Origin of the sequence: Actinomadura sp. SCN-SB, from assembly GCF_043906805.1 — a bacterium.
Taxonomy (GTDB): domain Bacteria; phylum Actinomycetota; class Actinomycetes; order Streptosporangiales; family Streptosporangiaceae; genus Spirillospora.
This window is the reverse complement of record NZ_JBIMPP010000015.1, coordinates 1-113,125: the sequence shown is the minus strand read 5'-3', so window position 1 is coordinate 113,125 and position 113,125 is coordinate 1. Positions and strand designations below refer to the sequence as shown.

Genomic DNA, 113,125 nt, shown 5'->3' with positions numbered 1-113,125 from the left:
GTACGGCGCGCATGAAGTCGGAGGCCGCGATGATCGGGCCTGGCGCGTTCTCCAGGGCCTTGGTGACGTAGGGGACGCGCTGTTCCGACTCGGGGTGCAGCAGGTTCCATTCGTCGCAGGCGCGGGCTTCGCGGGCGAGTTCGTTCCAGGAGGTGGCGGACCAGACGTCGGCGGCGACGCCCCAGTCTTCGGCGAGGAGGCGCTGGGCTTCGAGGGCCCATCGGCCGCCGACTCCGGACGCCAGGATCTGGGCCTTGGGCGCCTGGCCGTTGTCGGTCTCGGGGGCCGGGCGGAGCCGGTAGAGGCCCTTGAGGAGCCCGTCGACGTCGAGGTTCTCGGGTTCGGCGGGCTGCTGGTACGGCTCGTTGTAGACGGTCAGGTAGTAGAAGATGTTCTCGCCTTGCGGGTGTTCCTCGGAGGTCCCGTACATGCGGCGCAGCGCGTCCTGCACGATGTGGGCCAGCTCGAACGCCCAGGCCGGGTCGTAGTGGACGCAGGCCGGGTTGGTGGCGGCGAGCAGGGGGGAGTGGCCGTCGGCGTGCTGGAGGCCCTCGCCGGTGAGGGTGGTGCGGCCGGCGGTGGCGCCGAGCAGGAAGCCGCGTCCCATCTGGTCGCCGAGGGCCCACATCTGGTCGCCGGTCCGCTGGAACCCGAACATCGAGTAGAAGATGTACACGGGGATCATGTGTTCGCCGTGTGTGGCGTACGAGGTGCCGGCGGCGATGGCGGAGGCCATCGAGCCGGCCTCGCTGATCCCTTCGTGGAGCATCTGCCCGTTTTCGGATTCCTTGTAGGCGAGGAGCAGTTTGCGGTCGACGCCTTCGTAGGTCTGCCCGTGCGGGGAGTAGATCTTGGAGGTGGGGAACAGCGAGTCCATGCCGAACGTCCGGTACTCGTCCGGGGCGATCGGGACGAACCGCGCGCCGATGGCGGCGTCCTTGATCAGGTCCTTGAGCAGCCGGACGAACGCCATGGTGGTGGCGACGTTCTGCTTGCCCGAGCCCTTTTTCAGTTCGGCGTACACGGGGTCGCCGGGGAGTTTGAGCGGCTTGGCCCGTACGACGCGTTTCGGCAGGAACCCGCCCAGGGCGGCGCGCCGTTCGCGCATGTACTCGATCTCGTCGGAGTCCTCGCCCGGGTGGTAGTACGGGGGCAGTTCCTGCTCCAGGGCGGAGTCGGGGATGTCCAGGTAGAGCCGGTCCCTGAACTCCTTCAGCTCGGCCTTGGTGAGCTTCTTCATCTGGTGGGTGGCGTTGCGGGCCTCGAAGTCGGGGCCGAGCGTCCAGCCCTTGATCGTGTGGGCGAGGATGACGGTGGGCTGGCCGACGTGCTCGCGGGCGGCCTTGAACGCCGCGTACACCTTGCGGTAGTCGTGCCCGCCGCGCGACAGCTTGCGCAGGTCGTCGTCGCTGAGGTGCTCGACCATCTTGCGAAGCCGCGGGTCGTCGCCGAAGAAGTGGTCGCGGATGTAGGCGCCGGATTCCACGGTGTAGGTCTGGAACTGCCCGTCGGGCGTGGTGTTCATCTTGTTGACCAGGACGCCGTCGGCGTCCTGGGCGAGCAGCGGGTCCCAGTCGCGGCCCCACACCACCTTGATCACGTTCCAGCCGGCGCCGCGGAAGAACGACTCCAGCTCCTGGATGATCTTGCCGTTGCCGCGGACGGGGCCGTCGAGCTGCTGGAGGTTGCAGTTCACCACGAAGGTGAGGTTGTCGAGTTCCTCGCGGGCGGCCAGGCCGATGGCGCCGAGCGACTCGGGTTCGGCCATCTCGCCGTCGCCCAGGAACGCCCAGACGTGCGAGCGCGAGGTGTCCTTGATCTTGCGGTTGTAGAGGTAGCGGTTGAACCGGGCCTGGTAGACCGAGTTGATCGCGGTGAGCCCCATCGAGACGGTGGGGAACTCCCAGAAGTCCGGCATCAGCCGCGGGTGCGGGTAGGACGAGAGGCCGCCGCCCGGGTGCGATATCTCCTGCCGGAAGCCGTCGAGCTTCTCCTGCGGGAGCCTGCCCTCCAGGTACGCGCGGGCGTAGATGCCCGGTGCCGCGTGGCCCTGGATGAAGACCTGGTCGCCGGACTCGCCGTGGTCCTTGCCGCGGAAGAAGTGGTTGAAGCCGACCTCGTACAGGGAGGCGGCGGAGGCGTAGGTGGCGATGTGGCCGCCGACCCCCAGCTCGGGGCGGTTGGCCCGGGACACCATGATCGCCGCGTTCCAGCGGATGTAGGCGCGGATCCGGCGTTCGATGTGCTCGTCGCCGGGGAACCAGGGCTCCTTCTCCGGCGGGATGGTGTTGATGTAGTCCGTGCTGCGCAGGCCGGGCACGCCGACCTGCTGCTCGCGGGCCCGTTCGAGGAGCCGGAGCATCACGTAGCGGGCCCGGCTGCGGCCCTCGGTCTTGATCACCGTGTCCAGCGACTCCAGCCATTCCCGGGTCTCGTCCGGATTGATGTCCGGAAGCTGGCTGGGCAGGCCGTCACTGATGATCGAATAGCGTTGACGTCCGGAAGCCACGGGGTCCCCTCTGCGCTTACCGTTCTCTCCTGGTGAGACCGTCGCCCGCCCGGTGAGCCGGCGGCGGTCCCGCACGACCGTTGGCCGTCGTGGTGGTACGTGATCCCCATCGTCGCCGTTTATGACGGCTAACGCATCTCTACCAACCAGTAACCATTCTCCCCGGTCACAGGGGGTGCAAGCGTGCCCGGAGCGTTCCGTGCGGGGACGCGGGCCGGGCATTCCATCCGGGTTTGGAACCCCCCTTGGCCGAGCAGTCAACTCGTACGAAGGTAGAAGGCGAACAGAATCACCCGGACGGCCGCGGACGGTCAGCCGCGGCCACGCGCGCGCCTGGGGGAATGATGAACGCATCGGTCGGAGATCGTCTGCACGTCCACGGCAACACGGTGGGCGCGCCCGACAGGTCCGGAGAGATCGTCGAGGTGCGCGGCCGTGACGGCGGACCGCCGTACGTGGTCCGCTTCGACGACGGGCACACCGGCATGGTGTTCCCCGGCCCGGACGCCGTCGTGGAGGCCCCGGCCTCCGCGCAGGGCTCCCGCGCCGACTCCTGACCCGCCGGGCCCCGCGTGGGGGCCGCCGGAGCCGCCGGGCCGCCGGCCCATGGAGTGCCGCGCGTCCATGGAGCGTTCCGCGGGGAACGCCCGGCACGGCAGGGCCGGCCGCGCCCGGCGGAAGGGCGTGAATCCGCGATCCCCGATGGGGTAGACCTCGGAAGTATGAAGAGCACCGTTGTCCGAGTGACCACCGGGAGCCGGGAGGTCGTCCACGACATCACCTCCGAGTGCGAGAGCTTCGCCTCCTCGGCCGGCGGGGACGGGCTGCTGCACGTGTTCGTCCCGCACGCCACCGCCGGCATCGCGCTGATCGAACTGGGCTCGGGCAGCGACGACGACCTGCTGGCCACGCTGCGTGACCTGCTGCCCCCCGACGACCGGTGGCGCCACGCCCACGGCTCGCGCGGCCACGGCCGCGCCCACGTGCTGCCGGCGCTGGTGCCGCCGTACGCGACGCTGCCCGTGGTGGGCGGGCGGCTGGCGCTGGGAACCTGGCAATCGGTGGCTTTGGTCGATCTGAATATCGACAATCCCGATCGTCAGGTACGGTTGACGTTTCTTGCGGGATGAGCGCGCATTGTTACGCTCGACGTGTGCGCAGTGACCGCCAGGACCGTTTCAGGGCCCATGAGGCCACCAAAAGCCGTGAAGACACTTGCGCTGGGGCCACTTACTTGTGTGGACTGTCCCGCAAAACACGAACCTGCGTGTCCGGGACGTCCCGCCGGCGGCCCGGAACCGCATCCGACGGGCTACCGACCATGGGAGGACTTTCGTGAGCGCGACCGCTGGTCAGGCGCAGTCTGAGCGCAGCCTGGCCGAACGGCTCGGCCTCAAGCCGGGCCAGGTGGTGCAGGAGATCGGCTTCGATGACGACGTCGACGAGGAACTGCGCGAATCCGTCGAGTCCGTCACGGGGAACGAGCTCGTCGATGAGGATTACGAGGATGTGGTCGACGTCGTGCTGCTGTGGTGGCGCGAGGACGACGGCGACCTCTTCGACGAACTCACCAACGCGATGGTGCCCCTGACCGGTGGCGGCCACATCTGGTTGCTGACGCCCAAGGCCGGGCGGGAGGGCCATGTGGAGCCCAGCGATATCGGGGAGGCGGCCCGTACCGCCGGGCTGGCCCAGACCAGCAGCGTCAGCGCCGCCCGGGAATGGTCGGGCACCCGCCTGGTCGCCCCGAAGGTCCGCAAGTAGTCCCGTCCGGGCGCGTCCGGTAGGCCACCGGCGCGCCCTCGTGCCGGGAGCGGGGCTCGCGCCGGGCACCGGGCGGGCCGCGGCCGGAGGCACGCCCTCGGCCGTCCCGTAACCGGCACGCGCCCGCCGCGGCGACGGGACGAGGTGGCAGACTGGCCGCTGTGGCGCCGGTCGGCGCCCGCCCCCCACGGCCGTGGGGGGTGAACGTTCGCCCCGCTCGCGGCGGGGACCGAACAGCGTCGCCCGCGGGGGCGCTGCCCAGACCCCCGGGGCTACGCCCGGTTTCAAGGAGAGGCATTGGCGGTTGAGGTAGGCGACGTCGCGCCGGACTTCGAACTGAAGGACCAGCACGGGACGCCGGTGAAGCTCGCGGACTTCCGCGGCGCCAAGAACGTCGTCCTGGTGTTCTACCCGCTGGCGTTCAGCGGCGTGTGCACGGGTGAGCTCTGCGCGATCCGCGACGAACTGCCCACCCTAGGGGCGGCGACCAAGGCCGGGGGCGCGGACGACGTCCAGGTGCTGGCCGTCTCCGTCGACTCGGTGTTCACGCTCCGGGCCTGGGCGGACCAGGAGAAGTACCAGTTCCCCTTGCTGTCGGACTTCTGGCCGCACGGCGGCACGGCGCAGCGGTACGGGGTCTTCGACGAGGAGCGGGGGGTCGCGCTGCGCGGCACCTTCATCATCGACACCGAGGGCACCGTCCGGTGGAAGGTGGTCAACGCCGTCCCGGACGCGCGCGACCTCGACGAGTACCGCAAGGCGCTCGCCGAGTTGTGAGCCCGCGGGCCGGGGCCGCTCGTCGCGCGGTCCCGGCCCGGCCAGCGTGGCCCATGCACCGTGGGAGGTGTGATGCCCTGCTTCCGATGCGGGGCGCGGCAGACCGACCCCGTCCGCGGCGCGAGCCCGTGGAAGCGCGGGGTCCGCGCCGACCGGCAGGTTCTGATCTGCCCCGACTGCCGGCAGGTCCCCGAGACGGCGGCGCTCCTCGACCGCTGCGTCGCGTGCGGCTCGCTGGCGCTGGGCTGCCGGCTGGGCGAGATCGAGTGCCGCGACTGCGGCCACACCCGGGAGGCGGTGCGGGACGAGGGTGACGAGGGCCGCCCGGCCGACCTGGTGCGTTCAGGGGCCCCTCCGTCCGACACCGGCCTGTCCGAGGAGGTCGCGGCGGCGCTGAGCCGCTTCTTCGGCAAGCCGCCCGGCTCCTGACGGCCGGCCTCCCCGGATCCCGGTGACCGCGCGGGCTCAGGCAGCCTGGCGGCGGTCGGCGTCCAAGAGGTGGTACAGCAGGAGAAGCTGGGTGATGGCCAGGGGATCGCTGGTGCCGTGCTCACCGAGCCGCCCCAGCGCCTCGGGGTTGAGGGCGCCGTCGCCGGCGTGGGAGCCCAGACGCTCCCAGATGGCCTTCTTCACGACCTGCGATTCCTCGGGGGACACGTAGCCGTGGACGTGGAGGGCGTCCACGGGACGGCCGTCGGTGTCGCGGTGCAGGCGCAGGTGCATCGCGGTCTCCCCGCCCGGTTCGCCGACGACCGCGCCCAGGTCGGGGTGGTCGATGGTGGGGCGTAGCAGCAGTTCGGCCGACAGCGGGGTCCCGGGCGGGTCGTGCCGTCCCTCGACGGGCGCGAACCTGACGACGATGTCGGCCCAGCGCCGCTGCGGGCGGATGTAGGCGGCGCTGTCCGGTTCCCGCTGGTCCAGCTCGGCCTTGACCTGTTCCGGCGTGTAGCCGCGCTTCTCGCAGTCGCGGCGGATCTTCCAGCCGTGCCGCAGCGGCTCGGGCGGGTCCAGGTAGACGGTGATGTCGAAGCAGGCCCGGGAGAGGCGGGTGTGCAGGGGCAGCAGGCCCTCGACGATGACGAAGTCGCGGGGTTCCACCAGCTCGGGCCGGACCAGCTCGCCGGTGGCGTGGTCGTACACCGGCTTGAGGATCGGCTCGCCCATCGACAGCAGTTGCAGGTGCTGCTCCATGATGTCGATGTGGTTGCAGTCGGGGTGGAGTGCGGTGAACGGCTTGCCCTTGCGTTCCGCGCGGTCGTAGCGGTGGTAGTCGTCCACGCACACGGCCGTCATCCGGTCCGCGCCGAGGCACCGTACGAGGCCCCGGGTCAGGGTGGTCTTGCCCGCCGCGCTGTCGCCGGCGATGGCGAGCATGACGGGGCGCCGCGCCGATCCCCGCGCCCGGAGCATGTGCACGATCCGATGGGGCATCCGAGTCCTCCGTCCCGGCGGTCTTCGGTTGTCCGGGACGACGGTAGGACGGCCGTTCCGGGGATGCGTCCCCCGATCAGGGGAGATCGGGGGTGATCCGGGGGAGACGGGCGGCGACCCGACCTACTCACCGGTAGTTTGCGATTGTTATCGTGCCTGGGTGGGAGCCCCTGTGCGCGTGGTCGTCGTCGACGACCACGAGATGATCCTTGCCGGGTTGCAGGCGATGCTGGCCGGCTTCGCGGGGCGCGTGCGCGTCGTGGGGCAGGCGGGCACGGGCGCCGAGGCGACGCGGCTGGTGACGGCGCTGCGCCCGGACGTGGTGCTGCTGGACGTGCGGCTCGGTCCCGAGAGCGGCCTCGACCTGTGCCGCGTGATCACGGCTCGGGTGCCGGAGTCGCGGGTGGTGTTCCTGACGGTGTACGACGACGAGCAGTACGTCTTCGAGGCCCTGCGCGCCGGTGCGGGCGGCTACCTGCTCAAACGGGTGGACGGGGCCGAGCTGGTGCGGCGGCTGGAGGAGGTCACGCGGGGGGAGACCGTGGTCGATCCGACCCTGGCCGGGCGGATGGCGGCGACCGCGGCCCGGCTGACCCGCGGCGAGTTCTGGCCGGGCGCGGGACGGGGCATCACCCAGCGTGAGAGCGAGGTGCTGTCGCTGCTGGTCGGCGGGCTGTCCAACAAGGCGATCGCGGCCCGGCTCGTGCTCAGCGAGGAGACGGTGAAGAGCCACCTGCGGGCGCTGTACCGGAAGCTGGAGGTCACCGACCGGTCCGCGGCCGTGGCCGTCGCCCTCCGCGAGGGGCTGTTCCGGTGACCACGCGCCCTTCTCCCGGCGAGGTGCGCCTGCCGGTGCGGCTCATGGACCGGGAGCTGCTGGTACGGATCGTGGCGGTGGCCTGCTCGGACCGGGAGCTTCCGGGCATGGCCGACGAGATCGCCGGGCTGGTCGTCGGCTCGGCACGGGACCTGGTGTCCTGCGAGGTGTACGTCCTGGACGGCGACGAGCGGGCGCTGACCCGCTCGGCCGGGCCGCCCGTCCCGCTGGGGGAGGGGGACGCGGGCTGGGTCGCCGCGCACGGGCGCCCGCGCGAGCACGCCGACGGCCGCGGCGTGGCGGTGCCGGTCCGCGACGGGCGGCAGACGATCGCGGTGCTGGACGTGCGGTCGGCGGGCCCCTGCGACCCGCGGGACGTCGCCCTGGTCACCGCGCTGGCGGACCTGTTCGCGCCGGTGCTGTGCTCGTGCCGCCGGCTGCGCGCCGCGCGGGAACGCGAGCGCGCCGCCGAGCGGTTCGCCGAGCGGGCCGTCGAGGTGCAGGAGGCGGAGCGGTCCCGGCTCAGCAGGGAGATCCACGACGGCATCGCGCAGCGGCTGGCCGGGCTCGGCTTCCACCTGTCGGCGGCGGACGGCGCGCTGCCCGACCACCACCCGGAGGCGCGGGAGCAGATCCGGCAGGCGCGGCGGCTGTGCGAGCTGGCCGCGGCCGAGACCCGCGCGGCGATCGGCGGTCTGCGCCCGCCCGTCCTGGACGACCTGGGCCTGTCGGCGGCGCTGGCCACGCTCGCCCGCGAGGTCGGCGGACGCGGCGGGGACCTGGACGTCACGGTCGCCGTGACCGGGGAGCTGGAGGAGGCGCTGCCCGACCACGTCCAGACGGCGCTGTACCGGATCGCGCAGGAGGCGGTCGGGAACTGCGTGCGGCACGCGTCCGCCTCGTTCGTCGACGTCCTCCTCGAACACGCCCACGACCGGGTGCGGCTGGTGGTGCGGGACGACGGCGTGGGCTTCACCCGGACCCAGGGGCGCCGCCCCGACTCCTACGGGCTGCGGGGCATGGCCGAGCGCGCCGAGCTGCTGGGCGGCCGGGTCACCGTGAGCAGCCGTCCGGGCGTCGGGACGACCGTCGAGGCGGTGGTGCCCGTTCCTTCGGCTAGGCGCCCGGCTCCGGCGGAACGATCTCCCGGAAGGTGATCCCGGCGCGCTGGAGCCGTCCGATGAGGGCGTCGCCCATGGCGGTGGCGGTGGTGAGCTGGCCCGCGGTCTCGGGCAGGTCGTCGTGGGCCATGCACAGCGCCGACTCGGCCAGCATCTTCGCGGTCTCGCCGTATCCGGGGTCGCCGCCCGCGACCTCGGTCACGACGCTCTCGCCGCCGCCCTCGCCGACGAACGTCGCGCGGAACCAGCTGCGTTCGCGCTGTTCCGCCGAAGGACCCTCGCCGGGCGCGGTGGCCAGGCGTTCCAGCAGCGCGCGGGTGGGCGGAAGCTGCGCCAGGGTGGCGGCGACGCCGACGCCGGCGGCCAGGCCCGCGGCGGACGCCAGCCGCCGCGTCGCCAGGTACTGCCCGTAGGTGAAGTCGGGGCCGTAGCGGTCCAGCGCCGCGGCGGAGCGGGCCACCACCTGCGGGTCCAGCGTGCTCATCGGCAGCGTCCAGCCCTTCACCCGCGTGCGGGGCCTGGGACGCCGCGCGAGGTGTATGCGGCGGTTCTCCGGCCGGGGTTCGACCTCCCGCCGCTCCCGCTCGGCCCGCGCCATCTCGCGCAGGTCGGAGACGATGGCGAGCGCCGAATGCGCCGTCCCTCCGGAGAAACTGGCGCTCAGCCGCATGAAGCATTCCACGCGCAGCGGCACGCCTTCCGGCAGCTTCTGGACGGTGAACAGGGTGCCCAGGTCGGAGGGGATGGAGTCGAACCCGCACGCGTGCACGAGCCTGGCCCCGCTCCGCACCGCCTCCGCGTGGTACTTGACGTACATCCGGTCGACGAACGTGGGCTCGCCGGTCAGGTCCAGGTAGTCGGTGCCCGCCTGCGCGCACGCGGCCACCAGCGGCTCGCCGTACCTGACGTACGGCCCGACGGTGCTCACGACCACCCTGGACGCGCGTGCGACGTCCTCCAGGGACGCGACGTCGGTGCTGTCGGCGTGCAGCAGCGGCAGGTCCTTCAGCGCGGGCTCGGCGGCGGCGAGCCGCCGGCGGGTCGCCTCCAGCTTCGCCGGATTGCGTCCCGCCAGCGCCCAGCGGGTGCCCGGGGGCGCGTGCAGGGCGAGGTAGTCGGCGGTCAGGCCGCCCGTGAACCCGGTGGCCCCGAACAGCACGATGTCGTACGGACGGTCGGCACTCACTCTCGGCCCTCTCGATGGACTCGAACCGGATTCTAGGGGAAGCCGGAGCCGTGCCTTTCAGCGGCGCGTCAGGGGCGCGTCAGCGGCGCGCCTGGCGCAGGGCCTCGGCGAGCCAGGCGAAGTCGGCGGAACGCGAGGGTGGCACGGGCTTCCCGGCGACGATGGCCAGGAGCCGCCAGTACCGCTCCATCGCCGGTGCCGACGACGCCTCCAGCCGCTCCAGGACCGCCTCGCGGTCGGCGGAAGGGCCCAGCAGCCGGTCGACGACCTCCGCGGCCTGCGGTGATCCGGGGGCGACCCCGGCCTCCCTCGCCGGACCCACCATGCCCGTGACCTTCTTGGCGAACCACAGGAAGGCGCCCGAGGCCCAGTTCGCGCAGCGTGCTGATCAGCTCGGCCCGTGCCACGGACTCCGCGTCGTACAGGCGGTGACCGCCCTCGCTGCGCCCCGCGGGCGGCAGCACTCCGACGTCCGACCAGTGGCGGATCGTGCGTACCGGCAGCCCGGTCCGCCGCGAGAACTGGCCGATGGTGAGGGCGACGTCGGGGTCGGTCATGCCGATGAGTGTGAGCCTTCCGGCGGCCGGAGACTCAAGCCGGAGCCCGCGTAGACTTCCGGTCATCGGGGGTGGAGCATGGGCGTGGTGGCGGTGTCGCTGGACGTCGCGGCGTTGCTGGTGGTCGGGTGGGCGCGGGTCGCGCCGCCCAAGGTGTGGAGCCGGACCGGGCTGTTCATGGTCGCGGCCAGCCTGGCGCTGCTCTCGGTGGCCGTCTGGCTCGCGTCCGGTTAGGCGCGTGGAGCGGTCCAGCCGGGGGCGCCCAGCAGGTGCTCGACGAACAGCAGCGTGGTGGGCGTGGGGGTCGCGCCGGACACCGCGTGCCAGGGCCGGTCGAGGGGCGTTCCGGGCGCGTCCACGATGACCAGGCGGCCGGTGGCGAGTTCGGTGCCGATCGCGTCCCGGGAGACCAGCGTCACGCCCAGCCCGGCGGCGGCGCCCGCGATGACGGCGCCGTTCGAGCCCAGGACCAGGCTCGGCGGGGTCGCGTCCCGTTCAGCGAGGTAGGTCTCGGCCGTCGCGCGGACGCCCGATCCCGGCTCGCGCATCACCCACGGGGTCGTGGCCAGGGAGAAGCCTTCCGCCAGGGCGGGTGAGCCCACGACCACGAGCTCGTTGGGTCGGCGGGCCAGGACCGTGGTCGCCGAGCCCGCAGGCGGGCGTCCCGCCAGGACGAGGTCGGCCTTGTGGGCGGCGAGGCTGCCCCAGACCTGGCGGCTCGGGCCCACCTCCAAGGCCAGCTCCACGTGGGGGAAGCGGGCCCGGAACGCGGCCAGCAGTTCGGGGAGCACCTGATCGGCGGCGGTGGTGACGGCGGCCAGGCGGAGCGTCCCACGGGCGGGGTCGGCCGCGCCGCGCGCCGCGGCGCGCCCCTGTTCGAGCAGGCCCAGGACCTGCCGGGCGTACGCGGCGTAGACGGTTCCTGCGGGTGTCAGGCGCAGGCCGCGGCCTTCCTTCTGGACGAGGGTGACGCCCAGCTCGCGGGCGAGCGCGGTCACCGACGCCGAGACCGCGGACTCGGTGACGTAGAGACGGCGGGCCGCCTCCCGTACCGAACCGGTGTCGGCGAGGGCGGTGAAGGTGCGGAGTCGTGCCTCGGTCATGGTGCCCGATTCTTGAGCGGTTACTTGATTATAGGCGCCGAACACTTGATGGACATGGAAAGTATCCGCCCGGCACGCTGGAAGCGTCGAGAGGACGGAGGGGACCATGAGCGCGGGCAGATGGGCGGCGGGAGTGATCCCGTACGCGGAGATGGGCTACTGGCGCCCGGACTACCAGCCGAAGGACAGCGACATCCTGGCCGCCTTCCGGATCACCCCGCAGCCGGGCGTCCCGCCGGAGGAGGCGGGCGCGGCCGTGGCGGGCGAGTCCTCCACCGCCACCTGGACGGTGGTGTGGACCGACCGGCTCACCTCGTACGAGAACTACCAGGCCAAGTGCTACCGCGTGGACCCCGTCCCGGGGCAGGACGACCAGTTCATCGCCTCCATCGCCTACGACCTCGACCTGTTCGAGGAGGGGTCGATCGCGAACCTGACCTCGTCGATCATCGGCAACGTGTTCGGGTTCAAGGCCCTCAAGGCGCTGCGGCTGGAGGACATGCGCATCCCGCCGCACTACGTGAAGACGTTCCAGGGCCCCGCGCACGGGATCGTGATGGAACGCGAGTACCTGGGGAAGTTCGGGCGCCCCCTGCTCGGCGCCACGGTCAAGCCGAAACTGGGGCTGTCGGCCCGCAACTACGGGCGCGTCGTGTACGAGGCGCTGCGCGGCGGCCTGGACTTCACCAAGGACGACGAGAACATCAACTCCCAGCCGTTCATGCGCTGGCGCGACCGCTTCCTGTACTGCATGGAGGCCGTCAACAAGGCACAGGCCGCCACCGGCGAGATCAAGGGCCACTACCTCAACGTGACCGCCGGCACGATGGAGGCGATGTACGAGCGGGCCGAACTGGCCAAAGAGCTCGGCAGCGTCATCGTGATGATCGACCTGACGGTCGGATACACGGCGATCCAGTCCATGGCGCGCTGGGCACGGGCCAACGGCGTGCTGCTGCACCTGCACCGCGCGGGGCACTCCACGTACACGCGGCAGAAGAACCACGGGGTCAGCTTCCGGGTGATCGCCAAGTGGATGCGGCTGGCCGGGGTGGACCACATCCACGCCGGGACGGTCGTCGGCAAGCTGGAGGGCGACCCCAACAGCGTCGCCGGCTTCTACGACACGCTCCGGCTCGACAAGATCGCCGCCGATCCGGTGAAGGGGCTGTACTTCGACCAGGAATGGGCGTCCCTGCCCGGCTGCATGCCGGTCGCGTCCGGCGGCATCCACGCCGGCCAGATGCACCAGCTCCTGCACTACCTGGACGAGGACGTGGTCCTCCAGTTCGGCGGCGGCACCATCGGCCATCCCATGGGGATCGCGGCGGGCGCCACCGCCAACCGGGTCGCGCTGGAGGCCATGATCAAGGCGCGGAACGAGGGCCGCGACTTCCTCGCCGAGGGCCCCGACATCCTGCGGGCCGCCGCCAAGCACAGCCGCGAGCTGGACGTGGCCCTCTCCACCTGGGGCGACATCACCTTCACCTACGAGTCCACCGACACGCCGGACGTCGTCGAGACCCCTGTGAGCAGCTGATGCGGATCACCCAAGGGACCTTCTCCTACCTGCCCGACCTCACCGACGAGGAGATCGCCGCGCAGGTCGCCTACGCCCTCGGCAAGGGCTGGCCGTGCTCGATCGAGTTCACCGACGACCCGCATCCGCGCAACTCGTACTGGGAGATGTGGGGACTGCCGATGTTCGACCTCACCGACCCCGCGGGCGTCCTGTACGAGCTGAACGAGTGCCGGAGGGCCTACCCGGACCACTACATCCGGTTGAACGCCTACGACGCGAGCTACGGCAGGCAGACCACGGCGCTGTCGTTCATCGTCCAGCGCCCGGCCGAGGAGCCCGGCTTCCGGCTGGATCGCGAGGAGACCTCCGACCGTCGTCTCCGCTTCCGCCTCCACCCGTACGCCCTCGACCGTCCGCAAGGTGACCGCGACCGATGAGCGAACGCCCCGGATTCGGCATGCGGCCGTCCGGCAACGGGTCCGTCCCCGCTGTGGCGGAGCCGTTGCCGGGCCCCGCGGCCGAGGCGGTGGAGACCCCGGCGCCGCTTCCCCCCGGCGCCCGGATCGACCTGGGAAGGGAACGCGCCGACTCGCGCATCGACGAGGTCCTGGACGCCCTGGACACCGAGCTGGTCGGCCTGCACCCGGTCAAGACCAGGATCCGCGAGATCGCGGCCCTCCTCCTGGTCGACCGTGCCCGCGCCCGCTTCGGCATCGATTCGAGACGGCCGAACCTGCACATGTGCTTCACCGGCGGCCCCGGGACGGGCAAGACCACGGTCGCCACCAGGCTCGCCGAACTCCTCCACCGCCTCGGCCACATCCGCCAGGGCCACCTGGTCGCCGTCACCCGCGACGACCTGGTCGGCCAGTACGTCGGCCACACCGCTCCCAAGACCAAGGAGGTCCTCAAACGGGCCATGGGCGGCGTCCTGTTCATCGACGAGGCGTACTACCTGTACCGGGCCGAGAACGAGCGCGACTACGGGCAGGAGGCCATCGAGATCCTGCTCCAGGTCATGGAGAACCGCCGGGACGACCTGGTGGTCGTCCTGGCCGGATACAAGGACCGGATGGACGCCTTCTTCTCGTCCAACCCCGGCATGAGCTCCCGCATCGCCCACCACATCGACTTCCCCGACTACGAGCCCGGCGAGCTGGAGGAGATCGGCCGCCTGATGATGTCCCGTGACGGCTACCGCCTCGCGCCCGAGACGGAACCCGTCTTCCGTGACTACCTCGAACGGCGCCGGGCACGGCCCCGCTTCGCCAACGCCCGGTCCGTCCGCAACGCCATCGAACGCGCCCGCCTCCGCCACGCCGAGCGCCTGATGGCCCGGGGCGGCGAGGTGACCAGGGAAGACCTGATCACCCTGCACCCCGAGGATTTCCAGCACAGCCGGGTCTTCGCCCACTGAACCCCCGTTCGCCGCCCACATGGGAATCGGAAGGCAGAACAGAGGCTTTAGTCTGGAGACTGCCTACTTGACGATGTGGGGGAGACGGTGCTGAACCCTGAGGATCTGTACGAGCTGGACCCGGACCTGCCCCCGCTGGCGGGGCCGGTACTGCTGCACAGCCTCGACGGCTTCGTGGACGCGGGCGCCACCGCCCGGCTCGTCCGCGAGCACCTGCTGGACTCCCTGGAACATCGCGTCGTGGCCCGCTTCGACGTGGACTCACTGATCGACTACCGGGCCCGCCGCCCGCTGATGACCTACGACCGCGACCACTGGGCCTCCTACGACGCCCCCGAACTGGTCGTCCACCTGCTGCGGGACGAGGCCGGCAGCCCGTTCCTGATGCTCACCGGCCCCGAGCCCGACCGGCTCTGGGAGGGCTTCGCCGCGGCCGTCCGCACCCTGGTCAAGCGGCTGGACGTCAGCCTGGTCGTCGGCTTCCACGGGATCCCGATGGGCGTGCCGCACACCCGCCCGGTCGGCATGACCTCGCACGCCACCCGGCCCGAGCTGGTCACCAAGAACTCCTGGTTCGACAAGGTGCAGGTCCCCGGCAGCGCCGCGGCCCTGCTCGAACTGAGGCTCGGCGAGTCCGGCCACGACGCGATCGGCTTCGCCGTCCACGTCCCCCACTACCTGTCGCAGTCCGCCTACCCGGCCGCCGCCCTCGCCGCCCTGGACGCCGTCGTCAACGCCACCGGCCTCGTCCTGCCCACCGCCGCCCTGCGCGACGCCTCCGCCAAGACCGACGCGGAGATCGCCGAACAGGTCTCCGGCAACGAGGAGGTCGAGAAGGTCGTCCGCGCCCTGGAACAGCAGTACGACGCCTTCGCCGGCGCCGCCGAACGCGAGAGCCTCCTGGCCGAGTCCCAGGACATGCCGACCGCCGAGGAACTCGCCGCCCAGTTCGAACGCTTCCTGGCCGAACAGGACGGCCCCGACTCGACCCAGTCCTGATCCCCGCACCCGTAACCGCTTCGCGCACCCACCCACGAACCGGGTACGCTTTCCCGGTCAAGACGGGCGCGTAGCTCAGGGGTAGAGCACTCGCCTTACAAGCGAGGAGTCGGCGGTTCGAAACCGTCCGCGCCCACTGGTCGACGACCCGGTTTCCGATCATGGAAACCGGGTCGTCGTGTTATGGGACTGCTTGTTCTTCAGTGGGCCGGTTCGAGGACGGCGGGGGTGGGCTCCAGGGGGTCGGGGAGGGGGTGTGGCTCGTCGGTGGTCTCTGGGCGGGAGGGGAGGAGGGCGGCTATGGCGATCATGGTGAGGGAGAGGGTGGTGCCGACGAGGAAGGCCAGGCGCGTTCCGTCCAGTTGCGTGCCGCCCCGAGAACTCGTCGCCGTACGGTGTGACCGGGGTCTCGCCGGTATTTCGGCTGGTCAGGGGTTATGTAACGTGCCGTTCACACAAGGGCAACAGGTCCGAAATGCCTGATTGGAACGCTCATAGCGGCCGATCTTCGAGGAAAGGGACCTGACGTTGAGCTATAAGGCCGAGTACATCTGGATCGACGGCACCGAGCCCACCGCCAGGCTCCGTTCCAAGACCAAGATCCTTGCCGACGGCGCCGAGCCGGGGGACTGGGGCTTCGACGGCTCCAGCACCAACCAGGCGCCGGGCGACAATTCGGACTGTGTGCTCAAGCCGGTCTTCATCTGCCCGGACCCGATCCGCGGCGGCGACGCCAAGCTGGTGCTCTGCGAGGTCTTCCTGGTGGACGGCACCCCGCACCCGACCAACACGCGGGCGAAGCTGCGTCCGGTCGCCGAGCGGTACGCGGCGCAGGACTCCTGGTACGGCATCGAGCAGGAGTACACCTTCTTCAAGGCGGGCCGCCCGCTCGGCTTCCCCGAGCGCGGCTTCCCCGCCCCGCAGGGCTTCTACTACTGCGGTGTGGGCGCCGACGAGGTGTTCGGCCGCGAGATCGTGGAGCGGCACCTGGACGCCTGCCTGGAGGCGGGCCTGAAGGTCTCCGGCATCAACGCCGAGGTCATGCCCGGCCAATGGGAGTTCCAGATCGGCCCGGCGGGGCCGCTGGAGGTCGCCGACCACCTGTGGACGGCGCGCTGGCTGCTGTACCGGATCGCCGAGGAGTACGACGTCGCCGCGACCCTCGACCCCAAGCCGGTGGAGGGCGACTGGAACGGCGCCGGCGCGCACACCAACTTCTCCACCAAGGCGATGCGCGAGAGCTACGACGCGATCATCACCGCCTGCGAGGCGCTGGCCGCGAAGGCGCAGGACCACGTGGCCGCCTATGGCGCCGACATCGAGCGCCGCCTGACCGGGATGCACGAGACCGCCCCGTGGAGCGAGTTCAGCTACGGCGTCTCCAACCGCGGCGCGTCGGTGCGGATCCCGTGGCAGGTGGAGCTGGAGAAGAAGGGCTACATCGAGGACCGCCGTCCCAACGCCAACGTGGACCCGTACGTGGTGACCCGCATGATCACGGGCACCTGCTGCGAGGCGCTGGAGAAGGCCGGGCAGGTCTAGCACGAGCCGCCGCGCCGGTCATCGCCGGCGCGGGACGGACCCAGGGGATCCCGGGGCGGGGCGCTTCCGGGATCCCCTGACCATGTCAGGGGAGTGGACGGCGTCCGGCGAAGCCCAGGTCGGTGCGGTGGTACCAGGCCAGTTCCGTGTCGCCCTCCAGCCAGCACAGGCGGACCGAGCGGCCGTCCAGGACCGACGGGAAGTCGATGAGGAACGGGGTCAGCCCCTTGACCTCGATGCCCCGCTCGGTGAACCAGGCGATCTCCTCGTCCAGCCGCGCCTCGGTGGCCTTGACCTCCGGGATCCCGCCGCGTTCCGAGGTGCCGCGCACCCGCAGGTCGAGGGTGAGCTCCGCGAGGTCGGCGCGCAGCCGGACGATCTCGGCCGCGTGCTCGCGCACCTCGGGGATCATGGCGCGCGCCTCCTCCACGGTGAACTCACGCTCGGCGCCGTTCATGCTCGCTCCCGGGATCGGTGGTGACGACCGTCCGCAACGTTACTCAGGTGTGGCAGGACGGCCGCCAGACGGTATCCCTCTTGTCAGGGTTTTCCCCGATATCTAGGGATCGTTCCTGGGGACAATGTGAACGCAGGGCGGGGGAACCGGCGTCCGCAACGGGGGTGCCCCGCCCGGAGGGGAAGGCGCGCGACGATGAGCGATCCGACCGTGCCCGAACGGGCGAGCGCCCTGTTCGCCTCCCGGCTCCAGGCGTCCCGGTGTCCCAGCGCCGGGGAGGTCAGGGCCGTGGTGGAGGCGGAACTCGCCGCGGGGACCGGAAACCGCATGGCCTGCGTGGCCCAGGAGGCGGGCGACCATCCGGAGATCTACCTGCCGCGGATGCGATGGGCTCTGCGTGCGGTCGCCCAAGCCTACGGGGCGCAGGCGCAGCCGAACGGGGCGCAGGCGGACAGGGAGCCGGAACCGCCCTACGCGGCGGGCGTCCCGTAAAAGTCCACAAAACATCTGATCTGACCTGGAGTCCCGCCATTGGGACCGGGTAGCTACTCCGGCATGGGGGAGACGCCGTTCGAGCCCTTTTTCCACGGTCCGCCGGAACGCCGCCGCGGGCGCCGGGGATCGCGCCGGATGCCGCTGGAACGGACGTTCCGCTGCCGGTCTTCGGTGCGCGGCCCCGCCGTGGCGTCGATGTCGCGATACCAGGAGTTCGTGCGCCTGCACGAGGCCATGTCGGAGCGGCCTCAGGTGCGGGTGACGCGCCTATGGGCTTGCGGGTTCGGCGCCGCCCTGACGGTCGCCGCGCTCATGCTGGGTGGCGTGGGCCTGCTGAGGGGGTTGTTCGGCATCGAGGCCCCGGCCTTCATCCCGGACGACATCCCGACCATGACGGCCGCGTTCACCACGGCCCTGTGCGGGGCGGCCGCCGTCTTGCAGGCCACGGCCTTGCTGCACGTCCTACTGGTCGTCGCCGAGACTCCGGTGAAGACCTTCGCATGGGTCGGAGCCGCGGCCGTGTCGCTGGCGACGCTGTTGCCGCTGAGCCTGCGGATTCCACCGGACGTCGCGCTGGCGACGGCCGGGCTCGACCTCGCGGGGGGCACGGCGGCCATCGTGCTGCTGGGCGCGGTCGCCAACGCCTGCCTCCAATGGCCGGAGCCACCGCCGCAGCGCCGCCGCCGATACCGCAACCGCTGACCTTCAGGGGACGACGGTGACCGGCCAGCGCCCGGCGCGGACCAGCCGGATCGCGACCGAGCCGACGAACCGGTGCCCCGCCTTGGCGGACGCGCCGACCACCACGGCGTCGGCCTTGACCTCGTCGGCGATCCGTGCCAGCACGGCGGCCGCGTCCCCGTGCTCAAGGACCACCTCGTACCGGACGCCGGGGATCTGCTCGGAGGTCCGGCGCAGCTCGGCCCGCAGCTCTTCGGCGAGCTCCTCGGCGGTCTCGCGCATGATCGCCGCGCCTCCGGCGGTGAGCGTGGAGATCGCGGTCATCGGCGTGACCTGCACCAGGATCAACCGCGCGCCGTTCCGCCTGGCCTGCCCCCAGGCGTAGGCGCCGGCGCGCAGCGAGGTCTCCGAGCCGTCGACGCCGACCACGATCACCCGCGGGCCGTCGCTGACCGGCTCGAACGACCGCTCCTCACTCATCGCGCCTCCGACGCCGCGCCGACGTGGCGCGTCCCCACCGCCTCGTGCCGGTCGCCTTTCCCGTCTCCGCCCTTGCCCGCCAGCTTAACGAGGCGGCACTCGTCACGCGTTCTCTGGGTTTGCGGTGCGCCTGGTGGAAAGGAGATCGTCGGTCACCCTTGGCCCGCCTTGGTAAAGGGAGTCCCCAGAGAACCTTTGCGGTGTCCTTGGACAACCATGCCCCGGGTGTGTCGCCGGAGTGTCCGGCATATCACCGACCGTAGTGTGCTCGCCGATGAGGCACCAGCGTCCAGGGGGCAGTGAATGACGGCTGAGGTTGGCATGGACGGCACCGAGGTCGGGACGGGACACGCTGGGGGTGGTACGGACGCCGCGCGCGATCTTCCACCGGCCGACATCATCGGGATCGGCCCGTTCGGGCGGCCCGCGCCCCGGCTGGTCGCGGCGGTGTGCCGGGCCGGTGGCCTCGGCGTCCTGGACCTCGGGACGGACCGGGCCGCCGCGCTGGCGGCCCTCGGCGACGTCATGCGCTGGTGGCGGGGCCCGTTCGGCGTCCGCGTCCCCGCGGGCAGCGAGGTCCGCCCCGAGGACCTTCCGGACGCGGTCCGCACGGTCCTAATCGACGCCGCCGCGCTCCGTCCCGAACCGCCCCGTCCGGAACGTCTGGAGCCCGTGCGGGAGGCGCGTCCCGTCGACGAGGCGGGTGCCTGGTCGGCGCCGGGCGGCGACCCGGACGACGACGACTGGACGGTGCGCATCGCTCCCCCCGGCGCCGTCCCCGGTGTACAGAGGATCGAGGGCGTCCCGGGCACCGCGAGCGCGCCCCAGCGGTACGAGCCCGACGACGGACTCATCGACGCGTTCGCGTTCGCGGTGCGAGGCCGCCGCATCCTGGTCGAGGTCGTGGACCCCGAGGAGGCGATCGCGGCGCTCGCCAGGTTCGGCGGGACCGGCGTGCTGGGCGGCCTGATCGCGCGGGGCTTCGAGGGCGGCGGCCGGGTCGGGCACCTGACCACGTTCGTGCTGCTCCAGCGGCTGCTCGGGGACGCCCAGGTGAACGTCCCCGTGTGGGCGTGCGGCGGGATCGGCCCGCACACGGCCGCCGCCGCGGTCGCGGGCGGCGCCGCGGGGGTCGTTCTGGACTCCCAGCTCGCGCTGGTCCGCGAGGTGGAGGCGCCCGCCGACATCGCCGCCGCCATGGCCTCCATGGACGGCGCCGAGACCCGGATCGTCCAGGGCCGCCGCGTCTACGCGGGCTCGGGGGGCAGGCCGCTGCCGGTCGGGCAGGACGGAGCGCTGGCCCGCCCGCTGGCCGCCCGGTACAAGACGGCCGGCGGCGTGGTGCAGGCCATCCGGGCGGAGATCGCCGCCCATATCAGGGCCGCCGTCCGCGCGGAACCGCTCGCCCCGAAGGACGTCCCGGACGCGCCGGAGGCGGGCCGCCGCTACCCGATCGTCCAGGGCCCGATGACCCGCGTCAGCGACCGGCCGGTGTTCGCCGCCGCGGTCGCGCAGGACGGCGGGCTCCCGTTCCTGGCGCTCGCGCTCATGGACGGCGAGGAGGCACGGTCCCTCCTGCGCGACACCGCCGAACGGCTCGGCGACCTGCCGTGGGGCGTGGGGATCCTCGGTTTCGTCCCGCCCGAGGTGCGCGAGGCGCAACTGGAGGCGATCCGCGCGGTCCGGCCCCCGTACGCGCTGATCGCGGGGGGACGTCCCGCGCACGCGGCGTCCCTTGAGGCGGCCGGGATCAGCACCTACCTGCACGTGCCCTCGCCCGCCCGGCTGGAGCGGCTCCTGGCCGAGGGCGCCCGCAAGTTCGTCTTCGAGGGCGCCGAGTGCGGCGGGCACATCGGTCCGCGCGGCTCCTTCGCCCTCTGGGAGGCGCAGGTCGAACGGCTGCTGGCGTTCTGCGACGCGAACCGGGACGCCGACGGCGGCCGGGGCGTCGCCTCCGAGCTGTCGGTGATGTTCGCGGGCGGGATCCATGACGAGCGCTCGGCGGCGATGGTGGCGGCGCTGGCCGGCCCGCTGGCCGAGCGGGGCGCCGACATCCGCGTCCTGATGGGGACCGCGTACCTGTTCACCTACGAGGCGGTCGCGTCCGGGGCGATCACGCCCGGGTACCAGCAGGCCGCCGTCGAGTGCGACGGGACCGCCCTCCTGGAGACCTCGCCCGGCCAGGTGACCCGGTGCGCGTGGTCCCCGTACGTGGAGACGTTCACCGACGAGCGCCGCCGCCTGGAGGAACTCGGAACGCCGCCCAGCGAGATGGGGCGGAACTTGGAGGACCTGAACCTGGGCCGGTTGCGCATCGCCACCAAGGGGCTGCGCCGCGTCCCCGGCGGCGAGCCCCCGCCCGGCGGCGTCGCATGGGACGAGACGCACGGGCTGATCTCGGTGGACTCGGCGGAGCAGCGCCGCGAAGGGCTGTTCATGCTGGGCCAGGTGGCGGCGCTGCGCTGGGCCACCACCAGCATCACGGGGCTGCACGAGCAGGTCAGCACGGGCGCGACGTTCTTCCTCGCCACCCGTGCCGCCACCCTGGGCCTGGCCGGTCCCGAGCCCCGCCGCGAGCCCCCCGCGCCCCGCCCCATGGACATCGCGATCGTCGGTGCCGCCTGCGTGTTCCCCGGGGCCCCGGACACCGCGTCGTACTGGGCGAACATCGTGCGCGGCGTGGACGCGGTCACCGAGGTCCCCGCCGAGCGCTGGGACCCGGAGCTCTACTACGACCCGGATGCCGGGCGTGAGGGCAGGACACCGTGCAAATGGGGTGGTTTCATCCCCGGCGTCCCGTTCGACGCGCTGGCGCACGGCGTGCCGCCCACGTCGCTGGACAGCATCGACCCGGCGCAACTGCTCGGCCTGGAGGTCGCCTTCCGGGCCCTGCGGGACGCGGGATACGGCGACCGCCCGTTCGACCGTTCACGCGCCTCGGTGTTCTTCGGCGCCGCGACGGGCGCCGGGCTCGGCGCCGCGTACGCGATGCGGGCGCTGCTCCCGATGTACTACGGCGACGTCCCGCCCGGCCTGGACGCCCAGCTCCCGCGCCCGACCGAGGACTCCCTGCCCGGCGCGCTCCCCGGCATGATCGCCGGGCGGATCGCGGAACGGCTCGGCCTCGGCGGCACGGCCTGCGCGATCGCCGGTGACAGCGGCATGGCCGCGCTGGACGCCGCGTGCAAGGAACTGCTGTCGGGCGGCAGCGACCTGGTGCTGTGCGGAGGCGCCGACCTGCGCAACGGCATCCACGACTACCTGCTCGCCGCCGCGGCCGGCGAGCTGTCCCCGAGCGGGCGGTGCGCGCCGTTCGACGCCTCGTCCGACGGCTTCGTGCCCGGTGAGGGCGTGGCCTGCGTGGCGCTCAAGCGGCTGGCCGACGCCGAACGCGACGGCGACCGGATCTACGCCGTGATCAAATCGGTGGTCGGGGGCGCCGCGGCGGACGGCGAGACCCCGTACCTGCGGGCCGGTGTCTCCCCGGCCAGGGTGGGCCTGGTCGAGGCGGAGGGCACCGGAACCCCGGACGGGGACCGGGCCGAGCTGGCCGCGCTCACCCGGACGTTCACCGCCGCGGGCGCGCGGCCGGGCGGCACGACACTGGGCTCGGTGCGGTCGCAGATCGGCCACACCCGGGGCGCCGCCGGGCTGGCCGGGCTGATCAAGACGGCCTACGCCCTGCACACCGGCACCCTCCCCGGCACCCTTCACCTGACGGCCCCCACACCGGACTGGGACGCGGCGACCAGCCCCTTCGCCTTCGGGCGCACGACGCGTCCCTGGGCGGCGCCGCCGGCCGGCCGCTACGCGGGGCTGCGCGGCCCCGGTTCCGGCGGCGCCGCCTTCCACGCCGTCCTGGCCGGGTACGACGGCGCTCCCGAGCCGGTGTCGGGGATCAGCGCGTGGCCCGCCGAGCTGTTCCTGATCCGGGGCGCCGGGCGCGCCGCGGCCCGCGCGGAGCTGGACCGGCTCGGCGTGCTGCTGGCCCCCGAACCGCCCGCGTCCCGTCCGCGGCTGCGCGATCTGGCGCGGACGTTCGCGGAGGGTGAGGGCCCGGTCCAGGTCGCGCTGGTGGCCACCGGCCTGGACGACCTGGAACGCAAGCTCGCCGCCGCCCGCGAGTTCCGTCCCGTCCCGGGCGTGTACGTCGCGGACGAGGACAGGCCCGAGAACCCCGGGCAGGTCGCGTTCCTCTACCCCGGGCAGGGCAGCCAGCGGCCCGGCATGCTCGCCGACCTGTTCGTGGCGTTCCCCCGGCTCCAGCGGCTGCTGCGGCTGGACGGCGGCCGGTACGCGGACGCGATGTTCCCGCCCGCCGCGTTCACCCCCGAGGAGGCGGAACGGCAGCGGATCGCGCTCACCGACACCCGGGTGGCGCAGCCCGCGCTGGGCATCGCCGGGCTCGCCGTGCACCGGCTGCTCACCGCGCTCGGGGTCCGCCCGGACCTGGCCGCCGGGCACAGCCATGGCGAGCTTGTCGCGCTGTGCGCCGCCGGCGTCTTCGGCGAGGAGGACCTGATCGCCCTCAGCGCCGTCCGCGCCGAGGCCGTGCTCGCGGCGGCCGGCACGGCGGACGGCACGGTGTCCGGGGACGCGGGTGCGATGGCCGTCGTCGCGGCGCGGCTGGAGGAGGTCCGCACCGTCCTGACCGGTGTCGGCGAGGTCGTGGTCGCCAACCACAACGCGCCCCGCCAGGTGGTGATCTCCGGTTCGTCGGCGGGCATCGACACGGCCCTGGGGGTCCTGCGCGAGCACGGCATCCGCGCCAAGCGGCTGCCCGTCGCGTGCGCGTTCCACAGCCCGCTGGTCGCGCGGGCGTCGGCGGTGCTGCGGGCCGAGCTGGAACGCCGTGACCTCCGCTCGCCCGCCTACCCCGTGTGGTCGAACTCGGGCGCCGTCCCGTACGACACCGACCCGGCCGAGCTGCGCGGCACGCTGGCGGGGCAGGTCGCCGTGCCGGTCCGGTTCGTGGAGCAGATCGAGGCGATGTACGAGTCGGGCGCCCGCGTCTTCGTCGAGGCCGGTCCCGGGCGGGCGCTCACGCAGCTCGTCGGGATGATCCTGGGCGACCGCCCGCACACCGCCGTCGCCGTCGACGCGCCTCCCGAAGAGGGGGAGGGGAGCGGCCTGGAACGGCTGCTTCCCGCCCTGGCCAAGCTCGCCGTGGCGGGCGTCCCGGTGGATCCGCTCCCGCTGTTCTCGGGACGGGACGCGCGGCCCATCGCGGCGGGCGACGAGCAACCGGTGCCCGGCTGGATCGTCGACGGCCATCTCGTCCGCACGGCCGACGGCGCCCCGCTCAGGAACGGCCTGCGGCCCCCCGAGCGCATCTCGCCGTTCCCCGAGCACTCGCCCGAGCACGGGGACGGCCGGCCGGTCCACCTGCCCGCGGGGATGACGGCGCACCAGACCTTGCAGGACAGCGCCGCGGAGGAGGCGGTCCTGGAGTACCTGCGCGCCGGGCGCGAGCTGGTCGCGGCGCAACGCGAAGTGCTTCTCAACTACCTGTCCGGATCCGTTCCGGACGACGGGCGGCATGCGGGCGAGGACACCGGAGCGGGGGACGAGCCCCCGCCCGCCGAGAGCGTCCCGCCCCTCCCGGTTCCTGGGCCGCGGCGCGCCCTGCCCGGCGAGGTCGTCCACGCCGCGATCGAACCGCCCCGCGGGCCGGAGGCCGGAGGCGACTCCGTGCCGTCGTCCCCCGAGCCGCCGAAGGTCCCGGACACGGCCGAGGCGCAAGCCACCAGGCCGCTGCGCCAGGTCGTGCGCATGACCCGGCTCCCGGACGCGCCCGCCGGCCTGGACCTCGAAGCCGAGTCCCGGCGCTACGCGGGCCTGCGGTTCGTGATCGTGGACGACGGCTGCGGCGTCGCCCTCGAACTCGGGGCCCTGCTGGAGCGCATGGGCGCGCAGGTGCGGACCCCGATGGAACCCGAGGGGCCCTGCGACGGCCTGGTGCACCTGGCGGCGCTCCGGCAGGGCTGCGGGCCGGTGCTGCCCGGCGCCTACGGCGGTATCCGGGACGCCCTGAACGGGGGCGCGCGCTGGGTGGTGCTGGCGACCGGTTCGGGCGGGACGTTCGGACGCCGTTACGACGGCAGCGGCATCGGCGACCCGACCCCCGGAGCGGGGCTGCGCGGGCTGGCCCGCACGCTGGCGCGGGAGTACCCGGAGGCGCTGGTGCGGGCGCTGGACGTCGACACCAAGGACAGCCCGCGCGCCATCGCGCTGCGGATCCTGGCGGAGATGGCCGACCCGGACGCGCCGGTCGAGGTGGGGCACGACGGCGGCACCCGGTGCGCGCTCACCGTCGTCCCCACCGGAACGATCAGCCCCGCCGGGACGTTCGCCCTGGACGCGAACGGCGTCGTGCTGCTCACCGGGGGACCGGGCGGCGTCACCGGCCGGGTCGCGCTCGAACTGGCCCGCAGGACCGGCTGCCACATCGAGCTGGTGGGCGCGACGCCGGACTCCCTTCCGGACCGTAGGGACGAGCTGAGCCGCCACGCCGCCTCCGTCCGCTTCCACTCCCTGGACGTGCGGGACTTGCAGGCGGTCAGCGCCCTGGTGGAGGACGTCTATGCGCGGCACGGCCGCCTGGACGGCGTCGTCCACGGAGCGGGGAACCCCGACGACCTTCCCGTCGACGGCGACGATCCCGGCTCCTTCGCCCGGATCTACCGGACGAAGGTCGACGGCGCCCGCGCGCTGGCCGCCTCGGTACGGCCCGATCTAGGCTTCTTCGTGGTGCTAGGGAGCACCACGGGCCCGCGCGGCGGCCCGTACCGGATCGGCCACGCCGCCGCCGGAGACGCTTGCGCCACGCTCGCGCACGTCTGGCGCACGACGCTGCGCGGCCGCATCCTGGTGGCGGGCTGGGACCCGTGGGCGGACGACCCGCAGGCCGTGCCGCCGCTGGACCCGGACACGGCGGTGGCGGCCCTGCTCGACGAGATCGCCCAAGGGGACGAGCCGCAGGTCGTGTTCACGGCGGTTCCCACATGAGGGCCCCGGCCGGCGCCGGTGAGCCGATCGCGATCGTCGGGATGGGCGCGGTCTTCCCCGGGGCCGGCTCGGCGGGCGCGTTCTGGCACAACATCCGCGACGGCGTGGACGCGGTCGGCGAGGTCCCGCCCGGCCGCTGGGATCCGGAGGTCTACTTCGACCCCGGGTGCTACGAGCGGGCGCCCGACAGCGACCGGTTCTACTGCCGCCGTGGCGGGTTCGTCGACGAGCTGGCGACGTTCGACCCGGCCAGGTTCGGGCTCGCGCCGTCCACGGTGGCGGGCATGGAGCCCGACCAGCTCCTCGCGCTGCGGGTCGCCGCCGAGGCGATCGAGGACGCGGGCGGCATGGACCGGCTGCCCGCCGCGGACCGGGTCGGCGTGGTCCTCGGCCGCGCCGGCTACCTCTCCCCGGGCATGGCCAGGTTCGACCAGCGGGTGAGCGCGGCCCACCAGCTCACCGGCGTCCTCGCCGAACTGCTGCCCGAACTGGGCGAGGACCGGCTGGCCGAGATCGGCGCGGCGTTCCGCGCGCGGCTCGGGCGGTGCGAGGACTCCGGCGGCCTGGTGCCGAGCTTCGCGGCGTCCCGCATCGCCGACCGGCTGGACCTGCGCGGCCCCGCGTACACGCTGGACGCGGCGTGCGCGTCCGCGCTGCTGGCGGTGGAGCACGCGGTCCGGGCCCTGCGCGGCGGCCAGTGCGACGCCATGCTGGCCGGGGCCGTTCATCACGCGCACCACGCCACCGTGTGGAGCATGTTCAGCAGGTTGCGGGCGCTGAGCCGCAGCGGGTGCATCCGCCCGTTCGACCGCGCCGCCGACGGCACGCTGCTCGCCGAGGGCACGGGCATCGTCCTGCTCAAGCGGCTGTCGGACGCCGAGCGCGACGGCGACCGGGTGCACGCGGTGATCCGCGGCGTCGGGTCGTCCAGCGACGGCCGCGCCGGCGGCCTGCTGAGCCCGGCCGTGGACGGCCAGGTGCTCGCCCTGGAACGGGCCTGGCGGGACGCCGGTCTCGACCCGTCCGCGCCGGGCGCGGCCGGGCTGGTCGAGGCGCACGGGAACGCGACGCCCGCGGGGGACGAGGCCGAGCTCGCCACGCTCCGCCGCGTCTTCGCCGGCGCCGCGGCGCCCGGCGGCCCGCCGCTGCGGCTGGGCACGGTCAAGTCGATGATCGGGCACGCGATGCCCGCCGCCGGGATCGCCGGTCTGATCAAGGCGGCCTGCGCGCTGCGCGACGGCGTCCTGCCGCCGACCCTGCACATCGAGGACCCGCATCCCGCGCTGTCGGGGACGGGGCTGCGCCTCGTGCGCAAGGCCGCGGAGTGGGAGGCGCCGCCGGGCGGCATGCCGCGCCGCGCGGTCGTGAACGCCTTCGGCTTCGGAGGGACGAACGCGCACGTCGTCCTGGAAGAGCACCGGTCGTCGTCGCGGGTCCGGGCCCGCGCGCTCGTCCAGCCCGCGTTCGACACGGACGCCGTGCTGCGGTTGTCCGCCGACACCCCGGACGCGCTCGGCGAGCTGCTCGCCGAGGTCGCCGAGCGCGGCGCGCCGCCGTCCACGGCCGTGTCGGAGGGGCCGTGCCGGGTGGCGATCGTCGAGCCCACGGCCCGCAAGGTGGACCTGGCGCGCGCCGTCGTGGCGCGCGGCACCCCGTGGCGGGGCCGCAGCGACATCTGGTTCACCCCGCGTCCCCTGCTCGGCGGCGGGCGCGGCGCGCGGACCGCCTTCCTGTTCCCCGGGTTCGAGCCGGCCTTCGAGCCGAGGATCGACGACGTCGCGCGGCGGTTCGGGCTGGACCCGCCCCGCCTCACCGGGCGCCTCGACCCGTACGGCCACGCCACCGACGTGATCGCGACCGGCCGGCTGCTGGCCGAGGCGCTGGCCAGGCTCGGCATCGAGCCGGACGTGACCGCCGGGCACGGCGTCGGCGAGTGGACCGCGATGATCGTGGCGGGCCTGTGCTCGCCCGAGGGCATGGCCGCGGTGGCCGCCGCCGCGCTCGACCACGGCCCGGACGGCGGCCCCGACGCGGTGTACGCGGCGCTCGGCTGCGGCGCCGACCGCGCGCAGGAGATCATCGGGGACGGCTCGGGCGTCGCGGTGAGCCACGACAACTGCCCGCACCAGTCGGTGATCTGCGGACCGCCGGGCGCGGTGCGCGAGGTGCTGGGGCGGCTCGCGGCCGAGGGGGTGATCGGCCAGGAACTGCCGTTCCGCTCCGGTTTCCACACCGCGCTGGCCGTCCCGTACCTGGGGGCCGCGCGGCGCTCGCTCGGCGCGCTGGCCGTCCGCGAGCCGCGCGTCCCCGTGTGGTCGGCGACGACGGCGGCCCCGTTCCCCTCCGACCCGGACGCGGTGCGCGACCTGATCGTCCGGCATCTGGTGGAGCCGGTGCGGTTCAGCGAGCTGGTGGAGGAGCTGTACGGGACGGGCGTCCGCGCGTTCGTGCAGGTCGGACCCGGCAGCCTGCCCGGGTTCACCGGCGACAGGCTGGGCGACCGCGACCATCTGGCGCTCGCCGTGAACGTCCCCAAACGGGACGGGATGGGGCAGCTCCGCCGGGTGGTGGCGGCGCTGTGGGCGGAGGGGTACGGCGCCCCGCCGTCCGCGACGGCCGGCCGCGGCGACGGCCACCGGGGGCCGACCGGGGTCCGGCTCGACCTGGGCACGCCGCTGGTCCGCCTGGACGGCGCCGTGCCGCCGTTGAGCCTGGAGGGCGCGTCCGGCGGCGAGGAATGCTGGCCCGAACTCCCCTCGCACGATCCCGTCATGGCCGAGCTGGACGCGCTGCTCCGCGAGGCCACGGCCGGGGCGCAGAGCGTGGTGGACGCCTACGGCGCGGGCCGTGGCACGGGCACCGACCCGCGGGTCGCGAACCCGGCGCCGGTGGCCGAGGAGGAGCTGACGACGACCCGCACGTTCTCCCTCGACGCCATGCCCTACCTCGCCGACCACTGCGTCATCGAGCAGCCCGCCGGATGGCCCGAGATGTCGGACAGGTTCCCGGTGGTGCCGCTGGCCACGCTCCTGGAGGTGATGGCGGAGACGGCGCGGGAACTGCTGCCCGAACTGGTGGTCGTGGGGTACGAGGACGTGCGGGCGCTGAAGTGGGTGGTGGCCTGCCCTCCGTCGACGGCCTCCATCCACGCCCACCTCGTCCGGGACGAGAACGGACGCGGCGCGGCCGGCGGGCCCAGGCGGGTGCGGGTGTCGATCCGCGGGCACGCCGACGGGACCGTCCTGCTCGCCGAGCGCTACCCCGCCGTCCCGCTCCGCCGCCTGGACGACCGCTCACCGCTGGACGGGGAGGGTCCGCCACCGGTCACCGCCCGGCAGCTCTACGGGGAGCGCTGGATGTTCCAGGGGCCGCGCTTCCAGAGCGTCTCGGAGATCACCGCGATGGCCTGCGACGGGCTGCGCGGCGTCGTGACCCCGTCCGGCGCGCCCGGGGCCGTGCTGGACGGCGCCGGGCAGCTGTGCGGGCACTGGATCCAGGTCTACGGCGAGAAGGACCAGACGGTGTTCCCCACGGGCATCGGGCGCGTCACCCTCTACGGGCCGCCGCCTCCGGAGGGCGACCGTCTGGAGGCCACCGTCTGGAACCGGACCATGTCCGCGACGGGCGTCACCTACGACATCGAGCTGGTCCGGGCGCCCGGCGGCGCCCTGTGGGGACGCGTCGAAGGCTGGACCGCGCGCCGCTTCACCACCGACGAGGCGACCTGGCGCATGCAGCTGACCCCCGAGCTGTCCGGCGTCGGCGAGCCGCAGCCGGGCGGCTGGTGCCTGGCGCGCCGGCACTGGGACGGATCGTCCTCCCGCGACCTGCTGATGCGCCGCTACCTCGGCGCCGCCGAGCGCGCCACGTACCAGCGGCTGCGCCCGCGCGAGCGGGGGCCGTGGCTGCTGGGCCGGATCGCCGTGAAGGACGCCGTCCGCCACTGGCTGTGGGAACGGGGCCACGGCCCGCTGTTCCCGGCGGAGCTGACCGTCCACGACGACGGGATCGGCGGGCACCCCGTGGTCACCGGCCCCTTCGACACGGAGATCTCCGTCGCGATGGCCTGCGCGGACGGGTTCGGCGTCGCGCTCGCCCGTCCCGCGCCCCTGCCCGCCGGGATCGCGATCGAACCGCTGCCCGTGGACGAGGCCGGGCGGCAGGACGGGCGGCAGGACGAGGCGGTGCGGCGGGCCGTGCTGGCGGCCTCCGCGGGCGCGCCCGTCCCCGTGGAGACGCGCACCTTGGAAGGGCACGTCGTGGCGTGGACGACGGCCGACCCCCGATGACGGCAGACGAGCAGAGAGAACAGGAACCAGGAACCTTGGGAGCACGAAGCGAAGTGGCACGAGCGGACGAAGTCCTGTCCGAGGTCGTCCGGGCGCTGGTCGACGTGGTCGGCGACGACTTCCTGATGGAGGTCGAGGTGGGCCCCGAGACCGCGCTCAACGGCGCCCTGGCGCTGGAGAGCGTCGAGTTCGTCGCGCTGGCCGAACGGCTGCGGCACCGTTACGGGGCCGCGGTGGACCCGGTCGCGCTGGTCGCCGGGATGGACCTGGACCAGATCGCCGGCATGACGGTCGGTGACCTGGTGGAGCACATCGAGTCCCGGCTCGGATCCCTCCCGAGCGCGGGGCCCGCGCCCGAGGGACCGGCGCTCGCGGGGTCCCGCACGAGCCCCGCCGAAGTCTGAGCGCATGCCTGAGGTCATCGCGCGGGGCAACGCGTTCCACGTCCAGGTGATGGACCCGCCAGGGGTCCCCGCGGCCGGCCCGGCGCCCGTGGTGGTGTTCGTTCACGGGCCGGTCACCGACGACCCGCCGGGGTTCCGGGACGGCCTCGCCCCTCACGTCCGCGACGCCGGAGCCCGGGGCGTCCTGTACGACCTGCGCGGCCACGGGCGCTCCGCCGGCACCGCCACCGGGTACCGCGTCGCGGAGTCGGTGGCCGACCTGTTCGCGCTGCTGGACGCGCTCGGGCACAGGCGGCCGGTGTTCCTGGTGGCCCGCGGCTTCGGCGGCGCCATCGCGCTGAACGCCGCCCTGGCGCGTCCCAGGCGGGTCGCGGGCCTCGTGCTGATCGACGCCTGCGGGCCGTCCGAGCGTCCGGGCGAGTGGAACGAGGACCTGCTCAACACCCTCGGCAGGCTGGCGCTCGTCCTGGAGTACGAGCGGCCTGCCGGCCCGCGGGCCGTCTTCGGCCGCTGGGAGGCGTCCGCCGGCGTCGTCAACCGCACCAGCCTGCTCGATGATCTCGCGTCCGCCGAACCGGTGCCGCCCGCCGCGCTCGCGCGGCTGGCGTGCCCCGTCCTCGCCGTGTACGGAGAGCGCTCCGGCATGGGGGCCGACGGCCTGAGAGAGGCGCCGCGCCTGCTGCGGCGCTGCGTCCCCGACTGCACGCTGCACATCCTGGCGGGCCACGACCACGGCCTCCCCGCCGAGGGCACCGCCGAAATCCTGGAGGTCATGTTGCCCTGGTTGTCCGAACGGCTGCCCCACCCGCCGGCCCCCCGGCTCGGCCACCAGGCGGGCACGAACGTCCGGAGCGTCCCGGAGGTCCGCGACGGAGCGCGGGCGGGAGGTGTCGCGCCGTGAGCCGCAGAGTGCGGGTGCCGTCCCTGCTCGGCGAGGACGGCACGCTCAAGCGTCCCACCCCGCCGCGCCGCGAAGGGGACGACCGGCGGCGCTTCCTGTTCACCGTCCCCCCGCTCCCCGGGCATGTGGCGCCGACCGTCGCGGTGGGCGCGGAACTGGCGCGGCGCGGCCACAAGGTGGCGTGGGCCGGTCACCGCGCGACCCTCGAACGGCTGCTGCGGCGCGGCTCGATGATCTTCACGGCGGAGGACGACGCGCTCGGCCCCCGCCTTGAGCGGGCCCGCCGGGAATGGCTCGGCCTGCGCGGACCGGCCGCGCTGCGGTTCCTGTGGGAGGAACTGATCGTCCCGCTCGGGGAGGCGACGCTGCCCGGCGCCCGGTCGGCCATCAAGCGGTTCCACCCGGACGTGGTGGTCTCCGACCAGCACGCGCTGGCCGGTGCGGTGGCGGCGCGGTCGGCGGGCCTCCCCTGGGCCACCTCGGCGGTCACCTCGGCCGAGTTCGCCCGGCCGCTGGCGGCGCTGCCCCGGGTCGAGGAGTGGGTCCGGGACGTGATCGGCGACTTCCAGGCCGGGCACGGCATCGGCGACCCGCTCGACCCCCGCTTCTCCGACCACCTCGTGCTGGCGTTCACCACCGGCGGGCTGATCGGCGACACCTCCGTCTTCCCCGACCACTTCGCGTTCGTCGGGCCGGTGCGGGCCAAGCCGTCCGGCGGCGACTTCCCGTGGCCGTGGCTGGACGAGGGCGGCGACCGCCCGGTGGTGCTGGTCGACCTCGGCGAGACGGACGGACCCGCGGGGGAGCGGTTCTGCCGGACCGCCGCCGAGGCCGTCCGTGGCCTGGACGCGCGGGCCGTGGTCGTCGCGCCGCCCCGCGCCGTCCCGGAGCCGCCGGGGAACGTGCTGGTGCGCGAGCGTGTCCCGCGGTCCGCGCTGCTCAAACGGGCGTCGGCGGTGGTCACCCTCGGCGACCACGGCCTCGTCTGCGAGGCGCTCGCCGACGGCGTGCCGTTGGTGGTCGCGCCCGTCCGCGCCGACCAGCCGGTCGTGGCCGGGCAGGTGGCCGGAGCGGGGGCGGGCGTCACCGTCCGGTACGGGCGCGTCCGGACCGGCGAGCTGCGGTCCGCGCTGGGCGCCGTGCTGGACGATCCGGGCTTCGCGGACGCCGCCGCGCGCGTCGGCGCGTCGTTCACCGCCGCCGGTGGCGCGGCCGAGGCCGCCGACCGCCTGGAGAAGCTGGCATGACCTCGGCCGTGTGCGCCACGGCCGGCGCGCGAGTGACCGATCCGGACCTGCGGCTGACCGCGTACGTGTTCGAGCGGATGTTCGGGGAGGCGCCCGACGGCCTGCGGCACGTCCCGGGAGCCCTGACCTTGCTGGGCGGCGGCGAAGGGCACGCCCTGACGGTCGGCCTGCGCTGGGGCGTGACCGTCGCCCTCGCGCCGGGCCCCACCGACCTTCGTTCGATGAACCACCACTCCGACCGCTACACCGACGCTCAGGGCGAGCCACCGGATTGGGCGGCGCCCGCTCTCCGCGCCCTGACGGCGCACAAGGTGGCCGGGGCGCGGATGGTGGTGAATCGTGAGCTGCCCCTTGAGACGGGCCTGCTCAACGGCGGTGAGACATACTGCGTCGTGTCACAGGCTTTGCATGACCTTCACGGCACGGAGGCGGCTGCCGACTGTGACCCCACGTCCCGCCTCGGGCACCTCACGGCTCTGCACGCTCGTCCTGGGCAGGCCCTCCTGCTGCGGGGCGACGCCGTGGAGCGACTGCCGTGCGACCTGGCGAAGGCGGGACTGCGGCTGCTGGTGATGGATCTCGGCATCGACCGTACGCTCCCCGTCGTCCACAGCCGCCTCCTAGCGCTCACCGCCGCTGCCGCGCTGCGGGCAGGGGACCTGGGGGCCTTCGGAGCCCTGCTCAGTGCGGGACATGTCCGGGGCGAGTTCGCGTTCGACCTGGCCCTGGACACCGCGTGCGGGGCCGGGGCGCTGGGCGGCCTGGCGATCGGGCGGTGCGTGGTGGCTCTGGCACCGGTACGGGCCGTACCGCAGATACGCAAGAGCGTGCAGACGATGCTGCACGGCCTGGGTGAACGGCCGCCACGCTTCCTCACCGCCGTCCCCTCCGGACCACGGGCCTAGGCCGGTTTGGGCCTGGGCCGGTTGGCGGTCAGAGCTTCGGTGTGAAGGGACGGCGGTAGTCGGGGTCGTCGGGCTGCTCAAGGCCGCGCAGGGCCGTCTCCACCAGCTCGATGCCCTGGAGCAGCCTGACCAGGCGCGCGCCCTCGCGGCGGTAGGTGTCGAGCACCGCCTCGATGCCATGGGGCGGGACCACGTCCCCGAGATCCACCCTGGCCGTGCGGAACCCCTCGCGGGCCGCCTCGACGGAGGCGTTCACGTGGTGCCTGGCCATCCTGGCCAGGGCGACGGGATAGCGGCGCAGCACGCCGTAACGGCGGTACTCGGGCGGCACGAGTTCGAGCAGCCACGCCAGCGCCGTGTCCTCGAAGCGCTCAGAGCCCGGAGGGTGGACCTGGGACGGCCAGCCGGGCGGAACATACGTGCTCACGACGCCACGATATCCGACTCTCGAACATGTGTTCGATACTGCTCGGACAGATGTCACTTACTGGGACGCGGCGGGCGGATCATCGGCCACGGGGGGCGCGGTGCCGCCCGCCCGGCGGATGCGGATCTTGCCGGACTCCAGGTCGTCGCGGACGGCGAGCCCGTCCCCGGCCTCCCGGTGGTCGTCCTGGCGGCGCGTCTTCTGCGCCTCCTGCTCCTCCTGCTTGACCTTCTTGGAGCCCTCGAACGCGGAAGCGAGATCCTCGAACATGCCGCCGCCGAACCCGGCGCCGGTCTCGCCGTCCCCGCGGATCGCGCCCATCAGGGACGTCCTGCCGGTGCCCTCCTGGGGCCAGTCCACGACCTCCGGCTCCTCGGCCGGCCTGGGCCGCCCGAGCGCGCGGCCCTTGATCTTGACGCGCTTACGGCGACGGAAGGGTGACTTCACACGAAACTCCAACGCGATGGGCCACTGAAATGATCCCGGATCGGACCCGTCGGCTGGATGGCGGCGGGCGGCAGGGCGGGCGGACCTCCCCTTCCACGGCCCCGGGGATCGCCCGGGACGTCCGTGGAGACCACACGATATCCGGTACCCGGCCGGCGGAACGCCGACGCGTCGTGCCGAGGGGCGCGGGCGACTCGGCTGGAGCGGTCCGAGCCGGTAGCCTGCGGGACGTGCGTCTATCCCATGTCATCGCGGCCCTGGAGGAGCTCTACCCGCCGTCGTGGGCCGAGCCATGGGACGCCGTCGGCCTGGTCTGCGGCGACCCGGACCAGGAGGTCGGCCGCGTGCTGTTCGCGGTGGACCCCGTCGCCGCCGTCGTGGACGAGGCCCTGGAGTGGGGCGCCGACCTGCTGATCGTCCACCATCCGCTGCTGCTGCGCGGGGTGCACGGCGTCGCCGCCACCACGCCCAAGGGGCGGCTCGTCCACCGGATGATCAGGAACGGGCTCGCGCTCTACACCGCCCACACCAACGCCGACGTGGCCGATCCGGGCGTCTCCGACGCGCTGGCCAGGGCGGTGGGGCTGACCGGGGGGCTACGGCCGCTGGCACCCGCCGCCGACGACCCGCGCCGGGGCCTCGGCCGCATCGGGGAGCTGCCCGAGCCCATGACGCTGCGCGCGTTCACCGCCCTGGCGGCGTCCGGGCTGCCGTCCACGGCCTGGGGGCTGCGGGCCGCGGGCGACCCGGACCGCGCCGTCCGTACCGTCGCGGTCTGCGGCGGCGCCGGGGACTCGCTCCTCGACACCGCGCGCGCCGCGGGCGTGGACGTCTACCTCACCGCCGACCTGCGGCACCATCCCGCGTCGGAGTTCATGGCGTTCGCCGAGCACGGCGGCCCCGCCCTGATCGACGCCGCGCACTGGGCCACCGAATGGCCCTGGCTGGCCGACGCCGAACGCGCCCTCACCGGATCCGGGGACGCGGCGGCCAAGCTGGAGACCAGGGTGTCCACGCTCGTCACCGACGCGTGGCGCCTGCACGACGCCTCCCCGGGTACGGCCACGCCGACTCCCGGGACCGCGTCCGACGTCATAGAAGGAGCAAAGTGAAAGCCGCACCGCAAGCCCAGCTTCGCCTGCTCGACCTCCAGGAGCTCGACAGCACGCTGGACCGGCTGGCGCACCGCCGCCGGACGCTGCCCGAGCTGGCCGAGGTCGAGCGTCTTGAGGGCAGGCTGACCGAGCTGCGCGACGCGATCGTCGCCGCCGAGACCGAGGTCGGCGACCTGGACCGGGAGCAGAAGAAGGCCGAGCAGGACGTCGACCAGGTCAGGGCCAGGGCGGAACGCGACCAGCAGCGGCTGGACTCCGGCCAGGTGACCTCCGCCAAGGACCTCAGCGGGCTGCAGGCCGAGATCGCCTCGCTGCAGCGCCGCCAGTCCGACCTGGAGGAGGTGGTGCTGGAGATCATGGAGCGGCGGGAGGAGGCCGACGCCCGGGTCACCGCCCTGCGCGCCGAACGCGACAAGGCCGAGGCCGAGCTGGCCGCCGTCGTCCAGCGCAGGGACGCGGCGCAGAAGGAGATCGACGACGAGGTGGGCACCACCACCGCCGCCCGCGCCGCGGTCGCCAAGGACATCCCCGGCGAGCTGCTCGGCCTGTACGAGAAGCTGCGCGGCCAGTTCGGCGGCGTCGGCGCCGCGCCCCTCCACCGCGGCGCCTGCCAGGGCTGCCACCTGGCGATCAACACCGTCGACCTCAACCGGATGCGCGAGGCCCCCGAGGACGAGGTGATCCGCTGCGAGGAGTGCCGCCGCATCCTCGTCCGCACCCCCGAGTCCGGGCTGTGATCGCGGACGGGGGAGCGTGAGCATGGCGCGCAAGGTGATCGTCGAGGCGGACGGCGGCTCGCGGGGCAACCCGGGCCCCGCCGGGTACGGGGCGCTGGTACGGGACGCGCTCACCGGCGAGGTGCTCGCCGAGGTGGCCGAGGCCATCGGGCACGCCACCAACAACGTGGCCGAGTACCGCGGGCTGATCGCCGGGCTCCGCGCCGCCGCGGAGCTCGACCCGTCCGCCGACATCGAGGTGCGGATGGACTCCAAGCTGGTGGTCGAGCAGATGTCCGGCCGCTGGAAGATCAAGCACCCCGACATGGTGCCGCTGGCGGACGAGGCGCGGACCCTCGCCTCGTCCCTGGGCGCGGTCGCCTACACGTGGGTGCCGCGCGACCGCAACGCCCACGCCGACCGGCTCGCCAACCAGGCCATGGACGCCGCCGCCCGCGGCGAGAAGTGGCGCCGCGAGGAGATCCCCGAGCACAAGCCCGAACCGCCCTTCCGGACGGGCGAAGAGCCCCAGGACCCTCAGGGCTCGGCTCATTCACAGGCGTGGTCGACGGCCAAGGGCGCGCCGACGACGACCCTCCTCCTGAGGCACGGTGAGACCCCGCTGTCGGCCGAGCGGCGCTTCGCCGGCATCGGCGACTTCCCCCTGACCGACAACGGCCGTGCCCAGGCCCGCGCCGCCGCCCGCGCCCTCAAGAGCCGCGCCCTCGACGCGGTGATCACCTCGCCGCTGTCCCGCTGCCGCGACACCGCCGCCGAGGTCGCCGCCGCCACCGGGGCCGAGGTCCACGTCGAGGACGGCTTCCGCGAGACCGACTTCGGCGAGTGGGAGGGCCTGACCTTCGCCGAGGCGAGACGGCGCTGGCCCGCCGAGGTCACGGCCTGGCTCGCCGACCCGTCCGTCCCCCCGCCCGGCGGGGAGAGCTTCACCTCGGTCGAACGCCGCGTCCGCATGGCCCTCGACACGCTCAAGCAGCGGCACCGGCGGCAGACCGTCCTGGTCGTCTCCCATGTGACGCCGATCAAGCTCCTGGTGCGCGAGGCCCTGGGCGCGCCCCTGTCGTCCCTTTACCGGATGAACCTGGACGTGGCCTCCCTCTCCCTGATCGACTGGTATGACGACGGGCCCGCATCCCTGCGCTCGTTCAACGACACGCATCATCTTCTCTAGGCGAATCCGGGGAGGGGCCGGGACTTCCGCCGTGGGCGCTCCCGCCCTACGGTGCGTGGAGGACACCGGCCCCCGGGGGAGGTCCACATGGAGGCAACCCGCTGGTACAACATCGTCGCCGACCTGCCCGAACCACCGCCCCCGCCGCTGCACCCGGGCACGAGGCAGCCCATCGGCCCCGACGACCTGGCGCCCCTCTTCCCGATGGAGCTGATCGAGCAGGAGGTCAGCACTGACCGGTTCGTGACCATCCCCGACGAGGTCCGCGAGATCTACCGCCTGTGGCGCCCCACGCCCCTCATCCGCGCGGAACGCCTGGAAAGGGCCCTGCGCACCCCCGCCCGCATCTACCTCAAGTACGAGGGCGTCTCTCCGGTCGGCTCGCACAAGACCAACACCGCCGTGCCCCAAGCCTTCTACAACGCGCGCCAGGGCGTCCGCCGCCTCACCACCGAGACGGGCGCGGGCCAATGGGGGAGCGCCCTCGCCTTCGCCTGCGCGCAGTTCGACCTCGACTGCGAGATCTGGATGGTGCGGGCCTCCTACGACCAGAAGCCGTACCGCCGCCGCATGATGGAGCTGTACGGCGCCCGCGTCCACGCCAGCCCGTCCGACGAGACGGCCTCCGGCGCCAAGGTCCTGGCCGAGTCCCCGTCCTCGCCCGGCTCCCTCGGCATCGCCATCAGCGAAGCGGTCGAGCGCGCGGGCGCCGCCGCCGACACCCGCTACGCGCTGGGCAGCGTCCTCAACCACGTCCTGATGCACCAGACGGTCATCGGAGAGGAGGCCCTGGAGCAACTACCGGAGGAGCCCGATCTGATCATCGGCTGCACGGGCGGCGGCTCCAACTTCGCGGGCCTGGCGCTCCCCTTCCTGCGCGAGAAGCTGGCGGGCGGCATCAGCCCCCGCGTCCTCGCCGTGGAACCGACCGCCTGCCCGTCCCTCACCAAGGGCCGGTACGCCTACGACTTCGGCGACACCGCGGGCTTCACCCCGCTCATGAAGATGTACACCCTGGGCCACGACTTCATCCCCGACCCGATCCACGCCGGCGGCCTGCGCTACCACGGAATGGCCCCGCTCCTGTCCCACATGTACAAGCTGGGCCTCTTCGAGGCCGTCGCGAAACCCCAGCGGGAATGTTTCGAGGCGGGCGTGCTGTTTGCACGTACCCAGGGCATCATTCCGGCCCCCGAGCCGACCCATGCCCTGGCGGCCACCATCGAGGAGGCCCGCCGCTGCGCCGAGACCGGCGAGTCCAAGGTCATCCTCGCCGCCGTCTGCGGCCACGGCCATCTCGACATGAGCGCCTACGACCGCTACATGTCCGGCGAACTGGAGGACTCCGACGTGCCGGCGGAACGCATCGAGGCGGCGCTGGCACGCCTCCCCAGGTAACCTGGGACCTACGGCGGACGAGCCGGCCGGGCGGCCGCGTCGGGGCGAAGGCCCCGCCGAGGAAGGTCCGGGCTCCACAGGGCAGGGTGGTCGGTAACGCCGACCCGGGGTGACCCGCGGGACAGTGCCACAGAAAACAAACCGCCACCGCCACGGTGGTAAGGGTGAAACGGTGAGGTAAGAGCTCACCAGCGCCCACGGTGACGTGGGCGGCTCGGTAAACCCCACCCGGAGCAAGGTCAAGAAGGAGCGCCCGAGGGCGCTCCGCGCAGGCGTCCGAGGGCGGCCCGCCCGAGCCTGCGGGTAGACCGCTGGAGGATGCCGGCAACGGCATCCCGAGATGGATGGCCGCCCCTCGCTCACGCGAGGACAGAACCCGGCCTACAGGCCGACTCGTCCGCCGCCCAACTCCCTGACCAGCACCGCGGCAGCGTCAGGGCGCAAGCGCAGACCTGCACGCCTTGTCCAGCGCATCCCTGGGCCGTCGAGGCTGCCGTACTGGACCGTCAGCAACGGCGGCTCCTACACCAGCACTGGCGCCCTGACCATCCGGCACCAACCAGGGACCTCGCAAACCCTTATTACGTGCGACACCGTCGTGTCGGGTGCTATAGCCGATACAACCGGCCCGCCCCGCGGCAATCTTGGCTCCGTGCGCTTGTCCTTCCCCCGCAATTGCACGGGTCCGGACAACACCACGTGGCAGGTGGAGCAGCGCGGAATCGCAGGCTTTGGGGCATTCAAATACAACCCGGCCACGCGCGAGGTGGAGGGCAAGGTCACTAATGTGTCTCTGCAGCTGACCGGGAACATCCCCGGTGTCGGTTCCTGCACGGCGGTCGCCATAGTTCACGCGCCCGCGACCTATTCCAACCCGCCCGATCCGCGGCTGAGAATCATGCGGGCACGGCCAACGCAAATGGCGGTTGGGTTGAAAGCTCCACCTGCCCCACCGACGTCATCAACCTCTCAAGAAACCTTCTCATCAGCGCCGACTACGACCTCGGGCCCTCGGAGATCACTATCACCAGCCCCCCGCGTCCGAGGTTGTGGGGCCCTGAGGACACCGCGCGAGGTGACCGCCGGGTTGGGGGTGCCTCCTGTGGATGGTGGTGTTCGCCTGGAGCGTGAGGGGTGTTCGAGACGGGCTCGGGGCGGCAGAGTGGCCGTATGCGGGTACTGATCTTGGGTGGGACGGAGTTCGTCGGGCGGGCGTTCGTCGAGGAGGCGTTGGCCAAGGGCTGGGACGTCAGTGTGTTCAATCGGGGCACGCACGCGGCGCCGGACGGGGTGACGGCGTTGCGCGGCGATCGGACGAAGCCGGGCGGGCTGGAAGCCCTCGCGCAGGGGGAGTGGGACGTCGTCGTCGACACCTGGTCGTGGGCGCCGGTGGCCGTGCGGGACGCGGCAGAGGCGCTTAAGGACAGGGCCGGACGGTACGTGTACGTCTCCAGCCGTTCGGTGTACGAGTTCCCGACCGCGGCGGGGGCGGACGAGGGCGCGGCCTTGGTGGATGGGTCGGCCGACGAGGACGGGGACGACGTGCCCTACGCCCAGGCCAAGCGCGGCGGGGAACTGGGCGCGCTGCGGGGGTTCGGGGATCGGGCGCTGCTGGTCAGGGCGGGCCTGATCCTGGGGCCCTACGAGAACATCGGGCGTCTCCCATGGTGGCTGCGGCGCGTCGCGCGGGGCGGGCCGGTGCTCGCGCCCGGGCCGCGGGACCTGGGGTTGCAGTACATCGACGCGCGGGACATGGCCATCTGGTGCCTGGACGCCGCGGCGGCGGGGCTCCACGGCCCCTACAACATGATCAGTCCGAGCGGCTTCACCACGATGCGGGAATTGCTCGAAACGTGCGTTCGGGTGACCGGGTCGGACGCCGAATTGCGGTGGGTCGAGCCGGAGGCGATCCTGGGGGCCGGGGTCGAGCCGTGGACCGACCTGCCGATCTGGATTCCGCCGGGGGAGGCGCACGCGACCATTCACGAGGCCGATGTCGCGAAGGCGGTCGCGGCCGGGCTGAAATGCCGTCCGGTCACCGAGACCGTGGCGGACACGTGGGAATGGCTTCAGCGCATCGGCGGCGAGCCGCCGCAGCGCCCCGACCGGCCGAAGGTGGGACTGGATCCGCAGGTCGAGGCGTCGCTGATCTGATCCCAGAACGCCTTGACCTCGTCCCACGGAAAGCGCGGGCCGGGGTCGATCCGGCGGCGCGCCCGGCGGGACGGGTCATCGGCGGACGGCGCCGTCTCCAGGTCGAGGTCGTCGTGACCTGAGCGGCCGTCCGCGCCGGAAGCGGCCGGTACCAGGGGATCGGCCGGTCGTGCACCGTGGGTGTTCGCGGATGTCCCGCTGACCGCCCTCGGGGGTAGTTCGGAGAAATTCTCAACTCCTCTCCGTGTTCGGTGTCATACGACACAAACACCTCCCGGCATCCGGCCTACCTTCACAGTAGTAGTGCTGATCACCTTGGGGGATCGGCGGTGACGGCGGGACCAGCGGGGCCGGTCCCGCAGAGAGGAGTACCGATGTTCTTCGCGGTAACCCTGGTCGTCGGTCTCGTCGGACTGCTGGCGTCTCTCGTCTACCTGCTCGACTTCGCGCGGGCCAGCCGGCGCGACAACCTCTACATGCCCGCGACCACGGGACGCGCGCGGCGGGCGCGCCGGGTGACCGGAATGTACGCCCGCAGCGCCGATGGCCACCCGACCTTCGGCGGCGAGACCGCCTTCGTCGTGCCCGCGCACGACCGGCTCGCCGCCCACTGAGATCGCGGGCCGTCCGGCGGGACGGTCCGCGGTCCCGGCCTACCCGGGCCGCCCGGTCGTCCGGGCGCCGCCCGGGGCCTCGCCCGGGACGGGGACGAAAACCCCCGCGGCCGGGTCCAGGACACGTACGTTCGCGGTCTCCAAGTCCAGATACAGACCCACGAGCTCCAACTCGCCGGCCTCCACCCGGGCGCGCAGCCAGGGATAGCTGCGCAGGTTGTCGAGCTGCTGCATCACGTTGATCTGGCACAGCCGGGCCAGGGGCGACTCGTCGCCCTCGCCGGGTTCGCTGGCCAGGAACCTCGCCAGGCTCTGGGTGCCGTGCCTCAGCCATCGGGTCAGCCCGCGCAGGTGGGCGACCTCCGCGCCACCGGCCAGCAGCGCCGCCATCGCGCCGCAGTTGGAATGGCCGCACACCGTGATGGTGCGGATGCCCAGCACCTCGATCGCGTACTCGACGGTCGCGGCGACCGAGTCGTCCGGCGTCCGCGACCCGAACCCGGGAACCAGGTTGCCGACGTTCCGGTTGATGAACAGGTCGCCCGGCCCGCTGGCGGTGATGATGTTGGGCACCACCCGGGAGTCCACGCAGGTGATGAACAGGTGCTCGGGCTTCTGCTCGAACGCCAGCTCCGCCAGGATCGGCCGCACCAGCCGTGCCGTCCGCCCCTGATATTCCCGCACACCGGCGAACAGCACCTCGCTCGCCGCGACGTCCGCCCCGTCAGGCTCGGATCCGTCCTTAACGCGCCGTCGATTAGCCCAAGGAGCCCACCAGCGGACATTGGCGGACGATGTGCGCGACGGTGATAGGTCGCTAGCCACGCCCCATTAGTACCAAGCGCGGTCGTTCCCGCCGGAACCCGGCCCCCGCCCATCGCCCGGCTCAGGGCACGTGGCCTCTAGCGGCGGTAGTCGCGGTGGTTCTCCCAGTCGTCCTGTGGGCGGTTCTGGTCGGGGTAGGAGGAGCCGTACGAGCCGCCGCCGGTGTCGGACGGGCCGGAGGAGCCCGGGTAGCCGCCGCCCTGCGAGCCGTAGTAGGAGCCTCCGTAGGCTTGGGTGGAGTTCGGGTCGCCGCTGTACGCCTGAGTCGCGTTGGGGTCGCCGTAGCCGCCCACGGAGCCGCCCATGCCCGGGTCGGAGCCGCCGCCGTTGTAGCTGCTTCCGCTGAAGTCGCCGTACCGGCCGGCCTCGGGGGAGGCGGAGCCCAGGGCACCGCCGGTCTGGCCCGTGCCGAACGATCCCTGCGTATCACGGCCGCCGCCGAGGGGGTCGTCGTAGCGCGGTCCCGCGGTGTCGCCATAGGCGGGGGACGTCGGGTAGCCCTCGCTCTGCCCGCCGTAGCCGGAGGTGGAGCCGCCCACGCCGGAGTAGCCCGAACCGGAGTCACCGGACGGCGTGGGAGCCGACCACGGCCCGGTGGAGCCGCCGGGAGCGTTGGAGCCGTACCCGGAGGACGGGGCGGGCGTCGACGGGCTCAGCGGGTCGTTCAGCGGGTCGCTGAGCGAGCTTCCGTAGGAGCCGCCCGTGTCGAGTGGGTTGGACCCCAGGCCGGAGTCCGTCCCGCCGCCCGTTCCGGCCGAGCGGGCGCGGTCGTTCTGGATGCGCTGGAGCAGCTCGTCCACGCTCGGCAGCCGGTGGCCGTCGGTGTCGGACGGCGAAGCCCCGGCGGACGAGGCGGGCGGGGCGGACGACGCGCCCGTGTACCCGCCGCTCGGCATGGCGGGCGCCGGCGGCTGGGACGGCTGCGGGGGCTGCGGGGGCTCCGAGTGCGAGCCGAGCGACAGGCCGAGAGGGTCGGAGGGGTTGGGGCCGCCCATGCCCGACCCGGTCGCCATGGGTCCCGTGCCCGTACGTCCCGTGCCCAGCGGGTCGGCGTCGGAAGGCGAGGAGGGACGGTAGGAGGACGCGTCGCTCCCATAGGGCGACTGCGTGCCCCCGTAGGCGGGCTGGTCGAGACCCGTGCCGGAGCCGCCGTGCCCGTAGGACGAGGGCGGGTAGTCCGAGCCGCCGTAGGAACCCTGCGGGCCGGTGCCCAGGGTCGACGTCCCGAGCGGGTCCGCGTTCAGCGGGTCGGCGGCCGTCGAGCCGGGGTCGCCGTACGGCGAGCCCATGCCCTGGTCGCCCCCGTACGAGGCGGCGGGGGAGTAGGACGGGGCCTGCTGCGGGCCGGTCGAGCCGTAGTCGCCGCCACCCAGGCCCGGCCCCGCGCCGGGAGCGCCGAGCCCGCCGGGCATACCGCCGCCGCGCGTGCCGCCGGGGCCACCCGGGGCCGCGGGCATGTCGGCGCCCATCGACACCGGCTGGGTCATCATCGGCTCGGGACGCTGCTGGGCGTAGACGGGGTCGTCCTGCGCGTGCGCCGGGTGCTCGTGGACGGGCTCGCCGGGCATCGGGTCACCGGGGATGGCGTCGTCGGAGCGCGCGTTGAGCGGGTCGGCGGCCGGGTCGACCTCTTCGGTGTTCTTGTCGTGCTGCCAGGGGAACTTGGGCTTGTCGAAGGTGATGGTCGCCCAGTAGTCGTCGTCTTCCATCTCGTCGCTGGCCGGCCCGGGGGGTGGCGCCTGGGCGGGCGTGGGGGCGGCGAGAGGTCCACCGGCGACACGGCGGTCGTACTCGGGGTCGGGCTGGGACGGGCCGTAGCCGTCGCCCTCGTACCCCCCGGAGTCATAGCCGTTGTCGTACCCGTTGTCGTACCCGGTGCCGTAGGAGTCGCCGTCCATGTCGTCCTGGGAGCGGTAGCCGCGCTGTGGCTGGTCGTCCCATTCATCGTCGTCGCGTCCCGCCCGGCTGGCCCGCAGGCCCAGGACGACCAGGACGACGACCAGGACCACGACCACGATCAGGCCGAAGACCACGATGTAAGTTGTCATGCCACCACCCAATGCCTTGGCCCAGCGAGAGTCGCCCGCGCGGCCCCCGGGTTCGTCCCGATTATCGCCAGCGGCCGGTGCCCGGAGGACCTAGTCCGGGACTGTTCGGCCGCGATGACCGTTGTCACACCCTTCGCGCGCATCTAGCCTCACACGGCGCGCACCGATTGGCCAACCCGGATCAACCGCCCGGAGCGGCCCATCGGCACGTCCCCTTTCCGCTCGGCCCCCCGCGGGGTCCGCCCTGACCTCACGTTACGGGCACCTTCTCGTCCCGTCAGCCGTATGGTCAAGACGACTGCCTGCTGCCGAAGTACCCGGTGATCCTGCCCCGGCCCAGCGTGTGCTTGGCGATGGAGCCCAGGGAGTCCTGTAGCGACGCTCCGCCGCGGAACGGGACCTCGGTGTTCAGCGCGTAGATGGTGAAGCGGTACCGGTGCCGCTCGCCCTTGGGCGGGCAGGGCGGCGAGTACCCCACCTTCTCGCTCGTGTTCAGTCCTTCGACCTTCTCGTCCAGCTGGGCGTCCTCGCCCAGCAGTTGCGTGGTCCCGTCGATGCCGCCGATCACCCAGTGGACGAAGGCGCCGGTCTCGGCGTCCGGGTCGTCCATGACGATCGCGTACGAACGGGTCCCCGCCGGGGTCCCCGACCACCGCAGCGGCGGGGTCTTGCCCGTCCCGCCAGGGTACGTCGCGCAGGCGTAGCGCGTGGGCAAGTCGCGCCCATCGCGGAAGACCGGGCTGGTGACGGTGAACCATTCCGACAGCTCCGCGCTGCTGGTGCGGTCCAGCCCGAGCAGCCCGCAGCCGCTGAGCCCGACCGTGCCGGCGAGCGCGAGGGCGCCCGCCGCGGCCATGATCGGACGCCGATCCTTGCTCATCATCGTTGGCTCCCCGGGGCGAGATCGTACGCAGGCGTTCCGCCGGATTTCCCTTATCTTGGCGGCCTCCGCGCAGGCCCGTACGTTCCCGCTCGGCGCCCCCTTTCTCGTCCGCCCCACCTTAGAGGTTCGGCGCCGCCGGGACGCCTCATTCCCGGCCCACCCGGCGCCCCGGCCTCCCTGGATTCACCTGGTCGGCACCTGGTCGGCACCTGGTCGGCTCGTGGTCGGTATCGGGCCGGTTCTGTGTCCTGCGTCACCGCCGCCTCCGCCCGCCCCTCGGCGGGACGTGGGGTACGTCACGGAATGTGACATCGGTCATGCGACTATGACACCGATTGTCCATTTCTTGGCGAAGGAGTGGCGCATTTCACCCGCCCGCAACGGTCCAAACTTGCCGAATCGGAAAGTTCTGCCAACTTTCTGTAATGATCGCTTGATGTCCGGCCGCTCGATGGGGTAGTTTGTGAATGTATTCACAAGCCAGCCTGACTGAGGAGGCCGCAATGGCCAGGACCGCCGAGGGCACCCCTGGTGCTCCCCACGTACTGATCGTGGGTGGCGGCTATGTGGGCATGTACACGGCGCTGCGCCTGCAGAAGAAGCTCCGCCGCGAGCTCAAGCGAGGCGACGTCCGCATCACGGTCGTCGACCCCAACTCGTACATGACGTACCAGCCGTTCCTCCCGGAGGCGGCCGCGGGCAACGTCTCGCCCCGCCACGTCGTCACGCCGCTGCGCCGCGCGCTCAAGCGGTGCGCCGTGCGCAACGCCCGGGTGACCGAGCTGAACCACGCCGAGCGATGGGCCATCGTGCAGCCGCTGGCCGGACCGCCCGAGCGGATCTCCTACGACTACCTGGTCATGGCCGCCGGCTCGGTGTCCCGTACGCTGCCCATCCCCGGGCTGGCCGAGTACGGCATCGGCTTCAAGACCATCGGTGAGGCCATCCACCTGCGCAACCACGTCCTGGCCCAGCTGGAGATCGCCGAGTCCACCGACGAGGAGGAGGTCCGCCGCAAGGCGCTCACCTTCGTCTTCGTCGGCGGCGGCTTCGCCGGTGTCGAGGCGCTGGCCGAGCTGGAGGACATGGCCCGCGGCGCGGTCAAGTACATGCGCAAGGTCACCAGGGAGGACCTGCGGTTCGTCCTCATCGAGGCCGCCGACCGCATCCTTCCCGAGGTCGGCCCCGAGATGGGCCGCTGGACCGCCGAGCAGCTGCGGGGACGCGGTATCGACGTGAAGCTCAAGACCTTCCTGCAGTCCGCGGTGGGCGGGAACATCGAGTGCTCGGACGGCAGCAGCTTCGCCGCCGGCACCCTGGTCTGGACGGCCGGCGTCAAGGCGTCCCCCGTCGTCCGCAACTCCGACCTCCCGCTGAACGAGCGGGGACAGGTGAAGGCCACCGAGTACCTGACCGTCGAGGGCGTCGTGCGGGCGTTCACGGCCGGTGACAACGCGGCCGTGCCGGACCTCACGCAGGAGGGCATGTACTGCGCTCCCAACGCGCAGCACGCCGTCCGTCAGGCCAAGGTGCTCGCCGACAACCTGGTGCGGTCGCTGCGGGGCAAGACCCTCAAGCCCTACGTGCACAACAGCGTCGGGTCCGTCGCCGGGCTCGGCCTCTACAAGGGCGTCGCCAACACCTACGGCTTCAAGGTCAAGGGCTTCCCGGCCTGGGTGATGCACCGGACGTACCACGTCTCGCGGGTGCCGACCCTCAACCGCAAGGTCCGCGTCCTGGCCGACTGGACGCTCGCGATGTTCTTCAAGCGGGAGACGGTGTCGCTCGGCAGCATCGAGCAGCCGAGGGCCGAGTTCGAACTGGCCGCCATGGGGGACGTACAGCCCAGGCAGCAGTCCCAGGATGACAAGGCCAGGGAGAACGCCGCGTAGGCACACCTCCACCACCCCTCAACGAGACAAGCGGGTCCTGGGCTCCACGACCGGAGCCCAGGACCCGCTCACGTTCGCCAAGCAACCGCACAGTGGCGCTGCGGTGAGGTGCCCGCCGCCAGGTGTGTGTTGGCTCAGGCGTTGACTCAGGCGCGCTGCTTGAAGGCGCGCAGGGAGAGCGGTGCGAAGACCAGGGAGATGCCCACACCCCAGGCGAGGGCGATCAGGGCGTGGTCCATGACCGGGCCGCCCACCAGCAGGCCGCGCATGGCCTCGACCAGGTGGGTGACCGGGCTGTTGTCCATGACCCAGGCGACCGGGCCCGGGATGCCCCGGGTCGAGGGGATGAACGCGGTGCTCAGGAAGCTCAGCGGGAAGATCACGACGAAGCCGAAGATCTGCACCTTCTCCGGCTCGTTGACCTTCATCGCGATGTAGACCGACGTCCAGGAGAACAGGACGGCGAAGGCGAGCAGCAGGACGAACGCGCCCAGGAGCGCCAAGGGGGAGGTGCCCAGGCGGAAGCCGATGGCGAAGCCCACCGACAGCAGGACCAGCATCGACCAGGCCTGCTTGGTCGTGTCGGCGATGATGCGCCCGGCCAGCGGGGCGCTACGGCTGATCGGCAGGCTGCGGAACCGGTCGAAGACCCCCTTGGTGATGTCGGTGTTGAGCCCGAACCCGGTGGTCATTCCCGCGAACAGCGCGTTCTGCGCGATGATCCCCGGGATCACGACCGGCAGGTACGCCTCGACGCTGCCGGCCATCGCGGGCCCGAACACGTAGGCGAACAGCAGCACGAACATGATCGGCTGGATGCTGAGGTCCAGCAGTTCCATGGGGTTGTGCTTGATCTGTACCAGGTTGCGCCAGGCCAGCGTCGCGATGTTGCGCGCGGCGGTCGCCGGCGGAACCCGCCGTGTCAAACCCGGCGCCGACGGCGCCGCGATCCTCGTAGCGCTCACGCCGGGGCCCCTTCCTTGTCGGCCGGCTCGGCCAGGTCACCGGTGCCGGCTTCGGCGTCGCTGTCGGTGTCGGTGCTGGTGCTGGTGTCGGTGTCGTGGTGGTCGGTGTGGTGGCCGGTGAGGGCGAAGAAGACCTCGTCCAGGCTGGATTTGCGCATGGACAGCTCGGTGAGGACGACACCGGTCTCGTCGAGGCGGCGGACCATGGCGGGCATGATCGCGGGGTCGGTGATGGCGACGGCGACCAGGCCGTCGCGGATCTCGGGGGTGGCGCCGGCCAGGTCGGCGGCGATGCCGGCCACGGTGGGGGTGTCGGCCTGGTGGCGGGCGCGGATTTCCAGGACCTGCCCGCCGACCTGGGCTTTGAGCTGGTCGGGGGTGCCGTGGGCGATGATCTGGCCGCGGTCCATGACGATGATGTCGTCGGCGAGCTGGTCGGCCTCTTCCAGGTATTGGGTGGTGAGCAGGACGGTGACGCCGTCGGTGGTCAGGCCGCGCACGATGTCCCACAGGCCGGTGCGGCTGCGGGGGTCCAGTCCGGTGGTGGGTTCGTCCAGGAACAGGATCTGCGGGCGTCCGACGAGGCTGGCGGCCAGGTCGAGGCGGCGGCGCATGCCGCCGGAGTAGGTCTTGGCGGGGCGTTCGGCGGCGTCGGTGAGGCCGAAGTCGGCCAGGAGTTCGGCGGCGCGTGCCTTGGCGGCGCGGCGGGTCAGTCCGAGCAGGCGGCCGATCATGATGAGGTTCTCGGTGCCGGTGAGCATTTCGTCGACGCCGGCGTACTGGCCGGTCAGTCCGATGAGCCGGCGGACCTGGTGGGCGTGGCGGACCACGTCGTGGCCGCCGACCAGGGCGGTGCCCTGGGTGGGTTCGATCAGGGTGGCCAGGACGCGGGTCGCGGTGGTCTTCCCGGCGCCGTTGGGGCCGAGCATGCCCAGCACCGTTCCCGTCTGGGCGGTGAAGGACACCCCTGCCAGCGCCTGGGTGTCCCCGAAGCGCTTCACCAGGCCATCGGCCTGGATGGCGTAGGTCATGTGATCTCCTAGATACCTGTGGACCGGACGTCTTTCGGCACTGACGCGGCGGCCCGCAAAAATGAGGCGAAGACCGGAACGCCGCGCATCCTGTTTTCCCGCCGGCGCGGGCAGAGCGCTAACAGCGGGCCGATGTTCAAGCGGCCACTCTCGCACCCGGGTCCGACAAAACCGTGAGACCGGCGTCACCATCTCGAACGCGCAGGGAGCGGGACGCCGTTCCCTGGGATCTAGACTCGTGGACGTGACGACGGCGCGGTCGACTCATCCAACCGGCGGGGGAGAAGGACCGCACCCGCCGCGTCTGAGGCCGCCCGCGCACCGCGTGTCGCCCCGCGCGATGGCGCACTGGGCCATCGAGTCGCTCCTCCTCTGGGGGCTGGCGTCCGGCCTGGCGTGGGGCGTGGCCGCCTGGGTCGGCGGCTCGGACTGGGACGACGTCCCCGAATGGCTGAAGTCCAACATCTGGGTGTTGCCCGTGCTGACCGGGGTGGTGGGCGTCCTGATGGTGTTCGTCGCTCCCGTATGGCGGTACCGCGTACACCGGTGGGAGGTCAGCGCCGATGTGGTCTACACCCGCACCGGCTGGTTCAGCCGCGAATGGCTGCTGGTGCCGGTGAGCCGCATCCAGACGGTCGACACCAAGCAGGGGTGGATCGAACGCACCCTCGGCCTAGCGACGATCCACGTCAACACCGCCTCGCACACAGGGTCCTCCGAGGTCTCCGGGCTGTCTGCGGACCTGGCGACGCGTATGGCCGAAGACCTCGCGCACCGCGCACACGCCCTTCGCGACGACGCGACATGAACGGCAGCGACCCGAACGCCCCCGGTCCGCCTCCAGAGCAGGGCACACGTCCAGAGCAAGGCACGAGCGTCACCGGCACCGGTGCCCGGACATCCGGCCACGGCGTGGACGAGCATCCGGCGCCCGTACGGGCCCGGCTGCACCCGCTGACCTTCGTCGTGGGAGCGGCACGCGAAATGGTGGCGCTTCTGGCGGCGGGCGTCGCGGGCTTGGCCGTCGGCGGCCTGTCCACCGCGTTCTTCTTCACCCTTATCGGGCTCGGCCTGGGCTTCGTGTTCCACGTCATCGCCTGGGCCACGTTCACCTACACGGTGTACGAGGACCGCATCGAGTTGCGGCGTTCCCTCATCGGGCGCTCGGTGACGACCATCCCACGCGAACGGATCCGCGGTGTCGACATCAGTGCCGCCCTCCCGCACCGGCTGCTGGGCCTGGCGATCGTCCATATCGACGCGGGCGCGGACGGCGGCGAGGGCACGCTCAACGCCGTCGGGCGGCACGAGGCGGACCGGTTGCGCGGCGTGCTGCTGGGACGTGGACCCGGTGCCCCGGGGGAGGCCGAGCCGCGCCGCGTGCTGGCCAGGATGCCGCCGCGCTGGTTCGTCTTCGCCCCGCTCAGCGGCGCCTACCTGCTGACCCCGTTCGCGCTGGCCGGAAGCCTGATCGGCACCCTGTACAACCTGAGCGACGACCTGGGGCTGATCACCCGCGAACGGCTGTCGGATCTGGGGCATGAGCTGGTCGGGCTGCCCACCGGCACCGTCCTGGTCCTGGCGGTGCTGTTCCTGCTGGCGATGCCGGTGACCTCGGCGCTGGCCTTCGCCGCGTTCAACTGGGACTTCCGCGTGTACGCGCGGGACGGCTCGGTCGTCGCCGAACGCGGGCTGGTCACCCGCCGCAGCGTCTCGCTCGAACGGCGGCGGATCCGCGGCGTGGAACTGACCGACAACCCCTTCGAGCGCCTCGCCAGGGTGCAACGGCTCGGCGCCCTGGTCACCGGCCTGGGCGACGCCGTCCAGAGAGGCCGCCTGTTCCCCGCCGCTCCGCGCCACGCCGCGGTGGACCTGGCCGGACGTGTCCTGGGGCCGGTCCCGGGGCCGCTCGTACGGCACCCGCCCGCGGCCCGAGGAAGGCGTATCGTCCGCGCCGTCGCGCCACCGCTCGGTTTGGCCGTGCTGGCGCTGTTCACGGGCCAGTCCTTGCTGGCCTACGTGTTCCTAGGGCTGAGCGTCCTCGCCGTACCCCTGGGCGTGGACCGCTACCGGCAACTCGGCCACGCCACCGATGAGTCACGCCTCGCCGTACGGTCGGGCTCCCTGCGGCGACGGCTCGTCGTGGTGGACCACGGCGCGGTGGTGGGCTGGCGCTTGCGCCGCACCCTCTTCCAGCGGCGTCTCGGCCTCGCCACCCTGGACGTCGCGGTCGGTGCCGGGGAGGGCGGTTACCCGGCCGTCGACATGGCCGAACACGACGCCGTCGCCTTCGCCGCCCACATCACGCCGACCTGGGTCGAACCCTTCCTCGCCGACGAGCGACGTCCCTAGCCGGTCCCCGGCCAGGGGTCACTCCGGGCGGCGGGCACCGAACATGATCTCGTCCCAGGACGGGACGGAGGCGCGCTTGCCCTTCGACTTGCGCCGGTTGCGGGCCGGACGCTGCGGCGAGGCGGGGCTCTCGGTGGACGGCGCTGCCGCCGCCGCGGGTGGGCCCACGGGCTTGTCGGCGGGCGCGGGCGGCATCGACGGGCGTCCCGTGGCCTTCTTCTTCGCCGGCGGGCGGCCGCTCTCCCGATGCGCGGGGCGCTGAGGCTGGGTCTTGGCGGCCGGCTGCGCCCGCTGAGGCTGGGTCGGCTTCTGCGGGGGCTTCTGACTCGCGGCGGGCTTCTCCGGCTCCGGGGAAGGCGCCTCCCGCGCGTCCTCCTCATCCCCGCCCGCGTCCTGGTCTGGCCGCTCGGCCTCGGCCTCCGGCGCCTCGGCGGTCTCCGTGGCCGTCTTCGTGGCGTCCGCGGCCCTGATCTCCGGCTCGGGCTCCGGGATCTCCGGGACGACCTCGGCCTTCTCGGGCTCGGGCTCCTCGACCGCCTCGACCCGCGGTTCCTCCTCCACGGCGGGGGCGGGCTTGGGCAGCGGCGCGGGCACGGACGGCGCCTCCGGCTCGGGCGGCGCGTCCTGGACGGGCGGGCGCCTGAGCGGCCGCGAGGCGACCGGCGGCTCGCCCGCGAGACCGGGCCGGGGCCGCGACTCGCCGCCGCGGCCCAGGTCGCCGTACTCGGCCACGGGCTCGGCGGCGCGCAGCGGCTCCTGCCGGGACGGCTCGATGCGCCGTTCGGGACGGTCCGCGGGACGCGGCTCGGGCCCGGCGCCGATCCCACGCGGGGGCGGCGGCGCGGGCGCGGCAGGGGAGCCCAGGTCACGCGTGTCCGAGACGATCTTCATGGCGGGGCGGCGGGGCAGCAGCGGCGTGACGGTGTCGCCGAGATCGTCGTCGTCCCAGTCGACGGCGGTCAGCCGGGCCGCGACCTCGTCCAGCGGCGAGACGTGCCGGCGGCGCGGGTCGAACACCCACTCCGCGGCGTGCGGACGGCCGTTGTCGAAGAAGGACAGCCGGATCCGCCAGGTGTTGTCCTCGCACTTCCAGGAGTCCCACTCGACCTCGTCCAGGTCGACGCCGCCGCGGCCGAGGCGTTCCTCGACGGTCTCGCCCAGCGGCGGCCCCGGGGTGGACTCGCCGGGACGGCGCACGGCCACCCGCTGCGCCTGCTGGGCCATGTACTCGCGCTCTTGCAGGACCGGCCCCTCGAACCAGCGGACGCGTTCGACCGGGATGCCGGCCGACTCGGCGATCTCCTCCGCGGTCTCGCCGGACCGGATGCGAGCCTGGATCTCCTTGGGGCGCAAGGGACTCTCCACTTCGATCTCGAACTGGCCGAGGCGGGAGAAGTGCCCACGGACCGCTGCACGCAGCCGATCGTCGACGGGCAGGGTGAACCGGGTGCCCCGGCCCGCGGTCGCCAGGACGAGGTACGTACCGTCCTCGCTGACCGCGACGAGGCGCAGCTCCTGCATGCGTGTCCTTCCTGCCCTTCTTGATGGCACGGAGGGTTCCTGGACGGCCCTCGCGGCGCGGGGCCCGCTGTCTGCGGGCTCGTGCCGGCGGGACGTCCGGTGCCCACCGAGGGCGCATGCGTGCCCTTCCCCCGGGTTCCCGAGTTTCTCCTTCGGACACACCTGCTGCCAGCACCGTACCCGGCATGTCCGAACATCGTCGCTCTCGAAGCCCTCTCCACTAGGCAGAAGAGGGCTTCGTCAAGCCTGCCGGTGCCGAAGGCCGGAGCGTGGCGCGCCTGTCGAAACCTTGTGGATTCTTTTCCACACTTTGCCTTACCGAAGGTTGTCGCTCCAGTCCCAGGATGACTTGAAAGCGCCCTCAGGGACGGCCTTGCGACGGGCTCAGGAGCCGAAGACCTGGCGGGTGTAGGCGTTGGCGAACCGCCGCTCGGGGTCGAGATCGTCGCGGAGCGCCTGGAAGTCGCCGAAGCGCGGGTAGACCTTCTCCAGGTACGTCGCGTCGCGGGTGTGCAGCTTGCCCCAGTGGGGACGTCCTCCGGCCGCGACCATGAGCTCTTCGACGCCCTTGAAGTACTCCACGTGCGGGTTCCGGTAGTACACGTGCACCGCGATGAACGCCGTGCGCCGCCCGTACGCCATGGACAGCCACGCGTCCTCTTCGGGAAGAAGCCTGACCTCGATGGGGAAGCTGATGCGCCAGTCGCGCTTGTCGAACAGTGCCCGCAGGTCCCGGAGCACGGGGACGAGGTCTTCGCGCGGGACGGCGTACTCCTGCTCCTTGAACCGCACCGTACGCGGGCTGGTGAACACCTTGTAGGAGGTGTCGGTGTAGGTACGCGCGCCCAGCGCCCTGGTCGAGATGCCGTTCACGAAGGGTGTGGTGGAGGGGACGCGGCGCGTGACCCTGTTCACCAAGCCGAAGACCGTGTTGGACAGGAACTGGTCGTCCACCCAGTACTTGACCTTGGGGAGAGGCTTGGCGGGCCCTTCGGAACGGTTGTTGCGCTTGGTCAGGCAGCCGTCGGTATGCGGGAACCAGTAGAACTCGAAGTGCTCGTTGTCCTGCTCGAACTCGTCCACGCGCTGCAAGACCTCGTCCCAGCGCATCGGCTCCTCGCGGGCGTGCAGGAGGAACGCGGGGACGGTCTGCCAGGTGATGGCGGTGATGATGCCGAGAGTGCCCAGCCCGGCGCGTGCGGCGTCGAACAGGTCGGGTCGCTCGTCCCGTGAGCAGGTCACCACGGTCCCGTCCGCGAGCACCATTTCGAGCCCGGCGACCTGGGAGGCCAGCCCCGCGGCGTCTCGTCCGGTGCCGTGCGTGCCCGTTTGCAGCGCTCCCGCGACGGTCTGCTCCTGGATGTCCCCCATGTTGGCCAGGGCCAGCCCGTGCTCGTCCAGAACCTCGTTGAACGCGTGCAGGGGAAGGCCCGCCTCGACCGTCACCAGGCCGCTGTCGGTGTCCACGGAGCGGACGGCGGTGAGACCTCCCGGACGCAGCAGGACGCCCTCGGCCACGGCGGCGCCGGTGAAGGAATGGCCGGTCCCGGTCATCCGCACGGTGTGACCGTCGGCGGCGGCGGTCCTGACGGCCGCGGCCACCTCCGCCGTGGTACGGGGGGTGCTGACGCGAAGCGGCGTGGCCCGTTGGTTCCCGGCCCAGTTATGCCAGGAATGCGTGCTGCGGGGGGACATGGCAGGACTCTACTGCTCGTCCTAACGTGCCCGGCACGCGAACCTCCGATGACGTACCATCCGGTAGCTCCGGCACCTACTCGGCCGTAGCACTGCGCCGTGACACTCGGCCGTAACTCGGTTGCGACGACACTCGTTGGGAATGGATGTGGCTTCTCCGAAGGCGAGGCAGCGCCAGACCGCCGACCCGCCCGGTTCGAGTTCCCGGCCTCAAGGGCACGATCCGGGGCTGCGCCGGACCGCACTCGGGATCGCTCTGCTGACCGCCGTGACCCTCGGAGGGGGCGTGTACGCCGCCGTGGCGACGGCCGGCGAGGATCAGCGCGGCCAGGGCAGGGCGCAGGGCGCGCCGCCCGCCGGGGAGCCGGGCGGGCCGGCGACCGCCGCCCCCGGCCCCACCGGCCAGGTGACCAACGTCGCGGTGGGCAGCAAGGTCGCCCCGCTGCGCCGGGTGGTGCCACCGGACGTCCTCGCGGTCGGACGCGCGCCCATCGACCAGCGCCGGATCCAGCGGATCGCCAAGCTCGGCCGGGTCAAGGACGTGATCGCCGTGGCGGGCGGCGCCATCCAGTTGCAGGGCCGGGCGGTGAACACCTTCGCGGTCGACCCGTCCACGTTCCGTTCCTGGACGCCGCCGGCCACGGCCAAGGCGAACCAACTGTGGGAGGCCCTGGCCGCCGACCAGTTCGTGGTGTCCACGGCCGCGGCGGAACAGCTCAAGCTCAGCAGGGGCCTCCCCTATCCGGTCGTGGGACGGACCATGCCGAACCTCGTGATGGGCGGCTCCGGCTCCCTGGGCCTCCCGGGCATCGACATGCTCGTCCACCAGAAGACGGGCGCGTCGATGGGACTCGTGCCCAACATCGCCGTGCTCGTGAACGCCCCAGGGGTGGAGCCCGCCACCACGGCACGCGCGGTCAAGCGCATCCTCGGCAATGAAGCCGACGTGGTGAACCTGCACGAGCGGCGCTACCAGTCCACAGGAGGCACTTACCTCGATCTCTACAAGAGTGCCGCCAAGACCTGTCCCGGGCTGTCCTGGACGGTGCTGGCCGCGATCGGGCAGGTGGAGAGCGACCACGGCCGGAATGCGGGCCGCTCCAGCGCGGGCGCCCTCGGTCCCATGCAGTTCATGCCCGCCACGTGGCGGGCCTACGGCGTTGACGGGGACCGCGACGGCAAGGCCGACATCATGAACCCCTACGACGCCATCCCCGGCGCCGCCCGCTACCTGTGCGCGAACGGCGCCGGACGTGGGGGACAGGCCCTCTACCAGGCCATCTTCCGCTACAACCACGCCCACTGGTACGTCCAGAAGGTCCTGGCCCTGGCCAGGGCCTACGCCGCTCACTACAGGTAACGCCACCGGTAAGGGGCCGGTAGGGAGCAGCGCGCCGCGGCTGGTTGGATGGAGGCATGAGTCGAGCGAGCACGTATGACGCGCTGCTCTTGGTGTCCTTCGGCGGGCCCGAAGGCCCCGACGACGTGATCCCGTTCCTGGAGAACGTCACCCGAGGCCGCAACGTCCCGCGCGAACGCCTGGAGCAGGTGGGGCAGCACTACCACCTGTTCGGCGGTGTCAGCCCGATCAACCGGCAGTGCCGGGAGCTCAAGGCCGCCATCGAGGCCGACTTCGCCGCGCACGGCCTGGACCTGCCGGTGTACTGGGGAAACCGGAACTGGGACCCCTACCTGGCCGACACCGTCAGGCGCATGAAGGACGACGGGATCCGGCACGCCGCCGCGTTCGTCACCTCCGCCTACAGCGGATACTCGACCAACGATCAGTACCTTGAGGACATCGCGCGGGCGCGGGCGCGGGTCCCGGACGCCCCCTTGATCGACAAGCTGCCGGTGTACTGCCTGCGCCCCGGGTTCGTGGACCCGTACGTGGACGCGGTGCGCGACGCCCTGGCGGAACTGCCCGCCGACGCGACCCGGCGGCTGGTGTTCACCGCGCACAGCGTCCCCCTGTCCCAGCCTGGACGCGAGAACTATGTCGCCGAACTGGACGAGGTCGCCCGGCGGGTGGCCGGGCGCGCCGCCCCCGGCGTCCCCTGGACGCTGGCGTACCAGAGCCGCAGCGGACCCCCGTCCCAGCCCTGGCTTGAGCCGGACATCGTCGACCACCTGGAAAGCCTGGACGCCGAGGGGGTGACGGCGGTCGCCGTGGCGCCGATCGGGTTCGTGTCCGACCACATGGAGGTCAAGTACGACCTGGACGTCGAGGCCGCCGACCGCGCCGCCAAGCTCGGGATGGCGTTCGCCCGCGCCCGCACCCCGTACACCGACCCGCGCTTCGTGGCGCTGCCCCGCGAGCTGCTGCTGGAGGACGGAGCGACATGAGCGGCCTGCCGCAGGACCTGCTGGACCTCGCCGTGGCCACGGCCAGGGAAGCGGGCCGGATGCTGATCGACAAGCGCCCGGCGAGCGGTCCCGACGTCGTCCAGACCAAGTCCAGTCCCACCGACGTGGTCACCCACATGGACCAGGCCGCCGAACGGCTGATCAGCGAGCGGATCCGGGAGGCCCGTCCCGACGACGGGTTCCTGGGCGAGGAGAGCGGGACCCGGGTCGGCGCCAGCCGCGTCCGCTGGGTGGTCGACCCCATCGACGGCACCGTCAACTACCTCTACGACCTGCCGGACTGGGCCGTCTCCATCGCCGCCGAGCTGGACGGGGAGACCATGGTGGGGGTCGTGGAGATCCCCCGGCGCGGTGAGACCTACACCGCCGTCCGGGGCGGCGGCGCCTTCCTGCGCACGGCCTCCGGCGAGACCCGGGAGCTGCGGTGCAACTCCGGCGTCCCGCTGAACCGGGCGCTGGTCGCCACCGGGTTCGGGTACGCGCCCGAACGCCGCGCGCACCAGGCCACGGTGCTGACGGGCGTGCTGCCGAACGTCCGGGACATCCGGCGCGGCGGCTCCTGCTGCGTGGACATGTGCTCGCTGGCGGCCGGGCGGGTGGACGCGTACTACGAGCGCGGCGTTCAGGCGTGGGACATGGCGGCGGGCACGCTGATCGTCGAGGAGGCGGGCGGCCTGGTGGGCGGGCTGCACGCCACCGACCCCGGGCCCGAGCTGATCATCGCGGCCGGTCCCGGCACCTTCGAGGCCCTGCACGATCTCCTGGCCCCGCTGGACCCCGCGCACGACTAGAGCACGACCAGGGCCGGCGCGGCACCGGCCTGCGGAAAGAGCGAACGGGGGCGGGTGTGCCGGGCGCTGCTCCCGGTACGCCCGCCCCCGGAATCTCGCGTTCCTAGTCGCAGCGGGGCGGTTCGACGCCGATGTCGTGGTTCGCTGCGATCCGGCGCAGTTCCTTGATCTCCTCCTGGCGGATGTCCGCCAGGTAGATGTCGCCATCTGCGTGGGCGTGGCGCAACGACTCGTACGCGTCGTCGAGCCGCTGCTGGATCATGCGTGACAGTTCGCCCATGGGCCTCCCTCCGGATCAGGCCCCTTCTACCCAGCATTACAGTGAAAATAAACCTGTTTGGGCACGGTGACATCGGGACGATTTTCCGATGTCGGCCGGGCGTCCCGTGACGGCTTGCTGAGCTGGGCCGATTCCAGGTCCGCCCGCGTCCGGGACGGCTTACGGGCGTCTTACGGGCGCCATGGGATACCTGGATCGTGGCGGCCCCCGCACCCCCGCGGCGGTCCGCCCTGAGTGAGGGGGACGCAGTGCGTGTTCTAGTCGTCGAGGACGAGCGTGTGCTCGCCGACGCGATCGCCACCGGCCTGCGCCGCGAGTCGCTGGCGGTGGACGTGGCCTACGACGGCGGGGGCGCGCTGGAACGGGCGGGCGTCAACGAGTACGACGTGATCGTCCTGGACCGGGACCTGCCCAGGGTGCACGGCGACGACGTCTGCAAGCAGCTGGTGGCGCAGCGCTACCCGGCGCGGATCATCATGCTGACCGCCGCGGGCGAGCTGGACGACAAGGTGCATGGCCTGTCGATCGGCGCCGACGACTACCTGGCCAAGCCGTTCGCCCTCGCCGAGCTGATCGCCCGTGTGCGCGCCCTGGGCCGCCGGGCCGTCGCGCCGCTGCCGCCCGTGCTGGAACGCGCGGGGATCACCCTGGACCCGGCACGCCGCGAGGTGTCCCGCGACGGCCGTCCGATCGACCTGACCCGCAAGGAGTTCGCGGTCCTGGAGGTGCTGCTGAGCGCGGACGGCGCGGTGGTGAGCTCCGAGCAGTTGCTGGAGAAGGCATGGGACGAGCACATCGACCCGTTCACCAACGTGGTCCGGGTGACGATGATGACGCTGCGCAAGAAGCTGGGGGAGCCGCCCGTGATCGAGACGGTGCCGGGCGTGGGGTACCGCCTGTGACCTCCGACCCCGCCGCCGAGCGGCACGCCAAGCCTGCGGACGAGCAGCACGCCGCCGAGCCGCGCCCAGCCGCCGAGCCGCGCCCAGCCACCGAGCCGCGCCCAGCCACCGAGCCGCCTCCCGCCACCGGGCCCGCGCCGGGCGGGTACCAGACCCGTCCCACGACCGGCCCCATGACCGCGGGCTACCAGGCCGGCCCCACGGCCACCTACCCCGGAGGCATGGGCAACGGCCGGCCCAGGGGCGGGGGAGCGTTCCACGGCGACATGCGCGGCCTGCCCAGCAGGGTCAGCGTGCGGCTGCGGCTCACCGTGCTGTACGGCCTGCTGTTCTTCGCGGCGGGGGCGCTGCTGCTGTGCGTGACCTACTTTCTGGTCGGGCAGATCCTCGACCAGGTCTTCCCGAGCGGCTACCTCATCCACACCCCCACGCGGTCGCTCGACCCGGAGGTGCTGAAGGAACTCACCATGCGGCAGCTCGTCGGGCGGTTGCTGCTGGCGCTGGCCGGGGTGGGGATCATCGCCCTGGTGGTCGGCTACTTCGTGGCCGACCGGGCGCTGAGCCCCCTGCAGCGGGTCACCTCGACGGCGCGCCGGCTCTCGGAGAGCACGCTGCACGAGCGGATCGCGCTGGAGGGCCCCAACGACGAGATCAAGGAACTGGCCGACACCTTCGACGCGATGCTGGAGCGGCTCGGGCAGGCGTTCGAGTCGCAGAGCCGGTTCGTCGCCAACGCCTCGCACGAGCTGCGCACCCCGCTGGCGATCAACCGGACGCTGCTGGAGGTGGCGCTCGGCGACCCGGAGGCGTCCGACGACCTGCGCGCCGTCGGCCGGACCCTGCTGGCCACCAACGCCCGGCACGAGCGGCTGATCGAGGGCCTGCTGCTGCTGGCCCGCAGCGAGCGCGAGCTGACCTCCCGCACCCCGGTGGACCTCCAGGACGTCGCCGTGACCGTGCTGGAGAACATCGCGCGCCGGGGGGACGAGCGCGAGCACGAGGTGAACGTCCGCAAGGAGCTGACCTCGGGCGTCACGCAGGGCGACCCGGTGCTGCTGGAGCATCTGGTGTCCAACCTGGTGGACAACGCGATCAAGCACAACGACGACGGCGGCGAGGTGTGGGTCCGCACCGGGATGCTGGGCGGCTACCCCACCGTCCAGGTCGAGAACACCGGGCCGGTGGTGCCCGGCTACGAGGTGGAGCGGCTGTTCGAGCCGTTCCGCAGGCTGAACGCCGATCGCGTCGACTCCGCCAAGGGCTCGGGGCTGGGCCTGTCCATCGTCCGGTCCGTGGCGCGTGCCCACCGGGGGTCGGTCCACGCGGCGCCGCGCCAGGGCGGCGGCCTCATCGTGACGGTACGGCTGCCGCTCGGCCCGGTCCCGGCCGCCCAGCCGACCCGGGCCTGATCACTTGAAGGCGGCCGTGGCAAGGGTGGGATGGCCGTCCAGATCCAGCCGCAGCCCGACGAGCCTGTCGCTGCGCAGGCCCGCGGCCCCGCTGAAGACGACCGGGACGATCGCCATGTCGTCCAGCGCGCGCTTCTCGGCCTCTTGCAGGTGCCTGCGCCTGGTCGCGTCCGACCGCTCCCGGACGGCCGCGCTCAGGAGCTCGTCGAACCGCGCGTCGCGCCACAGCGAGTAGTTGTTCAGGCCGTTGTCCGCGGTGGCGACCTGGTCACCGCCCAGCAGCGGGTGCAGGATGGCCCGCGCGGACGGGTAGTCCGGCAGCCAGGCGAAGGTGGCCAGGCCCTCGGCGTCACCGGAGGCGATCTCCTTGGCGAAGGTACGGAAGTCCGCCGTGCCGACGACCCTGATCGTCACCGACCAGCCGAGGTTGCGCTGGAGCTGGTCGCGCACCGCCTGGCCCAAGCGCTGGTGGTTGGGCAGGTTGCGCACGTACAGCGGAACCTCGGCGCCGGTGCCCAGCCCCGCCTGCTGCGCGAGCTGCCGCGCCCTCGCGGGGTCGGTCCGGTCGCAGGACGGGCAGCGCCCCTTCTGCCCGAAGCCGGGGATGGACGACGGGACGAGGCCCGTGGCCGGGGCGTAGACACCCCCGTACAGCAGCCTGCTCAGGGCCTCGCGGTCGAGCGCGTAGGAGACGGCGAGCCTGGCCTCCCTCGACTTCATCGGCCCGCGCGCGGTGATGGGGATCAGGTAGTTCAGGCCCTGCAACGTACGCGACACCATCGCGGAACTGCGCGGGACGGTGCCGAGGTGCTGCGGGTCGAGCGTCACCCACTGGTACCGGCCCTCCTCGAAACCCGCGCGGCCCGCGGCCGCCGCGTCCCCGGACAGCTCGATGGTGACGCGGTCCAGCTTGGTCTTGCCGTAGGCCCAGGAGTCGTTGCGGACGAGCGTGATGCTCCGGTTCTTGACGTGGTTCTCCACCCTGAAGGGCCCGTTGCCGATGGGGCGGTCGTTGTAGGAGCTGTTGTCGTGGGCACCGGCCGCCTCGGGGACGGGCGCCAGGCTCGGGTCGCCCAGCTTCTGGGCGAACTCGCAGTCGGGCGAGGCGAGGTCGACTTGGAACCCGGACCCGTAGCCGCGCAGCCCCGTCATCGTCCGGCTCCTGCCGCTCTGCACGTCGTCGAAGCCCTTGACGCCGCCGATCAGCAGCGAGGCCAGGCCCGCCGGGTCCCGCGCGGCACGGTCCCAGCCCCGGATGAACGACTCGGGGGTGACCGGTTCGCCGTTGCTGAACGTGGTGCCCGTACGCAGGTCGATCCTCCAGCTCGTGCAGGTGGCGTCCGGGGTGATCCGGGTGGCGGCGCGGTTCTGGAACGTCCCGTCCGGCATCGCCTCGACCAGGCCGGTGAACAGCTGCTTGACCACGAGCCGCTCGGTGCCGTACAGGGCGCTCGACGGGGAGAGGCCCGTGGACGAGTCGGTGGAGAGCGTGCTCAGGGACATCCGCAGCTCACCGCCCGTCCTGCCGGTCGTGCCGCCGGACGGGCCGTCGCCGTCCCGGAGCGTGGCGATGAGCACGCCGGCGCCCAGGATGAGCGCGACGAGCGCGGCGCTGCCCGCGCCGGCCAGGACGCCGATGCCGCGCCTGCCGGGCTTCCCCGCCGGGGGCGCGGGATCCGTCCCCGGCCAGGGAAGGGTGCCCGCCTGCCCCCACGGCTGCTGCTGTGGTGGCGCGGCGTAGGGCGCCGGTGGCTGCGGGACGCTCGGCGGTGGCACCGGCACCGGTGCCGGTGGTGGAGTGACGGGCGTGGCGGGGAGCGAGGCGGCCAGCCGGGTGTTGGTGTGCGTGGAGGCGGCCTCGGCCCCCTGGTTCAGGATCGCCGCAGGCTGCGCACCGCCGTTCGCGGCGCCGGGCAGGCTCCCCGCCAGGCTCAGCAGGTGGGTGAGGACCTGCTGGGACGACGGCCGGTACGCGGCCTGCTTGTTGAGGCACGCCTGGACGAGCCCGCGCAGCGGCTCGGTCAGCGAACCCAGATCGGGCGGGAAGTTCAGGATGCGGTGCATGACCGTGGGGATGGAGTCCTGCCCGAACGGCGGGCGCCCGGAGGCCGCGTAGATCATCGTGGCGCCCCACGCCCAGATATCGGCCTGCGGGCCGATGGGGGCGCCGGTGATCTGCTCGGGGGCCATGTACGCCGGCGTCCCGACCGCGGTGCTGGACAGCGTGCCGGTGGCGTCCAGGGCACGGGCGATACCGAAGTCGATCACGCGCGGGCCGTCCGGCGCGAGCAGCACGTTGGCGGGCTTGAAGTCGCGGTGGACGACGCCGGCCTGGTGGATCGCGGCGAGCGCGGTCATCGTCCCGATCGCGAGGCGGTCCAGGTCGGCGCCGGAGCGGGTGCCGTCGGACGCGACCACCTGTGACAGGGACGGCCCGTCGATGTACTCGCTGACGATGTAGGGACGGTCGCCCTCGACGTCGGCGTCCAGGATCGGGGCGGTGCAGAACGCCGCGACGCGCCGGGCGACCTCCAGCTCGGCCGCGAACCGCGCCCGCGCCCGCGCGTCCCCCGTGAGCCGCGCGTGCAGCAGTTTGACCGCCACCCGCCGGGGCGCCTCCTTCTCCCCGGCCTCCCCGGCGGCCTCACCGCCGGAAGCCTCCTCCGGGACTGCCGCGGAGTCCTCTTCCGGGGCCTCCTCGCCCAGGTAGACCGAGCCCTGGCCGCCCTCGCCGAGCAGGCCGACGAGCCGGTACGGGCCAAGGCTCCGGGGATCCCCCGCGCGCAGTGGGGCGATCTCGGGCATCGCTCTCCTCGAAGACCGGAGGACCGTGACGACCCGGCGCGTGGGCGCCGGGTCATCCGGTCGGGTCCGCTGGTCGGCCGGTCAGCTCTTGGTGACCGTCCCGAAGGCCGCGTAGGAGGAGTCGTACTGGTTCTGCTTCCACTCCCAGCGCATGCTGACGGACGTGATGTTCTTGAACGTCACGTAGCCCGGGGCGCACTGGGTCTCGGACTGGCCGGCCAGCGGCGTCTCCCGGTACACGACCTCGCCGTCGTCCTTGTCGCTCGTCAGCAGCGTCAGCCGCGTGGTGCAGGTCGGGCTGCTGGTGTAGGTGTAGCTCGCGATGCCGCTGCTGCCCAGCATCGAGAACCGGGTCTGGAAGCTGGTGCGGCCGGTCCCCGCGCCGGGCTGGAAGCCGGTGCCGCGCCATACGCCGAGGATGCCGCTGCTGAGGCTGCGGTTCGGGGTGGGCAGGGTCGGCGAGTACGTGCTCGGCAGGGTGAACGACGGTTCGTCGTGGTCGTCGCCGCTGGCGGCGATCACGACGATCAGCACCGCGATGACCAGCACCGCGAGCACGGCGCAGCCGACCCCCACGATGACCGGCGCGTTCGAGGACGACCGCTGCTGCGGCGGGTAGGGCGGGCGCGGCGGCGCCGCCATGCCGCCGTGCTGCACCGGGGGCGGCTGCTGCATGGCCATGGGGGGTGGCGTGGACCCCTGCCCCTGGTACATCGGCATCGGCGGCGGCGTGATCGGCTGCGGCGGCGGGGTGGTGGGCCCGGGGGGCGCGCCCTGGTGCATCGGCATGGGCGGCGGGGTGATGGGCTGGGGCGGCGGTGTGGTCTGCTGCTGGTACTGCGGCGGCGGCGCCGGCGGGACGGGCGGCGGCGCCGGCATCTGCGCGGCGATCCTGGTGCCCTGGTTGAGCAGGTCCTCCTGGCCCGCCGACGGGTTGGCGGGCGCCGCGCCGACGTGGCCGAGCAGGTTGAGCAGGAGCTGCGCGGCGGGCGGGCGCAGGCCCGCGTCCTTGGACAGGCAGCGGCCGATCAGGTCGCGCAGCGGCCCGGCCGGCAGCGCCGACAGGTCCGGCTCCTCGTTGAGGATCCGGTTGATGATCACGGGCAGCGTGTCGGCCTCGAACGGCGACTGCCCGGTGCCGGCGAACACCATCGTGGCGCCCCAGGCGAAGATGTCCACGGCCGGGGTGAGCGGCGCGCCGGTGAGCTGCTCGGGCGCCAGGTAGCCGGGCGTGCCGACGACCATGCCCGTCGCGGTGACCGCGCTCTCCTGGGAGTTGACCGTCCGGGCGATGCCGAAGTCGACCACCCGGGGGCCGTCCGCGGCCAGCATGACGTTGTTCGGCTTGAAGTCGCGGTGCACGATCCCGGCCTCGTGGATGGCGGCGAGCGCCGTCACCGTGCCGATCGCCAGCCGTTCCAGCTCGGCCGCGCCGCGCGGCCCGTTGTGGACGACCACGTCGTGCAGCGAGGGGCCGTCGATGAACTCGCTGACGACGTACGGCTGGTCGCCGTGCACGTCCGCTTCGAGGACCCGGGCGGTGCAGAACGGCTCGACCTTCTGCGCGGCCGTCACCTCACGGGTGAATCTGGCGCGCGCGGCCGGGTCGCCGGCCATCTGGGCGTGCAACAGCTTGATGGCGACGTGGTCGCCGTTGCGGGCCCTGCCGAGGAAGACCGCCCCCTGGCCGCCCGCGCCGAGTCGTCCGACGACCTCGTACTGACCCAACGACCGGGGATCGCCTGGCTCCAGCGGAGCGGCATCCGGCATTTCGACCCTCCATTGACCCGCAGTGATGTGCCGCGTGACGTCGGTGACGCGAACCGCCGTGGGCGGCCCCCTGAGCGGGCCGCCCTGGCAAGCGCCGTGGCTTTGTCTCGGGGGCCCGTTTTCTCCAACCTCAAGCGGGCACGATATCGCGTTAGTTCAGACGTTTCACCACCGTGCGCGGTTCGCTGGAAGGGCGATATCTCCGGGTCGGTGGCCGACCGCGGCCGGGTCGGCGCGCGCGATCGGCGGCGGACCGATATGATCCCGCCCGCGGTGCGAAGCCCGGGGGACGTCCCGGCCCTGATCAGGTCCGCGATGGCTGTCCGGTCATGTGACGTAAGACACAAAGGCGGGTGGTGATCCCGGTGACGGGTGTCACCACAGGGAACCGTCGCGCCTTGTGTGCCGTACGGCACTGCCCGTGACAGAATTTCCCGCCCGGATCGGGCACAACTGCGGCCCTCCGTGCGTTAGATCCGCGCGACGGGGCGCATAAAGCACTGAGGGGGATGGAGATAGAAGATGGCGACCGACTACGACAGCCCGCGTAAGACAGACGACGACCTGAGCGAGGACAGCCTCCAGGAGCTCCAGGCCCGCCGCGCCGACAAGGCCGCGAGCATCATCGACGAGGACCTGGACGCCGGCGAGGTCGCCGAGCTTCCGGGCGCCGACCTGTCGAACGAGGAGCTGACCTTCCGGGTCGTCCCGAGGCAGGCCGACGAGTTCACCTGCAGCCGGTGCTTCCTGGTGCACCACCGCAGCCAGCTGGCCACCGAGAAGAACGGCCAGCCGATCTGCCGCGAGTGCGCCGCCTGAGCGGGCGGATCACAGCGGAGGTAGGTGCCGTTGACCGGCGATCCCGAACGCCACGACGACCATGACCACCACCCCGGCGGCGGGCCCGCGCCCGACGCGGAGCGGCACGAGACCGGACTCGTGCCGCTCGAATCCGACCGCACCGCCGAGATCGGCGAGCTGATCGGACGGCTCTCCGCCGAGGACGACATGGACCGCGAGACCCGTGGTCGCCTGCTGGGCCGGCTGGCCCGCCTGCTGGGCCAGAGCGCCCGCAGGGCAGGCGCCGCGGGCGTGGCGCGCGGCCGCTGGCTGGCCGACCTGATGGTGGAGGCCGCGCCGCACATCCCGATCCGCGACCTGGAGACGCTGAGCGCGCACCACCACGGCCTGACCGGGGAGGAGCTGGCCGACAGCATCGTCCGGGTGGCCTCCAACGCCACGACCACGGTCGGCGCCGCCGCGGGCGCGCTGGCCGCCGCCGAGTTCGCCGCCCCGCCGCTGCTGCTCACCGCGCCCGCCCAGCTCGCCGCCGAGACCCTGGTCATCGCCGCGATCGAGGTCAAGATGATCGCCGAGCTGCACGAGGTCTACGGGGTGCGGATCGAGGGCACGGGCGCGACCAGGGGCGCCGCCTTCCTCAGTTCCTGGGCGCGCCAGCGCGGGATCAACCCCCTTGAGGCCGGGTCGTTCACCAGCGCCCTGGGGTCGGCCGCCAAGGCGGCCCTGCGCAAGCGCCTGCTGCGCACGTTCGGCCGCAGCATGACCACCCTCGGGCCGTTCCTGACCGGCGCCGCCGCCGGCGCGGTCCTGAACCGCACCGCCACCAAGGGCCTGGCCGCCGCCGTCCGCGCCGACCTGGCCAGTGGCGTTCCCGCTCCTCCGCCTCCACCCCCGCTCCCCGGCACCTTCCCCGCCCTGAAGCGCGCCCCGCGCGGGAAGAGGCGGTAGCGGGCCGGACGGTCAGGCGAACCGGAGTTCGCCGGCGACCGAGTCGCGGCCGGCCAGCCACATCCCGAGCGCCTCGCGGGTGCCGTGGACGTCGCCGTCACGGGCCGCCGGGAGCGCGAACGGGCGGTGACCGTCGGTCGGGACGAGACGGTGGCGCACCACGCGCCGGTTCGTCCACAGGCTCAGTTGCAGGCCCTCGCGGAAGATCGCGGTCGCCGTCTCGTCCGGCACCTCGCGGTGCAGTCCCAGGCCGCGGACGATGTCCTGGTGATGGATGGCGAGGTCGCCGAGGATGAGCAGGCCGCCGAGCCGTGAGGTGGGACTGGGCGAGGCGGCCCAGTGCCGGGCCCATTCCATCAGGCGGTGCCGGGGCATCCTCCTGACCCGTTCGACCTGGCCCTGGTTGGCGGCGGTCACCCGCAGCCCGTACGGGAGGTACGAGCCCAGCAGGTAGTCCACCCCGATGAGATGGCCCAGGATGTCGCGCGGCGACCATCCGGCGCACAGCGTGGGGCCTGAGGTGAAGTCCTCGTCCGACAGCTTCTCCAGCGTCTCGATCAGCCGGACGCGCTCGGCGCGCAGCGCGGTGTCGAACGGCAGCGTGATCCTGTCGATGAGGGGCATCGTGGCCGGTCCCTTCGTGTCGCGGGACCGACCACGATACGCAGAACGTCAGGCTTCGGTCCTCAGGTGGGACGGCAGTTCGCCCGTTCCCTTCGCCCACTGCCGGGCCGCCGCGCGGGTCGCCATCAGCCGGGCCAGCTCCATCCCGATCCCCATCACCACGACCCAGCCGATCGCCTCGCTCAGCGCGACCTCGGGGGACTCGGGGTTGGTCGGCGGCTCCTTGCCGGTGCTCTTCTTCCAGGCGAATGCGATCGCCTTCTTGGCGACGAAACCGCCCGCGAAGGCCGCGCCGGCGGCCATCACCCGCCAGCCGAGGTCGCCTCTGTCCGCCATGATCGTCCTTCCGTCGTCCGCGTCCCTGCCGACGCTACCGGAACGGCATCCCCCGGAAGACCTTCGCCATGCGCGGCAGGCGCGGAACCGTGGGCCCTGTGGGCGAAACCCGTGGTCGGCGGGGGTGGAGCCGTGCGCGGCGCGAGCGAAAATCGGCATGACTTTCCGGACGGCGTCCCTACCATTGGCGCATGACAGGACAGCCGCGTACTCCCAGCGTTCCCGCCAAGCCCTCTCTGGACGGCTTGGAGGAGAAGTGGGTACGCCGCTGGCAGGACGACGGGACGTACCGTTTCGACCGCGGCAGGCCGGCGGACGAGGTCTTCTCCATCGACACGCCGCCGCCCACGGTCAGCGGGCAACTGCACGTCGGCCACGTCTTCTCCTACACCCACACCGACACCATCGCGCGGTTCCAGCGGATGCGCGGCCGCGCGGTCTTCTACCCGATCGGCTGGGACGACAACGGCCTGCCCACCGAGCGCCGGGTGCAGAACCACTTCGGCGTCCGCTGCGATCCTTCGCTGCCGTATGAACCGGCGTTCGAGCCGCCCGCCAAGCCCGATCCGAAACGCCAGGTTCCGGTGAGCAGGAGGAACTTCATCGAGCTGTGCGAGCGGCTCACCGGGCTCGACGAGAAGGCGTTCGAGGAGGTGCTGCTCCGGGTCGGCCTGTCGGTCGACTGGAGCCTGCTCTACACGACGATCGGCGACCGGTCGCGGGCGGTGTCGCAACGCGCGTTCCTGCGCAACCTGGCGCGCGGCGAGGCGTACCTGGCCGAGGCGCCGACGATGTGGGACGTGACGTTCCGCACGGCCGTCGCGCAGGCCGAGATGGAGGACCGGGAGGTCACCGGCGCCTTCTACAAGCTGCGCTTTCACGGCCCTGGGTCGTCCCCGGAACGGCAGGGCCACGGTGGGGATCGCCCGGTCTACATCGAGACGACGCGGCCCGAACTGCTGCCCGCGTGCGTCGCGCTGGTCGCGCACCCCGACGACGAGCGCTACCAGGAGCTGTTCGGGCGTACGGTCCGCACGCCGCTGTTCGGCGTCGAGGTCCCGGTGCTCGCGCACCGGCTCGCCGACGCCGAGAAGGGCACGGGCATCGCGATGGTCTGCACGTTCGGCGACGTCACGGACGTGACGTGGTGGCGCGAGCTGGGCCTGCCCACCCGCGCGGTCATCGGCTGGGACGGACGGCTGGCCGCCGACCCGCCCGAGGGCGTCCCGGCGCGGCCGTACGACGAGCTGGCGGGCAAGACGGTCTTCTCGGCCCGGCAGCGCATCGCCGAGCTGCTGCGCGAGTCGGGCGACCTGGACGGCGAGCCGCGGACGATCACCCATCCGGTCAAGTTCTACGAGCGGGGCACCAGGCCGCTGGAGATCGTCACGACCCGGCAGTGGTACATCCGCAACGGCGCGCGCGACCGCGACCTGCGCGAGCGGCTGCTGGCCCGTGGCCGCGAGCTGGTGTGGCACCCGTCCTACATGCGGGGCAGGTACGAGAACTGGGTCGAGGGCCTGAACTCCGACTGGCTGATCTCCCGGCAGCGGTTCTTCGGCGTCCCCTTCCCGGTGTGGTACCGGCTGGACGACGAGGGCGAGCCGATCTACGACGAGCCGATCGTCCCGTCCGAGGACGCGCTGCCGGTCGACCCGTCCACGGACGTCCCGCCGGGCTTCTCCGAGGACCGGCGCGGCAGGCCGGGCGGCTTCGCCGGCGACCCGGACGTGATGGACACCTGGGCGACGTCCTCGCTGAGCCCGCAGATCGCGGGCGGCTGGGAGGACGACCCCGAGCTGTTCGGCACGGTCTTCCCGTACGACCTGCGCCCGCAGGCGCATGACATCATCCGGACCTGGCTGTTCACCACGGTCATCCGGGCGCAGTTCGAGCACGACGAGCTGCCGTGGACCGACACGGTGATGTCGGGCTGGATCCTCGACCCCGACCGCAAGAAGATGGCCAAGTCCAAGGGCAACGTCGTCACGCCCATGGGGCTGCTTGAGCAGTACGGCTCGGACGCCGTCCGCTACTGGTCGGCCAGCGGGCGTCCCGGCGCGGACACCGCGTTCGACACCGGTCAGATCACGGTGGGCCGGCGGCTGGCCATCAAGATCCTCAACGCGTCGAGGTTCGTCCTGGGGCTGGGCGAGGTGGAGCCGGACGCGGAGGTCACCGAGCCGCTCGACCTGGCCATGCTGAGGGCCCTGGCCTCGGTCGTGGACCAGGTGACCGAGGACTTCGAGAACTACGACCACGCTCGCGCGCTCGAACGCACCGAACGGTTCTTCTGGGAGTTCTGCGACGACTACCTGGAGCTGGTCAAGTCGCGCGCGTACGGCGAAGGGCGGGAGGCGCGGTCGGCGCGGGCGGCGCTCCGCACGGCGCTGTCGGTTCTGCTGCGGCTGTTCGCGCCGGTCCTTCCGTTCGTGACCGAGGAGGTCTGGTCGTGGTGGCGGGACGGCTCGGTGCACCGGGCGGCGTGGCCGGTGGGATCGGATCTGCCGTCCGGCGGCGACCCGGAGGTCCTGGCCGCCACGGCCGAGGCGCTGCGGCAGGTCCGCAAGGCCAAGTCGGAGGCGAAGGCGTCGATGCGGGCCGATGTCCGGCGCGCGGTCGTCCGCGGCGGCTCGACCGGGCTCGTCGCGCGCTCCGACCTGGCCGCCGCGGGCCGTATCGCCGAGCTCGTCCTGGAGGAGGCGGACCTGGAGAAGGCCGACGCGGAGCTGTCGGTGGAGGTCGCGCTCGCGTAGGCGACACTCCGGCACGGCTGTACCGAATGACATTCGGGTGGGGTGCGGGTTAGCGTAAGCGGACACTGATCGCCGTTTTCGAGGAGCCGCACGTGACGGATCTGGAGGAATACCGGAGGCGGGCCCGGGCGTGGCTGGACGAGCACGCCCGCGGCCTGCCCCGGGAGCCCGACCTCGCGACCGCCAAGACCTTCATGGCGAAGCTCTACGACGCCGGGTACTCCGGCATCACCTGGCCGGTCGAGTACGGCGGGCAGGGGCTGAGCGCCGCGGAGGAACGCGCGTTCCAGGAGGCGGCGCGGGGCGTGACGCTGCCGATCGGGGTGTTCGGGATCGGCCTGGGCATGTGCGGGCCGACGCTGCTGTCCATCGGCACCGAGGAGCAGAAGAGGCGCTACATCAGGCCGCTCCTGCGCGGCGAGGAGATCTGGTGCCAGATGTTCTCCGAGCCCGGCGCCGGGTCGGACGTGGCGTCCCTCCAGACCCGCGCGGTGCTGGACGGCGACGCGTGGGTGGTGAGCGGGCAGAAGGTCTGGACGTCGGTGGCACGGCAGGCCGACTTCGGGCTGGTCATCGCCCGTACCGATCCGGACGTGCCCAAGCACTCGGGCATCACGATGTTCGTCATCGACCTGCACGATCCCGGGGTGACGGTGCGGCCGCTGCGCGACATGACCGGTGAGGCGCACTTCAACGAGATCTTCATCGACGACGTGCGGATCGCGCCCGACCAGGTCGTCGGCGAGGTCAACGGCGGCTGGTCGGCCGCGGTCACCACGCTGCTGCACGAGCGGGTGTCGATCGGCATGGGCGCGGCGCGCACCGAACGTCCCGCCTCGTACGCCAACCTGGCGGCGGCCGCGCGCAAGCGGGGGCTGCTGGACGACGCGGCCGTCCGCGACCAGCTCGTCGACCTCTACCTGCGGGAGCGGGCCTTCGACCTGTTCAACGCGCGGCTCTCGCAGGAGGTCAAGGCCGGGATCCAGCCCGGCGCGCGCGGCTCGGTCGCCAAGCTGCTGCTGGCCGAGCTGACCCTGTACGGCGCCGACGTCGCCGGCGAGATCCTCGGCCCCGACGCCGTGGCGTACGGCGACGGCGAGGGCGGGATCGCCTCCGCGCTGTCGTTCGCGCCCGGCATGGCGCTGGGCGGCGGGACCAACGAGATCATGCGCAACATCATCGGCGACCGCGTGCTGGGCCTGCCGCGCGAGCCCCAGGTGGACAGGACGGTGCCGTTCCGCGAGCTCAAGGTCGGGACGCAGGCGAAGGAGGCGGGCAAGTGAGGCTGATCCCGACCGATGAGCAGCGGGACCTGGCGGCGTCCGTCCGCTCCTTCCTGGCCGGCACCGCGCCGATGGCCCGGGTCCGCGAGATCGCCGAGGCGCCCGAGCCGTACGACGCGCGCGTGTGGGAGCGGATGTCGGGCGAGCTGGGCCTGCCCGGCCTGGCGATCCCCGAGGAGTACGGCGGCGCCGGGGCCGGGCACGGCGAGGTCGCCATGGTCATGGAGGAGCTGGGCGCCGCGCTCACCCCGTCACCGTTCTTCGCCTCGGCGGTCCTGGCGGCCAACGTGATCCTCCGGTCGGGTGACGTGGAGGCCGCCAAGGACTACCTTCCGGGGATCGCGTCCGGCGGCACGGTCGCGACCTTCGCCGTCCCCGAACCGGGCGGGCGGACGGTGCGCGCCGACAATGGAGCGCTGCACGGCACCGCCGCGCACGTGGTGAACGGCGCGGACGCCGACCTGATCCTGGTCGCCGCCGAGGACGGCGGGCTCTACGCGGTCGAGTCCGACGCCGAGGGGCTGACCCGCACGCCCCTCACGACGCTCGATCTGACCCGTCCCCAGGCACGCCTGGAATTCGCGGGTGCGCCCGCCCGCCGATTCGGCCCCGCCGACGCGGGCGAGGCGATCCAGGGCGCCCTGGATCTGGCCGCCGTGGCACTCGCCGCCGAACAACTGGGCGTTCTCCGTCATTGCCTGGACACGATCGTCGAATACGCGAAACTACGCGTCCAGTTCGGCCGGTTCGTGGGTTCCTTCCAGGGCGTCAAGCACAAGCTGGCGGATATGCACTGCACGTACGAACAGGCCGAATCGATCGTGCGCTACGCGGCCTGGGCGGCCGACGAGAGCCCGTCCGACCTGCCTATTGCCGCGTCCCTGGCCCAGTCCTACATGGGACGAGCCTCTTTCCAGGTCGCCAAGGACCACCTGCTCCTTCACGGCGGAATAGGCTTCACCTGGGAACACGACGCCCATTTCTATTACAAGCGCGCGAAGAGCGCCCAGCTCCTCCTGGGTTCGCCGCGCCACCATCGCGCCGCCCTGGCCGAACGCCTCGACCTCGTGCCCTAGCCCTCCGGATAGAAAAGGAACAGCGTGCACCCCGTTGTGGTCTGCGGGACGTGCGAGGAGCCCGCGGGGGCGTGGATGAAGGAGCCCGCCGGGTAGTCGCGGGCGCCGTCGTTGAAGACGCCCGAGACCACGAAGACCTCCTCGGGGCCGGGTTCGTGGACGTCGACGCCCTGCCAGCCGGTGTTCGGGTCCATCTCCAGCACGGCGGCCTTCGCGCCGTTGTCGCCCTGCCACAGCGGGCGAACGCGTATGCCCGGGAAGACTTCGCGGACCGGTGCGTCCTGGACAGAGGTCCACTCGTAGGCCGGATCCTGTTCCGTCGTCATGGGACCAGGGTGGCGGCCGGGTGGGCTCCCGCCGAGTGTCAGGAATGACATGCTGCGGTACTTTCTTGCCATGCATCGGGTGGTGGCACTCGTTCGCCCGCCGCAGTCGACCTTCGAGCTCGCCTGCGCCGCCCAGGTGTTCGGGATCGAGCGGGAGGGGCTGCCGACGCGGTACGCCTTCAGCGTGTGCGCCGAGCGGCCCGGACCCGTCACGACGCACGCCGGGTACGACATGCTCGTGACGGACGGGCTGGACGCGCTCGACCGGGCGGACACCGTGGTCGTCCCCGGTTGGCTGCCCGCCGCGGAACCCCCGTCGCCCGCGGTCGTACGGGCACTGCGCCGCGCGCATGACCGGGGGACGCGGGTGGTCAGCATCTGCACGGGCGCCTTCGCGCTGGCGCACGCCGGTCTGCTCGACGGACGGCGGGCGACCACGCATTGGAGGCTGGTGGACGAGTTCGCCGCGCGCTTCCCACGGATCCGGGTCGAGGCGGACGTGCTGTACGTGGACCACGGCGACGTGGCCACCAGCGCGGGGGCCGGGGCCGGGTTCGACCTGTGCCTGCACCTGGTACGCGAGGACCAAGGCGCCCAATACGCCGCGCATCGCACGGACCATGGTCATGCCGCCCCATCGTGAGGGCGGCCAGTTGCAGTACTCGGCGCCGCCGCACCCCGCGCAGATCGACGGCACGCTCGCGCCGTTGCTGGAGTGGGTGACCGGACGGCTCGGCGAGCCGGTGACCGTGGACGCCATGGCCGCGCACGCGGGCGTCTCGGCGCGTACCCTCGCCCGGCGGTTCGCCGACCAGCTCGGCACCAGCCCGGGGCAGTGGCTGCTCGCCCGGCGGATCGCCATGGCCCGGGAACTGCTGGAGGCCACCGACCTTTCCTTGGACGCGGTCGCGCGTCGCGTGGGGCTGTCCTCCGCCACGAATCTCCGGAGGCGCTTCCTCAACGCGCTGGGGACGACGCCGGGCGCCTACCGCCGGGCGTTCCGGGCCGGCACCCCGGTCAGTACGTGAACGGCAGGCGTTTGATGCCGCGAGGAGGGCCGTCGGCAGCAGCACGGCGGACACGCCCTAGCGGACGCGCGTCGCGCGCCCTGGGATCGGTAGGGTCGACTGGCCCATTCCGATGCGAGGTGTGACCGTGACCAACAAGGTCGATGTGCTCCTGCGGCGACTGGATCCTGAGCTGCCGCCGCCATCCTATGCTCACGCAGGTGATGCGGGAGCGGACCTGTTCGCCGCAGTGGACGTCGAACTGGCCCCAGGGGAACGCGCGGTCGTGCCCACCGGGGTCGCCATCGCGCTGCCGGACGGCTACGCGGCGTTCATTCACCCCCGCTCCGGATTGGGCGCTAGGTTGGGAGTGACCATCGTGAACGCGCCCGGCACCGTGGACGCGGGTTACCGGGGTGAGATCCACGTGACGCTGCTCAACACCGATGCCCGCACCACCGTACGACTGCGGCGCGGCGACCGCATCGCCCAGATGGTCGTCCAGCGGGTGGAGCATGCGGTCTTCCACGAGGTGACCGAGCTGCCCGGATCGGCTCGCGGCGCCTCAGGATTCGGCTCCACGGGCGGTTTCGCGGATAATGGGCTGAGCGAAGAAGGAGCGTGAGTCGTGGCTTTTGGACGTCGCCGTCAGGCCGAGGAGCCCGCCGAGGGCCCCGAGCCGACCGACGAGGAGACCGGGAACGCCCCGGCTGAGGACGCCGCGGACGACGAGGCTCCCGAGACGGCCGCCGCCGAGGAGGGCGGCCCCTGGGACTCCGAGGACGACTACCCCGAGCTGCAGCGGCTCGATTTCGGCTCGCTGCTGATCCCGGTGGCGTCCGGGCTGGGCTTCCAGGTGAACTTCGAGGCGACCCAGGTCGACGACGAGGGCAACCCTCTGGACGGCCGCCCGGTCGCGGTGCTCGTCCAGTACGAGCAGAGCGCCCTGCAGTTGCAGGCGTTCGCCGCGCCCAAGCGCAGCGGCATCTGGGACGACGTGCGCCGCGAGACCGCCAGGGACATCGAGGAGGACGCCAACGGCCAGACCCAGGAGCAGGAGGGCCCGTTCGGGACCGAGCTGCTGGCGATGGTCCCCGCGGCGCTGACCGACGAGGTGCTGGCGGAGATGCCGCAGGAGGTCCGCGAGCAGCTCCCCGCCGAGTACATCGAGCAGGGCTGGGCGCCGCAGGTCATCCGCTTCATCGGGGTGGACGGCCCGCGCTGGTTCCTCCAGGGCGTGGTGCAGGGCGCCGCGGTCCAGGACGAGGAGCAGTTCCAGATCCTGGAGGACGTGTTCCGCAACATCGTGGTCGTCAGGGGCGAGGCCCCGATGCCGCCGCGGGAGCTGCTGGAGCTGCGGATCCCCAAGGAGTTCAGCGAGGCGTCCGCCGAGGACGAGGAGGAGAAGGTCGAGACCTTCAACCCCTTCGAACGCGGCCCGGAGATCACCGAGGTCCGCTGACCCCGGCGCGGCGGCACCGCCGCGCTGGGGCCGGCGCCAAGGCGGCACGGAGGCCCGTCCCGAGCCTGCGCTCAGGGCGGGCCTCGTTCGCGCGCGGGCGTCTCAGGGAGTGATCATCTCCAGCGGGAGGGCGTGCCGGACACCGGCGTCCTCGCCCAGCGACTCCGCCGCCGACTCCATCATCCCGGTGAGGAACGCGGCCGGGTCGAAGTCCCGCCCGAGGCCCTCGAAGTAGAGCTTGTGGGCCCGCAGGGACGCGATGCCCGCGTCCAGATGGCCGGTGACGTCCACGTAGTGCCCGGCCTCGGTGGAGCCGCCGAACAGCGCGAACCGCACGCCCTGCCACGGTTCCAGGTCCAGGTCGCGGAACACCCAGCGGTTGGCGGCGTCGCGGATCGCGTCGACCACGGCCAGTCCCAGGACACGGTGGTCGGCGTAGTTGAAGCCCCCGCCGGGGAAGGTCTCCCGGAAGCTGATGGAGATCACCGCTTCGGGACGGTGCCGCCGGATCGCCTCGGCCAGCCTCCGCCGCAGCGGCAGCCCGTACTCCAGGACGCCGTCGGGAAGGTCGAGGAACTCCACCGTCTCCACGCCGACGATCCGGGCGGCCTCGACCTGCTCCACGGTGCGGATGCGGGCGGCCTCCTCGGGGTCCATCCCGTCGATCCCCGCCTCGCCCCGCGTGGCCAGCAGCTCCACCACGGTCTTGCCCTGCGCGGTCCACTTGGCGATGGCCGCCGAGCAGCCGTACTCCAGGTCGTCGGGGTGCGCCACGATCGCCAGCGCCCGCGTCCAGTCCTCCGGTACCGGTTCCATGCCCCGATTGTGACGGATCTTGGCGGTCCTCAGAGCAGGTAGCGCAACCACAGGTACGGGGTGGCCAGCGCGACCATGGCCACGGTGACCACCAGCCCGTACTTGGTGAACCGCCAGAAGCTGATGGGCGCTCCGTTGCGCGCGGCGATGCCGAGCACCACCACGTTGGCGCTGGCGCCGATGGCGGTGGCGTTGCCGCCCAGGTCGGCGCCCAGGGCCAGCGCCCACCACAGCACCTGCCCGCCCGTCCCGGGCACCTGGACGAGGTCGGCCACGATGGGGCTCATGGTCGCGACGTAGGGGATGTTGTCCACGATCGCCGACAGCCCGGCCGAGCCCCACAGCAGCAGCATGGTGGCGAACTCCGGGCGTCCCCGCGTCGCGTCGGCGGCGCCCTCGGAGATCGCGCCGATCACCCCGGTCTCGACCAGCCCGCCGACCATCACGAACAGCCCGGCGAAGAACACCAGCGTGGACCACTCCACCTCCTCCAGCGCCTCCTCGGTGGTGACCTTGGTGGCGGCCACCAGCAGCCCGGCGCCCAGCAGCGCCACCACCGACGGCTCGTAGCGCAGCACCGGGTGCAGCACGAACGCGGCGATCACGACGGCCAGCACCGCCAGGCCCTGGACGAGCAGCCGCCGGTCGGTGATCGCCTCCCGTTCCTCCAGCGCCATCACCTCGGCGGCGCGGTCCCCGTCGTACCGGAAGGCGTGGCGGAACAGCCATCGGCACAGCAGGCAGAACGCCGCCACCAGCAGCACGACCAGCGGCGCCAGGTGGACCAGGAAGTCGTTGAACGTCAGCCCGCCGCGGCCGGCGATGATGATGTTGGGCGGATCGCCGACCAGGGTGGCGGTGCCGCCGATGTTGGACGCCATCACCTCCGCGATCAGATACGGGACGACGTCCAGCCCAAGCCGTTCGCAGACCAGGAAGGTGACGGGCGCGACCAGCAGGACGGTGGTGACGTTGTCCAGCAGGGCCGACGCCACCGCCGTGATGACCACCAGCATCACCATCAGCCGGTACGGGCGGCCGCGGGAGCGTTTGGCCGCCCAGATCGCCACGTACTCGAACACCCCGGTCCGCCGGAGCACCGAGACGATCACCATCATGCCGAGCAGCAGGAAGACGACGTTCCAGTCGACACCGGTGTCCTCGGCGTAGAAGGCCGCCTCGGCGTCGGTGATGTGGAGCAGCAGCATCGCCGCCGCGCCGGCCAGCGCCACCTTCGTCCGGTGCACCTTCTCCGAAGCGATCACCACGTAGGCGATGACGAACACCGCGATCGCGATGGTGGCCTGCACGAACTCTCCGATCGGTACCCGGGTGACCGTTCTGGGCGACCTTAACGCGCCGTCCCGCGGCCATCGCCATCGGCTCCGCCCGGCCGACGTCCCGGGCCATCGAGGCGGCGAACGTGAGGCCCGCATCCGCGCACGCGCTCGCCCGTGAGGGGTCCAAGCCCCGGGGATGAGCGCGTAGGGTCCTCGTGTGGGTCGGGTTAACTGGGAGCCGGAGCGGCCGGTCCCCGAGGGCGTGCGACGGGATCCAGGCCAGATGAAGTGGGACCGCGAGCCGGTGATGCCCGCGGTCCTGGACGAGGCCGAGCAGGTCGAGGCGCCCACCGAGCCCGAGACCGGGCTGGTGACGCTGCGGGATCCCGGGGACGTCGGGGATCCGGGCATCGCCGACCGGCCCGGGGCCGAGCGGGACGAGCTGCGGGCCGCGGCGCGGGCCGCCCGCGCGGCGCGGGCGCCGCGGCCGGGGGTGGCGCGGTCCAGCCTGGTGATGGCGATCGGGACGGTGTTCTCCCGCGCCACCGGGTTCCTGCGGACGACCGTGCTGAGCGCGGCGCTGGGGGTCGGCCTGCTGGGCGACGCCTACCAGATCGCCGACATGATCCCGTTCACCGTGTACGCGCTGCTGCTGGGCGGCCTGCTGTCCAGCGTGTTCGTCCCGTTCCTGGTGAAGCGGCGCAAGTGGGACGCGGACGGAGGCGAGGCGACCGAGCAGCGGCTGTTCACGGCGGTGATGGCGGGCCTGCTCGTGCTGACCGTGGTGGCGGTGCTGGCCGCCGACTGGCTGGTCTCCCTGTACGCGGGCGACTACCAGGGGCGCCAGCGCGAGATCGCCGTGCTGCTGTCCAGGCTGCTGCTGATCCAGATCCTGTTCATCGGGCTCAGCGGGGTGGCGGGGACCCTGCTGAACGTCCGGGAGCGGTTCGGCGCGCCGATGTGGGCGCCGATCGTCAACAACCTCATCACGATCGGGGCGGGACTGGCGTTCCTGGCGATCGCCGGGGTGGATCGCGGGCTGGACTCGGTCACCGACACGCAACTGTCGGTGCTGGCGCTCGGGTCGGCGGCCGGGACCGTGGTGCAGAGCCTGCTGCTCGCCTGGTCGCTGTGGCGGGCCGGGTTCCGCTGGCGTCCCCGGCTCGACCTGCGTGGATCCGGGATCGGTGAGGCGGCGAGGGCGGCGCTGTGGATGCTGGTCTACATCCTGGTGGCGCAGGCCGGGCTGCTGGCGACGGCGAACGTGGCGACCCGCGCGGGCGAGCGCGCCGCCAGCGAGGCGGGGGAGGACGCCGCGGGGATCGCGGCGTACAAGTTCGCCGAGGTGGTGTTCCAGCTCCCGTACGCGATCATCGCCGTCTCGGTGATCACGGCGCTGCTGCCGCGGATGAGCGCCCATGTCGCCGACGGGCGCCGCGACCTGCTGCGCGCCGACTTCTCGCGGGGGCTGCGGCTGTCGTCGGTGCTGCTGGTGCCGCTGTCGGCGGCGATGCTGGTGTTCGCGATCCCCGGGGCGATCATCCTGTTCGCGTACGGCAGCACCGAGCCCGCCGACGCGCGCAGGATCGGCATGGTGCTGATGGTGTTCGCCGTGATGGTGATCCCGTTCACGCTGTTCCAGCTCCAGATGCGGGTCTTCTACGCGCTGGGCGACACCCGGATGCCGGGGGTGCTGGCGATCCCGGCCGGGATCGTGCAGGTCGCCGTCGCGTTCGCGCTGCTGTGGCTGCTGCCGCCGCAGAACGTGGTGTTCTGGCTGCCGGTGGCGTACGGGCTGTTCTACCTGGTCGGGACGGCCGGGGCGACGCTGGTGCTGCGCCGGAGGCTGGGCGGCATGGACGGGCGGCGGATCCTGCGCACGCTCACGCTGCTCTACCTGGCCGCGCTGCCGGGAGCCCTGTTCGGTGTCGCGTGCGTGTGGGGGTTCGGGCGGCTGCCGGGGGACCGGCTGCCGGGGCTCCTGGCGATGGCCGTGGGCGGGATCGGCGGCGGGCTGCTGTACGTGGCGGCGGCGCGGCTGCTCAGGGTGCCGGAGATGGGGTACTTCCTGGCGGTCGCCCGCACTCGCGTGCCGTTCCTGCGCGGACGGGCCCGGCCGAGCGCGAGTCAGGCGTAGGAGAGCGGGCCTCCGGTCAGGGGTCGTGCTCGCGTGGCAGGACGGGACGGTTCAGCGCGCCGCCCTTCACCCACCTCTCCCACGGCATCTGCCAGTACCCCCACCCGTTGAAGGGCTCCAGCGGGCGATCCGTACCGGTCACCTTGACGATGTCGCCGCGTTGCGTCCGCGCGTAGAACCACTGCGCGAACGTGGGGGAGGCGTTGACGCACCCGTGGCTCACGTTCGCCCGCCCCTGGGATGCGACCGACCACGGCGCCGCGTGAACGTACTCGCCCGTGCCCGAGATCTGCACCGCGTGCCGGACCGTCTTCTTGTAGTAGCGCGGGTCGTCGCGGTCGGTCACGCCCATCCAGGCCGACGTCATGATGACCGGGTCGTACTTTCCCATGGCGAGGTGAACGCCGCTCGTGGTGACGTAGGCGCGCCGCCCGCCCTTGCCGGCGCTGATGGGAGCGGTGTTGACGAGGACTCCGTTCTCCTCGACGGACATCACGTGCCTCCGCACGTCCACCGTGCTGACGCGGCGCGTCCCCACCCGGAACCTGGACGTGTGATCGGACGTCCCGTACACCCCTGGTGCGGCGCGTACCCCGGTGGTGCGGGCCAGGAGCGTGACGCGCTGGCCGGTGGGCCAGTAGCGGCGGGGACGGAACACCACCTGCTGCGCGGTCGTCCAGTTCCAGGCGCCCGTCACGGGACGCGACATGCGCACCTCCAGGCTCCGTTCCACCGCGGCACGGCGGGCGATGGGACGGTCGAAGGTGACGATGAGCGGCATGCCCACGCCGACCACCTCTCCAGGGCGAGGCGTCACGTCGGCGACCGCGAACGTGGCCCGGGGCCTGAGCGTGGTGAAGCGGCTCGCGTGCCAGGTGCGCTCGCCGCCCGGCCCCGTACCCGTGGCGGTCACCGTGTAGGCCGTGTGAGGGCGCAGCGTCCCGAGAGCGCGCCAGGTACGCCTGTCCTCGGAGAAGCGGCCTGGGAGCGGGAGAGTGCCCTTGGGACGCAGGTGCGCGCGTGGATCCTCCCGCACGACGACCTGATGGAGGGTGCCGCGTTCCGCGGTGACGACGACGGGACGGTCCGGGCGGGCGTCCGGCGTGCCGTTCGCCGGGATGACCTGGATCGCCGGGGGCCTGGGCGCGGCCCTCTTGTGCCCGCGTTCGTCCCCCGCGCAGCCCGCGCCGCCCATGACCACCAGGACCATGACAGGGACCGACCAGTACGCGCGTCGCAGCATCGCACCCCCGTTGCCAGTGCCGTTCCCTCCCCCGCGTGGGGGTTCGCTTACGCAGAGTGATATTCGGTGACAAGGTAGCCGGTCCCGGTGCCCGTCCGGGGCCGTGTCGCGATGGTGGTCGGTCTCTTTTCGGTGACGGAGAACCGATGCAAGGATTTAACGGTCTATCAGGCTCTTCATCGCCGGGTGGCGGGTTCGGTGTGGGATGGGATGGCTTAAAGTTTCGAGCATGGACGACATGCCGGCCGGGACGGCTCCGGAGCGCGGCCCCGCGGGGCCGGCGGAGGGCCGCGGCCGCGGTGGTCTGCGGCGCTTCCTGCGGCGCATGGCCTCCACCAGGGAAGAGCTCGAAGCCGAGGATCTGCGGAAGACCTGCGGCGCCGAGGGGGCCACGCCGATCACCGACTGCGGCGAGCGCAAGCGCCACCGCGTAGCCGGTACGCTACGGACCGTGACCCTGCGGCCCCGGGGCGGGGCCCCCGCCCTGGAGGCCGAGCTCTACGACGGCACCGACGTGATCAACCTGGTCTGGCTCGGCCGGCGTAAGATCGCCGGAATCGACCCGGGGCGCCGGTTGCTCGCCGAAGGGCTGGTGAGCGTGCAGGACGGCCGCAAGGTCATGTTCAATCCACGGTACGAGCTGCGCGGCGGCTCGTGACCGGCTCATGAGCAAGAGGACGACCTGACCGACCCGATCCGAGCAGGGGACGACGCAGTGCCACCGATGAGCGACGGGCCGACCGCCCGGGACACCGGGCGAACCGCCGAGCCCCTGCCTGCCGATGACACGCCGGCCGACGACGCGCGTCCCGATGACGCGCGGGCCGATCATCCGCCCGAGGAGGTGCGGCCCGAGGACGTCGAGAAGGTCTTGGGCGACGCCCTCGACTTCAAGGCCTCTGATTTCGCCGACCCGGACGGGGCCGCGGAGCGATCCGGAACGACCGGCGCCGCCGAGCCGCAAGGGTCCGGGCGGGGCAGCGCGCACGACACGGTCGAGGCGGCGGTGCGGGCCCAGCTGTCCAAGGCCCTCGGCGGCGTGCGCGGCATGGTGGAGGCCGCGGTGCCGACGATCGGCTTCACCGCCACCTATGTGATCACCGACCAGGTCAGGACGGCGGTGTACGCGGGCATCGGCGCGGCCGTGCTGCTGCTCCTGGTCCGGCTGGCGCAGCGCTCCAACCCGCAGTTCGTCCTCAACAGCCTGCTCGGCATCGCCATCGCCGCGTTCTTCGCGATGCGCTCCGGCCGGGCCGAGGACGCGTTCGTCCCCGGCATCCTGCTGAACGCCGCGTACGGCGCGGGCATGCTGCTGTCGATCGTGACGCGCTGGCCGGTGGTCGGCTTCCTCATCGGCACGGTCACCGGGGACCCGACCGGCTGGCGCTCCGATCCGGGCATCCTGCGGCTGTGCTCCAGGCTGACCTGGATCCTGCTGGCGCCGTGCGTGCTGCGGGTGGCCGTCCAGTACCCGGTCTACCTGGCCGAAGGCGACCAGAGCGGGCTGCTCGGCGTCGCCAAGATCGCGATGGGCTGGCCGTTGCAGGTCGCCGCGCTGGCGACGATGGTCTGGGTGCTGGCCCGCGGCCGCACGCCCCTGGAGCCGCGGCCGGGCGCCACCGCCTGAGCGGCCCGGCGGCCCGGAATGCCAGGTTTTACCTTTTCTCGTGGGTAAAGCGACGGTAATCTGCGCCTAGGTGTGCCGGGAAGCCTGGTCGGCGAGGACGTTGTCCGCGCCGCCAGGAGGCCCCCGATGATCTCGCATGACCTTCGTTCGGTTTTCACCGGCACTCTCGGGGCGGGTCTGGTCGAGATCCCGCCCGTCCCGTACCGCGACCCGGTCTCGGCCGTGCTGGCCGACCCCGTCGTCCCCGAGCACCGGCGCTTCTGCGGCCGCTGCGACGCGCCGGTCGGGCGCGCCCGCGACGGCCGTCCCGGCCGCGTCCGCGGCTACTGCTCCGGTTGCGGGACGCGCTTCTCGTTCGAGCCCGCGCTGCGTCCCGGCGAGGTGGTGGCCGCGCAGTACGAGGTCGTGGGCTGCCTGGCGCACGGCGGCACCGGCTGGGTCCACCTGGCCAGGGACCGCGAGGTCTCCGGCCGCTTCGTGGTGCTCAAGGGCATGATCGGGTCCGGGGACCCGGACCTGCCCGCGGTGGCCGAGGCCGAGCGCCGGCACCTAGCCGCGGTCGACCATCCCGCGATCGTCCGCATCTACAACGTGGTGCGGCACTTCGGCGCCGAGTACATCGTCATGGAGTACGTCGGCGGCCGGTCGCTGAAGGAGATCGTGCTGGAGCGGCGGCGGGCCGGGGAGTCGCCCCCGCTGACGCACGTCCTGGCCTACGGCCTTGAGGCGCTGCGCGCGCTGGACCACCTGCACGGGCTGGGCCTGCTGTACTGCGACTTCAAACCGGACAACGCCATCCACTCCGGTGACGCGCTGCGGCTGATCGACCTGGGCGGGGTGCGCCGCGCCGACGACCCGGACGGCCCCGTGTACGGGACGGTCGGCTACCAGGCCCCGGAGATCGCCCAGCAGGGGCCGTCCGTCGGGTCCGACCTCTACACCGTCGCGCGCGCGATGGCGGTGCTCAGCTTCGAGTTCACCGGGTTCACCGGCCGGTACGCCGAGTCGCTGCCCGAGCGCGAGCGGGTGGCGGTCCTCGCGCGGCACGAGTCCTACGACCGGCTGCTGCGCCGGGCGGCGCACCCCGATCCGGCCGAGCGCTTCACCTCGGCCGCCGAGATGGCCGAGCAGCTCATCGGCGTGCTGCGGGAGGTCCTGGCGTCCGAGGACGGCAGGCCCCGCCCGTCGGTCTCGGCGCGGTTCACCGGCGTCGCCGACCTGCCCACCGCGGCCCGTCCCTGGGCGGCCGAGGTCGCCGAGGGGCTGCCCGCGCCCGTCCTGGACGATCCAAATGCGGACGGCGGGCGGCGGGTCAGGGAGGCGGGCGCACGGATCGAGGCCGGTGATCACGAGGCCGCACGGGTGGTACTGGAGGGCGGCCCCAAGGACTGGTGGACCCACTGGTACCTCGGGATCTGCGCGCTCGCGCGGGGCGAGGTGGACGAGGCCGCCCGCCATTTCGACCGCGTGTACGCGCTGCTGCCGGGCGAGGCGGCGCCCCAACTGGCCCTCGGCCTGTGCGCGGAGCTGCGCGGTGACCACCGCGCCGCCGCGCGCCACCTGCTGCGCGTCTGGCGCACCGACCGGCGCTGGGAGGGGGCGGCGTTCGGGCTGGCCAGGGCCCGGCTGGCGCTCGGTGACCGGAAGGGCGCCGGGGAGGTGCTGGCGTCCGTTCCGGCCTCCTCGCCCGCGCACGCCGACGCGCAGGTCGCCGCGATCGTCGCCGCGCTGGCGGGGCGCGATCCGGCCGACGTGACCCACCGCGAGCTCGCCAGGGCCGCCGGCCGCCTGGAACGGCTCGACCTCGAACCGGAGCGACGGGCGCGGCTGACCGTCCTGATCCTGGAGACGGCGCTGGAACAGCAGGTCGCGCACGCGCAGGCCGGGCCGCCCCTTCTGGGCACCCCGCGGACCGAACGGGACCTGCGGCGCGGCCTCGAACGCGGCTACCGCTCCCTGGCGAGGCTCGCGGGGATGCGACGCGAGCGCGTCCGGCTCGTGGAACTGGCCAACTCCGTACGCCCGAAGACCCTGCTATGAGGGGAAGCCGCCATGAACGGCCTCACATCGATGACCGGGCTGGAACTACCTGAACCGACTGAACCGACCTCCGCGCATCGCTTCCGGCTCACCACTCCCGTGTGGTTGCGCACGCTCGCGACCCTCGCCGTCCTGATCGCCTTCCTGTTCGCGGCGGTCGTGTCGGTCTCCGCGACCGATCTCCGGACGCACCTGCGCCGGGCCGGTGGCCGTGCCGCGCCGCAGGCCCTCCTCGCCACCGACCTGCACACGCACCTGGAGGTGCTGGACGCGGCCCTGACGGCGGCGCTGGACCTGGACGGCCGGCGGAACGCGCCGGAACGCCGTGCGGCGCTGGCCCGCTTCGACGGCGCGCTCGCCAGGGCGAACGCCGAGCTCCAGCGGCTCACGGCCGTCACGGCGGGCCCCGCCGCGCGCCGCGAGCTGGACACGGTCGTCCGGGCGCTGACCCGGTACCAGACCCTGGCCGGTCAGGTGATCGTCCTTGACGGGGGGAGCGCCCGGCAGGTCAGGCGGGCCTGGGACCTCCGCCGGACGATGTCGGGCCTGATGCGGTCCGGCATGCTGCCCGCGGCGCGGCGCCTCGCCGACGCGGGCGTCCGGGACCTGGATCGTACGGACCGGGAACGGCGGGACGACGCGACGCTGGCACGGAACGCCGTGGTGTTCCTGGGCGCGGCGCTGCTGGCCGTCCTCGGCGCGCTGCAGTGGACGGTGGCGCGGCGCCATCGACGCCTGATCAGCCCGCCGCTGGTGCTGGGAAGCCTTCTGGCCGCGGCCCTGCTCGTGGCGAGCGCCCAGATGCTGCACGTGCCGCGGTACGAGCCGCCGGACGCCGTGGTCTCGCCCACGGAGATGAGGGAAAAATCTTTCGACATGAAGGAAGAAATCCGGGCCCTGGAGCGCTGGGACGTTATGCCGCAGGTGGGAGCGGCGGTGCTCGCGGGCCTGGTGCTCGCGGGAGTCCGGCCGAGGCTGGCGGAATTCCGCTGACCCACCGGTCCGGTACGGCGCAAGCGGGGGCGCGCCGTGCCGGACACGGCGGCGGCGGGAAGGGACCTCTCAGCGGGCGCTCAGCAGCTCCGCCAGTTCGTCCTCCACGTCCTGGCTGGCCACGAACATCAGCTCGTCGCCCGGCTCCAGGGTGTCGTCGGCGGCGGGGACCAGCACCCGGCCCTCCCGCAGGATCGCCACCAGCGCGGTGTCGCGCGGCCAGCTCACCGAGCCGACCCGCTCGCCGCCCAGCGGCGCGTCCTCGGGCAGGGTCAGCTCGACCAGGTTGGCCTCGCCCTGCCGGAAGGTCATCAGCCGGACCAGGTCCCCGACGCTGACCGCCTCCTCGACCAGGGCCGACAGCAGCCGCGGCGTGGACACCGCGACGTCCACGCCCCACGACTCGTTGAACAGCCACTCGTTCTTGGGGTGGTTGATCCTGGCCACCACCCGCGGAACCCCGTACTCGGTCTTGGCCAGCAGCGACACCACCAGGTTGACCTTGTCGTCGCCGGAGGAGGCGACCACCACCTGGCAGCGTTCCAGCGCGGCGTCGTCCAGCGAGGAGATCTCGCAGGCGTCCGCCAGCAGCCACTCGGCCCGCGGCACCATCTCCACCTTGATCGCCTTCGGGCTCTTGTCGATGAGCAGCACCTCGTGCCCGTTCTCCAGCAGCTCCTGGGCGATGGACCGGCCCACCGCCCCGGCCCCCGCGATCGCGATCCGCATCAGGCGTCCTCCTCCGTGCGCACCGCCACCGCGGCGTTGATGCGTTCCAGCTCGCCCGCGTGGGCGATCACATGGACGACGTCGCCGTCCTGGATCACGGTGTCGGCCTGCGGCACCAGGGCCTCGCCCATCCGTGTGATGAAGGCGACACGGGTGCCGGCGGCCTCCTCCAGCGCGGCGACCTTGTCGCCCACCCAGGCGCGCCCGGCGTCCAGCTCGGCCAGCACCACCTCGCCGGTCGGGTCCCGCCACAGCGGCTCGGCGCCCTCGGGCAGGAGCCGGCGCAGGATCTGGTCGGCCGTCCACCGCACGGTCGCCACCGTGGGGATCCCCAGCCGCTGGTAGACCTCGGCGCGGCGGGGGTCGTAGATCCGCGCCACCACGTTCTCGATGCCGAAGGTCTCGCGCGCCACCCGGGCGGAGATGATGTTGGAGTTGTCGCCGCTGCTGACGGCGACGAACGCGGACGCGTGGTCGATGCCGGCCTCGACGATCACGTCCCGGTCGAACCCGAACCCGGTGACCCGGCGCCCCTTGAAGCCGCTGCGCAGCCGGCGGAAAGCCTCCGGGTTCTGATCGATGATCGCCACCGAATGGCCCTTGTCCTCCAGGATGTGGGCGAGCGTCGACCCGACGCGGCCACATCCCATGATCACGATATGCACGCCCGTTCCTTCCCTGACGCCCAGGGTCCGCTCCGGCTCGAAGATCCTGCCGGGCTGCAAAACTACACATCCGCCCAGGCGAGTACTACCCAGCCCTGGGCCGGGCCGCTCCGCGTGGTGAGGGCGGGATCCGTGGCCGTCCCGTGTTCCGCCCACCGGGCGGCCGCGTGCCGGCCGGCCGCCCCGCGGAGTTAGAGTCTCGTTCGTGCCGAAGGTTTCAGACCTCGTGAAACGCGTTCTGCTGGGCCGTGCCCTGCGGAGCACGCAGCTGCACGAGCAATTGCTGCCCAAGCGGATCGCGTTGCCGATCTTCGCCAGCGACCCGCTGTCGTCGGTCGCCTACGCTCCCCAGGAGCTGCTGATGATGCTCGCGATCGCGGGCGTCTCCTTTTACAGCTTCGGCCCGTGGATCGCGGTGGCCATCGTCCTGCTGATGGCGGTGGTCGTGGCCTCCTACCGGCAGAACGTGCACGCCTACCCCAGCGGTGGAGGCGACTACGAGGTCGCCACCGTCAACCTCGGCCCCAACGCCGGCCTGACCGTGGCCAGCGCCCTTCTGGTGGACTACGTCCTCACCGTGGCGGTGTCGGTGTCGTCGGGCGTGGAGAACATCGGCTCGGCGATCCCCTGGATCGGGCACAACCGGGTCGGCATCGCGCTCGCGATCATCGTCCTGCTCACCGTGATCAACCTGCGCGGGGTGCGGGAGTCCGGGACGTTCTTCGCCATCCCCACCTACGCGTTCGTGGTCGGCGTGCTCTGCATGATCGTCGTCGGCCTGTTCCGGCTGGGCGTGCTGGGGGACGAGCTGACCGCGCCCACCGCCGACCTGGAGATCCGCGCCGAGCAGACCGACCTGGCCGGCTTCGCCGTGCTGTTCCTGTTGCTTCGGGCGTTCTCCTCCGGCTGCGCCGCGCTGACCGGGGTGGAGGCCATCAGCAACGGGGTGCCCGCCTTCCGCAAGCCCAAGAGCCGCAACGCCGCCACGACGCTGCTGATGATGGGCGTCATCGCCGTCACCATGTTCTGCGGCGTGATCGCGCTGGCGCTCCAGTCGCACGTGCGGGTCGCCGAGGTCCCGGCGGAGCAGCTTGTGAGGGACGGGCGGCCGGTCGGGGACGGCTACGTCCAGGAACCGATCCTCACCCAGGTCGCCTCCGCCGTGTTCGGGGACGGCTCGCTCCCCTTCCTCTACATCGCGGGCGTCACCGCCCTGATCCTGTTCCTGGCGGCCAACACCGCCTACAACGGCTTCCCCGTGCTCGGGTCCATCCTGGCCAGGGACGGCTACCTGCCGCGTCAGCTCCACACCCGCGGCGACCGGCTGGCCTTCAGCAACGGCATCATCATCCTGGCCACGGCGGCGGGCCTGCTGGTGTACGCGTTCCAGGCCGAGGTCACCCGGCTGATCCAGCTCTACATCGTCGGCGTGTTCGTCTCGTTCACGCTGAGCCAGATCGGCATGGTGCGGCACTGGAACCGCAGGCTGGCCACCGAGACCGACCCGGCCGCGCGGCGGCACATGCGGCGCTCCCGGGCGATCAACGCCGTCGGCGGCTCCACCACGGGGTTCGTGCTGGTCGTCGTCCTGATCACCAAGTTCACGCACGGCGCCTACATCGTCTGTCTCGCGATGCCGCTGCTGTTCCTGCTCATGAAGTCGATCCGGCGGCACTACGACCGGGTGGCCGAGGAACTGGTGCCCTCCGGCGAGGACGTGGTCCTGCCCGCGCGCAACCACGCGATCGTGCTGGTGTCCAAGCTGCACAAGCCGACCCTGCGGGCCCTGGCCTACGCGCGGGCGACCCGGCCGTCCACCCTGGAGGCCGTCACGGTCGGGGTGGACGCGGCGGAGTCGGCGCGGCTGCGCGAGGAGTGGGAGGCGCTCGACCTGCCCGTCCAGCTCAAGACCCTGGACTCGCCGTACCGGGAGATCACCCGGCCGGTGCTGGAGTACGTCAAGAGCGTGCGCCGCAAGAGCCCGCGCGACGTGGTGACGGTGTTCCTGCCCGAGTACGTGGTCGGCCACTGGTGGGAGAACCTGCTGCACAACCAGAGCGCCCTGCGGCTGAAGACCCGGCTGCTGTTCCTGCCCGGCGTCATGGTCACCAGCGTGCCCTGGCAGCTCGCCTCGTCCGACCGGCTCAAGGGCCGTCCCGAGCCCGAGGGGCCGGGCGCGGTGCGCCGCCCGCTCCGGGAGACGCCGCGCGGCCTGCCCGGCCAGGACGGCGGACGGGAGGGAGCACCCGCGGGCGGCGGTATCGTTTCGGATCGTGACTGAATCGCCCGGCCCGCGGAAAGAGCCCGAGCCCGCCGACCCTCCCGGCCTTCTCGACCTGGAGGTCGGCAAGGTCGCCAACGGCGGCTTCTGCGTGGCCAGGCACGAGGGCCGGGTGGTGTTCGTCCGGCACGCCCTGCCGGGCGAGCGGGTCCGCGCCCGCGTCACCGAGCGCACCAAGAACTTCCTGCGCGCCGACGCGGTGGAGATCCTGTCGGCGTCCCCCGACCGGGTCCAGGCGCCGTGCCCGTTCGCGGGTCCGGGCCGGTGCGGGGGGTGCGACTGGCAGCACGCCTCACTGCCCGCGCAACGCCGCCTGAAGGCCGCCGTCGTCGAGGAACAGCTCGAACGGGTCGCCGGGATCAAGCGCCAGGTCACGGTCGAGGAGGTGCCCTTCCCCGAGGGCACCGGGGACACGGGGGACACGGAGAACGCGGAGGCCCGGCCGGGCCCCGGGCTCGGCTGGCGCACCCGCGTCCAGTTCGCCGCCGTGGACGGCACCATCGGCCTGCGCCGCCACCGCTCGCACGACATCGAGCCGATCGACGAGTGCCTGATCGCCCACCCCGGCGTGGAGGAGATGGGCATCGAGCGCAAGCGCTGGCCCGGCGCGACCTCCGTGGAGGGCATCGTGTCGGCCACCACGGGCGACCGCGTCGTCTCCCTCAAGGGCCGCCGCAACGCCCGCGTGCCGCGCCTGGACGTCCCCGTACGGCTCGTCCGCAAGGGCGCGCCGCAGCAGGGCCCGGTCCCGTACGTGCGCGAGGAGGTCTCCGGGAGGCTGTTCCAGGTCAGCGGCAGCGGGTTCTGGCAGGTGCACCCGGGGGCGGCGCCGCTGCTGGCGGAGGCCGTCCTGGACGCCCTGGCGCCCCGGCTCGGCGAGATCGCCGTCGACCTCTACTGCGGCGCGGGCCTGTTCACCGCCCACCTGGCCGAACGGGTCGGTCCCGAGGGTCTGGTGGTGGGGGTGGAGTCCGACGGGCAGGCCGTCCGGGACGCCAAGCACAACCTGCGCGACCTTCCGCAGGCCGCGGTCGAGCGCGGTCAGGTCGAGGAGGTCCTTCCCACCCTGGAGTTCGGCGTCGCGGCGGGCACGGAGCGCACCCAGGCCAAGCGCGGCGGCGGGCACCATCGCGGCAGCCGTGTCCGCGGCGCCGACCTCGTCGTCCTGGACCCGCCCCGCGCGGGCGCGGGCCGCGAGGTGGTGGAGCGGATCGCCGCGCTCGCCACCCGCAAGATCGCGTACGTCTCCTGCGACCCCGCGACCCTGGCCCGCGACCTGGCCTACTTCGGCGAGCGCGGCTGGACGCTGGAGTCCTTCCGCGCCTTCGACGCCTTCCCCATGACCCAGCACGTCGAGTGCCTGGCCACCCTGGTCAAGGGCTAGCCGGTCAAGGGCTGGCCGGTCAAGGGCTGGCCGGTCAAGGGCTGGCCAGCGCCTCGGTGGGCGGGAGCCGCGCCGCGCGCAGCGCCGGGTAGAGCCCGGCCACGGCGCCGATGAGGAGGGTGGCCAGGATGCCCCCGGCCATGGCCCATGCCGGGACGACGGTCGGCCAGCCCCGGCTGAGGGCGTACACGGCGGTGACCACCGTCCCGAGCGCCACGCCTCCGGTGCCTCCCAGGGCCGCCAGAAGCTGGGACTCGGTGAGGAACTGGACGCGGATGTGCCCGCGGGTGGCGCCCACGGAACGGCGCAGCCCGATCTCCGCGCGGCGTTCCAGGACGGAGATGACCATGGTGTTGGCCACGCCGAGCCCGCCCACGAGCAGCGCCACCGCGCCGAGGCCCAGCAGGAGCCCGGTGAAGGCCCTGTCCGTGGCCGCCTCCGCGGCGAGCGCCTCGGAGGGCTGGCTGACGTCGGTCTCGTTGGGCGCCTCGGGGTTGGCGGTGGCGGCCAGCAGATCCCGGACGGCCTCCACCGAGTCCTTCCTGGCCCGGGTGTAGATGGTGGTGGGGTTGCCGTCGTACCCGAGGCGGGCCGCCGCCACGTCCCGGCCGACCAGGGCCGCGGAGTCCAGCTCGGGGGCCAGGAGGTTGGGCGCGAGGATCCCGACGACGGTGAACCACTGGCCGCCGAGCCACACCTGCCGGCCGGGTCCCGCGATGCCGAGCCGGTCGGCCGAGGCCGAGCCCAGGACGACGGCCGGGTAGCGGACCGTCCCGGCGTTCAGCCAGCTTCCCGAGGCCATGGTGAGGCCGACGGTGCGGGGCAGCCCGAGGTCGGCGGCCAGGACGCTGATGCCGCCGGTCTCTCCCGCCGGCATGTGGTCGTTGCGGTACACCCGCGCGCTCTTGACCCGTCCGGTGGACGCGGCCGACTCGACCTGCGGAATCCGGGCGATCATGCCGGGCGCGGACGGTGGCAGCGCGGCGTCCGCGCCGAAGAAGTCCTTGCCCGGCGCGACCGTCAGCAGGTTGGTGCCGAGCCGGTCGAGGGTGGCCTGGAGCTGCGCACGGCTGGAGGACGAGATGCCCACCACCGCGATCATCGCGGCGATCCCGATGGCGATGCCCAGCGCGGACAGGACCACCCGCAGGGGACGGGCGCGCAGCCCGGCCGCCCCGACCCGCAGCACGTCGCCGGGCAGGAGGCGGGAGGGGGCGTCGGTGTGCGCCGAATCGCTCATCGCGTCACCTCCAAGCTCGCCGCGCCGTCGTGGACGATCTGCCCGTCGTGCATGCGGACCTGGCGCGGCAGGGTGGCGGCGATGTCGCGGTCGTGCGTGATCAGGACGACGGTGGTGCCGCCGGAGGCCAGCTCCCTGAGCAGGTCCAGCACGCCCGCGCCGGACGCCGAGTCGAGGTTGCCGGTCGGCTCGTCGGCCAGCAGCAGCTCCGGCCTCCCCGCGACCGCGCGGGCGATCGCGACCCGCTGCCGTTCACCGCCGGACAGCTCGTGCGGCCGGTGGGTGACGCGGTGGCCTAGGCCGACCCGTTCGAGCGCCTCACGCGCCATCTCGCGGCGTCGGCCGGCGAGAAGGCCCGTGTACAGCAGCCCGTCGGCGACGTTGCCGAGCGCGGTGACCCCGGGCGCGAGATGGAACGCCTGGAACACGAAGCCGATGCGGCGGGCGCGCAGCCCGGACAGTCGCCGGTCGCTCAGCCGCGCCACGTCCCGTCCCCCGATCAGGACGGTGCCGTCACTAGGACGGTCCAGCGTCCCCATCATGTGCAGCAGGGTGGACTTGCCCGAGCCGGAGGGGCCGACGACCGCGACCAGCTCGCCCGCCTCGATCGTGAGGCTCACCGAGTGCAGCGCGGTGACGCCGCCGGGGTAGGTCTTGGTGACCTGCCGCAGCTCCACCACCGGGGTCATGAGGGCACCCCCACCTTCATGCCCTCCGCCAGGCCGGGGCCGGAGATCTCGACCTTGCCCTGGGTGAACACGCCGGTCTCGACGGGGAGGGTCCGCGTCCGGCCGTTCTCCACGACCTGGACCGCGTAGCCGCCGGAGGGCTGGGCGAGCAGCGCCCCGATCGGCACGGCCAGCACGCCCTCGTGCCGTTCCGCGATCAGCTTCACCAGGACGGGCGCGCGGTCGTACGGGACGGACGTCCGCCCGCGCACCGCGATGGTGACGTCGATGGTGGCGGGGTCGTCCCCCTGGCCCGCCGTGGCGACCGTGCCCACGTTCGTGATGGTGCCCTCAAGGGTGCCGCCCTCGGGCAGCTCGATCGTGACCTTGGCGCCCTTCTTGGCGAGCCGCTGGTACTGGACGTCCAGGTCGACCATGACCCGGCGCTCCGTTCCCGTGTAGGTGAAGACGGGCCCGCCGGCCCGCTCGCCGACGCTCGTCTTGCGCTCGGCCACCCGGATCTCACCGGGCGCGATCAGCACCGAGCCGGGGGCGAGCGTGCCGGTCTCCGGCAGGCCCAGGTCGCCCTGCCAGTCCTTCAGGGCGGTGGCGGTGGCGGTACCGAACTCCTCGTCCACGGTGAAACCGGAGTATCCGAGGGCGCGCAGGTTGAGTTCGAGCTGCTTGACGTCGGGTCCTTCCATCCCGGGCGACAGCGTCCGGTACACCGGCAGCCGCCCGTACAGCACCGGCACGGGCCGGTTGTCCACCTTGTACGCGGCCCGCCCCCGCCGCAGCGTGGTGCCCGCGGCGGGCAGCCAGGTCACGGTGCCGCCGCCCGAGGTGGTCGCGGTACGGGTGGAGCCGTAGCCGAGGGTCCCGTCGACCTGCTGCGTCTCGACCAGCGTCGTGCGTTCGACCGGGGCCGTGGCGGGCGGCAGGCCGCCGCGCCCGGTGGTCGGGGCCTCGCCGCCCCCGAGGCCCACGGTGGCCAGCCCGGCCCCGGCGGCGACCACCACCCCCGCGGCGCTGAGGGCGACGGCGCGGGCGCGGCTCATCCGCCCCTCCTGATACGCGCGGGCTTGTCCATGCCCTTGGGGCGGCACTTCTTCTCGGCCGCCTTGAAGACCGGGTCGTCCGGATTGATCTTGGGCCCGCCGCCCCCTTGCTGGTTGATCACGATGCCGCCGTTGGGATTGGGATCGGGGAAGGACGGGACGCCGTTCTCGCGCATGCACTTGGCCATCGCCCGCAGCTCGGCGAGTTGCTCGGCTTTGGGCTTGGCGGGCTTGCCGCCGTTGGGCATCAGGTGGCGGCACTTCTTCTCCGCGGCCTGCGCCTTCTGCCTGTTGATGGCATCGGCGGACTGCCTGCGTTCGACCGTGATGCGCCCGCCCTCCGCGGACGGGTCGGGCATGTCGATGCCGTTGGCCCGCATGCACTTGGCGTACTGGCGCATCTTCTCCTGGTCGTTGGCCGCCGCCCGCCGGCTCGCGCCCGTTGTCGCCGCCCCGTTCTTGTTGCCGCAGGCGGGCGTGGCCGTCGCCAGCAGCATGAGCAGAACCAGCGTTATCGGTCCTCGTCGTCGCATGGTGGATCTCCTCGTCGCGTCCCGGCGGCGAGCCCGCCGGGCGCCCCGCAGTCCACCGGCTGAGGGATAACCGTGGCGTAACCGGTTCGGGTTATGCCCGCGTTACGCCCGTTGCGGCACGCTGATCCGCGGACGCGCGCCGCCGGCCGTGGGCGGGCACGAGGGGACGGGAAGGAACGTGCGGATACTGATCGCCGAGGACGAGCGGATGCTGGCCGACCTGATCGCCGAGGGCCTGCGGGCGGAGGCGCTCGCGGTGGACGTGGTCAACGACGGTGACGCCGCGCTGGAACGCCTCGGCGTCAACGACTACGACGTGCTGATCCTGGACCGCGACCTGCCGGTGGTGCACGGCGACGACGTGTGCCGGGCCGTGGTGGAGTCGGGCGCGCACGTGCGGGTGCTGATGCTGACCGCCGCCGGCACCGTCCCGGCGCGGGTGGACGGGCTGCGGCTCGGCGCCGACGACTACCTGACCAAGCCGTTCGCGTTCGAGGAGCTGGTGGCCAGGATCCACGCGCTGGGCCGGCGCGCCCGTCCCGCCGACCCGCCGCTGCTGGAACGCGCCGGGGTGCGGCTCGACCCGGCCCGCCACGAGGTCTACCGCGACGGCCGGTACCTGCATCTCGCGCGCAAGGAGTTCGGGGTGCTGGCCGAGCTGCTGCGCGCGGGCGGCGCGGTCGTGTCGGCCGAGCGGCTGCTGGAGAAGGTGTGGGACGAGCACACCGACCCGTTCACCAACACCGTCCGGGTCACGGTGATGAAGCTGCGCCGCAAGCTCGGCGACCCGCCCATCATCGAGACCGTTCCTGGAGTGGGGTACCGCATTCCATGACCTCCGCGTCCCTGTCCGCCGCCGTCCAGGGTTTCCGGCCCACCATCCGGGTGCGGCTCACGCTGCTGTACGGCGGCCTGTTCATCGCCGCGGGCATCGTCCTGCTGTCGCTCACCTACCTTCTGGTCCAGAACAGCCTGCAGAGGATCGAGGAGCCCGTCGGCTTCCAGCGCGGCGGGACCGCCGCCGCCCCGATCGTCGCGAGACAGGCGCGGCCGGGCGTGCCGCCGGACGGGAAGATCACCCGCTCCGAGGTGCGGGGCATACTGGTGGCCGACCGCAGGGACCACCAGCGGGAGACGATGCGGACGCTGCTCACCCAGGGCGGTATCGCGCTGGGCGTGGTCAGCGCCGCGGCGGTGGGGTTCGGGTGGCTGCTGGCCGACCGCGCGCTGCGCCCCGTCAACCGGATCACCGAGATCGCGCGACGGGTGGCGCAGGGCAACAACCTCACCGAGCGGATCGCCTACACCGGGCCGCGGGACGACGTGAAGGAGCTCGCCGACACCTTCGACACGATGCTGGAGCGGCTGGACCGCGCGTTCGACGGGCAGCGCCGGTTCGTCGCCAACGCCTCGCACGAGCTGCGCACCCCGCTGGCGATCAACCGGACGCTGGTGGACGTGGCGTTGCGGCGTCCCGACGCGAGCGAGGACGTGCGGCGGCTCGGCGAGGCGCTGCTGGTGGTGAACGGGCGGCACGAGCGGCTCATCGACGGGCTGCTGACCCTGGCGAGCGGGGAGAACGCGGTGACCGCCACGGCACCGCTGGACCTGGCCGACGTGATGGACCACGTGCTCGGCCAGGCCGCCGCCGAGGCGGACGCGCGGGACGTGACCGTCCACGCCGGCACCGCGCCGGCGCCCGCGGACGGCGATCCCGTGCTGGTGGAACGGCTCGCCCAGAACCTGGTGGAGAACGCGGTGCGGCACAACCACGACGGCGGCGAGGTGTGGGTCTCCACGGGCCGCCGCGACGGGGAGGCGGAGCTGGTGGTGGCCAACACCGGGCCGGTCGTCCCGCCCTACGAGATCGAGACGATCTTCGAGCCGTTCCGGCGGCTGCGGCAGGACAGGGTGCGCTCGGACCGTGGCGCGGGGCTCGGCCTGTCGATCGTCCGCGCCGTCGCGACCGCGCATCGCGGGACGGTGACCGCGCGCCCGCGTCCGGGTGGCGGCCTGATCGTCACCGTCCGCCTTCCGGCGCGCGCGCCCTCGGCGACCCCGGCCTCAGCCTCCGTGAACGATGCGCGGCTTTGATGCCCGTGCTCGTCGCCGCGCTGCCCGGCCGGCCCCTCTGACCCTTCTTCAGTGGAGATTTCCGCCCCCGTGACGCGCGCGGGTCCCCGTACGTACGAGGATGGGATCATGCGACTCCGGATCTTCACCGAGCCCCAGCAGGGGGCCTCGTACGAGACCTTGCTCGCGGTCGCCAAGGCGGCCGAGGACCTGAACTTCGACGCCTTCTTCCGCTCCGACCACTACCTCAAGATGGGTGACGTGTCCGGCGAGCCCGGTCCCACGGACGCCTGGATCACGCTGGCGGGGCTGGCCCGGGAGACCAGCCGGATCCGGCTGGGCACGCTGATGAGCGCCGCCACCTTCCGGCTGCCCGGCCCGCTGGCCATCGCCGTGGCGCAGGTCGACCAGATGAGCGGCGGGAGGATCGACTTCGGCATCGGCACCGGCTGGTACGACGCCGAGCACACCGCCTACGGCATCCCGTTCCCCGGCCTGCGGGAACGGTTCGACCGCTTCGAGGAGCAACTGGAGATCATCACCGGGCTGTGGCGGACGCCTCCGGGCCAGACCTACGACTTCGAGGGCCGCTACTACCGGCTCGCGGAATCGCCTGCGTTGCCCAAGCCCGTCCGTCCCGAGGGGCCGCCGGTGCTGCTCGGCGGTCTCGGCGCCAAGCGCACCCCGCGGCTGGCCGCGGCCCACGCCGACGAGTTCAATGTGCCGTTCGCCCATCCGCGCGAGACGGGGGCGGCCTTCGACCGGGTGCGGGCCGCCTGCCATGAGGCGGGACGCACCAAGCCGATGGTCTACTCGGCGGCGCAGGTGGTGTGCTGCGGCCGGGACGAGGCCGAGGTGAAGCGGCGGGCCGACGCCATCGGCCGCGAGGTGTCCGAGCTGCGCGAGAACGGCCTGGCGGGCACCCCGGACGAACTGGTGGAGAAGATCGGCACCTTCGCCGGGCTGGGCGCCGAATGCCTCTACCTCCAGGTTCTCGACCTGCACGACCTCGACCACCTGGAGCTGCTGGCCTCCGAGGTCATGGCGAAGGTCTGAGCGCGCCACGGACGATCACGCTCCGGCGGTGCCGTCCGCGTGACCGCCGGTGCCGGGTGGGCCGCCACGCGCTCTCCCGGCACCGGCGTCCGTCAGGCGGTGACGAGGCCGGCGAAGACCTCCTGGAACGCGGCGCGCCTGGGCGAGCCCTGCGCGGTGTCCCAGACCGCGAACACCACGTGCTCGAACCGTCCCGCGAACTCGGCGCCGGGACGGAGCGCCTCGGCGAACACGCCCGCGACCTCATGCGGGTCGTTGCGGAACACGCCGCAGCCCCACGCGCCCAGCACCAGCCGCCGGTGGCCGTGCGCGAGCGCCGCCGCCAGCACCTTGCGCGCCCGCAGCGCCAGCGCGGCCGGGATCCGCTCGGCCTTGTCCTTGTCGCGGATGGCGCCGCAATTGGGCGCGGCCGAGGTGAGGAACGCGACCGGGTACGGCTCCTCCAGCAGCCGCCCGGAGTCGTCGCGGAACACCGGCACGTTCGGTGAATAGATCATGTGGTCGCTGTAAAGCAGGTCGCGCTGCTCGCGGTGGAAGGCGTAGAACTCCGGCGCCGCCCGCAGCGACGCGTACAGCCCGGACGAGCGCGCCAGGCCCTCCTCCTGGGCGTGCGCGCCGTTCAGGAATCCGCCGCCGGGGTTCTTCGCGGACGCGAAATTCAGCGCCAGCGGCACTTGTCCGGGGTCGCCGAGCCGCCGCGCCGCCGCCAGGGTCGTCTCGTCGGTGACCTCGATCCGCGTCGCGAACTCCGGGCCCCGGGCCCGCCGCGCCGCCGCGAGGAGCCCGTTCAGTTCCGCCGGCGTGTACAGCACGGTGTCGCCGATGGACAAGGCCAGTGCGTCGGCGATGCGTACCGTGCGGCCCGAGGGCGCCCGGTAGTCGCCGCGTTCGAGGATGTCCACCGTCTCCCGGGCGACCATCCTGCGTGGATGTCTGCTCATGTCACGACGGATTCTCCGGACCGGCGGCGCGCGGCGGCAAACGCTTTTCCGTGGAAATGGTTCGAGCGGGCCGAGGTGGGTCCGACACACTGAGGACGTGCTTATGACGATCACCACGACCCTGCCTCCGGCGTCGGATCTGGGGTTCCTGCTGCACAAGCATCCCGACCGCGTCCAGGCGTTCGGCCAGTCGTTCGGCACCGCCCACGTCTTCTACCCGGAGGCGAGCCGGGAGCGGTGCACGGCCGCGCTGCTGCTGGACGTCGACCCGGTCAAACTGGTGCGCACACGCGGCAAGGGCACTCCCGACTTCTCCCTCGGCCAGTACGTCAACGACCGGCCCTACGCGGCGTCCTCGTTGCTGGCCTCGGCGATGGCCAACACGTTCCGCACGGCCATGCGGGGGCGCTGCGAGCCGCGGCCCGAGCTGGCCGCGCGCCCGCTGCCGCTGGAGATCGTCCTGCCCGCGCTGCCCTGCCGGGGCGGTCCCCGGCAGGCCGAACGCTTCTTCGCGCCGCTCGGCTGGACGGTGGAGGCCGAACGCGTGCCGCTCGACCCGTCCTTCCCCGAGTGGGGCGACTCGCGGTACGTCACGCTGCGGCTGTCCGGCGAGACGCGGCTGGCCGACGCGCTCAACCAGCTGTACGTGCTGCTGCCCGTCCTGGACGAGGCCAAGCACTACTGGATCGCGCCCGACGAGGTGGACAAGCTGATCAGGGCGGGCGAAGGCTGGCTGGCGAAGCATCCCGACCGGGGGGTCATCACCCGCCGCTACCTGGCGAACCGGCGCGGCCTCGTACGCGCCGCGCTGGGCCGGCTCGCCGACGCCGACGACGCGCCCGAGGACGCGCTCGACCGCGACCCGCTGGACGAGGAGCCGCCTCCCGCCGACCCGAGCGCGTTCGGCCCGGTCCCGGAGACGCCCGAGGCCGAGGAGGACGCGCGGGCGGCGCCGCCTCCCGTGCCGCTGGCCGAACGCCGCATCCAGGCGGTGCTGGAGACCCTGCGCTCCGAGCGGGCCCGGCGGGTCATCGACCTGGGCTGCGGCACCGGCAAGCTGGTGGCCAGGCTCAAGCAGGACGACGGGTTCGAGAAGATCACCGGCGTGGACGTCTCGTACCGGGCCGTCCAGATCGCGCACCGCCGCCGCCTGCCCGACCCGTACGGTCCCGACCGCGTGCCGCGCGTGGAGATCCACCAGGGCGCGCTCACCTACACCGACGAGCGGTTCCGCGGGTACGACGCGGCCGTGCTGATGGAGGTGATCGAGCACATCGACCCGCCCAGGCTCGGCGCCGTGGAGCGCGTCGTGTTCGGCGACGCCAAGCCGCGGGTCGTGATCGTCACCACCCCGAACGCCGAATACAACGTGCGTTACGAGGGGCTCGACCAGGGCGCGATGCGGCATCCCGACCACCGCTTCGAGTGGACGCGCGCCGAGTTCGCCGACTGGGCCCGCCGTGTCGGCGCGGCGTTCGGCTACGGCGTGCGCATCGTGGGGGTCGGCGACGACGATCCCGAGGTCGGCGCCCCCACGCAGATGGGCGTCTTCACCAAGGAGGCCGGAGGAGCATGATCGAGCGGAACGAAGGCATGCCCACGGCCGGGGAGCATGAGGGGTCGGCCCCGCCCGCGAGGCCGGGACCGACGATCAAGATCCCCGAGATGGGGCTGGTCGTGCTGGTCGGCGTGTCCGGCTCGGGCAAGTCGCATTTCGCCCGGAAGCACTTCAAGCCCACCCAGGTGGTGTCCTCGGACCACTGCCGGGCCATGGTGTCGGACGACGAGAACGACCAGACGGCCACCGGCGACGCGTTCGACCTGCTGCACTACATCGTCCGCAAGCGGCTGCGGCGCGGGCTGCTGACCGTCGTGGACGCCACCAACGTCCAGCCCAAGTCGCGCGAGCCGCTGCTGCGCATCGCCAAGGACCACGACGTGCTGTCGGTCGCGATCGTCCTGGACGTGCCCGAACGGGTCGCCGCCGAGCGGAACGCGGCCCGCGCCGACCGGGCCGGACTGCCGCCGCACGTGGTCCCCCGGCAGCGCCGCGAGCTGCGCCGCGGCCTGCGGGCGCTGCAGAGCCGCGAGTTCAAGCGGTCCTACGTGCTCACCGGCACCGAGGAGATCGACGCCGCGACCATCGTCTACGAGAAGGCGTGGAACGACAGGCGCGACCTCACCGGCCCGTTCGACATCGTCGGGGACGTGCACGGCTGCCGCGCCGAGCTGGAGGACCTGCTCGGCGACCTCGGCTACGAGATCGAGCGGGACGCGCTCGGCCGTCCCGTCGGGGCGCACCACCCCGGGGGCCGCACCGCGGTGTTCGTCGGCGACCTGGTCGACCGCGGCCCCGACACGCCGGGCGTGCTGCGCCTGGTCATGGGGATGGTCGAGGCCGGGCAGGCGCTGTGCGTGTCCGGCAACCACGAGGCCAAGCTGGTACGGGCGCTGCGCGGCCGCAAGGTGAAGGTCGCGCACGGACTGGCCGAGTCGCTGGAGCAGCTCGCGGCCGAGCCCGAGGACTTCCGCGCCGGGGCGCTGCGCTTCATGGACGGCCTCATCAGCCACTACGTGCTCGACCAGGGCCGGCTGGTGGTGGCGCACGCCGGCCTCAAGGAGGACTACCACGGCCGCGCCTCGGGACGGGTCCGCTCGTTCGCGCTGTACGGCGACACCACCGGCGAGACCGACGAGTACGGGCTGCCCGTCCGCTACCCGTGGGCGCTGGACTACCGGGGCAAGGCGATGGTGGTGTACGGGCACACGCCCGTCCCCGCCCCCGAGTGGATCAACAACACGATCTGCCTGGACACCGGCGTGGTGTTCGGCGGGCGGCTCACCGCGCTGCGCTACCCCGAGCGCGAGCTGGTCTCGCGTCCCGCCCGGAAGGTCTGGTATGAGCCGGCGCGCCCGTTCGCGGCCGAGCCCGAGGCGCCGGCGGCGGGCGGGCACCGGGAGAGCGACGTCCTGAAGGTCGAGGACGTGCTGGGCGCCGGAGGGGTCGAGACCCGGCTGCTGGGACGGATCGCCGTCCGCGAGGAGAACGCCGTCGCGGCGCTGGAGGTGATGAGCCGGTTCGCCGTCGATCCCCGCTGGCTGGTGTACCTGCCGCCGACCATGGCGCCGGGCCAGACCTCGTCCCTCGACGGCTACCTGGAGCATCCCGCCGAGGTGCTGGGGGAGTACCGGGACGCCGGGCTGGAACGGGTGGTGTGCGAGGAGAAGCACATGGGCTCGCGTGCCGTGGTCGTGGTGTGCCGCGACGAGGGCGTCGCCGCCGAACGCTTCGGCGTGACCGACGGCACCACCGGTGCCGTCTACACCCGTACGGGACGGGCGTTCTTCCGCGACCCGGCCCGTATCGCCGAGGTGCTCGGCCGGGTGCGGTCGGCGATCGGCGCCGCCGGGCTCTGGGACGAGCTGGACACCGGCTGGCTCGCGCTGGACTGCGAGCTGCTGCCGTGGTCGGCCAAGGCGATGGACCTGATCCGCACGCAGTACGCGGCGACCGGCGCGGCGGCCCGCGCCGCGCTGCCGATGGCCGCGTCCGCGCTCGCGCGGGCCGCCTCGCGCGGACTGGACGTCGGCGACCTGGCCGAGCGCATCGACCGGCGCGCCGCCAACGCGGACCTCTTCCGGGACGCCTACGCGCGCTACTGCTGGACGGTCGACGGCCTGGACGGCATCAGGCTCGCCCCGTTCCAGATCCTGGCCGGAGAGGGGAACGCCTGGGCGATGCTGCGCGGCCATGACTGGCACATGGAGACGGCCGCGAAACTCACCGCGGCGGACGAGTCCGGGCTGCTGCGAGACACCACCTGGTTCCAGGTGGATCTGGGGTCGCCGGAGTCGGTCGCCCGCGTCACCCGATGGTGGGAGCGGAGCACCGACGAGGGGGCCGAAGGCATGGTCGTCAAGCCACTGGACGCCGCCCTTGAGGGCGGCCTTAAGGGCAGAAAGGTACAGCCGGGGATCAAGTGCCGCGGTCGCGAGTACCTGCGGATCATCTACGGCCCCGACTACACCGAACCCGTCCACCTGGAGCGGCTGCGGAACCGTTCACTGGGCCGCAAGAGGTCGCTCGCGATGCGCGAGCACGCGCTGGGCGAGGAGGCGCTGACCCGGCTCGCCGCCGGAGAACCGCTGTGGCGCGTCCACCAGGCGGTCTTCGCCGTGCTCGCGCTGGAGTCCGAGCCGGTCGACCCGCGCCTGTAGGGACTCCGGCCTGGAGGAACTTCGCGCTAGGCGGCGCCCGCGGGATCGCTTCGTTCCCGCGGGCGTCCCTTCGCGTGGACGGCAGGTCAGGTCGTGAAGAGCATGTGGAACACACCGCCGCCGTACGGGCGGTGGTGGGAGCCGTGGTGGTGATGGTGCACCTGGGCGGGTGCGCCCCACGCGGGGGCGGCGGGCGGCGGTGGCGCCGGCCGGTACTGCGCCTCCATGCGGCTCAGCGCCTCGAGCTCACCGTAGTCGAGGAAGATCCCCCGGCAGTTGTCGCATTGCTCGATGTGGACGCCGTTGCGGGTGTAGGTCCGCATGACGCCACGACACTTGGGACAGTGCATCGCCTTGTCGTCCTTCCGGTATGGATCCCCAGGTAGAGGCTAAATGTAGGGCAGCCCGTACGCCACGTCATTCCGGGGACCCCACGCTGGAGATTCGTGTGCAGGTGTCGACGAGCGCCCGCTCCGCCCCGTCCAGCGGCCGATCGTCCTTCCGTGCGGATTTGACGCACGTCGCCGCGATTTGGATCACCAGTGCCCGCGCGGGCACGTCCAGCGCCGCCCACAGGCCGTCGTCCGCGGGCACGGCCGGGCCGCCGGACGCCCGGTAGGCGTCCAGGAACCGCGTCCAGTCCTCGTGGGCGAGCACGCCGGCCGAGTACAGCGCCGCGGGCCTGGCCAGGTCCCATACCGGGTCCCCGGCCCCCAGGTCCTCGACGTCGATCAGCCGCCACGCGCCTTCGACGCGGACCATCTGGCCCAGGTGCCAATCGCCGTGCAACAGCGTCCTGCGCGCGCCGCCGTCCGGCGGGCCGGACCCGTCCCGGATCCACGCGGGCAGCGTCGCGAACGCGCGGCGGATCTCGCCGGCGGCGGGGCCGTCCTCCAGCTCGCGCACCAGCCGTGCCACCCGTGTCGGACGTCCCCACTCCGGGGCGCCCTCCGGCACCTCGGCGGTGTGCAGCCGGGCGAGGAGCCGGGCGCCCTCCTCCCACGGCAGCCCCTCCGGCGAGCCGGGGCGCGGGTCGACCGGCTCGCCGTACGGCCACACGGTGACCACCCGCCCGCCGATCCGCCGTGGCGGCCCCAGCGGGGGGAGCAGCAGGCCGGGCAGCGCCCCGGCCAGCCGCATCCGGCGGTCCAGCAGCGGCCCGCCGTCGCGGTCGGCCTGGTGCAGCTTGACGACGACCGTCCCGACCCGCACGACCAGCACGCCGTGCCGGTCGTACAGGACCACCGGATCGTCCGGGCCGTCCCCGCCGGGAAGCGCCTCCCGCCCGATCCGGGCAAGGCACTCGACATCGGGATGCACCCGACCAGTGAACCATCACCCGATCGGGCCGGCACCGCCCACCGCGGGCTGCGGCTCGCGCAGCCGCCGCCGGATCACCTTTCCCAGAGGGTTGCGCGGCAGGTCCAGGCACGGACGGAACTCGGCGGGGACCTTGTAGTGCGCCAGGTACTTCTCGCAGTGCCGCCGCAGCTCCTCCGCCGAGAACGGGTACGCCGGATGCTCCACCACGTGGGCGATCACCCGTTCGCCGCGGCGCTCGTCCGGCGCGCCCGTCACCGCGCAGTCGTGGACGGCGGGATGGCGGCGCAGCACGTCCTCCACCTCGGTGGGGAACACGCTGAACCCGCTCACCTTGATCATGTCGCGGCGGCGCTCCAGGACGCTGATGAAGCCGTCCGGTTCCATCACCGCGATGTCGCCGGTGCGCAGCCAGCCCTTCGACAGCACCCGCGCGGTGGCCAGCGGGGACCGCCAGTAGCCCGCGAACACCTGCGGCCCCCGGACCACCAGCTCGCCCGGCTCGCCGTACGGCAGCACGCGGGTCGGCTCGTCCGGGTCCACGATCACCGCGTCGGTGCTGGGCAGCGGCACCCCGACCGTCCAGCTGCGCGCCTCGGGCCCGATCGGGTTGGCGGTCAGCGCCGGGGACGCCTCGGTCTGCCCGTAGCACTGGACCAGCTTGTGGCCGCCGAGCGCGCGGATCCGCTCGATCGTCCGCGGGCTCACCGCGAACGCCCCGCAGACGAACGCCCGGATCCGGGTCACCGCGGCCCGGCGCAGCCGCGGGTTGTCCAGCACCTGGTCGTACAGCGTCGGCACACCGGGGAACAGCGTGATCTTGTACCGGTGGATCGCCTTGATCAGCTGGTCGGGGTCGAAGCGGGGCAGCAGCACGATCGCCCCCGCCCGCATCAGCGGCGCGATCAGCCCGGCGGTCTGCCCGAACGAGTGGAACAGCGGCAGGACCGCCAGCGTGACCTCCCGGCCCTCGCGCCCCTCGGTGTCCCACGCGTGGTGCTGGCAGGCGTTGGCGACCAGGTTGCGGTGGGTCAGCATCGCGCCCTTGGGACGTCCCTCCGTCCCGCCGGTGTAACTGATCGTGGCCAGGTGCCGGGAGGGGTCCACCCGGAACGGCCGCACCCGCCGGTTCGGCGGCCGCAGCATCTCCGAGTACGGCACGATCCCGGGGTCGTCCGGGACGTCGGCGGTCAGCCGGGCCCTGCGCCGCTGCGTCTGGAGCAGCGGCAACCGTAGCAGCAGCCGCTTCGTCCACGGCAGATCGTCGATGAGCGACGCCACGATGACATGGTCGAGCGGCGCCATCGCCCGAGCCGCCCGCAGCGTCGCATAGGAACGATCCAGCACGACGGCGACGCGCGCGTCGCAGTCGGCGAGCTGGTGGCCCAGCTCCTCGGCGGTGTAGAGCGGGTTGTGCGGCACCGCGATCGCGCCGCGCCGCAGGATCCCGAAGAACGCCACCACGTACTGCGGGCAGTTCGGCAGGATCAGCGCGACCCGGTCGCCCGGCTGCACGCCGAGCCGGTGCAGTCCCGCGGCGAACCGGTCGGCGGCCTCGCGCAGCTCGCGGTACCGCACCGTGCGCCCGAAGAAGTGCAGGGCGGGGCGGCGCGGAAAGCGTTCGGCGGCGTCGTCCAGCAGCCGCGTGACGGGGATGTCCGGGACGTTCACCTCGTGCGGCACCCCCGGCCCGTACCACCGCAGCCATGGCAACGATCTTTGTGACGCGGGCCACATACCGAAGGATTCAACCATCATTCCGTCGTCCCTGTCCCGCTCCGTCCGCTGTTCGCCATGTCCCGCGTGATCAGATGGACCGAACGGCGAAAGGAAGGCGGAGATGATCCGAAGGCTCTCCACTCGGGTGGTGTACGAGAACCGCTGGATGCGCGTCCGCGAGGACCGGATCGAGCGCGGCGACGGCTCCCAAGGCATCTACGGCGTGGTCGAGAAGAGCGACTTCGCCCTGGTGATCCCCGCCGAGAACGACGGCTTCCACCTCGTGGAGGAGTACCGCTACCCGGTCGGCCGCCGCACCTGGAACTTCCCGCAGGGCACCTACCCCGACGGCCGCCTCGGCGACCCGGAGGACCTGGCCAGGCGCGAACTGGCCGAGGAGACCGGCTTCCGCGCCGGCACCCTGACCCCGCTCGGCTTCCTGCACGCCAGCCACGGCACCAGCACCCAGGGCTTCCACGTCTTCCTCGCCACCGACCTGCGACCGGGCGAGGCCGCCCGCGAAGTCGAGGAACAGGACATGTGCCAGCGCTTCGTCACCCGCGCCGAGTTCAAACGCCTCATCCGCGAAGGCCACATCACCGACGACTCGACCCTGGCCGCCTACACCCTCCTCACCCTCCACGAAGAGACCCCGTAGCCCCACCCCGCGATCACCCTCCCGAACCGCGTGATCACCCACGGCACACGCCGATTAGCAGTTCCTTAACGCCGCCATAAGCGGGTGTCGCCGGGGGCCCGGGGGTGCGAGGTTCGGGGCGTGGCACTGCGAACGGGCAAGAACATCGATGCGTACCTGTCCCGGCCGTCGGGAGAACAGGTGCGGCCGGTGAGTGTCGCCCGGGCCTTCCGGGCTCTGCCGTCGGCGCACCGGGAGATCCTCAACGAGACCGTCTTCCGCGAGCGGTCGGTCAACGAGGCCGCCGTGTCGCTGGGCATCCCCGTGGACGTGGTCAAGGCGCGGGTCTATCACGCGCTGCGTGCTCTGCGGGTCGCGTTGGACACCCCCGAGCCGGGCCGGTGACCCCAGCGTAGGTCTCCTCCACTCCAGGCGTTGCGGAGCGAGGGACTCCCGGGGCGGGTGGTTCTCGCCGGGCGCCGTGTTTACCGTGATCGTCAGCGGAAACACAGAACGTAGTCAGACAACTCCGGAATCGGAGTACGGCTACGGGGGGAAGCCCCGCTCGATGGTGGCGGGAACAGGGGTGTTTCGCGTGCAGACACAGGCGAGTGTCAAGGATCTGATGGACAGCGAGGTGACCGACGGTTCCGGGCACAAGATCGGGACGGTCAGGCAGGTCTATCTCAACGACGTGTCGGGGCAGCCGGAGTGGGTCAAGGTCCACACCGGGCGGTTCGGGACGAAGGAGAGCTTCGTGCCGCTGGCCGACGCCCGGCACACGGGCGAGGTCCTGACGATCCCGTACGACAAGGACAAGGTGAAGCACGCCCCTCATGTGGACGCCGACCAGCACCTCTCGCGGGAGCAGGTCGCCGATCTCTACCGCTACTACGGCCTGCGCGCGCCGCAGCAGAACGAGCCGGTGCCCGACCAGGTGGGCACCGCGCGTGAAGGTGGTACGCAGGCGTCCCGGAACCAGGCGTCCGACAGGGGACCGGCGGCCAGCACCGAGCCCGCCGACCAGGAGGCCCCCGCCAAGCGGGGGCGGTCCTCCGGCAAGCGGCAGCGGCCTTCGGCCAAGCCGGGACCGTCCGCCAAGAAGGAGGCGGTGGACGCGGCGCACGGCCGGGTGGCCGGGGAGCGCGGCGGTACGGGCAAGGTCGGCGAGGACGGCATGGTCGAGCTGACCCTGTCGGAGGAGCGCCTGCACGTCGGCACCGAAGTGCACGAGTACGAGCGGGTCACGCTGCGCAAGCGGATCGAGGTCGAGGAGGTCGAGCGGACCGTCCCGGTGTACCGGGAGGAGCTGCGCATCGAGCGTGAGCCGATCCCGGACGGCGAGGCCGCCGACGGCGAGGGCCGGTACCGGATCGCCGAGGACGAACGCGAGATCATCCTGCGCGCGGAGCGCCCGGTGGTCACCAAGGAGACGTTCCCGGTGGAGCGGATCCGGGCGCGGGCCGAGCGCGTCGCCGGAGAGGAGACCGTACGGGATCAGATCCGCAAGGAGCGCATCGACGTCGCCCACAACGGTGAACTGGAGAAGTCCGCGGCGTCCGGGGAGGCGCCCTCCGCGCCCCCGGAGGAGGCGCCCGCCGCGCCCCCGGAGGAGGCGCCCGCCGGGGGGAACGAGCGCAGGTAGAGAGCGTTCGACAGTCGCCGTCCGTACCAGCGCACGTGGTCGGGCGGACCACGCGGGAAGGCCCTGGCCGTTATCGGCCAGGGCCTTCGGCGTGGCCGTGGAGCGACCTACGTTGCTATTTGTTGGGGCGGAAGACAAATCCGCCCGTCCCCGCCAACCCCCGTTGTCCCACCCCCTGAGCGGAGGCGACGATGCACCGCAGCCCACCCCGGGCCCTCATGCTCGGCTTGATCACCATCCTGACGCTGTCGCTCACCGGCGGCGCCGCGGTGGCCGACACCGGAACCGCCTGGCAGGACACCAGGCGCCCGGTCAAGGACAGGGTGGAGCGCCTGCTCGCCAGGATGAGCCTGGACGAGAAGATCGGCCAGATGACGCAGGCCGAGCGAGGCAGCGTCACTGCCGACGACATCACCCGCTACCGGCTCGGGTCGGTCCTGTCCGGCGGCGGGTCCGTGCCGACGCCCAACACCCCCGAGGCGTGGGCGGACATGTACGACGGCTTCCAGCGCGCCGCGCTGGCCACCCCGCTGCGCATCCCGATCATCTACGGGGTGGACGCCGTGCACGGCCACAACAACGTGGTCGGCGCGACGATCTTCCCGCACAACATCGGCCTCGGCGCCACCCGCGATCCCGAGCTGGCGCGCAGGATCGGCGCCGCCACCGCCGAGGAGGTCGCCGGCACCGGACTGGACTGGGACTTCGCGCCCTGCCTGTGCGTCGCCCGCAACGACCGCTGGGGACGCACCTACGAGTCCTACGGCGAGGTGCCCGAGCTGCCCTCGCAGATGTCCTCGATCATCGACGGCATCCAGGGCCACCGGCTGGGCGGCAGCCCCACGTCCATCCTCGCCACCGCCAAGCACTACGTCGGCGACGGCGGGACGGCCGGCGGCGTCGACCAGGGCGACACCCGGCTGTCCGAGGCCGAGCTGCGGCGCGTCCACCTGCTGCCGTTCCGCGCGGCGATCAAGCGCGGCGTGGGTTCGGTGATGATCAGCTTCAGCTCCTGGAACGGCGTCAAGCTGCACGGCCACAAGTACCTGATCACCGATGTGCTCAAGCGTGAGCTGCGCTTCTCCGGCTTCGTCATCTCCGACTGGAACGGCATCGACCAGATCGACGGGCAGCCCGGCTTCACCCCCGAGGAGGTCCGCACCGCCGTCAACGCCGGCATCGACATGTTCATGGTGCCGCAGGAGTGGCGCGCGTTCATCGACACGCTCAAGGCCGAGGTGCGGGCCGGGCGGGTGCCGATGTCGCGGATCGACGACGCCAACCGGCGGATCCTCACCAAGAAGATCGAGCTGGGCCTGTTCGAGCGGCCCTTCACCGACCGCCGCTACACCCGCACGGTGGGCAGCCCGCAGCACCGCGCGCTGGCGCGGCAGGCGGTGGCCAAGAGCCAGGTGCTGCTGAAGAACAAGGGCGGGGTGCTGCCGCTCGACCGGCGCGACAACAAGATCTTCGTGGCCGGTAAGAACGCCGACGACATCGGCAACCAGAGCGGCGGCTGGACCATCACCTGGCAGGGCTCGTCCGGCCCGATCACCCCGGGCACCACGATCCTGGAGGGGATCAGGCAGACCGCCGGCCGGTCCAGCACCGTCACCTACAGCAAGGACGGCACGGGGATCGACGGCTCGTACAAGGCGGCCATCGCGGTCGTCGGCGAGACCCCGTACGCCGAGTTCGAGGGCGACCGGCCGGGAGCGATGGGCCTGGACGCCGAGGACCTGGCGACGATCGAGCGGCTGCGCGCCTCGGGCGTGCCGGTGATCGTCGTGCTGGTCTCGGGACGGCCGCTGGACATCGCGGCCGAGCTGCCCAAGTGGGACGCGCTGCTCGCGGCGTGGCTGCCGGGCACCGAGGGACGCGGCGTGGCCGACGTGCTGTTCGGCGTCACCAAGCCCACCGGCAAGCTCCCGTCCACCTGGATGAAGAGCGCCTCCCAGCAGCCCATCAACCGCGGTGACGGCCAGAAGCCGCTGTTCCCCTTCGGGTACGGCCTCACCTACCGCAAGTAGAACCAGGACCCGGCGGGTACGGCCGACGCGCCGCACCCGCCGGGCACCCCGGTCAGCCGGTCAGGCCGGAGAGCGCGCCCTGGAGGTCGGAGGCGGCCTGGTCCACGCTCTTCCTCCCGGTGATCGCGGCGGTGACGTGATCCTGGATCGCGGCCGTCACCTCGTTGTACCTGACCACCACCGGGCGTGGGCGGGCGGCCCCCATCCCGGCCTTCAGCGTCGGCAGGTACGGATACTTTTTGATCATCTCTGCGTCGTCGTACAGCGCGCTGCGCGACAGCGGGAACGACTGCTCCTTGCCGTACTCGCGCTGCACGTCCAGGCTCACGATGTACTGGATGAAGTCGCGCGCGGTCGCCTGGTGCTTCTGCGGAGGCTCATGGGGTCGCGATACCTCTCGCGGGGGGTTGCGGGGGGAGGCCCTCGGGGAGGGCGATGTCGACGACCGATCCCGCGTGGCGCGCCCGTTCGGCCGCCCAGACGACACGGTGCGAGTCGAGGCTCTCGCGCCCGTCGGAAAGAAGCGGTGCGGGGTCGCCGGAGGCGAGGGCCTCGACGAAGGCGTCGGCCAGGGCCTCGTCGGCGGCGTCGTGCCGGCCGTCGGGTCCCTGCCTGGTGGACTCCAGCGTCTCCACCTCGCCGGTGGCGAAGTCGCGCAGCGTGATGCGCACGCCGTCGCCCTCCAGGCAGCCGGCCGTCCCGAAGATGCGGGTCTGCCGCTGCGCGTACGGGGAGAAAGCGACCATGGTGAAGGTGGCGGTGGCGCCGGCGGGGAACTCCATGCTCACCACCTGGTGGTCCACCACGTCGTTGTCACAGGCGTACACGCAGCGCCCGTACGGGCCGTCGCGCAGCGCCGCGATGACGCCCCGCTCGGTGAAGTCGTGGGTGATCGCGCTGACCGGCCAGACCTCCTGCCCGGGTGCGCCGAGGCGGGACAGGTAGAGCCGTTTGGCCGAGTACGGACAGCCGTCCTCGATCGCGCAGTCCAGGCAGCGGTCGGCGGCCCCCTCCGGACGGTTCTCCGGCCGGAAGTGCGAGAGCCGCCCGAACGAGCCCACCCGGGACGGACGCTCGCCCAGCACATGGATGATCCAGTCGATGTCGTGCACCGACTTGGTCATCAGCATCGGGCCGGAGGCGTCCTCCCGCCGCCAGTTGCCGCGGACGTACGAGTGCGCGTGATGCCACCACCCGACCGGCTCCAGATGCTGGACGTTGATCGGGGTGCCGATGCGCCCTTCGCTCAACAGTGACCGGATTCTCCGGGTATAGGGCGTATAACGGAGCACGTGACAGACCGCGAGCATCGTCCCGGCGCGCTCGGCCGCCGTCACCACCCGTTCCGCGTCCGCCTCGGTGGTGGCCATGGGCTTCTCCAGCAGGATGTGGTAACCCCGCCCGGCCAGCCGCACCGCGGGCTCGGCGTGCTCGGCGTCCTGGGTCGCGATGATCGCCCCGTCCGCGAGCCGCCCCGCGTCCCTCAGGTCGGTCCAGCTCGCGAACGCGCGGTCCGGAGGGATCGCGTGCTCGGCGGCGAACCGCTCGCGCCGCCACCGGTCGGGCTCGGCCACCGCCACCACCCGGCCGCGCGTCGCGTCCCGGATCCGGCGGGCGTAGCCCGTCCCGCGCAGTCCTGCGCCCACGACCGCGACCGTGGGCCCACTGGGTTCCGCTGACAACGGTCACCTGCCCTCTGATGCACTCTGAGCTGGGCCAACTTTACGAAAGTAACTTTCGTAAGTAGGTTGGCATAAATCTCCATGGTCCGCCCGCCCCTGTCAAGACCCCCGAACCGAGCAAGAGGTGCCGTGCCCGAGATCTCGCTGCATGGGAGCGACCCCTCGGTCCTCCGCAGGCTCAACTCCGCCGCGGCACTGCGCGCGCTCCGCGGCGGCGGCGAACCCACCCTCAGCGAACTGGCCCGCGCCATCGGGCTCTCCCGCCCCACCACCGAAGGCGTCCTGTCCGAACTGGCCGACCGCGGCCTCGTCACCGAAGTCGCGCCCCGCTCCGGCACCGGACTCGGCCGCCCCGCCCGCCGCTACCGCTTCCGCTCCGACGCCGGCCACGCACTCGGCCTCGACATCGACGCGCACCGGGTCCAGCTCTTCCTCACCGACCTCAACGGCCAGGTCATCGGCTCCCACCGCGCCGACCTCGACCTCACCTGGCGGCCACCCGAACGGCTCGCCGCCGTACGCGCCGCCGCCACGGCATGCCTCGACGCCGCCGGCATCCACCCCACCGACCTGTGGGCCGTCGCCGCCGGCACCCCCGGCGTCGTCGACGCCGACGGGCGTGTCGCGCACTGCACGGTCGTCCCCGGATGGCAGGGCCTCGACCTCGGAGGCGAACTCGGCCGTACCTTCCCCTGCCCCGTCCTCGTCGAGAACGACGCCAACCTCGCCGCCATGGGCGAACGCTGGCGCGGCATCGCCACCGGCACCGACGACCTGATCTACGTGCTGGCCGGACTCCACACCGGAATCGGCGCCGTCATCGGCGGACGCCTCCACCGCGGCCGCTCCGGCGCCGCCGGCGAAGTCGGCATGCTCCCCGAACTCGGCCTCCGCGACACGATGGCCGCCCTCACCGGCACCCCCATCAGCCACCCCGGCTGCGAAGCCGAAGCCGAAGCGGTCCTCGCCGCCGCCCGCGACGACGACCCCGAAGCCCTCACCCTCGTGCGACGCCTCGCCGCCCGGATGGCCCGCGGCATCGCCGCCATGGCACTCGCCATCGACCCCGAAATGATCGTCATCGGCGGCGCCCTCACCCGCACCGGCGACCGGCTGGTCGACGAACTACGCCGCCACGTCCGCCCCCTCTGCCTCGCCCCCGTCCGCATCGAAACATCCGCCTTGGGCGACGAAGCCGTAGGCATAGGCGCCGTCCGCCTAGCTCTGGACCACATAGACGAAGACCTGTATGCGGTGGGGGGGCGACCCCCCACACCCCCCGA

The 113,125-nt window shown here is 72.7% G+C and carries 96 protein-coding genes, 1 tRNA gene, 1 other RNA gene and 2 pseudogenes (1 of these 100 cut by a window edge); 62 read left to right on the top strand and 38 right to left on the bottom strand.

The window, feature by feature from the left end:
* On the bottom strand, positions 1-2,509 hold the 5' portion of the coding sequence (aceE, locus tag ACGWYJ_RS12905; protein ID WP_395106142.1) for a pyruvate dehydrogenase (acetyl-transferring), homodimeric type. The gene continues 278 nt to the left of window position 1, outside the view; 2,509 of the gene's 2,787 nt are visible here — the first part of the coding sequence; it begins with the start codon at positions 2,507-2,509; its stop codon lies beyond the left edge, outside the window.
* Between the two features lie 344 nt (positions 2,510-2,853).
* Between aceE and ACGWYJ_RS12900 the strand changes: the two genes are divergently transcribed.
* From ACGWYJ_RS12900 to ACGWYJ_RS12880, 5 genes are all read left to right on the top strand, one after another.
* Positions 2,854-3,066: a DUF1918 domain-containing protein gene (locus ACGWYJ_RS12900; RefSeq protein ID WP_285696813.1), complete on the top strand. Its 213-nt coding sequence runs from the start codon at positions 2,854-2,856 to the stop codon at positions 3,064-3,066.
* 165 nt (positions 3,067-3,231) lie between these two features.
* Positions 3,232-3,639 carry a secondary thiamine-phosphate synthase enzyme YjbQ gene (locus tag ACGWYJ_RS12895; RefSeq protein WP_395106141.1) on the top strand — a complete coding sequence of 136 codons (408 nt, stop codon included), beginning with the start codon at positions 3,232-3,234 and terminating at the stop codon, positions 3,637-3,639.
* A 205-nt stretch (positions 3,640-3,844) separates the two neighbouring features.
* Positions 3,845-4,273 (top strand): DUF3052 domain-containing protein, encoded by a 429-nt coding sequence (locus ACGWYJ_RS12890; protein WP_285696741.1) that lies wholly within the window; start codon positions 3,845-3,847, stop codon positions 4,271-4,273.
* Positions 4,274-4,570: 297 nt separating this feature from the next.
* Positions 4,571-5,050, top strand: coding sequence for a peroxiredoxin (locus ACGWYJ_RS12885; RefSeq protein WP_395106140.1), 480 nt, complete (start codon positions 4,571-4,573; stop codon positions 5,048-5,050).
* Between the two features lie 72 nt (positions 5,051-5,122).
* Positions 5,123-5,479 carry a hypothetical protein gene (locus ACGWYJ_RS12880; RefSeq protein ID WP_395106139.1) on the top strand — a complete coding sequence of 119 codons (357 nt, stop codon included), beginning with the start codon at positions 5,123-5,125 and terminating at the stop codon, positions 5,477-5,479.
* A 36-nt stretch (positions 5,480-5,515) separates the two neighbouring features.
* Here ACGWYJ_RS12880 and ACGWYJ_RS12875 read toward each other — a convergent pair whose 3' ends face one another.
* Complete coding sequence (locus ACGWYJ_RS12875; protein WP_395106138.1) at positions 5,516-6,481, bottom strand: phosphoribulokinase; 966 nt, start codon at positions 6,479-6,481, stop codon at positions 5,516-5,518.
* Positions 6,482-6,641: 160 nt separating this feature from the next.
* Between ACGWYJ_RS12875 and ACGWYJ_RS12870 the strand changes: the two genes are divergently transcribed.
* Complete coding sequence (locus ACGWYJ_RS12870; protein WP_285696749.1) at positions 6,642-7,298, top strand: response regulator transcription factor; 657 nt, start codon at positions 6,642-6,644, stop codon at positions 7,296-7,298.
* Positions 7,295-8,455, top strand: a complete 1,161-nt coding sequence (locus ACGWYJ_RS12865) for a histidine kinase (protein ID WP_395106137.1) — start codon at positions 7,295-7,297, stop codon at positions 8,453-8,455. Before ACGWYJ_RS12870 ends, ACGWYJ_RS12865 begins: the two co-directional genes overlap by 4 nt.
* Here ACGWYJ_RS12865 and ACGWYJ_RS12860 read toward each other — a convergent pair.
* The 3 genes and pseudogenes from ACGWYJ_RS12860 to ACGWYJ_RS12850 form a co-directional block, all read right to left on the bottom strand.
* Positions 8,415-9,605 (bottom strand): saccharopine dehydrogenase family protein, encoded by a 1,191-nt coding sequence (locus ACGWYJ_RS12860; RefSeq protein ID WP_395106136.1) that lies wholly within the window; start codon positions 9,603-9,605, stop codon positions 8,415-8,417. The genes ACGWYJ_RS12865 and ACGWYJ_RS12860 overlap by 41 nt on opposite strands.
* 79 nt (positions 9,606-9,684) lie before the next feature.
* Entirely contained in the window at positions 9,685-9,930 is a 246-nt protein-coding gene (locus ACGWYJ_RS12855) for a hypothetical protein (RefSeq protein ID WP_395106170.1), read from the bottom strand.
* Positions 9,931-10,027: 97 nt separating this feature from the next.
* Positions 10,028-10,162 (bottom strand): annotated as a pseudogene (locus tag ACGWYJ_RS12850) (MerR family DNA-binding transcriptional regulator); the annotation flags it as partial.
* Positions 10,163-10,240: 78 nt separating this feature from the next.
* Between ACGWYJ_RS12850 and ACGWYJ_RS12845 the strand changes: the two are divergent.
* Positions 10,241-10,396, top strand: coding sequence for a hypothetical protein (locus ACGWYJ_RS12845; RefSeq protein ID WP_395106135.1), 156 nt, complete (start codon positions 10,241-10,243; stop codon positions 10,394-10,396).
* Here ACGWYJ_RS12845 and ACGWYJ_RS12840 read toward each other — a convergent pair.
* Positions 10,393-11,265 (bottom strand): LysR family transcriptional regulator, encoded by an 873-nt coding sequence (locus ACGWYJ_RS12840; protein ID WP_395106134.1) that lies wholly within the window; start codon positions 11,263-11,265, stop codon positions 10,393-10,395. The genes ACGWYJ_RS12845 and ACGWYJ_RS12840 overlap by 4 nt on opposite strands.
* Positions 11,266-11,371: 106 nt before the next feature.
* Between ACGWYJ_RS12840 and ACGWYJ_RS12835 the strand changes: the two genes are divergently transcribed.
* The 6 genes from ACGWYJ_RS12835 (at position 11,372) to glnII (ending at position 16,745) form a co-directional block, all read left to right on the top strand.
* Positions 11,372-12,805, top strand: a complete 1,434-nt coding sequence (locus tag ACGWYJ_RS12835) for a form I ribulose bisphosphate carboxylase large subunit (protein WP_395106133.1) — start codon at positions 11,372-11,374, stop codon at positions 12,803-12,805.
* Positions 12,805-13,224, top strand: coding sequence for a ribulose bisphosphate carboxylase small subunit (locus tag ACGWYJ_RS12830; protein ID WP_395106132.1), 420 nt, complete (start codon positions 12,805-12,807; stop codon positions 13,222-13,224). Before ACGWYJ_RS12835 ends, ACGWYJ_RS12830 begins: the two co-directional genes overlap by 1 nt.
* Positions 13,221-14,204 carry a CbbX protein gene (gene cbbX, locus ACGWYJ_RS12825; RefSeq protein WP_395106131.1) on the top strand — a complete coding sequence of 328 codons (984 nt, stop codon included), beginning with the start codon at positions 13,221-13,223 and terminating at the stop codon, positions 14,202-14,204. The genes ACGWYJ_RS12830 and cbbX overlap by 4 nt, the downstream gene beginning before the upstream one ends.
* Before the next feature lie 87 nt (positions 14,205-14,291).
* Positions 14,292-15,203 (top strand): proteasome assembly chaperone family protein, encoded by a 912-nt coding sequence (locus tag ACGWYJ_RS12820; protein ID WP_395106130.1) that lies wholly within the window; start codon positions 14,292-14,294, stop codon positions 15,201-15,203.
* A 64-nt stretch (positions 15,204-15,267) separates the two neighbouring features.
* Positions 15,268-15,339: transfer RNA gene (locus ACGWYJ_RS12815), tRNA-Val, on the top strand.
* A gap of 392 nt (positions 15,340-15,731) precedes the next feature.
* Positions 15,732-16,745, top strand: a complete 1,014-nt coding sequence (gene glnII / locus ACGWYJ_RS12810; RefSeq protein WP_395106129.1) for a glutamine synthetase — start codon at positions 15,732-15,734, stop codon at positions 16,743-16,745.
* 85 nt (positions 16,746-16,830) lie between these two features.
* Here the strand turns inward: glnII and ACGWYJ_RS12805 are convergent, their stop codons facing one another.
* A complete protein-coding gene (locus ACGWYJ_RS12805; RefSeq protein ID WP_285696767.1) occupies positions 16,831-17,202 on the bottom strand; it encodes a DUF2203 domain-containing protein in 372 nt (123 codons plus the stop codon).
* A gap of 195 nt (positions 17,203-17,397) precedes the next feature.
* Between ACGWYJ_RS12805 and ACGWYJ_RS12800 the strand changes: the two genes are divergently transcribed.
* Both ACGWYJ_RS12800 and ACGWYJ_RS12795 read left to right on the top strand, forming a co-directional pair.
* The gene (locus ACGWYJ_RS12800; protein WP_395106128.1) at positions 17,398-17,694 is read left to right on the top strand and encodes a hypothetical protein; all 297 of its coding nucleotides are present in this window, start codon (positions 17,398-17,400) and stop codon (positions 17,692-17,694) included.
* Positions 17,695-17,832: 138 nt separating this feature from the next.
* Positions 17,833-18,399 (top strand): hypothetical protein, encoded by a 567-nt coding sequence (locus tag ACGWYJ_RS12795; RefSeq protein ID WP_395106127.1) that lies wholly within the window; start codon positions 17,833-17,835, stop codon positions 18,397-18,399.
* 3 nt (positions 18,400-18,402) lie between these two features.
* Here ACGWYJ_RS12795 and ACGWYJ_RS12790 read toward each other — a convergent pair whose 3' ends face one another.
* Positions 18,403-18,858, bottom strand: coding sequence for a universal stress protein (locus ACGWYJ_RS12790; protein ID WP_395106126.1), 456 nt, complete (start codon positions 18,856-18,858; stop codon positions 18,403-18,405).
* A gap of 303 nt (positions 18,859-19,161) precedes the next feature.
* Here ACGWYJ_RS12790 and ACGWYJ_RS12785 point away from each other — a divergent pair, with 303 nt between their 5' ends.
* The 6 genes from ACGWYJ_RS12785 to ACGWYJ_RS12760 are packed head-to-tail and all read left to right on the top strand — an operon-like array spanning position 19,162 to position 33,612.
* Positions 19,162-25,866: an SDR family NAD(P)-dependent oxidoreductase gene (locus ACGWYJ_RS12785; RefSeq protein WP_395106125.1), complete on the top strand. Its 6,705-nt coding sequence runs from the start codon at positions 19,162-19,164 to the stop codon at positions 25,864-25,866.
* Positions 25,863-30,155, top strand: coding sequence for a beta-ketoacyl synthase N-terminal-like domain-containing protein (locus ACGWYJ_RS12780; RefSeq protein WP_395106124.1), 4,293 nt, complete (start codon positions 25,863-25,865; stop codon positions 30,153-30,155). Before ACGWYJ_RS12785 ends, ACGWYJ_RS12780 begins: the two co-directional genes overlap by 4 nt.
* A gap of 53 nt (positions 30,156-30,208) precedes the next feature.
* Complete coding sequence (locus ACGWYJ_RS12775) at positions 30,209-30,559, top strand: acyl carrier protein (protein WP_395106123.1); 351 nt, start codon at positions 30,209-30,211, stop codon at positions 30,557-30,559.
* 4 nt (positions 30,560-30,563) lie between these two features.
* On the top strand, positions 30,564-31,460 hold the full coding sequence (locus ACGWYJ_RS12770; protein ID WP_395106122.1) for an alpha/beta fold hydrolase: 897 nt from the start codon (positions 30,564-30,566) through the stop codon (positions 31,458-31,460).
* Entirely contained in the window at positions 31,457-32,707 is a 1,251-nt protein-coding gene (locus ACGWYJ_RS12765; protein ID WP_395106121.1) for a glycosyltransferase, read from the top strand. The genes ACGWYJ_RS12770 and ACGWYJ_RS12765 overlap by 4 nt, the downstream gene beginning before the upstream one ends.
* Positions 32,704-33,612: a hypothetical protein gene (locus ACGWYJ_RS12760; RefSeq protein WP_395106120.1), complete on the top strand. Its 909-nt coding sequence runs from the start codon at positions 32,704-32,706 to the stop codon at positions 33,610-33,612. Before ACGWYJ_RS12765 ends, ACGWYJ_RS12760 begins: the two co-directional genes overlap by 4 nt.
* Before the next feature lie 28 nt (positions 33,613-33,640).
* Here the strand turns inward: ACGWYJ_RS12760 and ACGWYJ_RS12755 are convergent, their stop codons facing one another.
* The gene (locus tag ACGWYJ_RS12755; RefSeq protein ID WP_285696782.1) at positions 33,641-34,039 is read right to left on the bottom strand and encodes a hypothetical protein; all 399 of its coding nucleotides are present in this window, start codon (positions 34,037-34,039) and stop codon (positions 33,641-33,643) included.
* Positions 34,040-34,096: 57 nt separating this feature from the next.
* On the bottom strand, positions 34,097-34,486 hold the full coding sequence (locus tag ACGWYJ_RS12750) for a DUF6191 domain-containing protein (protein WP_395106119.1): 390 nt from the start codon (positions 34,484-34,486) through the stop codon (positions 34,097-34,099).
* Positions 34,487-34,716: 230 nt separating this feature from the next.
* Here ACGWYJ_RS12750 and ACGWYJ_RS12745 point away from each other — a divergent pair, with 230 nt between their 5' ends.
* The 7 genes from ACGWYJ_RS12745 to ACGWYJ_RS12715 all read left to right on the top strand — a co-directional run bounded on the left by ACGWYJ_RS12745 (position 34,717) and on the right by ACGWYJ_RS12715 (position 41,672).
* Positions 34,717-35,598, top strand: coding sequence for a Nif3-like dinuclear metal center hexameric protein (locus tag ACGWYJ_RS12745; RefSeq protein WP_395106118.1), 882 nt, complete (start codon positions 34,717-34,719; stop codon positions 35,596-35,598).
* Positions 35,595-36,338: a zinc ribbon domain-containing protein gene (locus tag ACGWYJ_RS12740; RefSeq protein WP_395106117.1), complete on the top strand. Its 744-nt coding sequence runs from the start codon at positions 35,595-35,597 to the stop codon at positions 36,336-36,338. Before ACGWYJ_RS12745 ends, ACGWYJ_RS12740 begins: the two co-directional genes overlap by 4 nt.
* Before the next feature lie 22 nt (positions 36,339-36,360).
* The gene (locus ACGWYJ_RS12735; protein WP_395106116.1) at positions 36,361-37,506 is read left to right on the top strand and encodes a bifunctional RNase H/acid phosphatase; all 1,146 of its coding nucleotides are present in this window, start codon (positions 36,361-36,363) and stop codon (positions 37,504-37,506) included.
* Between the two features lie 87 nt (positions 37,507-37,593).
* Entirely contained in the window at positions 37,594-38,904 is a 1,311-nt protein-coding gene (locus ACGWYJ_RS12730; RefSeq protein ID WP_395106115.1) for a TrpB-like pyridoxal phosphate-dependent enzyme, read from the top strand.
* Between the two features lie 18 nt (positions 38,905-38,922).
* An RNA gene (gene rnpB, locus ACGWYJ_RS12725) (RNase P RNA component class A) lies at positions 38,923-39,304 on the top strand.
* Positions 39,305-40,074: 770 nt separating this feature from the next.
* Entirely contained in the window at positions 40,075-41,058 is a 984-nt protein-coding gene (locus tag ACGWYJ_RS12720) for an NAD-dependent epimerase/dehydratase family protein (RefSeq protein ID WP_395106114.1), read from the top strand.
* A 374-nt stretch (positions 41,059-41,432) separates the two neighbouring features.
* The gene (locus ACGWYJ_RS12715) at positions 41,433-41,672 is read left to right on the top strand and encodes a hypothetical protein (RefSeq protein ID WP_395106113.1); all 240 of its coding nucleotides are present in this window, start codon (positions 41,433-41,435) and stop codon (positions 41,670-41,672) included.
* A 39-nt stretch (positions 41,673-41,711) separates the two neighbouring features.
* On the opposite strand, the gene ACGWYJ_RS12710 is transcribed toward ACGWYJ_RS12715, so the two are convergent.
* The 3 genes from ACGWYJ_RS12710 to ACGWYJ_RS12700 form a co-directional block, all read right to left on the bottom strand.
* Positions 41,712-42,356, bottom strand: coding sequence for a carbonic anhydrase (locus ACGWYJ_RS12710; RefSeq protein WP_395106112.1), 645 nt, complete (start codon positions 42,354-42,356; stop codon positions 41,712-41,714).
* A 218-nt stretch (positions 42,357-42,574) separates the two neighbouring features.
* The gene (locus ACGWYJ_RS12705) at positions 42,575-44,545 is read right to left on the bottom strand and encodes a hypothetical protein (RefSeq protein ID WP_395106111.1); all 1,971 of its coding nucleotides are present in this window, start codon (positions 44,543-44,545) and stop codon (positions 42,575-42,577) included.
* 289 nt (positions 44,546-44,834) lie between these two features.
* The gene (locus ACGWYJ_RS12700; protein WP_395106110.1) at positions 44,835-45,428 is read right to left on the bottom strand and encodes a YbhB/YbcL family Raf kinase inhibitor-like protein; all 594 of its coding nucleotides are present in this window, start codon (positions 45,426-45,428) and stop codon (positions 44,835-44,837) included.
* Between the two features lie 503 nt (positions 45,429-45,931).
* On the opposite strand from ACGWYJ_RS12700, the gene ACGWYJ_RS12695 reads away from it, so the two are divergent.
* Positions 45,932-47,320: an NAD(P)/FAD-dependent oxidoreductase gene (locus ACGWYJ_RS12695; RefSeq protein WP_395106109.1), complete on the top strand. Its 1,389-nt coding sequence runs from the start codon at positions 45,932-45,934 to the stop codon at positions 47,318-47,320.
* Between the two features lie 146 nt (positions 47,321-47,466).
* Here the strand turns inward: ACGWYJ_RS12695 and ACGWYJ_RS12690 are convergent, their stop codons facing one another.
* Positions 47,467-48,285 carry an ABC transporter permease gene (locus tag ACGWYJ_RS12690; RefSeq protein WP_395106108.1) on the bottom strand — a complete coding sequence of 273 codons (819 nt, stop codon included), beginning with the start codon at positions 48,283-48,285 and terminating at the stop codon, positions 47,467-47,469.
* Positions 48,282-49,316: an ATP-binding cassette domain-containing protein gene (locus tag ACGWYJ_RS12685; protein ID WP_395106107.1), complete on the bottom strand. Its 1,035-nt coding sequence runs from the start codon at positions 49,314-49,316 to the stop codon at positions 48,282-48,284. Before ACGWYJ_RS12685 ends, ACGWYJ_RS12690 begins: the two co-directional genes overlap by 4 nt.
* A gap of 340 nt (positions 49,317-49,656) precedes the next feature.
* On the opposite strand from ACGWYJ_RS12685, the gene ACGWYJ_RS12680 reads away from it, so the two are divergent.
* Together ACGWYJ_RS12680 and ACGWYJ_RS12675 are read left to right on the top strand one after the other, a co-directional pair.
* Entirely contained in the window at positions 49,657-50,124 is a 468-nt protein-coding gene (locus ACGWYJ_RS12680; protein ID WP_395106106.1) for a PH domain-containing protein, read from the top strand.
* Positions 50,121-51,668, top strand: coding sequence for a PH domain-containing protein (locus tag ACGWYJ_RS12675; RefSeq protein ID WP_395106105.1), 1,548 nt, complete (start codon positions 50,121-50,123; stop codon positions 51,666-51,668). The genes ACGWYJ_RS12680 and ACGWYJ_RS12675 overlap by 4 nt, the downstream gene beginning before the upstream one ends.
* Positions 51,669-51,686: 18 nt before the next feature.
* Here ACGWYJ_RS12675 and sepH read toward each other — a convergent pair whose 3' ends face one another.
* Both sepH and ACGWYJ_RS12665 read right to left on the bottom strand, forming a co-directional pair.
* A complete protein-coding gene (sepH, locus tag ACGWYJ_RS12670; RefSeq protein ID WP_395106104.1) occupies positions 51,687-53,189 on the bottom strand; it encodes a septation protein SepH in 1,503 nt (500 codons plus the stop codon).
* 384 nt (positions 53,190-53,573) lie between these two features.
* Positions 53,574-54,884, bottom strand: coding sequence for a D-arabinono-1,4-lactone oxidase (locus ACGWYJ_RS12665; RefSeq protein ID WP_395106103.1), 1,311 nt, complete (start codon positions 54,882-54,884; stop codon positions 53,574-53,576).
* A gap of 142 nt (positions 54,885-55,026) precedes the next feature.
* On the opposite strand from ACGWYJ_RS12665, the gene ACGWYJ_RS12660 reads away from it, so the two are divergent.
* From ACGWYJ_RS12660 to ACGWYJ_RS12650, 3 genes are read left to right on the top strand one after another with little or no spacing between them, the layout of a single operon-like run.
* Positions 55,027-56,244, top strand: a complete 1,218-nt coding sequence (locus ACGWYJ_RS12660; protein WP_395106102.1) for a lytic transglycosylase domain-containing protein — start codon at positions 55,027-55,029, stop codon at positions 56,242-56,244.
* Between the two features lie 56 nt (positions 56,245-56,300).
* Entirely contained in the window at positions 56,301-57,230 is a 930-nt protein-coding gene (locus ACGWYJ_RS12655; protein ID WP_395106101.1) for a ferrochelatase, read from the top strand.
* Positions 57,227-58,042, top strand: coding sequence for an inositol monophosphatase family protein (locus tag ACGWYJ_RS12650; RefSeq protein WP_395106100.1), 816 nt, complete (start codon positions 57,227-57,229; stop codon positions 58,040-58,042). The genes ACGWYJ_RS12655 and ACGWYJ_RS12650 overlap by 4 nt, the downstream gene beginning before the upstream one ends.
* Positions 58,043-58,145: 103 nt before the next feature.
* On the opposite strand, the gene ACGWYJ_RS12645 is transcribed toward ACGWYJ_RS12650, so the two are convergent.
* Complete coding sequence (locus ACGWYJ_RS12645) at positions 58,146-58,322, bottom strand: hypothetical protein (protein WP_285695126.1); 177 nt, start codon at positions 58,320-58,322, stop codon at positions 58,146-58,148.
* A gap of 248 nt (positions 58,323-58,570) precedes the next feature.
* Here ACGWYJ_RS12645 and ACGWYJ_RS12640 point away from each other — a divergent pair, with 248 nt between their 5' ends.
* Both ACGWYJ_RS12640 and ACGWYJ_RS12635 read left to right on the top strand, forming a co-directional pair.
* Entirely contained in the window at positions 58,571-59,224 is a 654-nt protein-coding gene (locus ACGWYJ_RS12640; RefSeq protein WP_395106099.1) for a response regulator transcription factor, read from the top strand.
* The gene (locus ACGWYJ_RS12635) at positions 59,221-60,633 is read left to right on the top strand and encodes a sensor histidine kinase (RefSeq protein WP_395106098.1); all 1,413 of its coding nucleotides are present in this window, start codon (positions 59,221-59,223) and stop codon (positions 60,631-60,633) included. Before ACGWYJ_RS12640 ends, ACGWYJ_RS12635 begins: the two co-directional genes overlap by 4 nt.
* Here the strand turns inward: ACGWYJ_RS12635 and ACGWYJ_RS12630 are convergent, their stop codons facing one another.
* Positions 60,634-63,438: an ABC transporter substrate-binding protein gene (locus tag ACGWYJ_RS12630; RefSeq protein WP_395106097.1), complete on the bottom strand. Its 2,805-nt coding sequence runs from the start codon at positions 63,436-63,438 to the stop codon at positions 60,634-60,636. It abuts the gene before it with no gap.
* Between the two features lie 81 nt (positions 63,439-63,519).
* The gene (locus tag ACGWYJ_RS12625; RefSeq protein ID WP_395106096.1) at positions 63,520-65,208 is read right to left on the bottom strand and encodes a serine/threonine-protein kinase; all 1,689 of its coding nucleotides are present in this window, start codon (positions 65,206-65,208) and stop codon (positions 63,520-63,522) included.
* Between the two features lie 522 nt (positions 65,209-65,730).
* Between ACGWYJ_RS12625 and ACGWYJ_RS12620 the strand changes: the two genes are divergently transcribed.
* Positions 65,731-66,027 (top strand): DUF4193 domain-containing protein, encoded by a 297-nt coding sequence (locus ACGWYJ_RS12620; protein WP_285695131.1) that lies wholly within the window; start codon positions 65,731-65,733, stop codon positions 66,025-66,027.
* 30 nt (positions 66,028-66,057) lie between these two features.
* A complete protein-coding gene (locus ACGWYJ_RS12615; protein WP_395106095.1) occupies positions 66,058-66,957 on the top strand; it encodes a hypothetical protein in 900 nt (299 codons plus the stop codon).
* Between the two features lie 12 nt (positions 66,958-66,969).
* Here the strand turns inward: ACGWYJ_RS12615 and ACGWYJ_RS12610 are convergent, their stop codons facing one another.
* Positions 66,970-67,581, bottom strand: coding sequence for a maleylpyruvate isomerase family mycothiol-dependent enzyme (locus ACGWYJ_RS12610; RefSeq protein WP_395106094.1), 612 nt, complete (start codon positions 67,579-67,581; stop codon positions 66,970-66,972).
* Between the two features lie 48 nt (positions 67,582-67,629).
* A complete protein-coding gene (locus tag ACGWYJ_RS12605) occupies positions 67,630-67,917 on the bottom strand; it encodes a DUF4235 domain-containing protein (protein ID WP_395106093.1) in 288 nt (95 codons plus the stop codon).
* Between the two features lie 191 nt (positions 67,918-68,108).
* On the opposite strand from ACGWYJ_RS12605, the gene valS reads away from it, so the two are divergent.
* The 3 genes from valS to ACGWYJ_RS12590 all read left to right on the top strand — a co-directional run bounded on the left by valS (position 68,109) and on the right by ACGWYJ_RS12590 (position 73,032).
* Positions 68,109-70,673 carry a valine--tRNA ligase gene (valS, locus tag ACGWYJ_RS12600; RefSeq protein WP_395106092.1) on the top strand — a complete coding sequence of 855 codons (2,565 nt, stop codon included), beginning with the start codon at positions 68,109-68,111 and terminating at the stop codon, positions 70,671-70,673.
* A 92-nt stretch (positions 70,674-70,765) separates the two neighbouring features.
* Positions 70,766-71,956, top strand: coding sequence for an acyl-CoA dehydrogenase family protein (locus tag ACGWYJ_RS12595; protein WP_395106091.1), 1,191 nt, complete (start codon positions 70,766-70,768; stop codon positions 71,954-71,956).
* The gene (locus tag ACGWYJ_RS12590) at positions 71,953-73,032 is read left to right on the top strand and encodes an acyl-CoA dehydrogenase family protein (protein WP_395106090.1); all 1,080 of its coding nucleotides are present in this window, start codon (positions 71,953-71,955) and stop codon (positions 73,030-73,032) included. Before ACGWYJ_RS12595 ends, ACGWYJ_RS12590 begins: the two co-directional genes overlap by 4 nt.
* Here ACGWYJ_RS12590 and ACGWYJ_RS12585 read toward each other — a convergent pair.
* A complete protein-coding gene (locus ACGWYJ_RS12585; protein ID WP_395106089.1) occupies positions 73,029-73,358 on the bottom strand; it encodes a cupin domain-containing protein in 330 nt (109 codons plus the stop codon). The genes ACGWYJ_RS12590 and ACGWYJ_RS12585 overlap by 4 nt on opposite strands.
* Positions 73,359-73,428: 70 nt before the next feature.
* Here ACGWYJ_RS12585 and ACGWYJ_RS12580 point away from each other — a divergent pair.
* From ACGWYJ_RS12580 to ACGWYJ_RS12570, 3 genes and pseudogenes are all read left to right on the top strand, one after another.
* A pseudogene (locus tag ACGWYJ_RS12580) lies at positions 73,429-74,386 on the top strand (GlxA family transcriptional regulator).
* Positions 74,387-74,513: 127 nt separating this feature from the next.
* A complete protein-coding gene (gene dut / locus ACGWYJ_RS12575) occupies positions 74,514-74,990 on the top strand; it encodes a dUTP diphosphatase (RefSeq protein ID WP_395106088.1) in 477 nt (158 codons plus the stop codon).
* 3 nt (positions 74,991-74,993) lie between these two features.
* Positions 74,994-75,827, top strand: a complete 834-nt coding sequence (locus ACGWYJ_RS12570) for a DUF3710 domain-containing protein (protein WP_395106087.1) — start codon at positions 74,994-74,996, stop codon at positions 75,825-75,827.
* Between the two features lie 102 nt (positions 75,828-75,929).
* On the opposite strand, the gene ACGWYJ_RS12565 is transcribed toward ACGWYJ_RS12570, so the two are convergent.
* Together ACGWYJ_RS12565 and ACGWYJ_RS12560 are read right to left on the bottom strand one after the other, a co-directional pair.
* Positions 75,930-76,643: a PIG-L deacetylase family protein gene (locus ACGWYJ_RS12565; protein WP_395106086.1), complete on the bottom strand. Its 714-nt coding sequence runs from the start codon at positions 76,641-76,643 to the stop codon at positions 75,930-75,932.
* 29 nt (positions 76,644-76,672) lie between these two features.
* A complete protein-coding gene (locus ACGWYJ_RS12560) occupies positions 76,673-77,953 on the bottom strand; it encodes an ArsB/NhaD family transporter (protein WP_395106085.1) in 1,281 nt (426 codons plus the stop codon).
* Between the two features lie 253 nt (positions 77,954-78,206).
* Between ACGWYJ_RS12560 and murJ the strand changes: the two genes are divergently transcribed.
* A complete protein-coding gene (gene murJ, locus ACGWYJ_RS12555; RefSeq protein ID WP_395106084.1) occupies positions 78,207-80,060 on the top strand; it encodes a murein biosynthesis integral membrane protein MurJ in 1,854 nt (617 codons plus the stop codon).
* A gap of 16 nt (positions 80,061-80,076) precedes the next feature.
* On the opposite strand, the gene ACGWYJ_RS12550 is transcribed toward murJ, so the two are convergent.
* Complete coding sequence (locus ACGWYJ_RS12550) at positions 80,077-81,303, bottom strand: Ig-like domain-containing protein (RefSeq protein ID WP_395106083.1); 1,227 nt, start codon at positions 81,301-81,303, stop codon at positions 80,077-80,079.
* A gap of 229 nt (positions 81,304-81,532) precedes the next feature.
* Between ACGWYJ_RS12550 and ACGWYJ_RS12545 the strand changes: the two genes are divergently transcribed.
* The 4 genes from ACGWYJ_RS12545 (at position 81,533) to ACGWYJ_RS12530 (ending at position 85,963) form a co-directional block, all read left to right on the top strand.
* Positions 81,533-81,961, top strand: a complete 429-nt coding sequence (locus tag ACGWYJ_RS12545) for an OB-fold nucleic acid binding domain-containing protein (protein ID WP_395106082.1) — start codon at positions 81,533-81,535, stop codon at positions 81,959-81,961.
* 348 nt (positions 81,962-82,309) lie between these two features.
* Entirely contained in the window at positions 82,310-82,930 is a 621-nt protein-coding gene (locus tag ACGWYJ_RS12540) for a DUF3159 domain-containing protein (RefSeq protein WP_395106169.1), read from the top strand.
* Positions 82,931-83,056: 126 nt separating this feature from the next.
* Positions 83,057-84,970, top strand: a complete 1,914-nt coding sequence (locus ACGWYJ_RS12535; RefSeq protein ID WP_395106081.1) for a tetratricopeptide repeat protein — start codon at positions 83,057-83,059, stop codon at positions 84,968-84,970.
* 12 nt (positions 84,971-84,982) lie between these two features.
* The gene (locus tag ACGWYJ_RS12530) at positions 84,983-85,963 is read left to right on the top strand and encodes a hypothetical protein (protein ID WP_395106080.1); all 981 of its coding nucleotides are present in this window, start codon (positions 84,983-84,985) and stop codon (positions 85,961-85,963) included.
* Positions 85,964-86,032: 69 nt separating this feature from the next.
* Here the strand turns inward: ACGWYJ_RS12530 and ACGWYJ_RS12525 are convergent, their stop codons facing one another.
* Entirely contained in the window at positions 86,033-86,692 is a 660-nt protein-coding gene (locus ACGWYJ_RS12525; protein ID WP_395106079.1) for a potassium channel family protein, read from the bottom strand.
* Entirely contained in the window at positions 86,692-87,357 is a 666-nt protein-coding gene (locus ACGWYJ_RS12520; RefSeq protein ID WP_395106078.1) for a potassium channel family protein, read from the bottom strand. Before ACGWYJ_RS12520 ends, ACGWYJ_RS12525 begins: the two co-directional genes overlap by 1 nt.
* Positions 87,358-87,562: 205 nt before the next feature.
* Between ACGWYJ_RS12520 and ACGWYJ_RS12515 the strand changes: the two genes are divergently transcribed.
* Together ACGWYJ_RS12515 and ACGWYJ_RS12510 are read left to right on the top strand one after the other, a co-directional pair.
* Entirely contained in the window at positions 87,563-89,638 is a 2,076-nt protein-coding gene (locus tag ACGWYJ_RS12515) for an APC family permease (RefSeq protein WP_395106077.1), read from the top strand.
* A complete protein-coding gene (locus tag ACGWYJ_RS12510; protein WP_395106076.1) occupies positions 89,631-91,022 on the top strand; it encodes a class I SAM-dependent RNA methyltransferase in 1,392 nt (463 codons plus the stop codon). Before ACGWYJ_RS12515 ends, ACGWYJ_RS12510 begins: the two co-directional genes overlap by 8 nt.
* A 34-nt stretch (positions 91,023-91,056) precedes the next feature.
* Here the strand turns inward: ACGWYJ_RS12510 and ACGWYJ_RS12505 are convergent, their stop codons facing one another.
* Genes ACGWYJ_RS12505 through ACGWYJ_RS12490 form a run of 4 tightly spaced genes read right to left on the bottom strand, consistent with a single transcriptional unit; the run spans position 91,057 to position 94,521 of the window.
* Positions 91,057-92,262, bottom strand: a complete 1,206-nt coding sequence (locus tag ACGWYJ_RS12505) for an ABC transporter permease (RefSeq protein ID WP_395106075.1) — start codon at positions 92,260-92,262, stop codon at positions 91,057-91,059.
* On the bottom strand, positions 92,259-92,951 hold the full coding sequence (locus ACGWYJ_RS12500) for an ABC transporter ATP-binding protein (RefSeq protein WP_395106074.1): 693 nt from the start codon (positions 92,949-92,951) through the stop codon (positions 92,259-92,261). Before ACGWYJ_RS12500 ends, ACGWYJ_RS12505 begins: the two co-directional genes overlap by 4 nt.
* On the bottom strand, positions 92,948-93,988 hold the full coding sequence (locus ACGWYJ_RS12495; protein ID WP_395106072.1) for a peptidoglycan-binding protein: 1,041 nt from the start codon (positions 93,986-93,988) through the stop codon (positions 92,948-92,950). The genes ACGWYJ_RS12500 and ACGWYJ_RS12495 overlap by 4 nt, the downstream gene beginning before the upstream one ends.
* Complete coding sequence (locus tag ACGWYJ_RS12490) at positions 93,985-94,521, bottom strand: hypothetical protein (protein WP_395106071.1); 537 nt, start codon at positions 94,519-94,521, stop codon at positions 93,985-93,987. Before ACGWYJ_RS12490 ends, ACGWYJ_RS12495 begins: the two co-directional genes overlap by 4 nt.
* Positions 94,522-94,699: 178 nt before the next feature.
* On the opposite strand from ACGWYJ_RS12490, the gene ACGWYJ_RS12485 reads away from it, so the two are divergent.
* From ACGWYJ_RS12485 to ACGWYJ_RS12475, 3 genes are all read left to right on the top strand, one after another.
* Positions 94,700-95,356 (top strand): response regulator transcription factor, encoded by a 657-nt coding sequence (locus tag ACGWYJ_RS12485; RefSeq protein WP_285695158.1) that lies wholly within the window; start codon positions 94,700-94,702, stop codon positions 95,354-95,356.
* A complete protein-coding gene (locus ACGWYJ_RS12480; RefSeq protein WP_395106070.1) occupies positions 95,353-96,615 on the top strand; it encodes a sensor histidine kinase in 1,263 nt (420 codons plus the stop codon). Before ACGWYJ_RS12485 ends, ACGWYJ_RS12480 begins: the two co-directional genes overlap by 4 nt.
* 108 nt (positions 96,616-96,723) lie before the next feature.
* Positions 96,724-97,650, top strand: coding sequence for an LLM class F420-dependent oxidoreductase (locus ACGWYJ_RS12475; protein ID WP_395106069.1), 927 nt, complete (start codon positions 96,724-96,726; stop codon positions 97,648-97,650).
* 92 nt (positions 97,651-97,742) lie between these two features.
* Here the strand turns inward: ACGWYJ_RS12475 and ACGWYJ_RS12470 are convergent, their stop codons facing one another.
* Positions 97,743-98,591 carry a TIGR02452 family protein gene (locus ACGWYJ_RS12470; RefSeq protein ID WP_395106068.1) on the bottom strand — a complete coding sequence of 283 codons (849 nt, stop codon included), beginning with the start codon at positions 98,589-98,591 and terminating at the stop codon, positions 97,743-97,745.
* A 103-nt stretch (positions 98,592-98,694) separates the two neighbouring features.
* Between ACGWYJ_RS12470 and ACGWYJ_RS12465 the strand changes: the two genes are divergently transcribed.
* Positions 98,695-100,167 carry a 3' terminal RNA ribose 2'-O-methyltransferase Hen1 gene (locus ACGWYJ_RS12465; RefSeq protein WP_395106067.1) on the top strand — a complete coding sequence of 491 codons (1,473 nt, stop codon included), beginning with the start codon at positions 98,695-98,697 and terminating at the stop codon, positions 100,165-100,167.
* A 17-nt stretch (positions 100,168-100,184) separates the two neighbouring features.
* Positions 100,185-102,809, top strand: a complete 2,625-nt coding sequence (locus tag ACGWYJ_RS12460; protein ID WP_395106168.1) for a polynucleotide kinase-phosphatase — start codon at positions 100,185-100,187, stop codon at positions 102,807-102,809.
* A gap of 86 nt (positions 102,810-102,895) precedes the next feature.
* On the opposite strand, the gene ACGWYJ_RS12455 is transcribed toward ACGWYJ_RS12460, so the two are convergent.
* The 3 genes from ACGWYJ_RS12455 to ACGWYJ_RS12445 all read right to left on the bottom strand — a co-directional run bounded on the left by ACGWYJ_RS12455 (position 102,896) and on the right by ACGWYJ_RS12445 (position 105,842).
* A complete protein-coding gene (locus ACGWYJ_RS12455) occupies positions 102,896-103,132 on the bottom strand; it encodes a zf-TFIIB domain-containing protein (RefSeq protein ID WP_395106066.1) in 237 nt (78 codons plus the stop codon).
* A gap of 94 nt (positions 103,133-103,226) precedes the next feature.
* Complete coding sequence (locus ACGWYJ_RS12450; RefSeq protein WP_395106065.1) at positions 103,227-104,129, bottom strand: phosphotransferase family protein; 903 nt, start codon at positions 104,127-104,129, stop codon at positions 103,227-103,229.
* A 15-nt stretch (positions 104,130-104,144) separates the two neighbouring features.
* Positions 104,145-105,842 carry an AMP-binding protein gene (locus tag ACGWYJ_RS12445; RefSeq protein ID WP_395106064.1) on the bottom strand — a complete coding sequence of 566 codons (1,698 nt, stop codon included), beginning with the start codon at positions 105,840-105,842 and terminating at the stop codon, positions 104,145-104,147.
* Positions 105,843-105,969: 127 nt separating this feature from the next.
* On the opposite strand from ACGWYJ_RS12445, the gene ACGWYJ_RS12440 reads away from it, so the two are divergent.
* From ACGWYJ_RS12440 to ACGWYJ_RS12425, 4 genes are all read left to right on the top strand, one after another.
* Positions 105,970-106,506 carry an NUDIX domain-containing protein gene (locus ACGWYJ_RS12440; RefSeq protein WP_395106063.1) on the top strand — a complete coding sequence of 179 codons (537 nt, stop codon included), beginning with the start codon at positions 105,970-105,972 and terminating at the stop codon, positions 106,504-106,506.
* A gap of 120 nt (positions 106,507-106,626) precedes the next feature.
* A complete protein-coding gene (locus tag ACGWYJ_RS12435; protein WP_285695170.1) occupies positions 106,627-106,890 on the top strand; it encodes a sigma factor-like helix-turn-helix DNA-binding protein in 264 nt (87 codons plus the stop codon).
* Positions 106,891-107,053: 163 nt separating this feature from the next.
* A complete protein-coding gene (locus ACGWYJ_RS12430; protein WP_395106062.1) occupies positions 107,054-108,130 on the top strand; it encodes a YsnF/AvaK domain-containing protein in 1,077 nt (358 codons plus the stop codon).
* A gap of 218 nt (positions 108,131-108,348) precedes the next feature.
* Complete coding sequence (locus tag ACGWYJ_RS12425) at positions 108,349-110,160, top strand: glycoside hydrolase family 3 protein (RefSeq protein WP_395106061.1); 1,812 nt, start codon at positions 108,349-108,351, stop codon at positions 110,158-110,160.
* A 52-nt stretch (positions 110,161-110,212) separates the two neighbouring features.
* On the opposite strand, the gene ACGWYJ_RS12420 is transcribed toward ACGWYJ_RS12425, so the two are convergent.
* Positions 110,213-110,488: a hypothetical protein gene (locus ACGWYJ_RS12420; protein WP_395106060.1), complete on the bottom strand. Its 276-nt coding sequence runs from the start codon at positions 110,486-110,488 to the stop codon at positions 110,213-110,215.
* A gap of 49 nt (positions 110,489-110,537) precedes the next feature.
* Positions 110,538-111,806 carry a Gfo/Idh/MocA family protein gene (locus tag ACGWYJ_RS12415; protein WP_395106059.1) on the bottom strand — a complete coding sequence of 423 codons (1,269 nt, stop codon included), beginning with the start codon at positions 111,804-111,806 and terminating at the stop codon, positions 110,538-110,540.
* A 165-nt stretch (positions 111,807-111,971) separates the two neighbouring features.
* On the opposite strand from ACGWYJ_RS12415, the gene ACGWYJ_RS12410 reads away from it, so the two are divergent.
* On the top strand, positions 111,972-113,125 hold a 1,154-nt coding region (locus ACGWYJ_RS12410; protein WP_395106058.1), incomplete at its 3' end, for an ROK family protein.

What these genes read in the sequence shown, in the direction of transcription:
- ACGWYJ_RS12790 (WP_395106126.1), bottom strand. Translation starts at nt 18,858, where the DNA reads ATGAGTGAGGAGCGGTCGTTCGAGCCGGTCAGCGACGGCCCGCGGGTG.
- valS (WP_395106092.1), top strand. Translation starts at nt 68,109, where the DNA reads ATGACAGGACAGCCGCGTACTCCCAGCGTTCCCGCCAAGCCCTCTCTG.
- ACGWYJ_RS12835 (WP_395106133.1), top strand. Translation starts at nt 11,372, where the DNA reads ATGAGCGCGGGCAGATGGGCGGCGGGAGTGATCCCGTACGCGGAGATG.
- ACGWYJ_RS12610 (WP_395106094.1), bottom strand. Translation starts at nt 67,581, where the DNA reads ATGCCCCTCATCGACAGGATCACGCTGCCGTTCGACACCGCGCTGCGC.
- ACGWYJ_RS12480 (WP_395106070.1), top strand. Translation starts at nt 95,353, where the DNA reads ATGACCTCCGCGTCCCTGTCCGCCGCCGTCCAGGGTTTCCGGCCCACC.
- ACGWYJ_RS12695 (WP_395106109.1), top strand. Translation starts at nt 45,932, where the DNA reads ATGGCCAGGACCGCCGAGGGCACCCCTGGTGCTCCCCACGTACTGATC.
- ACGWYJ_RS12715 (WP_395106113.1), top strand. Translation starts at nt 41,433, where the DNA reads ATGTTCTTCGCGGTAACCCTGGTCGTCGGTCTCGTCGGACTGCTGGCG.
- ACGWYJ_RS12805 (WP_285696767.1), bottom strand. Translation starts at nt 17,202, where the DNA reads ATGAACGGCGCCGAGCGTGAGTTCACCGTGGAGGAGGCGCGCGCCATG.
- ACGWYJ_RS12900 (WP_285696813.1), top strand. Translation starts at nt 2,854, where the DNA reads ATGAACGCATCGGTCGGAGATCGTCTGCACGTCCACGGCAACACGGTG.
- ACGWYJ_RS12685 (WP_395106107.1), bottom strand. Translation starts at nt 49,316, where the DNA reads ATGACCTACGCCATCCAGGCCGATGGCCTGGTGAAGCGCTTCGGGGAC.
- ACGWYJ_RS12665 (WP_395106103.1), bottom strand. Translation starts at nt 54,884, where the DNA reads ATGTCCCCCCGCAGCACGCATTCCTGGCATAACTGGGCCGGGAACCAA.
- ACGWYJ_RS12550 (WP_395106083.1), bottom strand. Translation starts at nt 81,303, where the DNA reads ATGCTGCGACGCGCGTACTGGTCGGTCCCTGTCATGGTCCTGGTGGTC.
- ACGWYJ_RS12880 (WP_395106139.1), top strand. Translation starts at nt 5,123, where the DNA reads ATGCCCTGCTTCCGATGCGGGGCGCGGCAGACCGACCCCGTCCGCGGC.
- ACGWYJ_RS12645 (WP_285695126.1), bottom strand. Translation starts at nt 58,322, where the DNA reads ATGGGCGAACTGTCACGCATGATCCAGCAGCGGCTCGACGACGCGTAC.
- ACGWYJ_RS12660 (WP_395106102.1), top strand. Translation starts at nt 55,027, where the DNA reads ATGGATGTGGCTTCTCCGAAGGCGAGGCAGCGCCAGACCGCCGACCCG.
- murJ (WP_395106084.1), top strand. Translation starts at nt 78,207, where the DNA reads ATGAAGTGGGACCGCGAGCCGGTGATGCCCGCGGTCCTGGACGAGGCC.
- ACGWYJ_RS12770 (WP_395106122.1), top strand. Translation starts at nt 30,564, where the DNA reads ATGCCTGAGGTCATCGCGCGGGGCAACGCGTTCCACGTCCAGGTGATG.
- ACGWYJ_RS12895 (WP_395106141.1), top strand. Translation starts at nt 3,232, where the DNA reads ATGAAGAGCACCGTTGTCCGAGTGACCACCGGGAGCCGGGAGGTCGTC.
- ACGWYJ_RS12455 (WP_395106066.1), bottom strand. Translation starts at nt 103,132, where the DNA reads ATGCGGACCTACACCCGCAACGGCGTCCACATCGAGCAATGCGACAAC.
- ACGWYJ_RS12620 (WP_285695131.1), top strand. Translation starts at nt 65,731, where the DNA reads ATGGCGACCGACTACGACAGCCCGCGTAAGACAGACGACGACCTGAGC.
- ACGWYJ_RS12705 (WP_395106111.1), bottom strand. Translation starts at nt 44,545, where the DNA reads ATGACAACTTACATCGTGGTCTTCGGCCTGATCGTGGTCGTGGTCCTG.
- ACGWYJ_RS12845 (WP_395106135.1), top strand. Translation starts at nt 10,241, where the DNA reads ATGGGCGTGGTGGCGGTGTCGCTGGACGTCGCGGCGTTGCTGGTGGTC.
- ACGWYJ_RS12630 (WP_395106097.1), bottom strand. Translation starts at nt 63,438, where the DNA reads ATGCCCGAGATCGCCCCACTGCGCGCGGGGGATCCCCGGAGCCTTGGC.
- ACGWYJ_RS12495 (WP_395106072.1), bottom strand. Translation starts at nt 93,988, where the DNA reads ATGAGCCGCGCCCGCGCCGTCGCCCTCAGCGCCGCGGGGGTGGTGGTC.
- ACGWYJ_RS12430 (WP_395106062.1), top strand. Translation starts at nt 107,054, where the DNA reads ATGGTGGCGGGAACAGGGGTGTTTCGCGTGCAGACACAGGCGAGTGTC.
- ACGWYJ_RS12565 (WP_395106086.1), bottom strand. Translation starts at nt 76,643, where the DNA reads ATGGAACCGGTACCGGAGGACTGGACGCGGGCGCTGGCGATCGTGGCG.
- ACGWYJ_RS12440 (WP_395106063.1), top strand. Translation starts at nt 105,970, where the DNA reads ATGATCCGAAGGCTCTCCACTCGGGTGGTGTACGAGAACCGCTGGATG.
- cbbX (WP_395106131.1), top strand. Translation starts at nt 13,221, where the DNA reads ATGAGCGAACGCCCCGGATTCGGCATGCGGCCGTCCGGCAACGGGTCC.
- ACGWYJ_RS12785 (WP_395106125.1), top strand. Translation starts at nt 19,162, where the DNA reads ATGACGGCTGAGGTTGGCATGGACGGCACCGAGGTCGGGACGGGACAC.
- ACGWYJ_RS12720 (WP_395106114.1), top strand. Translation starts at nt 40,075, where the DNA reads ATGCGGGTACTGATCTTGGGTGGGACGGAGTTCGTCGGGCGGGCGTTC.
- ACGWYJ_RS12605 (WP_395106093.1), bottom strand. Translation starts at nt 67,917, where the DNA reads ATGGCGGACAGAGGCGACCTCGGCTGGCGGGTGATGGCCGCCGGCGCG.
- ACGWYJ_RS12800 (WP_395106128.1), top strand. Translation starts at nt 17,398, where the DNA reads ATGAGCGATCCGACCGTGCCCGAACGGGCGAGCGCCCTGTTCGCCTCC.
- ACGWYJ_RS12460 (WP_395106168.1), top strand. Translation starts at nt 100,185, where the DNA reads ATGCCCACGGCCGGGGAGCATGAGGGGTCGGCCCCGCCCGCGAGGCCG.
- ACGWYJ_RS12470 (WP_395106068.1), bottom strand. Translation starts at nt 98,591, where the DNA reads ATGAGCAGACATCCACGCAGGATGGTCGCCCGGGAGACGGTGGACATC.
- ACGWYJ_RS12500 (WP_395106074.1), bottom strand. Translation starts at nt 92,951, where the DNA reads ATGACCCCGGTGGTGGAGCTGCGGCAGGTCACCAAGACCTACCCCGGC.
- ACGWYJ_RS12475 (WP_395106069.1), top strand. Translation starts at nt 96,724, where the DNA reads ATGCGACTCCGGATCTTCACCGAGCCCCAGCAGGGGGCCTCGTACGAG.
- ACGWYJ_RS12545 (WP_395106082.1), top strand. Translation starts at nt 81,533, where the DNA reads ATGGACGACATGCCGGCCGGGACGGCTCCGGAGCGCGGCCCCGCGGGG.
- ACGWYJ_RS12585 (WP_395106089.1), bottom strand. Translation starts at nt 73,358, where the DNA reads ATGACGACGGAACAGGATCCGGCCTACGAGTGGACCTCTGTCCAGGAC.
- ACGWYJ_RS12625 (WP_395106096.1), bottom strand. Translation starts at nt 65,208, where the DNA reads ATGCCGGATGCCGCTCCGCTGGAGCCAGGCGATCCCCGGTCGTTGGGT.
- ACGWYJ_RS12505 (WP_395106075.1), bottom strand. Translation starts at nt 92,262, where the DNA reads ATGAGCGATTCGGCGCACACCGACGCCCCCTCCCGCCTCCTGCCCGGC.
- ACGWYJ_RS12650 (WP_395106100.1), top strand. Translation starts at nt 57,227, where the DNA reads ATGAGCGGCCTGCCGCAGGACCTGCTGGACCTCGCCGTGGCCACGGCC.
- ACGWYJ_RS12680 (WP_395106106.1), top strand. Translation starts at nt 49,657, where the DNA reads ATGGCGCACTGGGCCATCGAGTCGCTCCTCCTCTGGGGGCTGGCGTCC.
- ACGWYJ_RS12760 (WP_395106120.1), top strand. Translation starts at nt 32,704, where the DNA reads ATGACCTCGGCCGTGTGCGCCACGGCCGGCGCGCGAGTGACCGATCCG.
- ACGWYJ_RS12795 (WP_395106127.1), top strand. Translation starts at nt 17,833, where the DNA reads ATGCCGCTGGAACGGACGTTCCGCTGCCGGTCTTCGGTGCGCGGCCCC.
- ACGWYJ_RS12730 (WP_395106115.1), top strand. Translation starts at nt 37,594, where the DNA reads ATGGAGGCAACCCGCTGGTACAACATCGTCGCCGACCTGCCCGAACCA.
- ACGWYJ_RS12530 (WP_395106080.1), top strand. Translation starts at nt 84,983, where the DNA reads ATGAACGGCCTCACATCGATGACCGGGCTGGAACTACCTGAACCGACT.
- ACGWYJ_RS12490 (WP_395106071.1), bottom strand. Translation starts at nt 94,521, where the DNA reads ATGCGACGACGAGGACCGATAACGCTGGTTCTGCTCATGCTGCTGGCG.
- ACGWYJ_RS12425 (WP_395106061.1), top strand. Translation starts at nt 108,349, where the DNA reads ATGCTCGGCTTGATCACCATCCTGACGCTGTCGCTCACCGGCGGCGCC.
- ACGWYJ_RS12875 (WP_395106138.1), bottom strand. Translation starts at nt 6,481, where the DNA reads ATGCCCCATCGGATCGTGCACATGCTCCGGGCGCGGGGATCGGCGCGG.
- ACGWYJ_RS12675 (WP_395106105.1), top strand. Translation starts at nt 50,121, where the DNA reads ATGAACGGCAGCGACCCGAACGCCCCCGGTCCGCCTCCAGAGCAGGGC.
- ACGWYJ_RS12735 (WP_395106116.1), top strand. Translation starts at nt 36,361, where the DNA reads ATGGCGCGCAAGGTGATCGTCGAGGCGGACGGCGGCTCGCGGGGCAAC.
- ACGWYJ_RS12465 (WP_395106067.1), top strand. Translation starts at nt 98,695, where the DNA reads ATGACGATCACCACGACCCTGCCTCCGGCGTCGGATCTGGGGTTCCTG.
- ACGWYJ_RS12830 (WP_395106132.1), top strand. Translation starts at nt 12,805, where the DNA reads ATGCGGATCACCCAAGGGACCTTCTCCTACCTGCCCGACCTCACCGAC.
- ACGWYJ_RS12525 (WP_395106079.1), bottom strand. Translation starts at nt 86,692, where the DNA reads ATGCGGATCGCGATCGCGGGGGCCGGGGCGGTGGGCCGGTCCATCGCC.
- ACGWYJ_RS12855 (WP_395106170.1), bottom strand. Translation starts at nt 9,930, where the DNA reads ATGGTGGGTCCGGCGAGGGAGGCCGGGGTCGCCCCCGGATCACCGCAG.
- ACGWYJ_RS12655 (WP_395106101.1), top strand. Translation starts at nt 56,301, where the DNA reads ATGAGTCGAGCGAGCACGTATGACGCGCTGCTCTTGGTGTCCTTCGGC.
- sepH (WP_395106104.1), bottom strand. Translation starts at nt 53,189, where the DNA reads ATGCAGGAGCTGCGCCTCGTCGCGGTCAGCGAGGACGGTACGTACCTC.
- ACGWYJ_RS12840 (WP_395106134.1), bottom strand. Translation starts at nt 11,265, where the DNA reads ATGACCGAGGCACGACTCCGCACCTTCACCGCCCTCGCCGACACCGGT.
- ACGWYJ_RS12700 (WP_395106110.1), bottom strand. Translation starts at nt 45,428, where the DNA reads ATGATGAGCAAGGATCGGCGTCCGATCATGGCCGCGGCGGGCGCCCTC.
- ACGWYJ_RS12535 (WP_395106081.1), top strand. Translation starts at nt 83,057, where the DNA reads ATGATCTCGCATGACCTTCGTTCGGTTTTCACCGGCACTCTCGGGGCG.
- ACGWYJ_RS12780 (WP_395106124.1), top strand. Translation starts at nt 25,863, where the DNA reads ATGAGGGCCCCGGCCGGCGCCGGTGAGCCGATCGCGATCGTCGGGATG.